Source organism: Vibrio sinaloensis (assembly GCF_023195835.1).
GTDB lineage: Bacteria > Pseudomonadota > Gammaproteobacteria > Enterobacterales > Vibrionaceae > Vibrio > Vibrio sinaloensis_C.
Genome location: NZ_CP096200.1, coordinates 403701 through 519043, shown reverse-complemented (window position 1 = coordinate 519043; position 115343 = coordinate 403701). Strand labels below are relative to the sequence as shown.

Sequence of the window (115343 nt, the reverse complement as noted above, 5' to 3'; positions counted from 1 at the left end):
ATCCACGCGAGCAACTGGTTCATGCCAGCATTAGTGAAGCCGCGTTTGGTGAAGTACTGATAGGCTTGTGGTGCACGGCTAGCAAACTCTTCGGTGGTGATGGTGTGCACAGGTGAAGGCGGGTACATGGTAGGTTTTGGTTCGGCACATTCTGCTTGGGTGGTACAGCCGACAAACTCATCTAGGTTAACGCCGCTGCCAAAGTCCACTTTGACCATTTCGTACTTACCTAGCACAGCCGTTGGTGCCCAGTAGTAACCAAACCACGCTTCTTTACGTTCGTATGATTTGGCGATCGCACCGGATAGACCCGCACTTGATCCCGGATCGACAATGGTAAAGCCCGACTCTTCGAGTCCAAGCGCGCGAAATAAGTTACCGGCACTGATTTGACAGTTCCAGCCGGCTGGACAGCTATAGAAAGCCGACTGGTCTGGGTCTTCAGGATGTTCAAACAGCTTAGCGTGTTTTTTGACCCCTTCAATAGTGGCAATTTCTGGGTACTGCTCAACCAAATAGGCAGGCACCCAAAAACCCTCTTCACCACCATCAACCAATGATTTTCCTGCATAGCGTAGACGCTTCTCTTCTACCCCTTTATCGAGCGCATCTTTGAGCGCATTACTCCAGAGCTCAGGTGCAACGTCTGGTTGGCCTTTCTCGATCATCGAGGTGCCGGTAGGCATAGTATCACCAGGGATAAGCTCCGCATCACAGCCGTAGCCATGTTCCAAGATAAAGCGATCAACATTAGCGATAACGCTGGCTGAGTTCCAGTTCATGTCAGCGATAGTCACTTTGCCGCACTCTTCAGCTTGAGCTTGGAGAGCGGCTGAAGAAAGGACGAGTAATGCAGCTGTTTTTAGTTTCATTGTAATTTCCTTTTTAATGAATACTTTATAAAAATAGCGAACCAATATTTAGAGTTCAAATAATGAGTGTGTTTGTGGTAAGCGCAGACTATGCACAACTTCACTATATACGCGCAAAAAAGCGCAAAATCTCAATGATAATATTATAAATTTAGTCAATTACCAATAAAGGAGATGTTAGTGCACGAAAATTCGTACACTAATCGTTAGTTGATGGGGAATCGCTCATTAAGAGAGGGCAGGCTCTGCTTTGTGGTTAGAGCGGGATGGATGGAAGTTTAATCTGACCGCAACACAGCGACGATGGTAAGCGCTGTCGCGATACAGATGCGGTTCAACCCGTGGTCCACACATTTTTGATGTCTGGCCAACCCCAGTTGGTGAGTGCTACGTCTTTGAGAACGCCTTGAAAGCGCAAGGTTTGGCGGTGGTGAAATAGCGGCGATAACCAAAATTGGTTGATCAACGCAGAGGCGATTGGTTCCAGAGCGTCAAGATAATCCGGTAGCGGAGTCTGAGAGCGCAGCTGTGTCAGGTGTTCCATTAGCCACTGTTTCGATGATTCGCCAATACAGCGCTGAATAATAGGGTTGTGGTACAGACTATTGAATGCCGATGCGTGGCGATTGTCGTCCAAATTGATGTTGGTAATGATCATCGACTCAGACAGTTGTCCCGAAATAGACAGTGCCGTCAGCTGACGATAATTGTAGCTGTTGATGGTGACCTCAACCCCGAGTTGTTCGAGCAAATGTTTAACCGCGAGCGCGCAGCTGCTTAGAGAGCTGTAATCATAGATGGCAATATCAATTTTTTTGGGCAGCTCGGCTGCGGGCATTGCTGGTCGAGTGATTTTATGCCACATCGGCAGCAGGTTACTGGCTAACTCACAACCAAACAACAGGCCAGTTTGGTCAAGATAGTCGAACACTTTCTGTGGCGTAATGTAGGTAGAAAGAAAACGCCGCTGCCTGTCACTGAGAACAGTGTCACCACATTGGTTAAACACCACAAATAGGCAGCCGTCTTCGGTGCGGCTCTGTTTGACGTCTCGCTCAACTTTTTTACTAACGGCATGAGAGACATAGTAGTTACACTGCTTACGCACTGTCGCTTCTGGCTGGTTGGTTTCAATCTGCCTATCTTGCAACTCGTTTTCATCAAGGTGCCAAATGGTCACTTGGTCTGTCAAAGCCCGACAAGCGTAGTAGCGGTCAAATGCTTTGAGGCACAGTTTTGCATCGGAGTGTTCGATAACCTCAAATGGCCCGGAACCAATGACCAACATTGAGGCTGTTTGGTCGACTTGGCTTGGCGGTTGAATCGAATATTTCACCCCCGAGATAAGACCGCCAAATCCTTGGTCGGGCTGGCTCAGTTTAAACACGACTTTATTGGGGCTGGGAGAAGATACCTGGGTTAAGTGATTCAGTTCGCTGCGGTAGTCGTCAAGCTCAGTCAATTTGTTGAACAGATCGACAATGCACTGAGCCGTGATCGGACTATTGTCGTGAAACGTTAAGTTGGGTCGCAGAAAGAAAGACCATTCCAGAGCATCTTCAGCGTAGTACCAATGGTGCGCCAGCTGTGGCTCTAGTTGCCCGTCACTGCGGCTAGAGACAAGGCAGCAATAGATTTGACGTAGTAAGTAACGCTCACTTGAACGTTGCAGTTGGTGGGGCACCAAACGCTCGAATGCGCGCTTATAGGTTAATTGAATATGCAAAAGGCCTTCTCGTAGGGTGGCACCAGACGTACTTTGCAACAAGCGGCCAAACGCGACTTGGTCATGATCGAGTAAAGCGAGTGCTTTCTCATACTGTCCTTGCAATATCCTGTCGCTTGCCAATTGCCGTTTTAGCTCTTCCACCGGGTGATGAAGGCGTAAGGTCGAGCGTTGGTTGCGTCCAGATTTGGGCTGCCAGTTTAACCATCCCAGTTGCTGCATCTGATTCAATAAGTTGCGAGCGTGACGTGGGCTGGTACACAGGGTATCCGCGACATCTGGAAGGGTGGTTTTGAAGTCGCTGCCGACCTGGATATCTGCGATACGAGTGTAATAGCGGAGTAAATTGGTATCTGACATAAAAATATTCTCAAAATAAGCAGGATTCATACTGCTTTGTTTCCTATTTTATGCGAAATTTCGCGTTGACTTGCTGATTCATGGCAAATTTCGACTAAATTAGGAAAATGGCTTGTTGAATATTAGCTGTTTTTGTCTTCCGTATTCAATGGCACACTATGTATTGCTGACTGAGGTGAGCAAACGCAGCACCATTGAACTATGCTCCTACCCCCCACGAACAGATCTTTGGTGCTGCGTTCTTTGCTGCCATTTATATTGGTTACTCTGCGTGCTACGGATACTGGTTTATTGGTTATACTGATAATGACGGCAATAACATGTTGCGAGGGTAGGGATATGGAACTACGTAACGAACGCGGTGAGGTCACTCAAGTGGCTGACAACCTCACTATCAAAGAAGTACTTGAAATGGGTTATTCGATTGATCTTTGCGATGCTGGCTATGACCCAAATGAGCATTGGGTTGCTGAGGCCAATAAGCAGGACCGAGGCGAGTTTCCGGAAAGCTAATCAAATAGAGATTAGCGGTATAAAAAAATCCGAGCTGAGCGCTCGGATTTTTTAATTGTTAGTCAACAGCCTGAGATTTTTAGAAACCTTCGATGTTTTTCGCTTCTAACTCTTTGAAGTATTTAACTGTTTTTACTTTAAGCTCTTGCTGAGCTGGCTCGTCACATACGATAACTGCTTTCGGGTGCAGTTGCAGTGCAGAGACTGTCCATAAGTGGTTCACGCTACCTTCAACCGCAGCTTCTAACGCCAGCGCTTTGTTGTGACCAGTGACTAGAATCATCACTTCTTCTGAATCAAGAAGCGTACCGACACCAATGGTGAGTGCGTATTTAGGTACCTGTTCGATATCGCCGTCAAAAAAGCGCGAGTTGGCGATACGGGTGTCTTCAGTGAGCGTCTTAATACGAGTGCGTGAAGAGAGCGAAGAAGCTGGCTCGTTAAACGCGATGTGACCATCGTTACCTACACCACCCATAAATAGGTTGATTTTACCGTAAGACTTGATTTTGTCTTCGTATCGCTTGCATTCTACTTCGTTGTCTTCGGCGTTGCCGTTAAGCAAGTTAATGTTTTCTTCTTGGATATCGATGTGATTAAAGAAGTTGTTGTACATAAACGAGCGGTATGACTCAGGGTGATCGGCCGGAATGCCAATGTACTCATCCATATTAAACGTCACCACGTGCTTGAAGCTCACTTCGCCTGCTTGATGCAATTCAATCAAAGCTTTGTATGTGGCAAGTGGTGTACCACCAGTTGGCAGACCTAATACGAAAGGACGCTCTGCGGTCGGTTTGAAGTCATTGATGCGTTTTACGATGTGTGCTGCTGCCCACTTACCGACTTGTGCGGCTTTGTTTAATGGGATAAGTCTCATTTTCTGCCCCTAGTATTGGATTTTATGATGCTCTGAAACATTAATTCGCATTATAAAATAAGTTACTCGCTCGCGCTATTGTTTTTGGTCAATTTTCTAGAATTAATCCTGGTACCCCCATTTAATGGCGATTAAAAGCGCAACTATTGACTAAAATAGTAGTCGTTCGAGCGATATATTCCGAAAATTTTTGTTGAGAAAATAAGGCTGGGAACGAAAGGCGGTTCAATTGTCATAGCTTGTGAACTGCATTGCGCACGCCTGAGGTATATAAGTATGTGGTCGGTTTGTTATGAGGTATGATGGTCGAGCTCAACCATTTGAGTAAGCTGCCGATATTAAAACCAGTAACAGAAGAAAAAGATTATCGAATGAATATTATTGGGATCGCGATTGGAGCGACCGGTTTATTACTGCTGTGCATGTTTATGTGGATGTTAGCGCTCTCTCTGCGCAAGAAACGCATGGATCAAGAACGCAAGGAGCGCGAGTTGGCGTTTCGTAAAGCGCTGGAAAAAAATCGTAAACAGGAACAAGAAGAGCGGGTCCACAAAGCAGAACAAGGCCATATCCCGACCATCCTTTATTTAGCCAAAGAGGCAGAAAGGGCAAGGCTCAAGGAATCACTTTACTGGTATTCCAAAGCGGCAAAGCTCGATAGCGTTACTGGTATGTACGGTGTTGTGCGCCTGAGCAACAAAATGAAGCAGGATTTGGTGCTCAGGGAGCAAGCGAAGTTTTGGCAAGTCGCGATTGCGGCTATGGAAGGCAGTTTACCGCACAAGTATGAGATGGCGCTGGCGCTGTTTAATGGCCACGGTACCGAAGTGAACGTCGCAAAGGCGATTGAAATTATGCAGTCTGCGGCCGAACAAAACTATGTGGATGCGCAAATCTTTTTGGGTGACTGGTGGATTTCCCCTAACAACCCCAACAAAAATCCTACTAAGTCTAGCGAGTACTATCGCGATGCAGCCGAGCTGAAAAGCAATCAAGGGCGGATGAAGCTCGGCTTGAACTACGTTAAAGGGATCGGCGTGCCGCTTGACTTTGAGCGCGGCTGCTACTGGATAGAACGTGCAGCGGAGAAAGGCCACTTAGAGGCGATGTATCGGGCTGGCGAAACATGGATGGACCAACGTCCCAATGGTAATGCGATTGCCTATATCTGGTTGTTCCTAGCGGCGCAACTGGGCTATGAGCCGGCGCGTAACTTGCGCGATCAAGTGGCATTGAATATTGGGGTCGACACCGTTGTTGGGCTTCAAAGTCTAGCTAAACCTATCATTAAGAAGATTCGCGAGCGTAAAGTAAGTAAGCATTCGATCATCAAAGCGCTTAATCGACTCTATAAACGAAGAATTCCTATTGATGAGAACAGCCGAGTGAGCAATATCGATATGTTAAGTCAATCCGCACCACTCACTGAGGTTGAGGCAGTGCCGCCCGCTGAAGTGATGGACGAGCTGCTTGAACAAGAAGCAGAACAGCCTAATATTCAGTCCGATGGCGAGCGGCTTGACTTCTCTCAATCTCCTATTGATAAACACTAAAGCGAAAGATGCAAAAAGGCCTCGTCAATGACGAGGCCTTTATTATTTGGGGAGTCAGCTACTGCTCTTGCTTGTGTTTTGCTTTGCACACTGCAGCTGTGAACACAACGTCGGTTGAACTATTGAGCGCGGTTTCCGCCGAGTCTTGTACAACACCGATAATAAAGCCAACCGCGACCACTTGCATTGCGATCTCATTTGGAATACCAAACAGCCCACACGCTAGCGGAATGAGAAGTAGTGAACCACCGGCCACACCAGACGCACCACATGCCGATACCGCAGCAACAATGCTGAGCAGCAGTGCCGTCAACCAGTCGACTTCAATACCCATAGTGTGCACCGCGGCTAGGGTGAGAGTGGTAATGGTGATCGCAGCACCGGCCATGTTGATGGTCGCACCCAGTGGAATCGACACCGAGTAGGTATCTTCATCTAGCTTCAGTTTTTCACACAATGCCATATTGACTGGAATGTTGGCCGCGCTTGAGCGAGTGAAAAAGGCAGTGACACCACTTTCGCGCAGACATTGCAGTACCAGTGGGTATGGGTTTTCGCCGGTTTTCACATACACAATCACAGGGTTAACCACTAAGGCGATGATCAGCATAGCGCTAAGCAGAACAGCAAGCAGCTGTGCGTAACCCGCTAATGCGTCGAAACCAGTGGTGGCAAGTGTCGAGGCGACCAAACCGAAAATACCAAACGGCGCTAAGCGAATAATGAAGCGTACGATTTGTGAAACGCCGTGGCTCAAATCTTCAAACACCGCTTTGGTCGTGCCAGAAGCGTGATGTAGTGCTAAGCCTAAACCGATAGCCCAAGCGAGAATACCGATGTAGTTGGCACTCATCAGCGCATTAACCGGGTTGTCGACCAGTTTGAACAGCAAGGTGTTCATTACTTCAGCGATCCCTTGTGGAGGGGTAGCTCCTTCAGCACCAGAAACCAGAGTCAGTGTGGTCGGAAATAGGAAGCTAAGTACCACTGCGGTTAGCGCTGCAGTGAAGGTACCGAAAAGGTAGAGAACCACGATTGGACGCATGTAGGTATGCTGATTCTTTTTCTGGTTGGCAATTGATGCTGCCACCAAAATAAAGACTAAGATCGGTGCTACGGCTTTAAGCGCACCAACAAACAGGCTTCCAAGTAGCCCTACACTTTGAGCGTGATCCGGAGAGACAGTCGCTAGACCCACACCAAGAATGATGCCGGCTAGGATCTGCAAAACCAAATTGCCGCGCGCAAAGCGTGCAATAAGTGAGTTGTGTTGCATAGTTATCCCTGCAATGAATAGTTATATTGATTTATAGTGATGCCAGTTATCGAGAACTGTGTCGATATACTAGCGACTTGAAATAATGTGTCTAGATTTAATTGAAAATTAGCATGAATAATTAATGACTATGATTTTTTGTGAATTATATGTTTTAAATCTGTATTTTATTGGTAATAAAAAAGGGGCTCTCGCCCCTTTTGAAATCAGTCCTCGTTACACTGTTTGAAACGACGACTTTCGCTTTGTACTTTCTTGTAGTACTTGGTCTGTTTTTTATACGACGCGCGTTGCTGTGCAAGTGTTGCGCTATTGCGCTGCTGCTCTCGCAGTAGCTTGGTATAGTTATTGACGCGTCTAGGGTCGAGCTCTCCGGTCTCTAGCGCCAGTCTGATTCGGCAGCCCGGTTCGTTTTGATGCTGACAATCAGAAAAGCGGCACTGCATCGCCAGTGATTCGACATCAGAAAATGTCTCTGCGACGCCATCGGCACAGTCGACCAATTGCAATTCGCGCATTCCCGGTGTGTCAATCAACACCCCGCCACTTGGCATAAAGTGCATGGAACGACCCGTTGTGGTGTGGCGTCCTTTGCTGTCATCTTCGCGAATGCCACCCGTTTGCTGGATCGACTCACCCAGTAAGCTATTCACTAAGGTGGATTTTCCCACCCCTGAAGAGCCCATAAAGGCGACTGTTTTTCCGGTCTGACACCAAGGCAACAGACGCAGGCATTGCTCACTATCCAAGGCGTTAACACTCTCGATCATCAACATTGAGTCGAGCTGTTGTACTTGCGTACGTTTTTCCGCTGCATCATGGCATAGATCGGCCTTGGTCAGCACCACCACGGGTTCAACGTCTGCTTCATGAGCGATCGCTAGGTAGCGCTCAATTCGGCTGAGGTTAAAGTCGTCGTTGAGTGAACAGACGATAAACAGAGTCGAGACATTGGCGGCGATCAACTGATCGTATACCTTGCTTCCTGCTGCCTTGCGATGAAACAGCGATTGGCGTTCAAGCAGACGTAGAAATTGCTGCTGTTGATTGAGTATCACCCAATCACCAACCGTCATCGCGGGAAGCGCATGATGCATAGCGAGACTCAACTCACCGGTTTCGCTGAGCAGTTTGTAGCCGTTACGGTGATGTTCGGTGATACGTGCGATCACTACCTCGCCGCTTAGGTCGTCGAGTGTCAGTTGTTGTTGAAATAAATTGTTCCAACCCAATGTCGATAAAGACAGGGATGTAGATACTGTGGTAATCATAGATGCCCCAAGCTTGCAGTAAACTGCAGATATTAATTAGCTAGGGTCAAAGACCCCGGTAGAGTTTACACCGGGCAGGAGAAAAGGGAGGAGACAGGATTCTCTGGTTTAAATCTCTTCACTCTGCTTTGCCGGGTGGGTACGTAATACAATCATCTTATCCTCCTAAAATGGTGATTTAGTTTCGCAGCTAATAATAGCAAAGAAGGTGAGAACTAGCCCACCTTCTTTTGTGTTAGTGATGCTTCATTCCACTCATGACTTTTTTGATCGGCGCGCTGAAGGTTTGTTGTTCGCCGTCGGCAAAGGTTATTTGCACGTCTATCTGCTCACCTTCTACAAACGGCTGCTGCAGTTCAAACAACATAATGTGTAGGCTGCCCGGCTTTAATACCGCTTTCCCTTTTGCGGGGACTTGAATGCGTTCAACCTGACGCATTTTCATGACATCGCCATCTTTAATTACGTCGTGAAGCTCGACTTTACCTGCGGCTGGTGTGGTGGCAGAGACAATGTATCTGTCATTGTCACCACGGTTCATGACCTCGAGGAAAACCGCGCTGGTCGGTGCATTAGGTGGGGTAGCACGAGCATACGGGTGATGCGTCATAATATCGGTTTTTGCATAGGCAAGTGGGCTAAGCATCAGTGTTGCCAAGAGCAGGGCTTTCAATTTCATTATCACTATCCTTTTGAAGTGAGTGTGTTAAACGCGTCGACCAACGGAGCTGGCGTCAACGTATGTGGCACTTTTGTAATGAGCGTGCCATCTGGTTTGAGGAAATAAAAATAGGAGCTGTGATCTAAGGTGTACTCTAATTGCGAGTTCTCTAGCTGCGTTTTTCTGAAGATCACGCCGTACTGGTGGGCGAGCGGAGTGGTAACCTCAAGTGGCGCCGATAGTCCTTCGAGCATAGGGTGAAAATATTGTGCATATTGATGGGCGTCAGCGGCGGCATCACGCTCTGGATCGAGCGAGATGAAAATCGGGCGAAATTGCTGTTGAGTCTGCTCGTCGATTTGGTTGAGCGCGCCTGCAAGCATTGCCAGTGAGGTCGGGCACACATCAGGGCAGCGCGTAAACCCAAAATAGACGACACGGATACGCGGGTCTTGAGGATCAAACAGGGCTACCGGCTTATTTTCTTCACCAAATAGCGTCACTTCACTGCTGTTCATGGACGAAGAGGTTGCCGACTGGCTCGACAGAAAATGGTTTAGCCCAAGGCCGAATGCGAATGCGATCGCCAGCGCGAATAGCCATGTTTTGTTCATCTTTCCATCCTTATCGATGTTTTTAGTGATTGGCTGCCATCTGATACCTCACCATACCAGGTCATCGCATCAGAGGTGCAAACCGGCAGCACGATTTCACCCAGATAGTCGCCATAGGCATTTTGCTCGAGCTTGAACACCAATGTGCCCATTTCCATTTCATGTCCCTGTAACGTGAGTAATAAACTTTCGCTTTGTGCCGCTGGCCAAGTGACAGTCATTTGAGTAGGAACCAACGGCTGGCTAGTATCGCGGTCAACTCGGATCTTTGCACCATCGGTTTGGCAACCGTTAGTGGTCACTAAGCAGTATTGATCGAGTGATGGTTTGCTGGTCGCAATTTGAAACCATTGGATAATATCGTTGGCAAAAAAGCCCACACCGAGAGCAGCAGCAATTAGGGTGAGCTTGGTAAAGGTAGGCACGGCGCGTGTTCCTGTTTGAAATTTTGCCCAATGCTAGCATATGTATCGCTAAATGGTTGAGTAAGCGCAGAAAAATGTGCTGACAATCAATCGATTTATGGGGCTTTTTTGATGCCATAGATCGCGTGATCTAAAATGCGATCGCCGACTTTTTCTTGGTTGCTAATAATGCCCTCAAGCACCATGCCTGCCCGCTGGGCGACCTCGCGACTGGGCTGGTTGTCAACGGCGGCAGAGAGTTGCACTTTTTCCATCTCTAGCTCGTTAAACGCGATGTCGATAAGCGACTGGACCACACGAGTCATGATGCCCTTGCCTTGATAAGGTTGACTCAGCCAGTAGCCAATCTCAACACACGAGGTATCGTAATTGATACGGTTGAAACTACAATTGCCAACCAGAACATCTTGATAAAAAATCGCGCAAGTCATTGATTTACCATCCGCATACTCATGCAACATCCGCTGGGCAAACAAGCGAAAGTCTTGTTCACTTTGGCAGTGAGTAGGCCAGGCTAGCCACTGGGCCAAGTAGTCGGTTTGCTCGCTGACAATTTGGCTGTAATAAGGTGCGAATGACTCCTGTACTAGAGCCAGTTCTATCTCTTGATCAACACGACGCTTAAACATATTCCACCCTTTGCACTTAATAACCGATGCAACGTAGCAAACAAATCCGGTGATGACCAGCATAGTGCAGTGCAAATCGGAGCAATAAACTAGCACGTAAAATACCCATTAAGTAGTATAAGTCACAGATCTGTTAATAACCTTTCATAAGTTATGGTTTATAACTACTACTTTAGTTTACTCTGTACGGCATAATAAATATCAATAACTAGAAAGCGTCAGTATGGTTTTTCCCAAGGAAGACATTAGTGTCGATTTGCGTCGTGTGCTGTTTGAAATTGCTTATGCCTTAGATGCGGTCGGTGTTGATGAGATGTATCACGGTCATCGTGTGGCTTACATTGCGTATCGCTGTGCTCAGCAACTGAACTGGAGTGACGAAAAGGCTCAGTTCGCCTACGCGTTAGGACTGATCCACGATTGTGGAGTCTCTGAGCTTAAAGAACGCCACGATCTCTTGTCGCAACTGGTGCCCAACAATACCAGTGTCCATTGCATCAAAGGTTACGAGCTGCTAAAAGCGTGCCGTCCTCTTGCCTCTATGGCGACTCCCATCTTATATCATCACACCTGGTGGCGAGATCTGGCTGATCTCAATAGCGTCAGTCTTGCAGATAAGCAGTTTGCCAGCTTGATCTTTCTCGCTGATCGTCTTGACTCTCTACGAGCCAACTCAGATTTAGACAGCTATGGCAACCTCACGCCACAATGCAAGCGCGATATTGCGGCTGATTTAGAGGCTAATCAAGGCATCATGTTTGACACCGCTCAGGTGGCAGCCATGTTAGAGCTGATTGAATGTGATGACTTTTGGTTTTCGATGGAGCCGCGTTATATTGAGGCGTTAACCGATGGATTTTCCTACTTACCGTTTTTTTCCGTTAGAATTGGATTGGATGAATCGATAGAAGTGGCGGAGCTGTTTGGCAAGATTGTTGACGCTAAAAGCTCGTTTACCTATCAGCATTCTTTGCACGTTGCTCAACTGGCTGAATTTTTGGGCACGCGACTCGGTTACTCAACCCATACCACTCGCATGCTCTATTTGGCGGGGCTTATCCACGATATCGGTAAGCTCAATACGCCAAGTCGGATTTTGCATAAACCGGGCAAGCTCACCGACGAAGAGTATACCTGTATCAAGCGTCATGCGACTGATTCGCGTTACGTGCTGCAAAGCATGTTCGCCAATAGCAAAATCATTCACTGGGCGGCGAATCATCACGAGCGGTTGGATGGGTCTGGTTATCCGCTAGGATTATTCGCTAAAGACCTGGATGAACCCAGTCGTCTGATTGCGGTGACGGATGTGTTTCAAGCCTTAACCCAGTCTAGGCCCTATCGTGCTGGATTATCGTTGGATAAAGCGATAGCGATTATCGCTGAATTGGTTGAGCAGGATAAGCTAGACGCCGAGGTGTTTGCATGTTTAGTGGCGAATGCTCAGGAGTGCTACCGGATTTCTACAGGGCAGGGCAACATCGAGCCATTGCTGGCATGCAACGACTCGATGTAGTCATTCATTATTGGCTGTTGATATAGTCTTTAAAGCGCGCTTGGGTTTTGGCGTCGGCCTTGTTATACCAAAAATGCAGCATCTCTTCTGCGGTGGTGTCAGTAACGGCTTCTTGAGTGTTTTTCGCCGCTGCGGGGACTGAGCTTGCGGCAACGACCGGAGCTAATGCGGCTGCATTGTTACCATTGCGATTATATTCCGCTAACTCTAGTTGGATGTTACGGCCAATTTGCAAGCCATCTTTCTTCAGTTGATCTTGCTTCGTATCGATTTGAATGCCTTGTTGATCAATGAGTGACCACTCTAGATTGCCTATCTGTTTCGAGCCTTGATCGGCGTTGCGATAAGTCGGCATGTTAAATTCAAGCTGACTATTGCTGGTGGTAAAAGTGGCGATTTGAGGATGACTACGTAAAATGATTCGATCTTTGCCTTGGTCGAAATAGGGCTGATAGCTGAAGACAATCTGATTTTCGCCGTCAGGAAGGGTTAGGGTTTTATTGGCGTCAAAAAAACCGCCGTTTAGCTTAGGCTTAGCACCATTTGCGACGAATACTTCTATCGTATCCGGTACAGTGATGGTGACCTCGGCCGAGGCGTAACCGCATATGCCAAGTGCCGCGATGGCGGTTATTATCGTTGTATTTATTTTCATGCATTGATTCCTAGTCAACTCAGCTGCAATGCAACAGAGTGCCCAGATCTCTCGGGCATTTCAATATCTCAATGTAAGAAGTTTGCCAATTTCGTCGCCTGTATTGGGCCTGTGCTGACAGCGACACTGAGGATGTTAAATTTGCGTGACGTTTCACAGTAAAAGCCAGTGGAAATCTACTATAGTTTTGGCTTGTGTAATAAAAGGATGAAAAATGAATCAGGAGGATAACGCTATGGCCAACGCCGCTCTGCTAGACAGCCGTTTAGTGTTGTCGCCATGGTACAACATTGATTACACCCTCTCTCTTCTCAATAAAGAGTCTTCTCTTAGTTAATGTCTAAGGCGCTTTGCGTCTCTATGGGCGACCTGCCCAAACAACTCTAGTTTAGTTTTAATTTTGCGCGGCTTTCGATGCGCAATATCACTCTATTTATAGGACATTAACAATGAAACGTATTCCAGAACCTTTCCGCATTAAAATGGTCGAGCCAATTAAGATGACCACTTACGACGACCGTGTGGTGGCGCTTGAAGAAGCGGGTCTAAACCCATTTTTACTTCGTAGTGACGATGTTTATATCGACCTATTGACTGACTCTGGCACCGGTGCCATGAGCGACAACCAATGGGCGGGGATCATGATGGGCGATGAGTCTTACGCAGGCAGTCGCAACTATTACAACCTGTGTGCGGCGGTTGAACATTTCTTTGGCTATAAATTGACGGTTCCAGCTCACCAGGGGCGCGGGGCGGAGCAAATTCTTTTCCCTGCGCTAATTGAGCGCATGAAAACGGTGCGCGGCGGTAAAGACCCAGTCTTTATCTCAAACTATCACTTTGACACCACAGCCGGACATATCGAGCTCAATGGCGGCAAAGCGATTAATGTGGTGGACAAGCATGCCTTTGACACCACAACCCCCTATGACTGGAAAGGCAATTTTGACTTAGATAAGCTGCAATCGACGATTGAGGCGTATGGCGCAGAGAATATTTGTGCGATCATTACCACAGTGACGTGTAATAGCTCTGGTGGGCAACCTGTCTCGATGGCGAACATGCGGGCGGTGTATGAAATCGCAGTGAAAAACGACATTCCTGTGGTCATTGACTCCGCGCGTTATTGTGAGAACGCCTATTTCATCAAGCAGCGTGAAGCGGGTTATCAAGATAAGTCGATTCTTGAAATCATCCGCGAGATGTATCAGTACGGCGACATGCTAACCATGTCAGCCAAAAAAGATCCTATGGTGAACATTGGCGGCTTATGCTGTATCCGCGATCATGAGGAGCTGTTCCAAGCGGTAAGAACACGTTGTGTGCCGATGGAAGGATTTGTGACTTATGGCGGTATGGCTGGTCGAGACATGGAAGCGCTGGCAAGAGGTTTATACGAAGGGGCTGACGAAGACTTTCTTCATTACCGCATCAGTCAAGTTGAATACCTGGGTGAGCGATTGAGAGAGGGAGGAATCCCAATCCAGTATCCAACCGGTGGACATGCGGTGTTTGTCGATGCCGCTAAAATCTTACCTCATATCCCAGCGGATGAGTTCCCAGCCCAAGTGCTATGTAATGCGCTCTACCTTGAAGCCGGGATTCGCGCCGTTGAGATTGGCTCACTTCTGTTGGGACGCGACCCGCAAACCGGCGAACAGAAGGCGTCGGAGTTGGAATTGATGCGTTTGACTATCCCAAGACGCGTCTATACCAATGATCATATGGACTATATTGCTGATGCGATCATTGCGCTTAAGGAGCGTGCTCATGAGCTAAAAGGGCTTACCTTCGAATACGAGCCGCCAGTGTTGCGTCATTTCACGGCGCGTTTTAAGTCTAAATAGCTTTAATTACCAATCGTGTTGAAATTGATTGTCCTGCCGTACTTTTAAAATAGCGCGGCAGTTTTCTATGTTGCATATTAAATTGAAGTCAGTTCCAAATTCTGACTTTTAAGTTAAATATCGCGTTTAATTCTAACTCTTGCTATTTTTCAAGATCTTGACTCAATGTCGACCTTGTCATGTAACAAACTGATAATGTCGATAAATTTCTCCGTAATCACTCGAAATTAGTTTTTATTTTTTTCATCGAAAATAAAGTCTCTTAAATACTGAATAGGATGTTCTTCACTTTCGATTGAACAGACATGACTCTGACAATTGAAGCAAACCTACAAGGAATGAGAGAAATAGTTATGAATCGTATAACCATGTGTGCTGCGAGTATCGCTTTGGCGATGTCCGGTACAGCGCTTGCCGCCCCTGCGGCACCGAGTGTTGATGTTTATGGATCGAACAATCTTCAGTTTTCTAAGATTGAGTTGGCGATGGAGACAACCGCTGGTTACAACCAGATGGTCAAATATCATGAGCAAGCTGAGATTAGCGTTAAGTTTAATCAGTGGAGTGGTACCAGCGGCGACACTTATAAGGTCTACTTTGACGGCGTTCAAGTGGCAACTGGGCCGATCACTGGCAGTCAAACAACCGCAAACTTCCAATACGACAAAGGTGGGCGCTATCAAATGACCATCGAAGCTTGTGATAGCAGTGGTTGTAGTGCAAGTTCGCCGGTTGAAATTGTTGTGGCCGATACCGATGGCGCTCATTTAGCACCGCTGGCGATGAACATTGACCCTAACAACAAATCCTACAACACCGACCCAAACACAGTAGTAGGCACTTACTTTGTCGAGTGGGGGATTTACGGCCGAGAATACACTGTCGATAACCTTCCCGCTGATAATCTAACCCATATTCTGTACGGCTTTATTCCTATCTGTGGCCCCAACGAATCGGTTAAATCTGTGGGTGGTAATAGCTATAACGCATTGGTGACAGCCTGTCAGGGGGTACCGGATTATGAAGTCGTGATTCACGATCCGTGGGCCGCGTACCAGAAGAGCTTCCCTCAAGCTGGCCACGAATTTAGCTCGCCGATTAAAGGCAATTACGCGATGTTAATGGCATTGAAACAGCGTAACCCTGACTTGAAAATTATCCCATCGATTGGTGGTTGGACGCTTTCTGATCCGTTTTTCGATTTTACTACCAAGGCCAATCGAGACACTTTTGTTGCGTCAGTGAAGCGATTCTTAACCACATGGAAGTTCTATGATGGTGTAGATATTGACTGGGAATTCCCTGGTGGAGGCGGCGCTGCAGCGGACCGAGGCGATCCCGTTAATGATGGTCCTGCTTATGTTGCGCTGATGCGAGAACTGCGCGCCATGCTAGATGAGTTAGAGGCCGATACTGGTCGCACTTATGAGCTCACATCGGCTATTGGGGTGGGCCACGACAAAATTGAAGATGTCGACTATGCCGACGCGGTTCAGTACATGGATTATATCTTTGCCATGACTTACGACTTCTACGGCGGTTGGAACAATGTCTTGGGTCATCAAACTGCCTTGTACTGCGGTAACTTTATGCGTGCTGGGCAATGTGATGGTACCGGTGTTGATGAAAATGGTGAACCGTACAAAGGACCGGCCTATACCTCAGATAACGGTATTCAATTACTGCTAGCGCAGGGTGTACCGGCCAGCAAGCTGGTATTAGGTGCGGCTATGTATGGACGTGGATGGGAAGGTGTGTTGCCGAGTTCACTGTCTGATCCCACCGACCCGATGACAGGGGTAGGTAACGGTAAGCTGAAAGGCTCAACAGCTCAAGGTGTATGGGAAGATGGCGTGATTGACTATAAAGGTATTAAGTCATTTATGTTAGGGCCTGATCATACCGGTATCAACGGCTTCCAGTATGGTTATGATGAGCAAGCGCAGGCACCATGGGTTTGGAACCCAACCTCAGGTCAGTTGATCACTTTCGATGATGATCGCTCAGTGAAAGCTAAAGGTGCGTATGTACGTGATTTGGGCTTAGCGGGTCTATTCTCGTGGGAAATCGATGCTGATAATGGTGACATCCTCAATGCGATGCATGAAGGGCTTGCTGGTGGTACAGGCACCCCAGTCAATAAAGCGCCTATTGCAAGTGCTGGAGCCGATCAGAGCGTTGTTGGTCCTGCGTCGGTCAGCTTAGATGCAAGCGGTTCGAAAGATAGCGACGGTAACATTGTCAGTTATCAGTGGAGTCAGCTCTCTGGTCAAGCGGTGAGCTTAACAGGTGCCAATACGGCGCAAGCGAGCTTCACAGTAGCAGAGGTGACGGCGTCACAACAATACAGTCTCAAAGTGACGGTGACCGATAATGAAGGGGCAACCTCTTCAGATACAGTGGTTATAACGGTCAATCCAAAAGATTTGCCGCCGGTTAATCAAGCACCAGTGGCGAAAATCAGTGCTCCAACTCAAGTCAATGCTGGCGATGTCGTGGTGGTTGATGCTTCATCGTCAAGCGATGCTGACCAAGATACACTGACCTTCAATTGGACTATTCCTGCCGGACTTGATGCTACTGTCGATGGCGCGACAGTCAGTTTCGTGGCGGCTGAATATGCTCAAGATACGCCACTTGCGTTTAGTGTCGTCGTCAGTGATGGTCAAGAGGCAGATACGGCAGAAGCGACAGTCGTGGTTACCAAAGCGTCTAGTGGTGGAGAGCTATGTGACAACTTGTGGGATGCGTCTAGCGTGTACACAGGCGGTCAGCAAGTCGCTTGGGCTGACAAAGTATGGGAAGCCAAATGGTGGACTCAAGGGGACGATCCAACTCAGTCTGGTCCATGGGGCGTTTGGAAAGAAGTCGGCCTAGCCGAGTGTGCAACTAACTAGACTTGCCGATTATAAGCAAAAAGCCATCTTAGGTAACTAAGATGGCTTTTTTGTTTTGCGTGATTCGTTTAGCTTAATGGCCCTAGTTGACGGCGCGTACCTTACCTTGCTTGAGGTTGTTCAATACTTCCGATTTTGGTCCATCGGCAATCACACAACCTTTTTCCATCACAATCACGCGGTCAACCACATCCAGCATTGAGGTCTTGTGGGTGATCAAGATTAAGGTTTCCGTCGATTTTAACTGAGCTAACTGCTGCTTAATGTGCATTTCTGAGCGGTTATCCATCGCGCTGGTGGGTTCATCAAGCAGCAGCACTGGTGGGCGCCCAAGCAGTGCGCGAGCGATGGTCACCGCTTGACGTTGTCCCCCCGACAGCAGTAAGCCACCTTCGCCGACCTGACGTTCAAGGCCCGCGGGATCTTGCTGAGTAAACACGGTTACCCCAGCACGGTTAGCTGCATCAATCACGTCGCGGTCGTCTGCCAGAGGACGACCTAGGGTAATATTGTCGCGAATCGTGCCATAAAACAGCTGACTATCTTGTGGTACACAGCCAATATTACGTCGAATGTCGATATGATGGAGTTGGTCGATATCGGTATCATCAATGCGCACATGCCCTTCAGTCGGCTTGTATAGACCCATGATTAAGCGCTCGAGAGTGGTTTTACCCGAACCAATGCGACCGATGATCGCCACTTTCTCACCTGGATTGATGGTTAGGCTCAGATCGCGAATCGAAGCGATAGGCGAGTCAGGGTAGTGGAAGGTGACTTTATCCAGTTCAATTTTACCGTGCACTATCGGGCGATGGATGTAGCGTTTTCCTACTTCTTGCTCATCGGGCATCGACATAACTTGTTCAATGATGCTCATTGAGGATTTGGCTTGGTTGTAGCGAGTCGAGAGCAGCGACAGTTGAACCATAGGGCCAATCGCGCGCCCGCTGAGCATGGTCGCTGCAATCAAGCCCCCCATGGTTAAGTCACCTTCGGCAATAAGGTAGACGCCGAGAATAATCATACCAACGTTAGAGGCTTGCTGAACAAAACCGGCGGTGTTTTGAATACCATCGGTAATGCGGCGGCTCTTAATGTTCCAGTTCGACATATGGGCGACGGCTTCTTCCCAACGGAATTGGAATTGGCTTTGCGCACCAAACAGTTTGACGGTTTCCAAACCTGCCAGACTTTCGATGAGGTTGGCGTATTTCTGCGAGGCTAATCGAGACCCTTCTTCAATCGTTTTACGTAAGGGGCCTTGAATCAGTAGTGAGTAAATCACCAAAATTAGCACGCCAGCGATCGGCACAAGCACCAGATTGCCCGCCATTAGCCAAATCAACAACAAGAATAAAATGGCGAACGGAAGGTCGATTAACGAGCCAATGGTTGCCGAGGTGAAGAACTCTCGAATCGACTCAAACTCTTGCAAGTGGCGAGCGAAAGCACCCACCGAGGCAGGGCGCGCCTCCATTCGAATCCCCATCACCTTACTAAACAGCTTTGACGAAATCAGAATATCTGATTTTTTTCCCGCCACGTCGATGAAGTAGCTGCGCAGTAACTTTAAGGTCAAATCAAACAGGAAAATAACGAAAATACCACTGGCCAGTACCCACAGCGTTTCAAACGCTAGATTTGGTACGACTTTGTCGTAGACCAAACGGGTAAACATCGGCGCAGCGATGGCGAACAAGTTGATCAAAATCGAAGCGATAAGTACGTCACGATAAATCTTCTTTGATTGCCAAATGGTTCCCCAAAACCAGTGACCATCGCGAGTTTTTAACACTTCTGGTGAGCGCTCATCGTAGCGGAACTGTTTTTTCACCAAGAAGTAGCGACCGATGTAGAGCTGGTTTAGCTCTTCAAGTGAAATGGAGATGGGCACTAAGCCAGACTCGCCAGTTACTATCTCGGCTTCGGTTTGATCTGCATTGATACTGTTAAGAACACAAGCATCGCCGCTTTTTAAAATCAGCACTACTGGCAAAACCAGTTGCGAGATTTCATTCAATGCAGCGCGGTTCTCTTTGGCAACCAGCCCTGCTCGCTCTGCTGAGCGTGGGAAGAGGAAAGGTGTCAGTTTGCCATCTGATAATGGCAAACCGTTGATCAATGCCTCTGGAGAATTAGCTAATCCGTAGTATCGACTGACGTAGATAAGAGAATTTAATAGCGGATCCTGCATGCTATACCTTTTGATGATTATTTATCTACGATGAAGCCTTGGAAGACTTCAATAAAGTGTTCAGCTAGGAAATCAAGCTGAGTTTGCGTTTCTACTCGAGATGCGATGGTTTTAATCCCCAAGTTGTGCGCCGTTCGCGAAATCGAGGTTAGCGTGAACTTTTGCTTCTCGTCATCTAGATGATGGGTGTAAAGATAATCAAGCTTCACATACGCAGGGCGGAACTCGTTGATGTAATCCAGTGATTGGAAGTTACGTCCGTAGTTGTCCACACCAAAGTCTGCGCCAGCGTTGCGCACCGCGTTACAGAACAGAGCAGTGTGGTGCGGTGAGTTGATAAAGCAGTTTTCCGGGATCTCGAAATGCAGCAGTGAGGCAACTTGAGAGTGTTTACCTAGAAGTTGCGTCACCCAGCGGATGAAACTTGGTTGCGAGATACTGCTTTGTGCAATGTTGATCGCGACTGGCTGGTCGAACTCACCCGCTTCCAATCTTTTTACAATCGCTTCGATCACATACTCATCAAACAAGTGGCTGGCATTAAGCTGCTCGAGGGCAAACAGGTATTGGTTTGCACTGTAGCGCTCACCCCCTTTTTCAATCGCAGAGAACACTTCACGATGATAGGTTTTACCCCAACTGTCGTTGGCTGCTTGAAAGCGGAAAGCAAACCAGTCGTTATTGATTGCTTCTTCAACCAAGTGTTTCCATTGCTGTTTACCCATTAGGCTGTCTGAGTGCTCACCTGTGACAAAGCCGTAATTGAGATCTGGGTTGGATTTCGCCGTGGCCAGCGCGTTATCGAGCATAGTCAGAAGCTCGCTAGAACTGGTCGAGGCTTTGTTGTACACCACACCCAAAGACACATTCGATGAGGCCATGCCGGTTGGGTCTGCATTCACATCCTGCACATAGGTCATGATGCTTTCAGCCACCAACTTAAGCTCAGAGTCGTCAACATTGGGTAGAATGAAACCAAATTCCTCGGTTGAGATACGCGCTAAGGTGACGTTTGGCGATGAAAGCGATACTTTGAGGTGATCGGCTAGCTCACGCACCATGCCATCGCCCGCTTCGTAACCTTTGTCGTCATACAACTCGCGAATGAAACTGGCCTCTAGAATCGCGACGCCACCGATGCCACCTTCACCCAACCAAGAGTTCAACTGACTCATGTAGTAAGCTCGGTTACCCAGTTGGGAAACAGGATCGATGTACGCACGTTCGCGCAGTTGCTGCGCCTCTTTGGCTTGCGCCTTAAACGATTTTTCTAGCTGTGCTGACATGCTGTTGATGCCATCGACGACGTAAATCAAATCTTGTGTGGCTGGGCGAGGGAGCGGGTCGCCAAATTGATTGCGTGCCACTTGCTCCATCTTGTTGACGATCAGCTGCAAAGGACGAAGCGCACGTTTTAGAATAAACGAGATAGCAAACAAACCGATAAGTAAGATGATGCAGAACGCGATAACCAGACGTTCAAACGCAAGCCACAACTGGGTGTAGGCGTCCCCAGTATGACTGACGATTTCAACTTCCGCGAGTTGCATCCATCCACTCGTCACCACACGTCTATCATGGACACGTTCAAACAAGTTGAGATCGGTAAACCACTTAGGTACATCAATAGGTTTGACTGGGTAGGAGCGAAGAATCTCATCTCCGGTATCCAAAAAAATCAGTCGCACAATCGAATAACTACTACCGTCAAACAGTGCATTGATGACCGACTCAACGGCGACCTGGTCTTTATCTTCTAAATAAGGAGCCAGAGCCAAACCCACCGTATTAATCGTGTTGTTGACCTCGGATTGTTGTTGCTGAATGAGGTTATTGCGAGTGGTGTTGAATTCAATGATGAACACTGAAATCAACAACATCAAAATAACCGCAATCATGCCCGCAACAAGTTGTTTATATAACGTCATATTGCCTACTCATCATAATTGACTATGGGTTTGTTTAGTTGCAGCGATCGCTCGCGCGCTCGCAGATCGTTCCATAGGCTGAGCCTTGAGGATTTACCTGCGAGTTGACCTTGCTTAGACTTCATTAGCCACAAGTTTTTACCGTTGAAACTGTATATCGGTAATAAATCTCGGCGAGTTGAAGCCCGTTTTATTTGTGGATTAATGTTGTCCAACAGAATCGGTTCGGCACTGGGCTTGGAGTAATAGGCCAGCACCATATGGAACTGATTGAGTTCAATAGCCTTAACGTAAACCAAGCGCAGCTTTGTATCAGAGACACCCAACTCCAACAGAGAAAAATACTTGGCAATGGTGAAGTCTTCACAATCGCCCGCGTTACTGCCTAAGAATTCAAGTGGGGTTGCCCAGTAGTCGTTCTTACCCCACAGGTTGATATCATTGACGAAATTGAGTTGGTTGAAGAAGTTGTTGACCTTAGTCAGCTTATCTCGCTCAGATAGAGAGGCGTATTGAGACATTTCACGACGCCATGTCTCGACACGAAGAGCTGCCCGAGAACCATAGGTTTTCCTGACCGCGTCAACCCAGCGCTGCTCTTGGGTGTTAAGAGCAAACGAGGTTGTGGTGGCCAGTAGCAGCAACATCAAGGCAATCAGCCATTTGGCTACGGTCGTCACCTTCAAGCGTGCTTCCTAGAGTGTTGAGCGAAGTGTTGACCCATGCCTACTCCTTCAGGGCGTTGTTCTGCGCGCTCAAAATCGGTTTGAGCAGGTATTCCAAAATAGTGCGTTTCCCAGTAATGATGTCCACCGAGGCGGTCATCCCCGGAATAATGGGTAACGAGTTGTCTTTATCTAAGCTGGTCTCTTTGGTTCGCACTCGAACCAAATAAAAACTGTTACCCTCTTCATCGGTAGTGGTATCGGCGCTGATATGTTCCAAAGTCCCCTCTAGGCCACCATATTTGGTAAAGTCATAGGCGCTGAATTTAACGATGGTGTGCAGTTCGGGGCGCAAAAAGGCGATATCTTGCGGGGCAATTTTTGCCTCGACCAGTAAGGTATCTTCGCTAGGTACAATCTCGACAATATCCATCCCGGGTTGAATTACGCCGCCCACTGTATTGACGTTTAGCGTTTTTACCGTGCCGGTCACTGGTGATGTCACTATGGTTCTGTTTACTCTGTCTTCAAGGCCAACAGTCGACTCTGTCAATGATGAAAGTTTATCTTGCGCCTGATTGAGTTTTTCTTGCTGCTCAGAGCGAAACTTTTGCGCCGCATCAATACGGCTGAGCATGGCCTCACGAATGGCGGATTTCATCACCGGGATCTTCAGCTCGCTAGAGGTCAGTTCACGTCGAGTATCGTTCACCTGACGCTGAAGTTTGAGCAGTTCAATCCGAGGCACTACGCCCTCTTCTGCCAATGGGCGAGTGATTTCCAGCTCTTTGTCTGCAAAACGGTAGTTCTCGCGAAGGTTTCTGACACGCGCTTGTATCTCGACCAAATCTTGTTGCTTTTGCTTCACCTGTTGGTCGATGACTGACAGTTGGTTGCGCAATTTATCCAAGTCTTGGCGATACTCTGCGCGCTGACGAGCGACAAGATCAGGTTGTGATTCGACCAAAACAGGTGGGAAGGCCAGTCGGTTGGGGTTGATTTGTACCGCGCTTTGCCAGTTGGTGTCTTCAAATTCCTCGTCAATAACGACGCTGGTGATCGAGGCAGAAAGCTGTAATACGCTGGCCGTTAAGTTGGCAACTTGCTGTTCACGTTCACGATAATCAGAGCGGAAACGGGTGTCATCAATCAGGAGCAATTGCTGACCTTTCTCTACTCGCTGGCCTTCACGGACCAATATCTCTTTAACCAGACCACCTTCAAGGTTTTGTACCACCTGAATTTGCGAAGACGGTACTACTTTGCCTTGTCCGACCGTTACCTTGTCGATCTCAGCCCACGAGGCCCATAGCCCAGCCAGAACGAAAAAGATCACCATAACCCACAACATAACTCTGGCGCTATTTGGTGTATTCAGTAATAACGCAGCGGTTTTGTCGTCGACATAATCCAACTCGTCAGGAGTAAGCTTGTTATAACTGCTCTTACTCATGGGTGATCCTTGTTCAATAATGGTATTTGATTGATTTTATTACTCATGACAGCAAAAGTTAAGGATTTGCTATCGCTTTTATCATCCAAATGATGATTGCCGCCAGTTTAATAGACGGTTTTTATAAAGTGTAGCCATTGTACGTTGCTTGGGCTTGAGTTCTCTCTATTTAGAGCGCACAATCGATGAAAAAATTTCGTCGAGGATAACAGATGGAACTTGAAGATATTCGCCGTGAGTATTGTAAAGGTGGACTGCGCCGAAAAGATTTGTTGGCGGATCCCGTTGATCAGTTCAACTTGTGGCTACAGCAGGCCATTGACGCAAAACTCACCGACCCGACAGCAATGACGGTGGCAACGGTCGATGAAACCGGGCAGCCTTTTCAAAGAATTGTGCTGCTCAAGGATGTTGACCAGCGCGGCTTTGTTTTTTACACCAATTTAGGCAGCCGTAAAGCTCAGCACATTGAGCACAATGCTAAAGTTAGCCTGCACTTTCCTTGGCACCCGATAGAGCGTCAGGTTCACATCACCGGAGTGGCAGAAAAACTCAGCGCTGCGGAGAACATGAAGTACTTCTCCTCGCGTCCTAAAGGCAGTCAATTGGCGGCGATTGCCAGCAAGCAGAGTAGCCGAATATCTGCTCGTGGTGTGTTGGAAGGTAAATTTCTTGAATTAAAACAGAAGTTTGCTGCTGGCGAGATCCCAGTGCCGAGTTTCTGGGGTGGGTTTAGAATCAAACCTGAAAGTATCGAGTTTTGGCAGGGAGGGGAGCACCGTTTGCACGACCGCTTCCTATTCTCCAAACAACAGCAAGCTTGGCAGATAGACAGACTCGCGCCTTAACGCCATTGATAATACGCCGCTTATGCGGCGTATTCACTATTGAGTGCTACCGAAATTTGAGTTTTGAGTAGCGTTTTGGGAATGTGCGATCCAAACCCCTGCTCTAATGCCATTTCAATCAACTGCGCTTTCGAATGTGCACCGAACTTACCGCGCAGTCTTACCACGTAACTTTCCAATGTCTTGACCGAGATATTCATAATCTTGGCGATGTAATGGGGCTTTTTTCCATATAGCAGCAGAAAAAGCGCTTCCGATTCTCTGTCGGTAAGTTGGCTGCTGAGGGTGCTGCGAGCCGGCGTTTCGGCAGCGATGGTCTGCTCTGAAGACAAACCTGTCGCGCGGCAGATCCAATGTCCTACCTCTAAAATCGCGGTATCAGACAGCTCTTGACCATAGAAAATGGTCCCTTGTACTTGTCCATCATCGTTAAACCAAGGGGTTTTGGTAAAAATATGCGCACGCCATGTTCCGTCGGGGTAGGGGTGAATGTCGAGGACTTTGAGCTGCGTTTTATGCTCGATCACATAGCGGTCTTGTTTGACAAAGTCGCCGGCGCAGCGTGTGGTTGGGCTTGGCATTTGATGATCTGTGAGTCCAATACAGTCGTCAGGATGGGCAAAGCCAATCAGCTTTGCGTAAGCCAGGTTGGCGTAGACAAAAGTAGAGTTAAGATCTTTGCATCCCCAATACCCAGGCAATTGATTAAACAGGGAGATCTGGTGTGGCTTCACTTGAGCGTTTCACTTGTGCATAGGTAGGCTATTAAACGAGGCGAGTATCATAACACAGCCCTTGCTAGATGAGAGGGGAGATTTAGCGGGGTAACATCAAAGGCTAACATAAAAAATGCCAGGCATCCTTGGATGACTGGCAAACACAAGAACGTCAGTTCTTGTCGACGTGTAGAAGAGGTTCTATGTACTCAGTACAAACCACTGAGATATAGACATATCAATAGATATCAAGCTTAAGTGGCTAAGCTTAAGCTCACCAGTAATAGTATCTTGTTGAATTAAATAAGAAAGGGGGGAAATCCCCCCTGTTCGGTTAGCGAATGTCTCGCACGACGCGGAAGCCGGCGTAATTCGCCGCTTCGGAAGGTGATAGGAACAGTTGCTTGTCCGCTGCGGCCATATCAGGAGAAAAGTTCCACGCACCGCCCTTCAAAATTCCACGTGGACTGCTGGTCCATTGCCATACATTACCGATACTGTCATAGACGCCAAGGCGATTTGGCTGGAATGCACTAACAGGAGATGTACTGGTGTTCGACCACGGCGTCCCACTCCAACCAGTGTTCGCTTCGCCTGGTTTAAAGTCATTGCCCCACCAGTACTGTTGTTGGCTACCGGCACGAGCCGCCACTTCCCATTCATCTTCGGTGGGTAGGCGATAAGATGCCCCTGTCTGTTTGCGCAGCCAGTTTGTATAGGCTTTGGCGTCATTTTGGCTGACACAGACCACCGGTGAATTCGGGTATTGTTTAAAGCCTGGGTCGCGCCAGCTGCTGCTGGAAATCGGTGTCACTTCACCTTCAACCAACGCTGTGCAAGTGTTTTTCAGCTCTGCATCGGTTTGGTATCCGGTCTGCTCAACAAACAGTGAGAATTGGCTAACCGTTACTGGTGTTGCGCCAATTGCGAAAGCATGATCAAGGTAAACTTGTCGAGAGCCTTGCTCTCCAACAAAGAACTTGCCTGGCAGCAGGGTGATCACCTCAGGGGCGGACCTTTTGTTCGCCATACCATCAGCAAACTTAGTCCCTTCTCTAAGCGGGTTAGCCTTTTCTGCCAACACTGCACGTAGAGAGGTGTCTGACTTAACCGATACTTGCTGACTGAAGGACTGATATCCCTCTTTTTTAATCAAGACATTATGTGTGCCGGTTGGCAACATCACTTCGACAGGGGTACTGCCATAAGAGACGCCATCGATGAACACGCTGTCGTTATATTGGTTAGAGCGCAGTGATAACGTCACCCAAGCAATTTCTTGATCGACAGGAAGGGGCTTGCTGCTGTCTACACCGGGAGCAAAACAGTATTGGTTGTCAACCTGTAGCAATTGACACGCGACGGTCTCTTTAGGGCGTGCTTCTAGCTCGACATCCATGATGGTTCGGTAGCGCACGCCGTCATAGAATCCGGCTTGTTTGGTGGCATGGCGAAGCACATGAATATTGAGTGAAGCATCATTGATGTTGCGTTTCACCAAAGTGCTTTCACTGGTTTGGTTTACGATTTCTGCGCGGAACTGCTTGACCGCTTTTTGTAGCGCCAACTCGCGAGTTTGCTGGTCACATTGAGACAGTGTCATCGATGGTTGGCAACGGTTGGTAAAGCTAACTGAGACGGAGTTAGGCTGTGTCAGTTCGCTTTTTAGCTGGTCCACTCGGGCACGTAGTTTACTCTCATCTAACCCGGCAATTGCTTGCTCAATAGCTTCAAGTTCGGCTTGGCGAGTTGCCACCACGGCACGTTGCTCTTCGACGGCTTGTTCAGCGGCTAGGCGCGCTTTTTGATTTTGTTTCACTGCAGACCAAGCATCTTGGTAGGCTTGCTGGGAGGCCACAATATCAATGCTAGGGTCATCAATCATACGTTGATAATCAGAGTCGAGCTTTTGTTTCGCATCGTTAAACGCTTTGTCGAGCGTTTTCGCTTTTTGGTCGAGTGAACTAAGGTCAGCTTGTTTTTGATCGAGTAGAGCCTGCTGCTCGTCTTTCGCTTGTCGCGCGCTGTTTAATTCGTCATGTTTAGTAAATAACTGATCATCAATCTGTATCAATGACAAAGGACCTTCATCAGCGAAGGCTGGAGACGACATTAAACATGGCGATAATGCTAGCAAAAGTGCGGATAAACCTGGACGCATTGTCTTTCTTCTACATCTCATATTAATTAGTGGACTTATTCTAAACGAAAACGCCACTTTGTCTTAAGTTATCAATGAATAACTTAGGATCAAAATGGCGCTTTCGTTCATCTTTGTGAGTCAGATTGGTAATTCAATCATTAGCCACTTGGACGAAGTTTGACCCAAACCGTGTCGTTGGTGTTGACACTAATCACGCGGTTGTAGGTTTCAAAGCCGTTTTTAGATACCGTGACTTGGTGTTCACCACGCGGTAGAACGACTTCTACCGGTGTGCTGCCATAGTTGATACCGTTGATGACGACAGAATCATCGTATTGGTCTGAGCGAACAGTCACATTAACCCAGTTCTTATCTTGCTTGCTGGTGTCAGCGGTTTGTTCACCTTTCAAACAGTAGCGAGATGAAACATCAAGTAGCTTACAGGCCGCTGATGCTTCTGGTCGTGCTTGCAACTGAGAACGCATTTCAGTGTAATAGCTGTTATTGCCTTCAAAGCCAGAGCGAATCACTTGGTTCTCTTGAACATGAACATTGAGCTGGACGCCTTTGGCGTTTTGTTTCGCAATGTTAGATTCGGTTAAGCGGTCCATCAGCTGAGCTTTAAAGGTTTTAACCGCTTTCTGCTTGGTTAAGTAGTGGCCTTGGCTAGTACATTCACCGAGTGTCATGGTTGATGAACAGGTGGTTTTGTAGCTGGTTTCCAGTACGTCACTTTCACGCAGCTCAGCCGCCAAACGTTTCACTCGCGCCTCTACTTTTTGCTCTTGCAGATAAGAGAGCTCGCTGTTGAGTCGCGCTTGTTTCTGTTTGATTTGCGACAAACGCATTTCGCTTTCAGTGATCGCTTGTTGATTCTCAAGAATGGCGTTCTGGTTATCCTTAACCTCGGCCCACGCATCTTGATACGCTTTCTGAAAAGACACTAGATCAATCTCTGGATCATCAAGGAGACGGTTATACTGTTTGTCCAGAGCGGATTTAGCACGGTTTCGCTTAGCGTTGAGCTCTTGCTCTTGGCGCTTTAGCTTAGTTTCTTCGTTTTGAAGTTGTTGGAGACGCTCAGCTTCAGAGTTGAACTCTGCAGCCATAGTGCCCATTTCAGCTTCTTTAGTTTCTAATTTAGTTTCGATTTGAGCAACAGGATCAGCCTGTACACTTTCTTGTGCAAAAATCGAAGTCGAAACCCAAATAGGGCTTAGCGCAAGCAAAAGCGCTGGGATGCGACGTATGATCATAAGTCCCTGCAACAATTAACGTTTAAACAACCAATGTAAAAAATCAAATCAGTGCATATCAACAAAATATGCTACTTACATTAGGAAAAAGACAAACTTTTGACAGTCCATTGCTCAGATGCCTTGCAAAGGTCTATTTCTTCCACTTCTTTCACTCTACTCTCAGAGAGCGTTACCTAAGCTTATCATAATTCGAGATAAACCTATCTAATACATACTCCATTTTGGGCGCATTCAAGAAATATGCAAGCAAAGATTTTTGATCGAGAATGGGTAATGTGGATAGAAGTGACATGAGCCGTAATTTATGTGCGCTTGATCATTCTTCCGGTGGTTTGGTTGGTGGTTTTTTAATCACCATCTAGGGGGGCTAAAAGCTATGGTTAAGTTGCTCAATGAAACTTATTTGATAGCTTATCAATATGAATTTCGAGTTGCATCACTTTTGGTATACCATGCACAAACCGACGAATAAATTTTCTGTGAGCCGCTATGTCTCGTGCCAATAAAACGCAAAGTGAAGCTTCCACTGCCAAAGAATTGTCGCCAAGACCTGCGCAACTGATCACGCTGCCTTCTTACATGGAATGCCATGATCATCACTACACTCAAGTGGTGATCGGTTTAAAGGGACAAGCAGAGTTTGAAGTCAGTGGACACGGAAATTTGGTTGGCCCTGGGCAAGGCTGCGTCGTGACTTCGGGATCTGGGCATGCGTTTGGCGGCGTGGTGGGACAATCGGATATATTGGTGCTCAATATGCCTGTTCCTCAGCAAGGGGATCCACTGATGCTGCAACGTCTCAACGAGCTGAATCAGAAGGATACCTACTTCAAGCTCGATGGACAGATTCAAAAACTGATCCAGATGTTGGTGGCAGAAATGCAGGCTAATCCTGATGATCTGTTACTTAGCCGAGCATGTAACGATACGGTTGTCGCCCTGATGCAGCGTCATATGTCGGCCTTCGAAACTTCGCGCAAAGAGTCACGCTTTGATCTAGAGGCCATCGACCGCTATATCGAGCAACATCTGAGTCAAAAAATTTCGGTCACTCAATTGGCGGGCAGCGTATTCCTCGGTGAAAGCCAATTCCACTCACTGTTTAAAGAGCAAATGGGCATTACGCCGCATCAGTATGTACTTGGCAAGCGCATTGATATGGCAAAGCAGCTAATTGAACAAGGAAATCTGACTTTGGGTCAGGTCGCAGAGTTCACCGGATTCTCAGGGCAAAGCACCTTTACTCACTCTTTTACCCGTCTTCAGGGCATGTCACCTTCCCAGTACAAGAAACAATTCGGTTAAATAAGCTAACGTTTTCGCTATAAAGTTTTGCTCGTTTGAGTGTGACTCTGTATTTGTTTTGTTAAAAATCAGAGTTTTTAGCAAAAAACTCGGAGTTTTTGACAAGTAATCTTCTCAAGCTCAAAATACACTGCTCGCCATTGTAGGAAACCTGGAATGATTTCAGGTCTGAGATTGAGGAAAACGCATGTTTACAGCAACTGATGTGTTAAATGCTGAGTTTGTTGAGCAGCCGCTTAGCAAGCTTTGGTCATTGATCTCACCACTATACATGGTGGATGAGTCGCAATGGCTAAACCAATTGCTGCCTTTGGCGACGCCAACGGATGCCGAAAAACAACAAATTACCGAGAAGACCAGCGATCTGATCAAAGCGATTCGTGCCGACAAGAAATCGATTCAGATGATCGACGCCCTGCTGCTCGAGTACAGTCTAGATACCCAAGAGGGTATTTTGTTGATGTGTCTGGCCGAAGCATTAATGCGTATTCCTGATGCCGCGACTGCCGATGCATTGATTCGCGACAAATTGACGGTAGCCGATTGGAAATCACATCTGAAAAACTCAGATTCTGTTTTTGTTAACGCGTCAACTTGGGGTTTGATGCTCACTGGCAAAGTGGTTGGACTGTCTGAAAATGAGACACAAAGCCCAGTCAGCGCCGTGAATCGTCTAGTGAACAAAATGTCTGAGCCGGTTATTCGTAAAGCGATGCATCAAGCGATGAAAGTGATGGGACACCAGTTTGTGTTAGGACGCACTATCGCTGAAGCGCAGAAAAATGGCAAAAGCATGCGTGATAAAGGCTTTACCTACTCATACGATATGCTAGGTGAAGCGGCACTGACCACAGCCGATGCGAACAAATATTTCAAAGATTACCTAATGGCGATCGAAGCGGTGGGTCGTGATACCTATGGTCTTGAAACCAGCCCTGATCCGTCTGTGTCGATTAAGTTGTCTGCACTGCATCCGCGTTATGAGGTCGCGAATGAAGCGCGGGTGATGACTGAGCTTTACGACACCCTGCAACAGTTGTTGCGTCGAGCAGTAGAGCTTGATGTCGCGATTACCATTGATGCCGAGGAAGCTGACCGTCTAGAGCTGTCGTTAAAGCTGTTTGAAAAGGTGTATCGCAGCGAACTGGTGCAAGGCTGGGGTAAATTCGGTCTTGTGATTCAGGCTTACTCGAAGCGTGCGCTTCCTGTCCTTGTTTGGCTAAACGCTTTGGCCAAAGAGCAAGGTGACCTGATCCCACTGCGTCTTGTTAAAGGTGCGTACTGGGACAGCGAGATCAAGTGGTCACAACAAGCGGGCTATGCGAACTATCCAGTCTACACGCGTAAAGAAGCGACGGATGTAGCGTATTTGGCCTGCGCACGTTTCCTTCTTAGTGAGCATGTACGTGGCAACATTTACCCACAATTTGCTAGCCACAATGCGCAAACTGTTACATCAATTGCCGTCATGGCGAGCCATAAAGATTTTGAATTCCAACGTTTACATGGCATGGGTGACTCGCTGTACAATCACGCCATGAGCGCCTACAAACAGTCTGTTCGCATTTATGCGCCGGTAGGTAGCCATAAAGATTTACTGCCATATCTGGTTCGACGACTTCTTGAGAATGGCGCGAATAGTTCTTTTGTGCACCGATTGGTTGACGCTCGTTGTCCTATCGAGAGTTTGACTCAGCATCCGGTGGATATGCTACTGGCATTCGATACCCTCAATAACGCTAGCATCCCACTGCCGACTGAGATTTTCCCGGAGCGCAAAAACTCACTGGGCGTGAATGTCGATGTTGAAAGCGAAGCAAAACCTTTTGAACATGAGGTGGAAAGCTTCCTAAACCAACAATGGCAAGCTGGACCTGTGATTAACGGCGAAGCACTCGCCGAAAGCATGATCAAGGAATCGACCAACGTTGAAATCGTAACGGCACCATTCGACCGACGTATAGAAGTTGGCAAGGTGGCTTTCGCTAACCTTGATCATGTTTCCGCTGCGATAGAAGGGGCAGCGCACGCTTTCCCAGCTTGGCAAGCCACAGCAAAAGCAGAGCGCGCAGAGAAACTCGAGACGCTCGCTGACTTACTTGAAGAGCACTTAGCCGAGTTGGTGGCCTTGTGTCACCAAGAGGCGGGTAAAACCATTCACGACAGCATTGACGAAGTAAGAGAGGCGGTCGATTTCTGTCGTTACTACGCCAAGCAAGTCGACGCACTGGGTGAGTTGGCGCTAAAGGGTTTTGACGGTCAAAACCGCACAGTGGTGCGCCAAGGTCGTGGTGTGTTCGTTTGTATTAGCCCTTGGAACTTCCCATTGGCGATTTTCCTCGGTCAAGTCACCGCGGCGTTGGTGGCGGGCAATACCGTGGTCGCTAAACCTGCTGAACAAACCAGTTTAATTGCGGCTCGAGCTGTTGAGTTGATGCAAGATGCAGGCTTCCCTGCGGGCACGATTCAGCTCCTGACTGGTCGCGGCGCCGAAATTGGCTCGGCCTTGACGTCACACCCTGCCATTGCGGGCGTGGCGTTTACCGGCTCCACAGCGACGGCGCAGCGCATCAATCAAACTTTGGCTGAGCGCGACGCAGCGCCGGTACCGTTTATTGCCGAAACGGGTGGGCAGAATGCGATGATCGTCGACAGTACTGCACTGCCAGAGCAAGTCGTTCGTGATGTGATTCGCTCAGCGTTTGCCTCTGCGGGTCAACGTTGTAGTGCCTTGCGCGTGTTGTATGTCCAACAAGATATTGCAGACCGAATCGTTGCATTGATTCAAGGCGCGATGCAGGAGTTAAGTGTCGGCAAACCTTACTTGCACTCAACCGATGTGGGGCCAGTTATCGATGCGAATGCGAAAAACAAACTCATGGCTCATATCGAACAGATGAGTGCCAGTGAGAAAAAAGTCGCTCAGCTAGCTTTGTCGCAAGAGCATGAGTACGGTGATTTTGTTGCGCCAACGGCGTTTGAAATTCGTGACATCTCAGTGCTCAAAGAGGAGCAGTTTGGTCCGATTCTGCACATAGTGCGTTTTAAAGCCAGTGAGCTCAATCAAGTGGTCGAGCAAATCAACCAAACCGGATTTGGCTTGACGATGGGCATTCATAGCCGAAATGAAACCACCTACCGCTGGATTGAAAAACACGCCCGAGTCGGTAACTGCTACATCAATCGTGATCAAGTGGGTGCGGTTGTGGGTGTTCAGCCATTTGGCGGTCAAGGGCTTTCAGGCACTGGGCCTAAAGCGGGTGGTCCTCATTACCTATACCGCTTCACTCAAACTCAGTTTTCTTAATTAAAGGCGAGGAGAAATAATCATGGTTCATCAAGTCACTCGTTTTGCTGATGCTTTTTCAGCTTGGGAAAACTGGAATCTGACCGATTTTGATTCAAAAAGTGAGTGTTTGCTCGCTTTTAAACAGGCTCTACAACAGGTTCAGCCTGAGTTGGCCTCGGTGGTGTCTTATCACATTGAGCAAGCGTCGGCGTTGCTGGCGGAAACGCATCAATTGGTTGGGCCTACTGGAGAAACCAACGAACTCTACACCGCAGGGCGTGGTGTAGCGCTTGTCATCCAAGATGATGAGCAAACGTCGGCTAAGCAAGCCGTGGTCGCGCAGATGACTGCCGCTTTGATCGCAGGAAACACCGTGATCTTATGCAGTGATGATGCCGAGTTAAGTCAAGCGCTTGAGACGGCATTTTTGCAGTCTTCACTGCCAACCCATTTAGTACAGTTCGTTGCACTTGATGCTTATCATCAGTTGCTCGAGTCGGATGTACGCAGTATTGGATACGTTGGTAATGAGCAGGTTGAGAAAACCCTCAACCGACAATTGGCGAAACGCTCAGGCGCGATCGTTAGCCTGACGTCCGAAACGGATCTGGTCAACATTCCTGTTGCCCACGATCCTCACTTAGCGCTCCGTTTTATTACAGAGCGTACCCGCACAATAAATATAACAGCAGTGGGTGGTAACGCGACCTTGCTTGAGCTTGGTAACGAAACCCACTAACTCTTCTTTGGCCTGCCCTCTGGTAAAGAGGGCAATCATGGAAGGCGATATTATTAGAGAGGACAAATCACATGGAAAATAGCTTTGCTATTACGACCACGTTTATTGCGTATCTGATCATGATGCTCGCAATCGGCGTTTACGCATATCAACGAACGAAAAGCTCAAGCGATTATTTTCTTGGCGGTCGCTCACTTGGACCTTGGCCTGCAGCACTTTCTGCGGGTGCCTCAGATATGAGTGGCTGGTTGCTACTTGGCTTACCCGGTTACGCCTATGCGGCTGGTATTGAAGCATTCTGGCTAGCGGGTGGCTTACTCGCGGGAACCTGGCTCAACTGGCTCATCAATGCAAAGCGTCTGCGTACTTACAGTATCACCACTGACGCGCTGACCTTGCCAGAGTTCCTATCACGCCGTTTCAACGATGACTCGAAGATGATTCAGGTTATTTCTGCTTTCTTCATTCTTCTTTTCTTCCTTTTCTATACCAGTTCGGGTCTAGTGGCTGGCGGTAAACTGTTTGAAACCGTATTCGGTTTGGATTACACCACCGCGGTAATCATCGGCACAGTCTGTGTGGTTTCATACACCCTGTTTGGTGGCTTCCTTGCAGTATCCTGGACCGACCTGGTGCAAGGTCTGCTAATGGCAGCCGCTCTGCTGATTGTGCCTATTGCGGCATTAGAAGGCGGGTTTGGCCAGCTTAGCAGCGACCTAGCGAATATTAACCCTGAATTGTTAACCTTATGGCAAGACTCTAAAGGTGAACCATTGTCGGCGATCGGCATTATCTCACTTGTGGCATGGGGTTTAGGTTACTTTGGTCAGCCGCATATCTTAGCTCGTTTCAAAGCGTCTCGTTCGAACAGAGATTTGACGACAGCACGTCGCATCGCGGTTATCTGGACTGCACTCTCTATGCTAGGTGCGATGCTGGTTGGCCTGGTGGGTCTGGTTTACGTGACCAACTCAGGTGTGACGGTCGACGATGGCGAAAAAATCTTCATGCTATTGGTTAACTCACTGTTCCACCCTGTGATCGCAGGTATTTTGCTTGCTGCTATCTTAGCTGCGGTTATGAGTACTGCTGACTCACAGTTGTTGGTGTCGTCTTCAGCACTGGCCGAAGACTTTTACAAGCAAGTGTTTAAGAAAGACGCGACGTCGGAAGAAATCGTTCTTGTTGGCCGTATCGCTGTGATTGGTATCTCGGTTGTGGCCTTGGTGCTAGCAATGACACCAGACAGTTCTGTTCTGGGTCTGGTTTCTTACGCGTGGGCTGGTTTCGGTGCCGCATTTGGTCCTGCCTTGGTGCTTAGCCTGTACTGGGAACGCATGAACCGTAATGGTGCCCTTGTTGGTATTGTGGTCGGTGGTATTACCATCGTGGTTTGGAAGCAACTATCAGGCGGATGGTTCGATGTTTACGAGATTGTTCCAGGAATCATCTTCTCAACCTTGAGCATTATTGTGGTGAGTCTGCTGACAGGTGAACCAGAGCAGAGCGTGAAATCTCAGCATGCTACCTTTAAGAAGCAATTGGCAGAACTTGACTAGATCGACGCCATTTCGCTAATGAAGCCCCGACTTTCGGGGCTTTTCTCGTTTATAACGCCCATTTTTTGAACATATCTCACGTTTTCTAAACTATTGTTTGAATTTAGTGAACTCTCTCTTCCACAATGTGTCGACTATCAGTAACGAGAGTAAAAGGAGAGACGAACATGCCACAAATGCACTGCCATTGTTGTAATAAAACAACGCACCATAAAGTCGTGATGAAACGCTGCGAAGTTGAACATGATTCGGTGATGAAGAGCATGGCTTGTTTCTTCTCAACACTATTCCAAGGCGATCACTACGTGAAAATGGAAAAGCAGGCATTTTGTCGTGTGTGCAACAGCCAAACCGAAGTGACTCCAGTGAGCAACGCGTTCACTGACGCAAAAATCGCATAAGCTCACATCTTGGTGGTTATCTGTCGCCACCACTCTTCACTGTTACCGCTTTTCCTCTAGAATAGAGCCCAATTCGTTAGGCTAGCATTTGGGCTATTCATGACTTTAGATCGTATCGACAAAGAGATCCTTCGCGCGCTCAATCTTAAAGGGCGTTTACCGATTGTTGAGCTCGCCAAACAGGTCAATTTGACCACCTCTCCGTGCTCAGACCGAGTCAAACGTCTTGAAAAAGAAGGTTATATTTCGGGTTATCACGCGGAGCTCAATCCTGAAAAATTGGGCTTGGACGTACAAGTTTTCATTCATATTCGTCTTGATCAAACCAGCTTTTCAATTTTTGAGAAGTTTGCTGAAGCGGTGGCGGATATGCCGGAGATTGAAGAGTGTTATTCACTGTCTGGTGATTTTGACACCATGATCAAAGTTCGAGTTAAGGACATGAAAGCTTATCAGCATTTTATGTCGGCAAAACTTGGCACTCTGCCTGGCGTTATTCAGACTCGAAGTGAGGTGGTGATTGAGGAGCACAAGACCAGTTTTGGTGTGAATGCAGACTTGATTGCTAAACTCTAGAGATGTCTAGCTTAACCAACAAGGGAAGCCGTTGTGCTTCCCTTGTAAATGGGTGGACTAGGCAACGAATGAAGACACGACACCAATAAGGCCACCAAACACGCCGCCCCAGACAACCAACCAGCCTAAGTGCTCTTTGATCATCTTCTGCACCATCTCTTTCACCAATTTTGGCGTCAATTCGCGCAAACGCTGATCGATAATGTTCTCGATGTTGACCTGAATCTCTTCCATCATAGCGGGGGCTTCAAACTGCTCTTTTAGCGCCTGTTTGACCGCGTCGCTTTGGCTAATCTCGACAATCGACTCTTGCATCTTTTCCACAAACGGTTGTTTGAGTGGTTGCAGGGCTTCTGTACCACCAAACATGGCCAGCATCCCACCGAAAGAAGAGTTAGCGATCACCTCGACCAGTGAATCGAAAGTAGGGTTAAAGTCTACTTTTTCCAGAACGGGTTCTAAGTTTAGTGTCGCGCCGCCTGCCATTTCACTGCTTAAAAACTTATCGATGTTCGCTTGGGTAAAAAATTGCTCCATCATCAAGGTTTTAATTGCGGTCTTAAACTGCTCAAAACGGGCCGGAATGACGCCTGAGCCATACAATCCGGGCACCTTTTCAAACAGCATATGGATGGCAAGCCAGTTAGTGATTGCACCAGAAAAAGCAAACAGACCCGCATAGAAAGCAATTTGATTGTCGGCTTGATAGCCACCAGCAAGCAGGGCCAAGGCAATAAGATTAGTCAGTAAACTTTTGTTCATGTTAAGCGTAAAGTCATGGGTTTAACAATGGGCGCAGTATATACCAAGTTAAATCGACAGTGACACCTATTCTCTATACGTTGTTGCGCCTTTCTTCAGCATCCGCAATGGCTTGCCTAACGCTATCGGGGAGGTCGGCTTTGCTGTTGTTTTTGAAATCAAACATCACACAGGTCGCTCGCCCTTGGGTGGTCACTTTACCTTGGCGCTTGCTGACAATTTGGTACTCCATGGTGAAGCGATCTTGTTGCAAGTCCACCACTCGCGAGCCGATCAACAAGGTGTCTGGAAACGTCACCGGTCTGATGTATTTACACTCAGTATGGCCGAGTACAGGGCCAATTTGGCTTTCTTTAAGGTTGACCAGTAAATCGATCTGCTTGAAGTAGTCGAGACGAGCGGTCTCAAAATAGCGGAAATAAACGACGTTATTGACGTGTTGTAGCGCGTCCATCTCTCCCCAGGCAACGGGAATCTCAGTGATCACCGGGTAATCGGCAAGTAAATCGTCCATGTTGTGTCTCCTTGTGTTGGAGCAATTAGTCTAAATTGTTTTAATGGTGATGCATGCCAGTTGTTAACAAAATGTGATCAGCCAGACATTGAATTAAGAGAGGACAATAAAAAAGGACCCTGAGGCCCTTTGCATGATTAGGTACGATACTGTTTGAGGATATTGGCCAGTGACACCGATGCTCTGGTCAAGTTGGCGACGCCCAACGAAGATTGCTCGGCGACACTGCGTATGGTGTTGGACTGGTTGCGAATATCGCTGAGTTCGGAGGCAATATCATTGGCCACTGCACTTTGTTCTTCGGCTGACGTTGAGATTTGAATGCTCATGTCCATCAGTGAGCGTGCAGACTCGGAGATCGATTGAACATCATTGCCGATATCGGCGACGAGTTCACTACTCGTTTGCGCTTGGCTCACGGTTTGTTCGGTGATGGAAGCAATGCTGTGAGTTTCTGATTGCAACTTCTCTATCATGGCTTGAATCTCTACCGTCGCTGCCTGAGTGCGGCCAGCAAGAGTTCGAACCTCGTCAGCAACCACGGCAAAGCCACGTCCTTGTTCACCAGCACGGGCCGCTTCGATGGCTGCATTCAACGCTAGCAAGTTGGTTTGCTCTGAGATGGCGTTGATGGTGGTGATCACTTCGTTAATCTGAGTGGTGTTCTCGGTAAGCGTTGCTACGGACTGTGAGGCTTGAGCAATATAATCCGACAGTTTGGTGATTTCACTGATCGCAGAGCGAACTCGTTGATAGCTTTGCTCAATATGCTGTGAGTCGTTTTCAGTTTGCGCGGTGGCTTGCTGTGAGATATTGGTGACTTCTTTCGCTGACGCTGTCATCTCTTCCATCGCAGTCGCAACAGAGTCTAAAGAGGCGTACTGCTGACTGATCTGAGACTCACTGGTTTTCATCTCTTGCTCAAATGAAGATGAGGTCTCGCTCATGGTGGTCGCATTCTGCTTAACCGTTACGACCAGCTCAGTGAGTGTGTCCATCGCTTTGTCGAGCGCACAACCAATGGTACCAAACTCATCACGACCTGGATGGAAGCCAAGACGTGACGTGAGATCGCCTTCACCGATACGCTGCGTGGTGGTGTACAGCACCCAAAGCGCACCACCAATAAAGGTCGCTACCCAGTAAGTAAAGATGGCAAATGGGATAGCCCAAATAAAGCTGAGCGCGAGGCTGGTAATCGCTTGTGATTTAACTTGCTGAGCCTCAGCGCGTTTATCGAGGGTGAGCTGGTAGGCTTTGCCATCTTTGGCCACAGCCGAAACCATTGCGAGTCCTTGGTCGTAGTTGGCGGGCATCTTACGGCTCACTGGTTGAATTTCTCTCCAAGCAGAAAGCGTCTCGGAAGTGCCGACCGCAATGGCACCTTCAAGCTTATGTTCGGCTGCTTGCAGGGTACTTTGTTCGAATGCATTGAGCGTGTGTACATATCTGCCACCGGCTATCGTGGCCACTGAGATCAAAAACAGTGCAAAAATGACCCACATCTTGTCATTGATGGACATTTTGATAAACAGTCGGTCTATCGTTCGAAATTCAACTTCTTTCATATTGGGATTCCTATTCCGCCTATGCCGGAAGGCTAATTGAGATTGGCTAGTAATACATCTGTTAATTTATCGGTCAAAACGCCAGAATTATGAGTGTTAAGTCGCAATGATTTGCAAGGTATGTGAATCTTTGTTTTAACTTTGTGACTCTGATCTTGTTTTTGCTGTCAGCGGCCACCAGTGCACCTTCAGTCATTGCCAACCTTGCAAGTGTTTATCTGTACAACGTATAAAAATGATAGCAGTAATTTTTTGCTCTGCTATCGCTACGATTGGTTGGGTTAAGAGGCGGCTTGCTCTGGTTGGGAACGGTCGAGTAACCGACTTAGCCTAAATCCGGTAACCAACATAGTGCCAGCTAACACCAGCGCGGTGCCAAATAAAGTATTGAAACCAATGGGTTCGTCTAATATAACCGCGCCCCAGACAATGCCGAATACCGGAATAAGAAAGGTGACAGAGAGGGCTGAAGTCGCGCCCTCATCCGCGACCAAGCGAAAGTAGAGCAGATAAGCTGCTCCAGTGCAGATAACGCCCAATGCCACGACAGAGAGGATTTCAACCTGTGTTGGTGCTGCGCGCATTGGGATAAAGGGCAGTAGAGGAACGATAAGTAAGGTGGCTGCCCACATGTTGCCATGCGCATTGTCGAACGACGCAATTTTTGGTGCGCCTTTGGTGTAGTTTGTGGCAATCCCATAGCTGAATGCGGCCAGAAGACTGGCGCCAATAGGCCACAGTGACTCGCCACTCATAGTGGTAGAATCAAAACCGACTAACGTTGCTACCCCCGACAGCCCCAAAGCCATCCCTAACGCAACGCGCGCGGTGATCCGGGTTTTATACCAGATGGCGGCAATCAGCGCGCCCCAGATGGGCGCAGTGGAATTGAGAATGGATAAAGTAGAGGCATTGAGTGACTGCGCGGCGTAAGCAAAAAGCAAAAAAGGTAATGCGGTATTAAAAAGACCAATCGTCATGAAATGTTGCCAGTGCTGCCTAAAGGCGAGTTTACGGCGCAGGTACAAGGCAACCATAAACAAGCTAAGTGCGGCAAACCCAACGCGAAACTCAATTAAATACGCTGGGCCGAAGGTATTTGCGGCAATGCGCATAAATAGAAACGAACCACCCCAGATGGCCGCTAGACAAAGCAAGCGAAGAAAACTCGATGCACTCATATCAATCCCCTAAAATGTTAACCTAATGTGAATCAAAAAAGTCGAGTAAGCAATAACAATCTGGTGGAATAATTCCTGCTTAGACGTGATGTTTTTATCAGCGATTTTCATCTGGTGAGAAAAAAGATGAACTCCTCGGTCGTAATTATTAGCGGCAAGCCATAATCTAGACTGATGTTTGAACATTAGAGATAAGTGGTTATGAATCTCATCGTCAATATTCACAAAAGCGTGAGAAAGCACGGATTTGAAATGGCGACACGTCAAGCATGGAAGTGTGGCGTCAAAGCAAACTTAGTGAAACGAGTTATTGGTGTCGCTAAGGGGCAAATTGTATGTGTGGTTGAAGGTGTACGCCCGGAATTATCTACAGAACTCAACAACCCATGTCACGATGAGGAGAAGCAAGGCCGCTACGTGTTTGTCGGCGGCATTGTTTGGCAACCGAATGATCTGCTAGCACCGGGCTTCCCAGATTTTATGTTTATGCACGTACGAAACTTGGGCAATAAACACAAATACATGACGGACGACGAACTGTTTCTCAATCTTGCCTAATCGAGGTTCGAGAGATAAAAGAGATAAAAAAGCCTAGAAAAACTTCTAGGCTTTTTTCGTTCTTAGTGATCAAGATAGAGATAGTTTTGCCAGCTCTTCATTCTAATCAATACTTTGCGCATGACTGAAACATGAGTGAACTTGTCAGAGTACACGGCAACTTCAACCGCAGTACCGAGTGGTAAGTTGTATGGCGTCATGTCGTCGGTAATTTTAAGTTTGACAAACACTCGCCCGCTGGTTCGCAGTGCAGCAGTGCCGAGTAACGCTCCACGCGCTTGAAACTGGCTCTCGCCAATGGCGGGGATGATTTCAACCACTTCGCCCTTAAAGACTTTCCCTGGTAGCGCTCTGAACAAAAACTCAGCTTCATAGCCTGGTTGCAGGCGTTGAAGGGAGTTTTGTCTAAACGCAGCGGTATAATAAAGTTCTTCGCTGTGAACGAAGGTCATTACCGGTGCGAGTGGCAGAGGCACCGCCATCACCCCTGGTCTTAGAGCCAACTGAGTGGCAAAACCGTCGGTTGGCGCTCGAACCACGGTTTGCTCCAAATCAAACTCAGCTTGACGCAACTCTTCTAGCAAGCGAGCAACGGTAGTGTTCTCGCCACCGATTTCTGAGTCCAGTGCCAACTGAGCTTGCTCAACTTTAGCGGTTGCAACGTTAACGCTCGACTCGGCAGCTTTATAGGCTTGGCGACGGGTGTCGAGTTGTTGCTCGGTAAAGGCGCCTTTGTCGAAGCCGCGTTGATAGCGGTCAAATTCGCGTTGTGCTTTGTCGCGTTCTGCTATTGCTTTGGATTGAGCCGCTAATGCTTCCTGATAAGATGATTCAAGCCCGAGCGCGCCTTGGCTCGCCTCTTTGATTTGAGCGCGCTTTTTCGCCACTTCGGCTTGATAGGGGATAGGATCAATGGTGAACAGCACATCACCTTGTTTCAGCGGTGTGTTCGGCTCTACCGGCACGTCGATAACACGCCCACGCACGCCAGAAACGATTGGGGTGGTCGAGTACACTTGATTACCAATTTGAGTGAAAGGGTGGTTGTAGTTCATCAGCAAGATCAAGGTGCCGATCAAGACTACGCCACCTAGTACCGCTGTGGGGACGGTCCACTTATTCAACGGAATATTGAAGACTTTAAAGATGGCGATACAAATGGCGGTGTAGGTCAGAATGAGTAGTAAATCCATTATTTGTTCTCCTCATTCGTGTTCGCTGTGTGAGTTGCAGTTGAGTCCTTTTGACTTTGCTTAAGATCGCTCACCTCTTGTTTTAGCTGAGCCACTTGGTCAATGAGAGCATCAACCCGGTGATGAATGTCGTGCTGCTCAGCCTCGAGTTTTTGAAAGCCCCAGCCGCGCTCTTTGCGCCATAAAGTCGCCCAAATCCACAGAAAAGGCCAGAGAGCATGGAGAGTGAATAGGCTGACCCAGCCAGCATAATGGATGGCGTCTTGATGAGGGTGTTCGCGTTCTTTGGCGATCTCATAGGGAATGTCGTGGATGACAATAATGCCGTAAAAAATAACCAGAGCGACGAAGATCAAGAGTCCAAGCGCAAAGTAGTCCAAAAACATGGTGAGGTTCCTTACTTAAACAGTGAGCATATCGAAGAGTACGTCTATTCCAATACAAAGTATAGGAATAAAAACAATACATTAGACACGCAAATGTTATAGTCTTGTGACCAATAGTTGAGAATTTCTGGGAATGAAGATGCCGTATCAAGGAGAGATAGCATCGGTCGGCGCTGCGTTTGTTTGGGCACTGGCTACGTGGATTTATAGCCAGTTTAGCCATCGATTTAGTGCGCTGCAGCTTAACATCGTAAAAGGGGTGATTGCTTCGGTGATGATGCTGCTTTTGCTGCCTTTGGCTCCTGCTAGTGAACTGACGCTTTCGTGGCTGCATTTTTCTGTATTGGCTTTTTCAGGTGTTCTTGGCATTGCCATCGGAGATAGCGCTTATTTCGCCTCGCTTAAACGGATCGGCCCGAACAAAACCTTGCTACTTGAATCACTGGCTCCTCCGTTGTCCGGAGTGTTGGCGTTGGTGGCGCTTGGTAGTGTATTACCCCTGCAAAGCTGGGTCGGCGTTATCGTTACCACGTTCGCCGTCTCTATGGTTGTATTTCATAACGATGGTCAAGCGGTAAACTGGTCGGGCGTGGGCTTTGGTCTGTTGGCGAGCGTCTGCCAAGCAAGCGGGGTGGTGATCTCTCATTATGCATTGGTGGCAGGCGATATTGCGCCGCTCTTTGGCGCACTGATTCGGTTGATGGCCGGCGTTATGGCGTTGGTTGTGGTGATAAGTTTTGTTGAGCGTCAACCGTTTAAAGCGCTAAATCAAAATTTGCGTTCGCTGAGTCGTCACAATTTTGCTTGGCTTATGGCCGCGATTTTTGTTGGTACCTTTTTAGCCCTTTGGCTACAGCAAGTGGCCCTTAAATACGCTAATCCTGCGGTTGCGCAAACACTGATAGCGACCAGCCCGCTATTTATGTTGGTGATTTATGCGGTGAAAGGCCAACGTATAACCCGAAGGGCTCTGTTTGGCACACTGTTGGCTCTTGTCGGGGTCTCTCTGTTTTTTATTCGGTAAACAACAGGCAATTATTGCTCAGTGCACACTTGATTTCGGCCGTTGGCCTTGGCGCGATAAAGCGCTTTGTCGGCTCGATAAAAGGTGCGCTGGGTGTTTTCTCCCTCTCGATGCAAGGTAATCCCGATACTGACGGTCAGCCCGCGTTCTCCTAGTATGCTTTGCCATCCAAAGTTAAAGATGCGTTCACGATAGGCTTCGGCATGCATTTTCGCTTGCTCTAGATTTGAGCGTTCTAAAATAACCAGAAACTCCTCCCCACCAAAGCGCACACATGAAGCGCCGCGAAACTTAAAGTAGGCATGAAGCTCAGCGGCAACATTGACGATCGCTTTATCACCCACCAAGTGGCTCAGTTCATCGTTGATCGATTTAAAGTGATCGATATCGACCACCATGAGCGCAAAAGGAACGTCGTGCAGCAGTAAGTCTTTCAGCTTTACATCCAACCAGCGGCGATTGTGCAAACTGGTCAGTGGGTCAGTAAACACATCCTGTTGCAGCTGTGCCACCGTATGTTTTTGACTCTCAGTGGTCTCTTTCAATTCACGGTTTTCTTGTTCCGACAATATGAGCTTTAGTTGCAATTCAAAACGAGACAAGCGACGCAACTGGCTAGCACCAAGCTCACCAATTGGGATTTTTTTCATCAGATCACTTTCGATGCGGTAGGCTTGCTTTTCATAGTTGAGCGCCCCTTGAAAGTCGCCGCTCTCTTCACATACCGCGGCGAGAGAGTTATAGAGCTTAAGGCTGAGCACCGGGGATGCGTAAAGACGAATTCGCTTCTTCGTCGATTCGAGCAACCAACGGGAGATATGTGACTTGTTCTTTGCGCTCAAACAGTAGGCGAGCTCTAACCGAATCATGTTTGATAGCCAGTTCGAGTGAATGTTGCCCGCTGTGTATTGCACATTACTCAAACACTGCATCGCCAAGTCGAGTTGTTGAGTTTGACGATAGATCTTTGCTTGGTAGAGTAAAATCTGGCCGGAAAGTACTTTATCACTGACTAGGATGCTGAGTTCTTCACACTCTTTGACCAGGTCGTTGGCTGCGGTGGTGCGATTGAGCTCTATGTAACACGCCAGCATATGCAGCTTATAACGCAAGCGCAGAGAGCGGCTGCTGATGGCGTGATCAATGCTGTCGATTTTTTGGTAGTAACGCAGCGCGCGATTGTGGTCGCCGTAGGCATCACACAGATTTCCCATGCCTAAAACGGCCAACACATAGGCATCGATAAAGCCATTATCGACAGCGATGGTGGAAGACTTAATAAATTGGTTGAGAGCGCCATGAAAGTCGCCGTTTTCTACCAGACGTTCGGCGAGACCAGAGCGAACTTCGAGGATCAGTTCCGCGTCCTGCGGTAGCGTCAGAAAGGAGAGGGCCTCATTGAGTTCATCGATACTGGTTTGCAACTGTCTCAGTTCAGAGCGGAACTCAGCGCTGATGATCAAACACTGAGCTTTTTCTTGCGTTGTGGTGGCGACGTGCTGGCGTACGTGATTCCAAAAAATTAACGCTTCTTCACCGCTAACCGAAGTCGCGTCTAGGCCGGAGTCAGTAATTTTCTTTAACAATGCTTCCATGTTGTTCTTCCTGTCTCTGGCTTTCTTCGAGTTGGTCTAGGGTAAATGGGAAAGAAAGAATATCGTGATAGACCACTTTCGGCAGTTCGCTGGTTAATCCTTTTCTGTGCCAAGGATAAAGTTCGATCATTTTGGCCAAGATGTGGAACACACTGAGGGCTTCGTCGCCTTTTTCTGCGAGTAAAATACCCAATCGGTCGCTACTCAGGCGCGACAGCAAATCCTGCTTATTACACATAGAGTGCGCCAGCTCGGTACAGACTTGAATATAATTGCTGTCAGCGTGTTGGATAACAATCACCGAGTGATTCGAGCGCTTGAGCTCGGTTTTAAACAGCACTAACTGCTCCCACCAATAGGTTTCGGACACCATCTGGCTAAGCTGTTTGTCTGGATCAAACTCATGTTGACCACGAATTCGATTAATCAGCTTGCGCGCCCGTTGCTCAAGTTGTCTTTTCGAAGCTCGGGCCTTATCGTTGCTGACACGCGCTGTTTGCTCACGTAGCATATCGGTGGCGTGCTTGCGATATTTGCGAAACGCTTTCAGCGCCCGCTTGTGGTCGCCAGACTCTTCGGCAACACGAGATTGCTGGAAACAGATCTGAGAGAGCAGTTCGCCGTTATCGAAGTTGACCGCAGACTGCTCGGCTTTGACCAGCAGCTCTGCGGCTTTCTGCGGCTGTTTACGTAGCAGTTCTACCCGAGCTCGACTGATGTAAGAATGAGCCTTCATCCACACTAAGTCGTGGCGCATGGCCAAGTCGTGCGCCTTTTGGGTGGCTTCTTCGGCGTCTTTGATCCGTTCAAGCCCAAGTAGTGCAAGGCCACGAAAATCCCACACTTCTGCTTGCCAGGTTTTATCATGATGATCTTTGAGCGCTTCGGCGGCGCCATCGAGAACCGACAGCATTTCGACATAATTTTTGAGTAGGTAGTGATCCCAGGCGAGCAAGATACGCGCCTTACCTTCCAGCCATCCGATTCGAGCACTGTTGGCGACGGTCACGGCCAGTTCATGTGTGGTTCGCGCTAAGTCATACTCATGGGTGATGCGCCATACATTGCCGAGTCCAATCAGCGCTTCAAGCTGCACTTCTTCTTCGTCTACCAGTGCTGATTGCTCAAGAGCGTTAATCCAGTATTGCTGCGCGGAATAGTATTTGGCTTGACCCCAGTAGTGGAGTGCATGGATATGCAAGATTTCGGGGAGCAGATCGTCGGTATCGAGAGTGTTGAGCTTACTGTGCGCCTCTTTGATGTACTTGAGCCCTTTGCGGTAATCCATGGTGCACCAAGCGCAACGAGACATAATAACAAGTGACTGGATTTCGCCTTCTGGATAGAGGATTTGTGCAGAACGCGACGCACACTGCTCGGCGATCGCCCAAACTTTTTCTGGGTCGGATTCTATTCTGCTCTTAATTTGCTCTATTTCGACTTCTAACAGTCGTTGGCTTTTATCCAATGAATCAGTCCTTTACTGCCTAGTGCCTCAGTACCCTGTTTGCATTATATGAATAGCTAAAGAGTCAACTCTACAAAAAATGGTAAAACAGCTACGGTTTAACGGCACTCGTCACACTACTAATGATTATGAAAGCAGCTCACTCAGTGTCAAAGGAGATTGGGTCAGCTCTAAGACTTGCGCGGCTGTTTTGCCTTCTTTATTTTGATAGCACAAATTATGCCAAGCCCTAAAGATATCGAGCATTGGCAGCAAGCCACCGGGGCGTAACTTGCGTCTTGGTTCATTGATAAAGCTCTCGAATAGCGTTGCAAAACGATGTTGGAAGAACGCCGTTTGTCGAATCGATGCTGTTTTAAGCCACTGTTTTGGCTGGCTGTTATTTCCAGCAAGATAGCAGATGCCTTTGGCGGCGTTGCCGTGAGTTGTGATTGCCCAGCGATCGCGCCACCAGCCCATATGAACAATGTCAATTTTCTCAATAGCGAAGTCTGATTGCCAGCTCTTGTCTTCTTCAACGTATAAAAGGTCGACATTTTGACGTTGAATTCGCGGCAGGCACACGCTCAGCGCCGCCGAACGCAACACCGGGTCTTGTGGCATATAAATCGAGACCTGACGATCGCTCTGGCACATGTCTAGCACGTGCAGAAAGTGTGCGTAAGAGGTGTAGGGCGGACGAATCAACGCGCCTTTTGAGGGGTAATTGAACACGGTTAAGTTACCCATAGGGTCTTCGACGTTACCGCGCGCGAGTATGGTTTGGTATTGCTGGTCGATACGTTCACGTAGCAAAGGTGAAGGACTCGGCGTCGGCATATTGGCTTCCGACGAGTGGTCACGCGAAACGAACCGAGCCGGAAACTTATATGGATCGTGGTCGACTTCACCGCTTGGTTCTTCATGCGCCGAGTAGTTGACATGCTGGCACAAGATGTAGCCACTGTGCGCTTCCCCGGTCGCTATCCACAGTACGCCGTTATTGCTTTTCGGTTGCAACGCGGTGTAATGCGATGCCAGCTCGTAACTGGCTGCGTGGTTGACCCAACGTGCATCGAACATCGCCAGTTTACGTCGACAGCGACTCGCGATGTGATCCAGATGGTCGTAGAACGTCTTTGGATTGATCTCTAATTTTCGGCAGATCTCGCGTACCGAGTAGCCCATAAAGAGCAAGCCAAGGAGGTTTTCTTGAAATTGAAGTTTTTTGTTGGCACCTGACCATTTATCAACAAAGGTCGACTGGCACGCTTTACAACGATAACGCTGACGATCGCCGCTGTAGCCAAACGCATGGTATAGGTGTTTATGGGTATGAACAGACAGGCCAAAATTTTCACACTGGTCATTGCGACAAGCGGGTAGGCCATCACTGTGCAGGTGGCGTAAACGATGTAGCTCGTTTAACACCTCTTGATTGTTAAGTAAGGGGGGGAAAGCACCGCACTCCCGACAAACCATCGCAGGTCGCTTAGGGTTAGCATGCTGCACAACGTAACGATGTGCATCACTCAATCCAAAGTTGTCACACGCCAATGTTTTACAAAAGTTGAGCTGTAACCCGTCTGCTTCCTTTGGCAGTTTGCCAGTTGTCACTATCTCCCCCTCGGGATTATTCTGGCCACCAAGTGATTACTTGGCGGCAAAGTAAATCGAATTAGATGTTGATCGCTGTTTCTAGTGCGACTTTCATCATGTCATTGAATGACTTCTGACGCTCTTCAGAGCTCAGTTTCTCGCCACGGATGATGTGGTCAGAAACGGTTAGGATAGTCAGTGCTTTTGCACCTAGGTCAGCTGCAACGCCGTAGATACCGGCCGCTTCCATATCGACACCTAGAATGCCTAGCTTTTCCATCTTCTCGAAGATATCTGCTTCTGGAGTGTAGAAAAGGTCAGCAGAGAAAACGTTACCCACTTTAACTGGCACTTGTTGAGCGCGAGCTTGGTTAACGGCTTCTTCTAGTAGGCCGAAGTCAGCAATGGCGGCGAAGTCGTGGTCGTTGAAACGGATACGGTTCACTTTAGAGTCAGTCGATGCACCCATGCCGATAACAACGTCCATCAGTTTAACGTCGTCACGCACAGCACCACAGCTACCGACACGAATCACGTTCTTCACGCCGTACTCAGCGATGAGCTCGTGAACGTAGATACAGCATGATGGGATGCCCATACCGTGGCCCATCACAGACACTTTCTTACCTTTGTAAGTGCCTGTGTAACCAAACATGTTACGAACATCACAAACTTGTTGTACATCTTCTAAGAACGTATCGGCAATGTACTTAGCGCGAAGTGGGTCGCCTGGCATAAGAACCGTTTCTGCGAAATCACCTGGGTTTGCATTAATGTGTGGGGTTGCCATAGTCAATACTCCAAATTTATTAGCAATTGCTGTTTCTAATTACTAATTATGTTGATTTTGAAAAATCTGTTGAGGCAATACTAGCTGCATCTAGGTTCTCTCCATGAGAGATGAGTCACAGAAACCAGCGGAATGTACCAGCCTTTGGCTATATATAACTAAAAATGTTGAAACTGATTGGGCAATCGATTCGTAAAAACGTTTGCCTGCGGTTGTGAACCAAAATTGACTTCTGATCGTAGGAAAGGCTCGAAATTGTACAAATATTTTTTTTGTACACCTGATGAAAGTTGTGCTAAAACTTATACAACAAATAAAATTGTATAGCTTAGCAATGTCAAGGAGCCAGTCATGGACCAGCAAATCAAAATCGGTATTAGCTCATGTGTACTTGGTGAAAAAGTGCGTTTCGACTCTGGACACAAGATCAGTAAGTTTGTGACCAAGGAACTCGCGCCCTATTTTGAGTTTGTTCCTGTCTGCCCCGAGGTGGGCTCTGGTATGCCAGTACCACGTCCAACCATTCGTTTGATATCTGATCAAGAGCGCATTGCGCTGGTAGAGACCAAAGATTCGACCAAAGACCACACTGACACCATGATCAACTACTCCAAGAATAAAGTGGCGCAGCTTGAGTCAGAAAAATTGTGTGGCTACATCGTTTGTGCCAAATCGCCCACCTGTGGCATGGAACGCGTCAAGGTGTACAGCAAGAACAATTCAGAAGCGATTGGGGTCGGTCTTTACACCAATGAGCTAATGAAGGCGATGCCTTGGTTACCCGTAGAGGAAGATGGCCGTCTCAATGACCCTGTGCTAAAAGAAAACTTCATCACTCGCATCTATTCCCTGTATGACTTCTATCAGTCGATGGGTGATGAGCCAACCCGTGGCAAAATTGTCGCCTTCCACTCTCGCTACAAGCTGACGTTGATGGCGCACCATCCCGCCTCTTATAAAGAGTTGGGTAGCCTTGTCGCCAACATTAAAGAGTATGATATCGATGAGTTCTTCAAGCTTTACCGTCTTGGCCTGATGAACGCGATGGCACATCGTGCCAGCCGTAAGAACAACACCAACGTCCTAATGCACATCCAAGGCTACTTCAAGCGCCATCTCGATAAAGAGCAAAAACAAGAGCTACGTCGAGTCATCGATGAGTATCGCGAAGGTCTGTTGCCTCTGCTTGCGCCGTTGACCCTACTTAAACACTATTTGAATGCTCATCCTGACGACTACTTGGCGGGCCAAGCATTCCTTCAACCTCACCCACAGGAGTTACGTTTACGTTATGGATTGTGAAAAAAAGCTGTACGCAATTCGCGAAGTGTCAGAGATCACTGGCGTCAAGCCGGTCACATTGCGAGCTTGGCAGAGACGATATAGCTTAGTGCAGCCTCAGCGCACCGAAAAAGGTCACCGTCTCTACACGGACAAACATATCGCCTTGATTGGTGAAATACAAAGTTGGCTCAACAAAGGTGTGCCTATCGGTAAAGTGAAGTCGGTACTGGAGTCCAATAGCGACAACGATGGCGATTTTGTTACTGCAGAGTTTCAACTTGAAGAGGTAGAGAAGTTTCTGCAAGCCTTGGCTGATTTGAATAGAGGCAAAGCGGAATCGATTGCCAGTACAGTGCTGAAAGAGTACCCGCTTGAGGTGGTTGAGAGTCAGTTTATCCAACCTGCTGAGAAGGCGCTGTCGCTGGTCCGTTTTGGTTTGCGGTCACTGCAAAAAGGCTTGATGGACGCCATCTTATCGGCGCGATTAAGTTCGATTTTAGAAGCAGAGAATAAAGCCGCTCGAGCCGGCCGCTGCTTACTGGTGAGTTACGATTCTGTAAATGATGTGGGTTCACGATTGTGGGCAATGAAACTGTCTGAGTTGGGCATGAATATCGTCATCATTGATGGCGTCGATGACTTATCTGGGTTGATTGACCACCCAGGGTTAGACAGCTATCAGGCGCTGGCATTGTATAGCTCTCGCCCTTTAAGTGCGGCACAAAACAGCATTGTAGAGCGCATTCAACAAAACTTTGAGGGCAAAGTGCTGGTGTCAGAACTGATAAAAAGTGAGAGGGTAGAATGAAACTGGTTTGGCTTCGCAGGGACTTACGCGCAGAAGACAACACGGCCTTATATCATGCCTCTATCAGTGGCGAGCCGGTTCTAGCTATATATGTGGCGACACCAGACTCCTGGCAAGCACATGACTTGGCGCCGATTCAGGCCGATTTGATCTACCGCCGCCTATTTGAGGTGCAAAAGGATCTCCAGCAAAACAACATTCCGCTCGTGTACGCCCAAGTTGCGACGTTTGCAGAGTCTGCTCAGTTGGTGGCTAAGCTTGCGCGTGAGCATGCTGTCACTGGTGTTTACTTCAACAAAGAGTACGAAGTGAATGAAGTGCAGCGTGACAGCCAACTGGTGGATCTACTAGCGGCCGATGGCATTGAATGGCATGGGTTTGACGACAAGTGTTTGTTACCACCAGGCAGCGTTAAAAATAAACAGGGTGACTACTTCAAAGTGTTTACCCCGTTCAAGCGAGCTTACTTGGCGAAAATGTATCAGTCACCTTGGCGTGTGACGAAATTGCAGCCGCTGACGCAACAAGCGGTATGGCGAGATGAGATTGTAAGCGAACTGTCACCTCGGTCTAGCTTTGATTATCCGCGTCAAACGAGTGAGCGATATGCGGTCGACACAGAGAGTATTATCAAGCAACTACGTCAATTTGATAGTGACAGAGCCGACGCTTACGAGAAGCAGCGCGATTTTCCTGCAGTAGCTGGCACCAGCAAGTTATCTCCGTATTTGGCGATTGGCGCGCTTTCGGTTCGACAGTGCATGGCACGATTAACTTACCAGCAAGCACTGCCCTTAGTCGGAGGCCGTGAGATTTGGCAAAGCGAGCTGATTTGGCGTGAGTTTTACCAACACCTGATTTATTTCGAACCAAAACTCAGTAAAGGGCGCAGCTTTACCCCTTGGGGTGATGCGCTAATTTGGAAAAACAACCCAGCATGGATTGAAGCGTGGAAAACGGGCACCACCGGCTACCCGATTGTTGATGCTGCGATGAAGCAACTCAACGCCACTGGCTGGATGCACAATCGACTGCGGATGATTGTGGCTAGCTTCCTGGTTAAAGACCTGCACGTCGATTGGCGGATTGGAGAGTCGTACTTTATGTCTAAGCTCATTGATGGAGACTACGCGGCGAACAATGGCGGTTGGCAATGGTGTGCGTCGACCGGATGTGATGGTCAGCCCTATTTTCGGATTTTTAATCCGGTGACTCAGGGGGAGAGATTTGATCCAGAGGGCCACTTTGTGTGCACATGGATTCCCGAGCTCGCTAAGCTGCCGAAAAAGTACATTCACCAACCTTGGAAAGCACCGAATGCGAAAGCTTTGTCTTATCCTGCGCCAATAGTTGATCACAAGACCGAAAGGGAGATAACCTTAGCCCTCTATAAAGAAGCCAAGGATAATGGGAATGGTGCGTAAATTAATCGCATGGTGCTGTTTTATCAGTTCGCCGCTGTTTGCTGCGACCTATGAGCTGCCGATGGAGGGCAGCAGTATTGTCGGTCGAACCCAGTTTCACCAAGTACAAGAAGGCGAGACGCTGGCTACGATAGCGAAACAGTATGACGTGGGATTTCTCTCTTTGATGGCAGCCAATAAAGGGGTCGACCCTTTCTTGCCAAAAGCGGACTACGTACTGACGATTCCAACTCAGATAATCCTACCCAATGTAGAGCGTCAAGGCATTGTGATCAACTTGGCAGAGTTGCGCCTCTACTACTTCGAGCCTGAGATTAATAAGGTGCATATTTTTCCGGTGGGTATCGGTCGCATTGGTCGCGACACGCCAGAAATGGAAACACGCATCAGTCAAAAACGGCCAAATCCGACTTGGACACCGCCAGCGTCCATTCGCAAAGAGTATTTGGCCAAAGGTATTGAACTGCCAGCCGTGGTGCCAGCAGGGCCAGACAATCCGCTTGGCGAATATGCTTTGAGGCTGGCTTATGGCGTCGGAGACTACCTGATTCACGGGACCAATAAAGATTTTGGTATTGGCTTGCGGGTGAGCTCTGGTTGTATTCGCATGGAGCCTAAAGATATTGAGTGGTTGTTTGCTCAGGTTGAGTTAGGTGAAAAGGTGAGGGTCATTAATGAGCCGATCAAAATTGCACTTGAGCCGGATCGAAGCGTTTTTCTCGAAGCCCATGAGCCGTTGACGCGCAGTGATGGTGTAAAGAAAGACCTTGAAGTTCCGATTGAGCTTAGCTGGTGGCTTGAAGAGTTTGACCATTCTGATGTGAAAGCTCGCGCCGCCATCTTGGCGCAAAATGGAGTGCCGGTTGAAATCGTTGCCGCATCGTTTATCTATTAGACATAAAAAAAGAGGGTCAGCTTGCTGACCCTCTTTTTAGGAAGACTTATTACTTAGTGTAAGACTGAGCAATGTTGTCGATACGCTCGTTAGCGCGTGCTGCTTCTTCTTGAGCTGCCATCGCTGAGTCGTTCGATTTACGTACTTCTGATTGTAGAGCTTGAACGTCTTGGCTTAGTTGGCTGACTTGGTTGCTTAGCTCATCCATTTTCGCTGTAGTTGCTTCATCAGGACCAGAAGCACAGCCAGCTAGTAGAAGAACAGAAGACGCTGCAGCTGCGATCAACATTTTGTTCATAGAGAACTCCTTGCATGTATAAGTATCAATAAACGCCCTATAACTTCTTAATCTTATAGTGACGTGTTCAGTGTAGCTCTAATTATAGGCATCCTAAAGTAGGTCAAAGTCAAAAAAACCCAAGAATTGAAGCAATTATCGAATTAGTTGATCAATGTCTCATTGGCGAGAGCAATCAGTGCAAGGTGATCTATCGACTGATTTTGCCAATAATTTGTGTTCTGAGATTATTTTCTGTGATCTCTATCCTCTTTCGTTGAATACAGTTATCATAGCCTGTTTTTTATTTTATTCGTGTTCAATCGGCACCCTTTGACGTCGTGCCTGCAACACACAGTTCAATTGGAGAATACTTTGCAGTTTAAAGATTTAGGCTTAGACAATCGCTTACTTAAAAACTTGAAACATTACGATTTTAAGCAAGCAACAGAGATACAGCAGCGCGCCATTCCCGTGGCGATTGCGGGCAAGGATCTGTTAGCTTCTTCAAAAACAGGTTCAGGTAAAACGCTGGCATTTGTTCTACCTATGTTGCACAAGTCTTTAAAAAACAAAGCGTTTTCAGCAAAAGACCCTCGCGGTTTGATTTTGGCGCCGACTCGAGAGTTGGCTAAGCAAGTTTATGGTGAACTGCGCTCAATGCTTGGCGGCTTGTCTTACGATGCTACCTTAGTGGTTGGCGGAGAAAACTTTAACGATCAAGTGAAAGCACTGCGTCGCTATCCTAAGTTTATTGTGGCAACGCCTGGACGTTTGGCTGACCATTTAGAGCACCGCTCACTATTTCTCGATGGGTTGGAAACCTTAGTGCTCGATGAAGCCGATCGTATGCTTGACCTTGGTTTTGCACCTGAGCTGCGCCGTATTCACAAAGCGGCAAAACATCGTCGCCGTCAGACATTGATGTTTTCAGCCACCTTGGATCATACCGATGTTAATGAGATTGCGAGTGAGATGCTCGATGCGCCGAAACGCATTGCGATTGGCGCCGGCAGTGAAGAGCACAAAGACATCACGCAAAAATTTTACCTATGTGATCACCTAGATCACAAAGAAGCGATTCTTGAGCGCGTTCTTAATGACGCCGAGTATAAGCAGGTCATTATCTTTACCGCGACTCGCGCAGACACTGAGCGTCTGACTGAGAAACTGAATGAGAAGAAGCTCAAAGCAATCGCCCTGAGTGGCGGCCTTACTCAGACTCAGCGCAATACCATTATGAGTCAATTTGAACGCGCAGTGTTTAAGATTCTGGTGACCACAGATATCGCATCCCGAGGTTTAGACATTGCTAACGTGACTCACGTGATCAACTTCGATATGCCAAAACACAGCGAAGAGTATGTGCACCGAGTTGGCCGCACGGGACGCGCGGGCAACAAAGGCGACGCTATTTCTCTCGTTGGTCCAAAAGACTGGGATAGCTTTAAGCGTGTAGAAACATTTTTGCAGCAAGATTTGAGCTTCTCTGAGCTAGAAGGGTTAAAAGGTAAGTTTAAAGGCATCAAACCACGTAAACCCGATTTTCGTGGTAAAGGGAAAGCCGTTAAGAAAGCTAAGCCTCAAGCGAAGAAAGCGGCTAAGAAGCCGATTAAGCGAGACAAGAGCTTCCATCAAAATGTGGCGGTGGGGGATAGTGTATTTATCCCTAAAAAGAAAGTCGCGCCAAAAGTTGACGACGAGTAACAAACAAAAAAGGGTTGCCATTTGGCAACCCTTTCGGTTTTTAGACTTTGAAAAAGCCGAGTTGCTGTTTTTGGTTTTCAGCAAGTGTCGATAACTCTTGGCTCGCCGCTGCCGCTTGAGTAATACCGGTGACATTTTGACTGACTAACTCGTAGATGTTCCCCAAGTTTTTGTTCACATCCGAGGTCACTTGACCTTGTTCTTCAGACGCGACGGCCACTTGAGCGTTGAGGGAGGTCAACTCGGAAATGGAGTGGCTAATGTCGGTCAGGGCTTGGCTGACCTGAGCCGCTTGTTGCTGGTTTTGCTCCAGCAGGGTCAAGCTTGATGCCATGCTGTCATTGGCTGTGCCTGATTGGTGCTGCAGGTCTTCGATAATCGTCTGAATCTCTTTGGTCGACTCTTGAGTACGCGCGGCCAGCATGCGTACTTCGTCAGCCACTACCGCAAAGCCACGTCCACTTTCACCAGCACGCGCGGCTTCAATCGCAGCATTGAGTGCCAATAAGTTGGTTTGCTCTGAAATACCTTCGATCATTTCGATGAACTTACCGATTTGCTCAGATTGATCTTTCAGATTGTTCACCACGTTGGCGGCATGGGTCATCTGCTGTGCCATTTTGGCGCTCTCACGAATATTTTGCTCGAAGATAGCCAAGCTCTCTTTGGCCATTTTGTTTGCGTTACTTGAGGCTTGATCGGCAAGGTTCGCGTTTTGAGTCACCTCGCTTGCAGTGCTTTCCATTTGATCGATAGCTGAAGCGACTTGTTCAACTTCGTTTTTCTCTTGGTCTGAGTTGACACTCGACTGGGTCATCACAGCAGCGAGTTCAGTAGAGGCAGAGGCAACGTCAACACTGATGCGAACTAAAGAATCAACGGTCCCTTTTAGTTGAGCAATAGTTGAATTGAAGTCTCTCGACAGTGCACTAATTTCGTTGTTGCCTTCTTCCTTGACACTAACTTGCAGGTTGCCTTGAGCCAATGCTTGCATCGCTTTTTGCAGCTGTTTGATCGGGGTGACGATAATGCCGGCCAGTACCCAACTGATCACTATCGCGATCAGCAACACGGCAGCTAAGCCTACAATGGCCTGACTCATAACCCCTGAGTGGATGGCTTCGTTGTGATTGAGCTCCTCCAAGGCGAGCACATTTAGCTTAGAAGAGAGATCTTCGATGCCCTTCACCATAAGATTGCCCTTGTCACGGTAGAGGGCAGAGGCTTGATCGTAGTCACGTTGAAACGCTTGTGAAACACTCGCTTGGCCGTGCTTAACATTCAGCAGTGGCACCATAGTGTTGATTGAGTAACTGACATACCCCTCAATCGCATCTTCCATTTGCTTCACTTCTCTTTCTAAGCCTTTTACGTCGCGAAGTGAATCGAGCAAACGCAAATTATCGTTTTGTTTGGCGAGTAGGGTAGATTGAAGCTGAGCCACGTCGTCAGCGCGGAACAGGCTGTAGATGGCCTTGATGCGCATACCGTAGGTGTTGTCGATGATTTTAGTCAGATCATCTTTATGATTGATGACATCTTCGGTGGATACGGTCACTTGGTTGAACGCGTTTCTGAGACTAGTGGTGCTATACGTAATGCCGACGATGAGTACGACTAATGTGAATACTACAGGTACAACAACCTGTAGCTTGATAGACAAGCCATTAAGTAACTGGCGCATTGAAAATCCTCTTCGATGATTAAATTGAGTATATTGTTATTATTATGCGAATGATTCTAATTTCTTATAGGTATATTTCAACCAAGAAATTAAGTTGAATGAAACAAAATTTGAACACACGTTATGCAACAAGATTTCACTTTGTAATCAATAGGTTGTTTTGTGTTCGATTTGGTACTGCGATAAGGTTTTACAGAGGGGTATCCAGTTTGTTGCTCTGGGTAGAAATCTTACAAAGCCGAATTAATCCTGTCATAGAGGCTTCAACGAAGTGAAACACAACTGTCACATTTGAGTCCTAAAGTGGGCACCGTTCAAGTGAAACACAACGGCAATAAAGCCACTTAAGGAAATTGTGATGAAAAAGACAGTAATCGGTGCAATCGCACTTCTAGGCGCAATGGCAGTGACTTCAGTTTCTGCTAAAGAAACGATCTCTGCTGTAGGTTCTAGCAGCGTCACTCCACTGATGGAAGTTTTCTCTGAAACATACATGAAGTCGAACTCTAACGTATTTATTGAAGTTCAGGGACCTGGCTCTTCTGCTGGTGTGAAAGCGGCAAAGAACGGCTCTGCTGACCTTGGCATGTCGTCTCGCAACCTAAAAGAGTCTGAAAAAGAGCCTACGCTGAAAGAGTTGACGGTTGCTCTAGACGGTATCGCTGTGGTTGTTAACCCTAAAAACGGTCTAGACAAACTGACTGCAGAGCAAGTAACGGCAATCTACAAAGGCGAAATCACTAACTGGAAAGACGTTGGTGGCGCTGACAAGCCAATCGTGGCTATCACTCGTGATACCGCTTCAGGTACTCGTGGTGCATTCGAAGACATCATGAATCTGAAGAAGAAAATCTCAGGTAAGAAAGTGTCTGCGATTTCTCAACGTGCTCAAGTGGCGAACGGTAACGGTGCACTAAAAACTATGGTGGCATCTAACCCATACGCTATCGGCTACATCTCACTAGGTACCGTTGACAATTCTGTTAACGCATTGGCCATCGACGGTGTTGAAGCGAACGTAGACAACGTGAAGAACGGCAGCTACAAAGTGGCTCGTCCATTCCTTGTTCTGTACAAAGAAGGCAAGCCTTCAGCTGAAACACAGAAGTTCCTAGACTGGATGGTAACGAAAGACGCGCAAGCGCTTGTTGATAAGAAAGGTTACATCTCAGTTAACTAATTCAGTTTTACCCCAATCATTTGCTCAGCCCAACTTTTCGGGCTGAGCGTTTTCAATCCAATTCGATGTTGCTTTGGCAGCTCTCGAACTGTGAGATTTAAAAATGACCATCGCAAATAGTGAAAAGCTTATGAGTACTGAAGCGACTTCCTACACAAAGCCAGGTTTACGCAGTCAAAAGCGTATTGACTGGAAAGAGCGAATCTTTCATGGCCTGTTTCTAACCAGTGCTGCTATCGGTATTGTTTCTCTAGCAGTGATCGCTTACTTCATTATTAAAGAGAGTATTCCAGCGTTCCAAGAAGCCGGCGTGTCTGGCATTGTGCTTGGGCAAGACTGGCTGCCACCGGCGCTGTATGGTGTAGCAACCATGATTGTTGCTTCGGTTGTTTCAACCTTAGGCGCGGTAGTGGTAGGTGTGCCGATTGGTGTGTTGACGGCGATCTTTATTGCCGAAATTGCACCTAAGCGCGTTGCCGATGTCATTCGCCCAGCGGTTGAGCTGCTGGCAGGTATCCCTTCTGTCGTGTACGGTTTCTTCGGCCTAGTCATCATCGTTCCTCTTATCCAAGAGATCTTTAACGTGCCAGCGGGTAATACTATTTTGGCCGGTATTATCGTGTTGGGTGTGATGATTCTACCGACGGTGATTACCGTGTCGGAAACGTCGATTCGGGCTGTGCCACGCACTTACAAAGAAGGTTCATTAGCACTGGGTGCTTCCAAGGTTTACACCATTTTCAAACTGCTGGTGCCGGCGGCGCGAAGCGGCATTATGACTGGTGTGATTCTTGGCATTGGCCGCGCTTTGGGTGAAACCATGGCTATTATCATGGTCATGGGTAACGCGCCCGCCATGCCACAAGGTATTCTCGACTCTGCGCGTACATTGACCGCGAACATCGCGATTGAGATGTCGTACGCAAGCGGGGTGCATGCAAATGCGCTTTACGCGACGGGCGTAGTGCTGTTGGTGTTCATTATGTCGTTGAACGCTGTACTACTTTACTTGAATCGTGAGAAGGCGAGGTAATGACGATGTCGACAATAAATAATACTCAAGACACAGCGAAGTTAAAAAAATCTCGCCAAACCAAAGACATGATTCTTAACGTGTTTGTGTGGGCCTCAGCGGCGCTAACTGTCGGCTTCCTGTTTTGGATTATCTGGTACATCTTGTCCAATGGTTTACAACATGTCGATTGGGCGTTCATAACTGATAACTATACCGCGACGGGTGAAGAGAAAGGCATCTTCCCAATGATTGTTTCGACCATCTATATGGTCATTGCATCGATTGCCGTAGCGGCGCCACTGGGTATCATGACTGCCATCTATCTAACCGAATATGCCAAGGTCGGCAGTCGTTTAGTCAAAGTCATTCGTTTTTGTACCGAATCTTTGGCCGGCATCCCGTCGATTATTTTTGGTCTATTTGGTATGACGTTCTTTGTGGCGATTCTCGGTCTGGGGTTCTCCATACTGTCGGGCGCGTTGACCTTGAGTATTTTGATTCTGCCGGTGATTATTCGTACCACAGAAGAAGCTTTGATGGCTGTGCCACAAACTTATCGTGAAGGCTCCTACGCATTAGGATCTTCAAAAATCTACACTATTTGGCGCCTCATTTTACCGAGTGCAACGCCAGGTATCTTAACCTCGGTCATTCTAAGTATTGGTCGTGTTATTGGTGAATCTGCCCCTGTATTCCTCACAGCAGGCATGGTTGCTCGTATTCCTGATTCTCTGCTTGATTCAGGACGTACACTGACCGTTCACCTTTACAAGCTGACGACAGAGCTGTTCACCATTGAAGAGTGGAACCAAGCCTACGGTACAGCGACAGTGCTGATTGTTGTGGTGTTGTTGATCAACATGACAACCAAATTCATCGCGAGCCGCTTCAACAAAGCAACGTATTAATCGCACTCAGCACAATCACACCAATGTAGAAGAATTTTAAGAGATCAAGAAAATGAACAAGTTTGATATTGAAAACCTCGACCTATTTTATGGCGAAAACCAAGCGCTGAAATCGATTAATCTGCCAGTACCAGAGCGTCAAGTCACGGCGTTGATTGGTCCATCTGGCTGCGGAAAATCGACCTTGCTACGTTGCTTGAATCGCATGAATGACCTTATTGAAGGGGTGAAGATCACCGGGCGTTTAGAGATGGATGGCAACGACATTTATGGCAATATCGATGTGGCTGACCTGCGCATCAAGGTGGGCATGGTATTCCAGAAGCCTAACCCATTTCCGATGAGCATCTACGAGAACGTGGCCTACGGACTGCGCGCGCAAGGCATTAAAGATAAAAAGCACATCGACCAAGTGGTGGAGAGCTCTCTACGCGGCGCGGCGCTGTGGGACGAAGTGAAAGATCGCTTAAAATCCCATGCGTTTGGCTTGTCTGGCGGTCAGCAGCAGCGTCTATGTATTGCACGAACGATTGCGATGCAACCTGATGTTATTCTGATGGATGAGCCGACCTCAGCGCTTGACCCAATCGCAACCCACAAGATTGAGGAGCTGATGGAAGAGCTGAAAAAGAACTACACCATAGTCATTGTGACCCACTCCATGCAGCAGGCTCGACGCATTTCTGATCGCACCGCTTTCTTCCTAATGGGCGAGCTGGTGGAGCACAATGATACCCAAGTGATTTTCAGTGATCCGCAAGATGACCGCACTCGCGGTTACGTGAATGGTGATTTTGGTTAAACCCGTTTACTGGCACGATAAATTATAACTATAAGCGATGGTACTTTGCCCCTCTTTCTAGAGGGGCTTTTTTATGCCTGCTCGCTAGCCATACCAAGGTGCAGATTCATCTAGTCACCTATCTATCCTGATGGGTATAGCTGACTGTCTCAGCCGTCTCATCTGTCTCACTTCTGTGTCTCAGTTGAGACATGGGATGTCTGAGTTATTTTGTAAATCACTGATTTATATAAGTATAAAATCTGGCATAAGGGTTGCGTTATCTGTGGTGGACACAATGTTTACTCGAGCAACGGATAATGCGAACGACCCTTTTCACCCTAACACTGTTAGTCACTCAATCCTTATGGGCACAAGATCTTGTGACCATAGGTGCAGCGTCGTTTCAAAACAGTGAAGGGGCGCTGGCGGTCAATGTGGTCGCGGGTGATCTCAATATTCAAAGTTCCACTTTTGTCTATTCATCGGAGACTGAATATCAACTCACCATCTCTTCGTCACCGACTTTTAACCGTCAATCGGTTTCTGCTGTGGTCAAGGTGGAGAATGGCGCCTTTAACCGGGCTGAGGGTTACCTCAGTGCCAACCTCGCCGCTGGTAACAGCAACCAACAGCACAACATTGTCATTTTTAGTCCAGATTCAGAACTTAGTTGGGAAGTGGCCGACTTGGCTAAGCAAACAGCAGCGATTGATATGCCGTCTTCGTCAAGCGATACCTCTCAACTCACCGTTGAACTAGCACCGCAAGCGCTCTCGGGCGCCAGTGGTGTGATTCAAATGAGCCAAGTCGCCGGTAATGGCAATACCGCGCGAAATTCATTCCAAATGCCAATAACCATAAATTGATCTCAATGAGATGAGGAAAGAACACCATGGAAAAACAATGGAATAAGGTGCCACTTGCAGTGATTATCGGGGCGATTTTGTCTGCGCCTGCATACGCAGATGGACTCGAAGTCGAAGCGAATAACTTGCAAGTCTCTGCTGATAACTGGGTTGACGTGACGTTTAACGGCCCGGGCAGTACAGGGATAACCAATGAGGCCAGCTTAGACGGCGGCGCATTTAACAATGCTCAAGGCGTAGTTCATTCAAACGTAGCGGCAGGTTTCTACAACCAAGGCAGCAACCAAGCGTCAATGGGCACGCGCGCTGATGGCAACTTAGACCAAGCTGCGTCTGTCGATGCAGCGTCAGTGCAAGCGAGCAGTGGTGAAAACCTCACTATGCAGAAAGATTTTGGTGGCGATGGTGATAACAGTGCCACACTAAACGGCGCTTTCAAAAGTGCTTCTGGTATTGTCGGTACTAACATCGCTGCAGGCATTTCGAATCTACAATCGAACAACGTTGCGATGGGGAATGCTGAAGATGCCAGTGAGCTTGAACTCAGTGCCGCTTCAAGCCAAACCATGGGTTTGGTGCGCTCGCAGGGCGGCGAGGTTGAAGGGAATGTTATTCAATCTCACGGCGCAGATAACGTTGCAGATGTAAAAGGCGGCGCATTCAACAATGCCAATGGTGTCGGCGGTGCTAACGTTGCCTCAGGAATGGGGAATCAACAGGCGAACTCAGTAGCACTAGCCAACTTCGTGACGGTAGAGTCTCAAGACCCATCACAAGGCGATCAAGCCGCGACAGTGGGCAGAACGCAGGGCCGAAGCGGTCTTCCAGCTGACACAAACAACAACACTCCACTAGAGAACCAAACCGAGACTACCACCGCGACTTTGGCGGCGTCTGGTACCCAAACGCTGCAAGGTAATGAAGTTGATGTAAATGGTGCGCCACATAACTTCCAAGACAATACCTCGTTGGTTGCCGATGTATTCGACGCAGTAAAAGGTATCTTTGGCCTGAACGTCTCGGCAGGTGATGCCAATGCTCAGAGCAACAACGTTGCCTTGGGTGTGACGGCTTTGCCAGAGAATAACGAGCCAAGTCGAGTCAACGTGGCCTCCTCTGGCGACCAAGCACTCTCGGGTAACCAGGTCAGCTATACCAACAACGTCGGTAACTCGACCAATGACTCAAGCATTACAGGCAGTTTTAAAAAAGCCAATGGTATCGTCGGTGTCAACAGTGCGGCAGGTCAGCTAAACGGTCAAACCAATAATGTCGCCGTTGCGGTTACTGAGCCGAACGGCAACGGTCCGGTTGATACCGTTAATGTGACTGCCAGTGCTGAGCAAACTGTAGCTGGTAACACCCTAACTCAGCAGCAAGATACAACTTTAGGTCAGGTCACTAATAATGCCACTATTACTGATGGTGCATTCTCAAACGCGCAAGGTATCGTTGGCGCTAACGTTGCAGCCGGACAATACAATGCTCAGTCGAATCAAGTGAGTGTAGCGACAGTTGCTGGCTGGATTGATTCTCAGGGCAGTGAGGATGCTAACAATAAAGACGTCGTGAAGGCTTCTTCGGTGCAGACTGTAGAGGCAAACCAAATGACCACCGCAGTCGATGGTGACTTTACCGCTGACTCTACGGCAACGCTCACTGGCAATGCGTTTGACAAGGTGCAAGGTATTGCGGGGGTCAACATCGCCGCAGGCCAAGGTAATGCTCAAACCAACAATGTGGCGGTCAGCAGCGCGACTGGCGACGTCGACTCTTCGAAAGTGATGGCCAATAGCACGCAAAATGTGCAACAAACTCAAACCGGTATTGCGAGCCAATCTGATCTGACGTCTAAAGCCAGCATCAAAAATAACTTTGATAGCAGCGTGACGGGTATTGTTGGAGTGAACGTGGCCTCTGGGCAATCCAACGCTCAATCGAATAATGTCGCTCTTGCCTCTTACAATGACCAAAACGAGCAAACCGCCGATTCATTGGTTGTCGAAGCAGCAAGCACGCAAACTGTGACCTCAAACGATGTCTTTGCCAGCGGCGATGGCTATATCGACAATGATGCGTCGGTATCGGGTTCGTTCGATAAAGGGGCAACCGGTGTGGTTGGCGTTAACGTGACATCGGGTCAAGCTAACGCGGCGTCAAACAACGTGTCTCTTGGCCTGTACAGCAGCAAGCAACAAGATGACTCACAAGGTGATGTGATTAAGGCTAAGGCAGGTTCTGATCAAACCGTACAAGGCAACACCAGCTCAGTGGCAGCAGACAACGATACCACCGCGCCGATTACCAACATGGCATCGATTACTAACTCGTTCACTGACAATGTGTCTGGTGTGGTTGGGGTGAACGTCGCGTCTGGCCAAGGCAATGCTCAAGCGAACAATGTTGCGATTGCAATGGATGATGAATCCGATGATGGTGCCGGTGCGGGCTCTGTGATAGCCACCTCTGGTCAAGATGTGCTGAGTAATAATGCACAGTCTGAGCTAGACCAAGGAATCGCGGTGCAAAATCAAGCATCACTGACAAACTCGTTCACTCAGGTTTCTGGGGTTGCGGGAGTTAACTTGTCAGCAGGTCAAACCAATGCACAAGCAAACAATGTTGCACTGAGCAATGGCTCTGGTGGTGGCGCTTCTGACCCATTCAGTAAGGCTAAAGGTATCGACACAGACTCTGGCTTCTCAGGTGTGCTGGCAGCCAGCGTGCAAGAGATCGACGGTAGTGATGTAACTTTAGGTGCGATTGATAGCGATACCGTGTCTGAAAACGTGGCGCAAGTTGACAAAGCATTCGGTGGCTCAAGCGGAATCGTTGGCGTGAACGTCGCGTCGGGTCAGGCCAATGCTCAAGCGAACAATGTGGCGATGGCGGCAGATGGTCAGTCTCCTGAAGCCAACCAAACCTTGGCGGCGGCTGCGGTTAGCTTGCAAGAGTTTGACGAGGTGGATGTTTCACTGGGTAGCGGATTTACCAATAACGCAGAGATCACCAACTCGTTCAATAACTCGACCAAAGGTATTGTCGGTGTGAGCGTGGCTTCAGGTCAAGCGAATGGCCAAACCAATAACGTAGCGCTGTCATCGAATGATGCTCAGCCATCGGTAGCGGTAGCGGGCAGTGCGCAAGTCATCGGTGCGCAGCTAAACGGCAGCGGCACAGGTAATACTGGCACCAACAACCCAATGACGGTCACCAACGAGTTGTTCGAAAGCAACGCATATCTGACTAAGTCGTTCAACAATGCTAAAGGTATTCTGGGTGTTAACATTGCGTCTGGTCAGCTAAACGCACAAGCGAACAACGTTGCGGTAGCGGTGTCGGGTACAAATGCTGCGGCGCCGACTGGAGCAATCAACGTTCAAGCGGCTGTGATCAACGAAGTGCAGTACAACGCAACCGGTGCTTACACTGCGGAGCTGGGTGGCAATGCGTTTAATAGCGCGCGTGGCATCATAGGTACTAACATGGCAGTCGGTGTGGCCAATGGTCAAACTAACAACGTCGCAATGCAAATCGCTGATGACAACAAGTCTGGCCCTGCGGTTGCGGCTAACGTACAAGGTTCGTTTGCCAATGGTGCCGATAGCCGAAATGCTGATGGCAAGGTTGACGTTGATGGCTTGGCGCAGTTCTCAGGCCTAGCGGTTGAGAATGTTCAACTAAGCGAGTTTGCGGTAGCGGATAACGGTGCTGGCAATAGCACATTGGCTAGCGTTGGTAATACAGCGACCATTACCAATAGCTACAATGGAGCGAAAGGCGTTATTGGCGTTAACGTCGCTTCGGGTCTTGGCAATCTGCAAAGCAACAACGTGACTTTGGTTGCTTCTCGTAAGTAATCACAGTGACTTAACGGTATGCCCTCTGCGGAGGGCATATTTTCATTTGAGGATAACTATGAAATTTTGTCTCTTGGCTGTTGTTGCCACGGTTTCTTTTTATACCCATGCCGCCAATGTAGTGCTGGATGGATTAATTCCAGGCGTCGGCTCGATGGAAAAGCAGGTGGTCAGCATCAAAGAGAGAAAGTTTCAAAACGTCGTGCGCCAGCAAACCGACTTTTCTTGCGGCGCGGCTTCGTTGGCCACTCTGCTTCGCTACGGCTATGGCGTGGATACCGATGAGCAACAGGTGATGAATGGGATGTTCCAAGTCGCTGATGCTGAGACGGCCAGGAAGCTCGGTTTCTCGATGTTAGATATCAAAAACTATGCTGAGCAAGGATTGGGTATGCGCGTACAGGGCTACAACATTCCTGCTGAAAAGTTGGTGGAGTTGCCCATTCCAACCATTGTCTTGGTTGATATTAAGGGTTACCGACATTTTGTGGTGTTAAAGCGGGTAGATAGGCAGGGCAATGTCTATATCGCCGACCCAGCATTGGGTAACTTGATTTTATCACTACAGCAGTTTGAGCAGAGCTGGCAAGGGGTGGTATTGGCCATTGTAGGTCAGGGGTACAACCAAAACTCTCCGTTGGCGACACCGTCACCACCGGTTACCGTCCGAGCACTGGATGATCAGTTTGCGCCAGTTACGGCATTTAATTTGATGGACTTCGGTTTCACAGCCGCTGAGCTATTTTAGAAGGGAATACGATGAAAGTGAGATACTTGGCAGCGTGTCTTCTCGTGACTTTTCAAGTACAAGCAAAAGTCGATTGGGATGGAATGCGTGCCACTTTGGTTGATACACAACAATTGTCGGAAATGCGAGGAAAATACCGAGTCTCTCGCTCTGGAGAGGACCTCTATTTTGGCGTTAGGATGTTAACGCATTGGAGTGACAGCAATGGTTCAGGTAGCGCAGGTATGGATGTGGTCATTGAAGGCAATCAGGTTAGTGTCCGTGCACATGATGGCAGTGAAGTGGGCGGCGAGGTAGATAGCAAGGGTATCCATCAAAACGGTTCTGGTATGGTTCAGTTGGTGCAAATTGCGGGCAACGGCAATTCGGCATCTAACCAGTCGGAGCTTAAGGTGGTCGATACTCGTCAACTCGATGGTTCGGCTGCTGGTGGCGGCTCTCAAGTGCAATACTATCAGGTGTCTGGGCAAGACAATCGTGTTGGTTATAAGGTGACCATAGGCGAGAGTATTGCCATCCAAGAAATTCGCAGTTTAAAGTCGGCCCATGGAGCGTATCAAGGGATCAAGATCCTCGACAATGACCTAGTGGTACAAAACAAAATGTTGATGGAAGTCAAACTTCCCAAGTCTTGGGCGGAAAATAAACAACTGCGTGTATCTCATTCATTACTCAGAGGATTGTAGCTAAGGAATAAAGTGCATAGTCGTCTTATCTCATATATGACACAACTTTATTTAGCAAATTAAATTAACATCAGGCGAGTTCATATTCAGGAGGTAAATATGAAAAAGGGCTCGCTAACGATAAGCTGCGCCATGATGGCGTTAAGTCCTGTTGCTGTTGTTTCTGCAAACGAGCAAATCGACGCTTTAGCCAAGCAACTTGCTGAGCAAAAAGCGCTAAACGCGAGTTTGAAAGCGGAGTTACAGCAGCAGCAACAATTAATGCAGCAGGTGATTCAAGCGGTCAACAATCACCAGCAGGTATTAATCAATCATCAGGACAATATTGATACTCTGGTTGAAAAAAATCAGCGTGTGTCGGCAGAAATGCAGTCACAACTGCCCGAGCCACAGCAGCCGGTTGCTCAGACGAGCAAAGTGGCGGTTAGCGCAGACTCACCAGCCATTCAGCCTCGACCTGAAACTAAGGTCGCCGCCGCCAACGAGCCCGCTCCCACGGCAACAAATCCTCCCGCCCAAGAGAGTGCACCTAAAAGTCGCAGTGCAGAAGATGTTTACCAAGAAGCCGGTAACGTGTTTACCCGCAAGTTTACTTTGGAAACCGCTTTTCGCTATAGCTACTTTGACCGCAAAGACCTATCGCTCAGTGGCTTCTTAGCACTGGATTCAATCTTCTTAGGTGATATCAACCTCGATCGCGTTCGCTCTAATACCTTCAATGTTGACTTTACCGGTCGATATACCATTAACGACCGTTGGCAGGCTGAGCTTAGCATTCCAACCGTTTATCGTTGGTCTGATTATCAAACCGTCGGTCAAAACAACTCCAGTGACGGTTTAGAGTCTGGCAAAGTCGACAGCTCAGGCATCGGCGATATTAGTGCAGGTATCTATTACCGTCTGCTCAAAGAGACTGAGGATATGCCTGATCTGGTATGGAACTTAAGGTTAACAGCGCCAACTGGGAAAGATCCTTACGGTATTGCCACCACCTCGTCAGATTCAGGAAACCTAACGATTCCAAATGAACTCCCCACAGGTAACGGTGTTTGGGGATTGGGCACCGGGATTTCGCTGGTAAAAACGTATGATCCTGCAATTGTCTTTCTTAACCTCAATTACAACCACCAGTTTGAAGAGAGCTTCTCGGATATCAGCAGTGCACAAGGGAACCAAGCAGGAAAAGTCAAACTTGGTGACAGCTGGGACTATGGGCTCGGTGTGGCCTTTGCTATCAGTGAGCGTATGAGTTTAGCCATTAACTTTAGTCAGTCGATGAGTCGGACCTCGAAGCAAAGACTTGATGGGGGCGACTGGCTAGAAGTCATCGGCAGTGACAGCAATAGCGCGACCTTAGGTATTGGTTCGACCATGGCTTTGACACAAAACTTAAGTATGGTGACTCAAGTGAGTTCTGGCTTGAGTGATGATGCGGCTGATTATGCTATCAGCGTCAGATTCCCTTACCGTTTCTAATTAATCTGGCGAAGGCATAACAATATGAATAAAGACAACAACACCATGTCGATTTTGGTGATTTCGCAAGATTTCCAATTGTGGTCGAGTATCCTCTCAGAGCAGAACTGGAGTTATCGGATTGTCACATCTTTCGACACCGCTAGGCAGATAATGAATGAGGTTGAACGCTTTGTACTAGTGTTTGATTTTTCTTGCGGTCGCTACAAATGCTCCGAGTTGGAGTCAGTCAATGGGATTGGCAAAGGGATACGCACCATCGCCTATCTAGACAAACGCCAGCGCGATCAACTAACCGTCGAGGAGCTGGCCTATGTCTCATACTACTGTGTCGATTATTACACTAGCCCACTGCCTAAGGAAATGGTGATCAGAACCCTTGGGCATCAAGTGGGGATGCTAAATATTCATAATGGTAAACAGACTCAGACATTGGTTAGTGGCAGCGCGCATACGGTATCTGATTTAATTGGCCAATCTACAGTCATGCGTAAACTCAAACAGCAGGTTGCCAAAGTCGCGCCGACCGACGTCAATACTCTGATTTGTGGTGAGAGTGGCACGGGCAAAGAGCTGATCGCTCGCGCGCTGCACGATGCGTCTCCAAGAGCAGAACAAGCCTTTGTTGCGGTGAACTGTGGTGCGCTTAACGAACAATTGATCCACTCTGAACTATTCGGGCATGAGAAAGGTGCGTTTACGGGGGCGAACAGTAGCCGAGTTGGCAAAATTGCTTTGGCTGACCAAGGCACTTTGTTTTTGGATGAGATCGGTGACTTGCCGTTATCACAGCAGGCGAATCTGCTGCGCTTTTTACAAGAGGGAACCATCGATGTACTTGGGGCAACGGAACCGCTAAAAGTGAACGTTCGAGTGGTCGCTGCTACGCACGTCGATCTTGAAATGGCCATCGCTGAAGGGCGTTTTCGCCAAGATCTCTACTTTAGACTCAATGTGTTACGTGTTAGTGCGCCTCCGCTTCGTGAGCGTGGTGCTGACATTCTGTCGTTGGCGGATTACTTCCGCCACAAGTTCAGCAATGAATATGGTTGCCAAGTCCACGGATACGACGAGGCTGCTCAGCAAGTCTTGATGAACTACACTTGGCCTGGCAATGTCCGAGAGTTGATTAATATTATTAAACGCGCGGTGTTGATGAATGAATCGGGCTATATCACCGCGCAAGATCTCGATATTCAACCCAAGCGTAGCGTAAACCACGTGACGTTAGATAAGCACGAGTCGTTGCGTTCAGCGCTGGAGCTGCATGATGGCAATGTACTTGAAGCGTCCAAGTATCTTGGCATCTCCCGCGCAACGGCTTACCGGCTGATTGATAAGTATGATCTAAAAGCAACGCTCAACCGAGCGCGCGGTCAACACTTTGGCGTACTCGGTTAACTCTGCTCTGCGTAATCTTGATACTTGCTGCGTTTTTCGCTGTACATTCTCTCGTCGGCGAGCAACATCAAATGGTTGATTTGCTTTGCATCAATAGGAAAGCATGCCGCACCAATACTGGTGCTCATTTTAATATGCGAATCGTCAATGGCGATCGGTCGGCCAACCTGCTGGTGCAAGGTCTCGATCAATTGTTGCAACTGATGCCGCGATAGATCTTGCGCAACAATCGCGAATTCATCGCCGCCAATCCGATAGCTGTCAATCTGCATCGTATTCAGTCTTGATGCTATGGTTCTCAACACTCGGTCTCCTGCTTGGTGGCCGTAGTGATCGTTAATCGGTTTAAAGCTATTGAGGTCGAGCAGCAAGAAACTGAACGGTGTTTGGCGCTCGATGCGTGCCGAGAGATCTTCAAACAGTGCCAGCCGGTTGCCGATACCCGTTAAGGTGTCGGTAAGTGATTGCTGCCGATGGATTTGCGACTCTTTGTGCAGGATATAAGTCACCAAGACTACGCCGAAGACAAGCAACAGCAAGGTCGTGAGCAGCACACCGTTGAGCTTTTTCGCTTGTGCCAGTTGATTGATATAAGTAGGGCTTTGCACTCTAAAATGCGTGTTGACATACTCAATCATGCTCAAGTAGATGGCGTTCAGCTCTTCGGTGAGAGAAGCGGCGTAAGTCGGTTGGTTGATGAGTTCGATCTGTGACTCAAGCTGTTTGTATTGATTAAATAGATGGGTAAAAAACGCCATGGCGCCCGGCAGGTTGATAAAAGTCTCCGCTTCTCTGCTGGTGAGTAGAATGTCAAAACGGCTCCAAGTCAGTTCATATTTCAGCAGCGCTTTTTGATAAACCTCGGGGTCAAGGTGCGCGTAAGGCAAAATGGCATTCAGTTCAGAAAATTCTTTGTTTAACTGGAACAAAAACCAGGTCGCTTGGCTTTGCTGCTCAGTAAAAGACTCGACATGCTGACGGGTGGCAGAAACCACGTAGAGGTTGGCAAAGATCATCACTCCACTGAGCAGTAACAGCAGATATTTAGCGCGTTTCAGTAGAAAAAGTTGTTTATGCCTGTCGTTATTCACTCTGCTCTCTTTTGTGTATCAAAATTTCATCGATTTGCCACACCATCTGTGCATGATACCCGGGGTGATCAAGCTGTTGGTGCTTGTCTAGATTAAAGACCAGCCAATACGGACCTTTATTGCGAATTTTTATATTTTTGTGGTCCATTTGATATGCCACTATGGGTTGATAGCGTTGGATATCTTCAATCACAGTCGTTGCGCCGTAGTCATTGAGCGCGATAAAGGAGACAGCACTGGCGTCATTAATACTGAGGTGGTCGAGCAAGTCGCTTACTTTGAAGCCACTAAAATGACGAGACTGTTCAAACCAGGGCAAGTGAGTGGTGAACTCTGTAACGGGAAACTGATCGACAATCGCTTGATGATCTAACGTGACGGGAGGTTGCTGGTCAATTCGAATGACCAAACCGTGACTAAAGGCTTGGAAGGCAACCGCCCACATCAATAAGGTACAGACCAATCTCACTGAGCCCCTCCGCAAGTCTCTTAATTAACAACTTTGTTAGTAAGTATATGCTGAACTGATAATAGAGAGAACGATTATATTGCGAGAGTGAGAATTTGCGGGTATCAGTTTAGAGAATGGCGAACAAAAAAAAGCCCCTTGCGGGGCTTAGATGAGTTAGAAGATGAGGTGTGCAACCCCGGCAATCACGGGTAGGGTGATTAAGGTACGCAGAATAAAGATGGTAAATAGCTCAATTAGGTTGACCGGAATGCGGCTTCCCAACAGCAGAGCACCCACCTCAGACATGTAAATAAGCTGTGTGACCGACATTGCCGCAATCACGAAACGTGTCATTTCATTGTCGATAGAAGCGGCTAGAATCGCTGGAATAAACATATCTGCAAAGCCGACCACAATCGTTTCAGAGGCTGCAACGGCTTCAGGTACGCCAAGTAGCTCCAAGAATGGAATAAACGGTTGACCTAGAATGCTAAATACTGAGGTGTATTCTGCAATCACTAGGGCGATGGTACCCAGACCCATCACCACAGGTAACACGCCGAACACCATGTCGATCGCGTTACGTAGGCCTTCAGAAAACACGCTGCGAACCGATTTCACCTGAGCGGCTTTATTCAAAGCCAAGTTCATGCCCCAAGAGAAACTGGTGTGTCCGTTTGGAATGGCATCTGCATCGCTATCAGGCTTAGTACCGTCAATGAAGGTGTCGCGTTTTAGACTCAGAGGTGGCAGGCGAGGGATAATCACCGCCGCAACAAAACCTGCTAAACAAATGGCACCATAGAACGGCAGGAACAAGTGCTCTAGCTCTACCTGTGCGATCACCACCAAACTAAAGGTGATAGAGACTGCAGAGAAGGTTGTGCCTACTACCGCTGCTTCACGTTGGGTGTAGAACTTCTCTTCGTACTGTTTGCTGGTCAGCAAAATACCGACTGAACCATCACCCAGCCATGAAGCCATACAGTCGATCGCACTGCGTCCTGGTAAGTTGAACAGTGGGCGCATGACTTTACTTAGCAAGGTGCCAAACAGCTCCAAAAGGCCAAAATTGAGTAGTAAAGGAAGGAGTAGGCCGGCAAAAATGAATACAGAGAAAAGGGTTGGTAGCAATCCTTCTAATACCAGTCCACCTGTGTTCTCTTCCCAGATCGCTTTAGGGCCGAACTGGAAAAAGGTCATGATCACGGCTGCACCACCGATTAAACGGACCGCAAGCCAAAGTGGGGTTGGATTGAAAAGGCCGTTAAGAAATGCATTGTTGGCGATAAAAGCAGGCGTTTTGATACGGCATAGCACCGACGCTACTGCCATAAAAGCAATGACTGCAGTAATAATGTGAACGAGGAAATCACCAAACAGAGCCTGAATCGATTTCGCCAGGACAGCGACAGGGATCGTGATGTCGCCTTGATAGCTGATCGGAGCCATAAATAGAAACAGACCGATCAGTGAAGGAATTAGGAACATCCAGAAAGTGGCTTTGCCTACTTTGGCTTGTTCAACAGATTGAGCGCTATTTTGCATATACTTCTCGAGTTACAACTAGTTAATATCTCAGCCACTCCATGTGGCATAGTTATTCACTAAACATCCATATCTTATCAAATTGGCGCAAGAGTAATCGCTTTTCACGTTGCTTGCAATACTATTCAATAAATATCGCTAAATATTCATGATAAAACGTCGAATAATTAGTCATACTTAGTTTAATGTGTCGAGAATGTTAATTTGTTTGAATTTCTGTTTCAAGTGGGATGTTCGAATTAGTGATTTGTTTGTTGATTGGCGATAAACAGCCAGTAAGTGATAGCGAGTGCCAATGCTAGTCCTACTGGAACAAGCAGCGCACTGATAGCGTAGTGTGCATAAAGGTTTGCGCCGACGACACCGCCCACTAAAAAGCCACAGAAGATAAACAAAAACAGCTTCGCTTTGCGAAAGTCGAAGCTCTCTCCCCTCAGTTTGGCGCCAATCATAATACCAAGGTCGGTAATGATCCCTGTCATATGAGTGGTGCGCACGATGGCACCACTGAAAGTAGTGATCATGGCATTTTGCAGACCGCACGCCGCCGAGGCAAAGTACTGTCCGCTCTGAAAATCATGTTTAAGCAGGTAATACGCACTGGCGAGTAACCCGCTTTCTATGCATAAAGCCACGCCATAACGACGCCCTAGCTTTAGTGCAGCGCCTTCGATGAAAGTGCCACTGAGCGTCGCACCCAACAAGAAGTTGACGATGATGAGTAATAGGTGGGTAGTCTGCTGGTTGAACTCGGATATGGACGTGCCCAGTAGCGTTACTGTGCCGGAAATATGAGAGACCGCTTGGTGCTGAAAGCCGAGTAGCCCGATGGCGTTGACAATGCCAGCCAATAAAGCGAGTAGAAAAGCGCCATATTCTACCCAGCGTGGAAGTCTAGAAATCACGATGCGCTCCTTTAAATGAGGGGCGCAATTATAGTCTTACTAAACATCAACGAATAGGGTTTACGGTAAAAAACAACGAACGAAATTAGGTGTTGGGTTCGAGTTGACAATCAAATTTCACCCAACCACTTTTACGCTGTAGGTATATCGAGACGCCCGGGGCAGGAAAGGTTTTGTCATTGTATCTCCTTGAGTTAGCCTGCTAACATACTGAACCTAACAATGATTACTGAAGAAACCTCACCTCAAATGAAAAAACGCTGGTTACCCATCCCGTTGATATTATTGATACCTATTGTCCTGCTCGTGATTGTGACCGCGGCGGGTTTATATCGATTTAGCTTATCCGATGAAGAAATTTTAGCTAAGTTTCCCAATCAAGCACCACGAAATGATGCAATTATGGGCGAGGTGTTTGAACGGGCGACGGCGAACCCATGGACAATCCAAGTGCCAGAGAGCCAGGCGTTCAGTTTTATCAGCGACCAAGTGGCGCCAGGCGTTTACCGTGGCAGCTATGAAGAAGGGGCGGAGCGAGGCGATATTGTAGTAGACACTCAGTATCTGCGCCAAATTGATGAGACGCGTTACCTGCATCCCATCGTGGTGAGTAATCAAGGCTCTGGACGCTTTACCTACTTAGCGCTGAGTCAGTACGACAGTTTCCGCCAACGTATGGTCAGCACCGAAGCTGAGTTTATTGGTGATCGAATTGTGCTCAAAGATATTGAGCAAAAAGGAAATTTAGTCACGGTCACAATTCAAGAACGTGATGCTCATCAATCTATGGCAGAGGAACCGAGCCAAATAACCACTATACTGTTCAAATTGACCGAACAAGATAGTTTGGCAAAGCAATAGTTATGCGGCTAGCCTCCGGTATTGAGTATGTGTGATGTATTGCTTATTATTTAACCTAACAAGTTATGAGATGGACCTTAATTGTCGTTAATGGAGTTAAATATGATCAATAAACGTTTTTTCAAAACCAAAGATGAGGTCGAAGTGACCTTTGAACTCGATGCCGCGCAGGTGAACCAATCCGTGTCGATAGTGGCAGACTTTCTCGATTGGCAACCTGCCGAAATGAAGCGAGTCGCTAAATCAAAGAGCTACAAGTTTAAAACCCGCTTACCCAAAGATCAGCATTTCGAGTTTCGCTACTTAGTTGATGATGAAAAGTGGGTCAATGACCCGCAGGCAGACCAGTACCGACCAAACGGTTTTGGTGAAGACAACGCGTTAGTGTCGACTTATCAGTAATTGTTATGGTTTTGACCTTTTAGGTTAAATTCTGTCAATAGAGGCGCATTTTGCGCCTTTTTTTATTTGAATTTGACTCATGTCAGATGACAACGCAGATAGAAATTCGTACTCTTAGGCCTTTGGTAATTTCAATGATTAGGTCAAATTGTGCAGTCTAGAAGTTTGAAGTCTCGCTTCCAAGGGCTATCGCGGCCAAAGAAGATGATGGTACTTAGCTTGCCTATCCTTGCTGCGATTTCCCTCTCTTCTCCGGAAAACGGCCATTATCAACGCACCATTGATCTCTCTCTTCCTGAATCGAGCCTGGTGAATGACATCCTTCAAGAGAGTGATGTCATCGCAGATGTGCCCAACTATGAGTACACCATTCAAAAAGGCGACAACCTCAGCAGCATTTTTCAGCAGCTAGGCTTTGGCTACAGCGAGCTGATGAAAATCATGGAAACGGACCTCAACTTTCTGGCGTTAGACACCTTGAAACCGGGCAACGTCTTACGTTTTTGGCGAGATGAGGAGACACAAGCGCTGGGGAAAATGGAGCTTGAGTTTAGTTTGGTCGAGCGCGCGGTTTATACGCGAATGGATGACGGTAGCTATGAATTTAGTGATGTCACCATACCGGGTGAGTGGAAATCCTTTGCGATGGTCGGCGAGATCAACGGAAGTTTTTCCCAATCTGTAAACACACTTGGACTGGGCAAAAGTGAAATAGAGCAGGTGGTGAGCTTGCTTAAAGATAAAATCAACTTCGCCCGTGATTTACGTGCAGGTGACCGTTTTGAAGTGGTTCAGTCTAGACAGTTTGTCGGTGAGCAGTTAACCGGCAATCGCGAGATTCAAGCGGTTAAGATTTACAATCGCGGTCGAGTGTTATCGGCGTACTTGCATAGCGATGGCCAGTACTATGACGCCAAGGGTGACAGTTTGCAGCGCGCGTTTCAACGCAGACCTGTTAATGGCGGCTATCGCTTAAGCTCAAACTTCAACCCTAACCGAAAACATCCGGTGACTGGGCGAGTTGCGCCACACAATGGCACCGACTGGGCGACGCCAACTGGAACGCCGATAGTGTCAACAGGTGATGGGGTAGTGGTGATGACACGTAAACACCCATACGCCGGCAACTACGTGGTGATCCAGCACGGAAGCCGTTACAAAACCCGTTATCTGCACTTGAGCAAAATCCTAGTCCGCAAAGGACAGAAGGTGTCGCGTGGACAACGTATTGGCCTTTCTGGTGCGACAGGGCGAGTGACAGGGCCGCATATTCACTATGAGCTGATCGATCGTGGTCGTCCAGTCAATGCGATGAAGGCGAATATCCCGATGGCAAACTCGGTACCCAAGCAGCAGATGGCCGCATTCAAGGCTAAGCGTGATGAGATGGACAAGATGTTGCAGCAGCGTGAAATTGAGCTGGCGCAGCAGACGAAACCGCAAACTACGAGTTAATGTAAAAAAGGCTTCCAATCGGAAGCCTTTTTTCATCGTAGATGTTACTTACTGACGTTACCCAACTGCAACCAGGTATCGATGACGGTATCAGGGTTGAGCGATACCGAACTGATGCCTTGTTCCATCAACCATTCAGCAAGATCTTCATGGTCAGAAGGGCCTTGGCCACAAATGCCGACATATTTGCCAGCTTTAGTCGCCGCATCAATCGCCATTTTAAGCATGGCTTTAACCGCTGGATTGCGCTCATCAAACAGGTGCGCGACATCTCCTGAGTCTCGGTCTAGGCCCAGTGTCAATTGGGTCATATCGTTGGAGCCAATAGAAAAACCATCAAAGTACTTGAGGAACTCATCGGCTAGCACGGCATTCGATGGTAGCTCGCACATCATAATCACTTTCAGTCCTTGATCGCCGCGGCGAAGATCGAACTTAGCCAATAGATCAATCACTGATGCCGCTTCGCTCGGCGTGCGGACAAACGGGATCATGATTTCGACATTTTTCAGGCCCATTTCATTGCGAACACGTTTGATCGCTTGAGTTTCGAGTTCAAAACAGTCCTCAAATACCGGAGAGATGTAACGCGAGGCACCGCGGAAGCCAAGCATCGGGTTCTCTTCATGCGGCTCGTAGTCTTGACCACCGACTAGATTGCTGTACTCGTTCGACTTGAAATCCGACATACGCACAATGACACGCTTTGGCCAGAATGCGGCGGCGATGGTCGCAATGCCTTCAGTCAGTTTGCTGACATAGAAGTCGATAGGGTCTTGGTAGCCACGAATACGCTGACTGATTTCAGCTTTCAGTTCGTCGCTCTGTTGGTCAAAATTGAGCAGGGCTTTGGGATGAATGCCGATCATCTTGTTGATAATGAATTCGAGTCGAGCTAGGCCAACCCCCTCGTTCGGGATTTGCGCAAAGTCGAAGGCGCGGTCTGGGTTACCGACATTCATCATCACTTTGGTTGGCAGCAGTGGCAGCTCGTCTACCGCTGAACGCTTAATTTCGAAATCTAACTCACCTTGGTAAACATAACCCGTTTCACCTTCGGCACAAGAGACAGTCACTGTCATACCATCGGTCAATTGCGTGGTCGCCTGACCACAACCGACGATAGCTGGAATGCCCAGTTCACGCGCAATGATTGCTGCATGACAAGTGCGCCCACCTCGGTTAGTCACAATCGCAGAGGCTTTTTTCATGACCGGCTCCCAGTCTGGGTCTGTCATGTCGGTCACCAGTACGTCGCCGTCTTGAACCAGCGACATTTGATCGAGTGAATCAACCAAGCGCACTGTTCCGGCGCCGATGCGCTGACCAATAGCTCGGCCTTCAATCAATACTTCAGCTTTGTTGTTTAGCTCATAGCGCTCAATGACGTTCTGCTCGCTTTGTGAACAAACGGTTTCTGGTCGGGCTTGCACTATATACAGCTTGCCATCAATACCATCTTTGGCCCACTCAATATCCATCGGACGCTGATAGTGCTGCTCAATGATCATCGCTTGTTTCGCCAGCTCTTTAATCTCGTCATCGTTTAGCGAGAAGCTCTGACGCTCTTGCTCATTGGTATCGATGATGTCTACTTGCTTGCCAATTTCTTGGTTGGCTGAGTAGATCATCTTGACCAGTTTAGAGCCGAAGGTTTTTTTGACGATTGGCTGGTGACCTGCCTCGAGTAACGGCTTGTGTACATAGAACTCATCAGGGTTAACCGCGCCTTGAACCACCATTTCACCCAGGCCCCAAGATGAGGTGATGAACACCACCTGATCAAAGCCTGATTCCGTGTCCAAAGTAAACATGACGCCAGAAGATGCTTTGTCTGAGCGCACCATGCGTTGGATGCCTGCCGACAGCGAGATACCACGATGATCGAATCCTTGGTGAACACGATATGAGATCGCGCGGTCGTTAAATAGAGAAGCGTAGACATGCTTGGTCGCTTCAAGCACTGCCTCTATGCCTTTGACATTGAGGAAGGTCTCTTGTTGACCGGCAAATGAGGCGTCGGGCAAATCTTCGGCGGTCGCAGACGAGCGCACCGCAACGGATAACTCGTCGTTGCCTTCGATGAGTGTGTGGTAATTGTCGCGAATCTCTTGCTCGAGATCAGCAGGGAAGGGGGCTTCTAGTACCCATTGACGGATAGTAGCACCTGTCTTGCGCAGAGCGTCTACATCGTCAACGTCTAGTTCATCTAACAATTGATGAATACGGTCATCCAGTCCTTCGTAATCAAGAAATTGGTTAAACGCATAAGAAGTGGTCGCAAAACCGTTCGGTACTGAAACGCCAGCGTTGGCTAGGTTAGAAACCATTTCGCCAAGTGAAGCATTTTTACCGCCGACTTTGTCGACATCTTCCATCGATAGACCATCGAACCAGAGGGTGTTTTTTTGCATGTCTTTCTCCAGAAACATTGCAGCGTAGGGATTTAAGGCAAACGATTACGTATAAGCTCAAAAAAATTCACTAGGAATTGTTAAAGCTGTGGGGGACGTAACAGCCAGCCAGGTTTTATTATCGATATTATGGCTAGTATCCTACTCAAAAGAATTTGAAAGTTTAAAATAAAATGCAAATTGAAAGTCAAAGTCGTGATGTGTTCTATGTTTCTGACGGAACCGCCATAACATGTGAGACATTGGGCCATGTTGTTCTGGGTCAATTTCCATTTCAAGCCAACGAGAAAACCTTTCCCTTTGTTGAAAGTGAAGACAAATTGGCTGATTTGGTCAAAGAGATCGACACTTCATACCAGAAAAATGGTGTCAAACCGTTAGTGTTCTTCTCGTTGGTATTGCCTGAGCTGCGAGAAAAACTACTCGCCGCCAACTGCTACGGTTACGATGTGCTCGAAAGCATCGTCCAGCGGGTGCAGGATGACATTCAAATGCAGCCCAAGCCGAAATTGCAGCGCTCACGCAGTGTTGGCCGTGACTCAGACAAATACTTCGATCGAATTGCGGCAATAGAGTACACCTTGGCTCACGATGATGGCATCACGCTCAAAGGGCTTGAGCAGGCTGATATCATCTTACTCGGCGTATCGCGCAGTGGTAAAACTCCAACTAGCCTTTACATGGCGATGCAGTTTGGTTTGCGAGTGGTTAACTATCCGTTTATTGATGATGATTTGGCACGTATGAAGCTGTTACCAGAATTTGAGATTTATCGTCACAAGCTGTTTGGGTTAACCATTAACCCCGAGCGTTTAACCGAAATTCGCGAAAACCGCTTGGCGGGCAGTGATTACGCCAGCAATGAGCAGTGCGTGCATGAACTACAAACCGTTGAGGCGCTGTTTCGCCGCGAAGCGATTCCTTATATCAATACCTCTTCTTTATCCGTAGAGGAAATCTCAACGCGGGTACTAGAGCGTACCGGTCTAAGGCGACAACTACTCTGAGCGCGCTTCCTCTACTCTCAGCTGTTGAAATTGCTCATCAAGCAACGCTTTGAGGCTGTCCGCGCTTTCGAGCTCTCGGGAAATAAGCATATAGAACTTATGCGGTTCCATATTTGGAATGGGGTGAAAGACAAACTCCTCGTCGATATAAGGTTGCTCTCGGTGAGTTTTGTTGCCATACAAGATTTCGCCCCAGCTTAAGTAAACATCGCACTCACCACTACTGAGCGATCTGAGCAGCTCTGGAATCGAGTGGCCGACCGGTTCAATATCACTAAGCTGGAAGTCTTGGTAGTTGTAGCTAAAGTTGCCGCATACTCGATAGGATTCGAGATCTTTGACATCTTTGATGTTCAAACCATTTGGAAATTGTTGGCTTGAAAATAAATAGTAGGGGGTGATGGTGTAATACCAGTCGGTATAGAGGTAATCGTCCGCACGCTCATCGCTATAAGAGGCACTGACCGAGAGATCGAAGGTGCCATTTTTTGTCCCTTTCAAACAGCGTGACCAAGAGGTGATGATGAAGTCATAGCTAACACCATGTTTACCAAGCGCGGCATCGAGAATGCGCTTATCAAACCCATCCACTTCATCTTGGCTTTGGGTTTGATAAGTGTAGGGGCGCCAATCAATCGCATCGCCACAGACAGTTAAGTGAGGAATATCGTCGAAGGCATGCCCGTTGACCACCTGCATATAGAGCAAGGCATTCGCTAAAACAATGGCTTGAATGAAGCGACGCATATCCATCTCCTTAGTTTGACGCTTTCTCCTGAGTATAGTTTAGCTTTGCGTCTTTTCCGTTAAGCGGCGGGATGTATGTAGGGAAAGCCTAAGGTGGGGTGGCGGCTGATGATCGCGTCATAATGGTAAACTTGTTTAAGTAATTGAGCACTCAAGGCGTTTTCTGGCCTGTCGTCACAGACTATTTTGCCATTGTGTAGCACGACCATACGGTCGGCAAACTGCGCAGCAAGGTTTAAGTCGTGTAGCACAACCACCACGGCGGCGTTGGTGTTTCGCGCAAGTTCGCGGGCAATTCGTAGCGTGTTTTGCTGATGGGCGAGATCGAGCGCCGAAGTGGGTTCATCGAGCATTAAAATTGTCTGCTCTCCTGAATAGGCAAGTTGAACCAGCACACGCGCCAGATGCAAGCGCTGTTTCTCTCCACCTGAAAGAGAGGGGTATGGGCGCTTCGCGAGGTGTAAGACGTCGGTCATTTCCATCTTCTCTTTTGCCAGTGAAGCCACCACCTTGCTTGGCTCGTCTAGCGGTATTGCGCCTAGTTCAACCACTTCATGGGCCAAAAAAGGAAAGCTGAGCGTGCTATGCTGAGGCAACATGCCCAGGTGCTTGGCGAGTTTTGCCAATGGCCATTGCTGTTTGGGAAGGCCGAAATAGCGAATGTCATTGTCTGATGGGATCTCGCCGCTAAGCAGCTTGAGTAGGGTACTTTTGCCCGCACCATTTGGCCCGAGCAATGCGGTCACTTGCCCACAATGAATATCAATGTTGATATCGTCGAGTACGGCTCTATCGGCAAATTTGAGCGATAGGTGACGGCCCGATAACGCAATCGTGCTCATTAGAGTATTCTTCCTCGTTGCTTAAACAATAGATAGATAAAGAAAGGGGCGCCGATGAGCGCAGTGACAATCCCGACCGGAAGCTCGGCAGGGGCAACAGCGATGCGCGCGAACATATCGGCACTGGTCAGCAGTAAGGCACCAAGTAGCGCCGAGAGAGGAAGCAGTGATTGATGGTTTGGTCCGGATATCATTCGACCTAGGTGAGGGATCACTAAACCGATAAAACCAATCATGCCAGCGACACTCACGGTCACCCCTACGCCGATCGCTGTCAGTAGGATCAATTGACGCTTGAGCGCTTGAACTTCAATCCCGAGATGACGCGCTTCCGCTTCGCCGAGCAGCAGCGCATTGAGCGCGGTGGCCTTGCGCAGAAACAGGGCGAGCAGCGTCGCCAATGTGACAGAGCAAAGCAGCAGACTGGCAGTGTTGGCACCGGCCAGAGAGCCCATTGACCACAGTGACAAGTCTCGTAGCATTTGGTCATCGGCGACAAAGTTCAAGTAACCAATGCCGGCTCCCGACAGTGCACTGATAGCGACACCAGCCAGTAGCATGATGGTTACCGAGGTGCCCATTTTACTGGTGCCAAGTTTGTACACCAAGATGGTCGTCAAGGCTCCGCCTATAAACGCGAACAGCGGCAGCGCCGCCACGTTCATAAATAGTGGATAACGCTCAGAGATAGAGGCAAACAAAACGATGGCAAGGGCAGCACCAAGCGAGGCACCGGCCGACACGCCAATAATCCCCGGCTCGGCCAGCGGGTTGCGAAACAGCCCCTGCATAACCGTGCCACACAGAGCTAAGATGGCGCCAACCAACATACACAGCAGAGTGCGTGGCACGCGGATATCGTGAATCACCAAATTGATGTGAGGCGCTAACTGCTCAGAGCGAAACACCAAGCTTTGTAAGCTTTGAGTGAAACTGATTTCCATTGGGCCCACAGTAATCGAGCTGAGCGCAGTTAGGGCAAGCGCTGCGGCAATAAACAACAGCAGATAGCGAAGCGGAGGACGACGTAACAACATATCGGGGTGCTCACTAGTCAATCAGAGCGCTAAGACGCTCAGCTTCAGCCAAGCTCTTAAGCCCCAGACCACCCACAAGGGCACGACCATCTATCTGGATCAAGCGCTTGTTTTTTCCGGCAGGAGTAGCAGCAAGCATCGGCATTTTCTCTAAAATGGCGTCAGCGCCGCCCAGTTTGTCGTAACTGCGGCCACTGACCAAGATAATATCCGGTTGCATTTGCACCAGAGCTTCAGTCGAAAGTGGCTTGTAAGAGGTGATCGTATCTGCGGCCGGGTTGATACCGCCAGCCAGTTCTACAATCGCATTCGGTGTTGTCTGTGCGCCGGCGACATTGGCGGGTCTGCCCTCGTGCAGCAGCAGAAACAGCACTTTTTTAGCGCTAAGCGAGTTGTTGGATTGATTGGCTTGCAGACGGGCAATTTGTTGACTTACTTGTTGGGTCAGCGCTTCTCCTTGCGTTTCAGCCCCGGTTAATTGGGCAATCTGTTCAATTCTTTTGATCAAACCTTGCGCTGTCGGCTCACTATTGACGATATCCACTGCCACTCCAGCGGAGCGAAGTTGACTTAATGTCGTCTGTGGTCCCATTTCATCAGAGCCAATAATCCGGTTCGGCCCTAATGCCAAGATACCCTCGGCGGAAAGTTGGCGATGGTAACCGATTTTAGGCAGTGTCATTTCAGCGGGCAGTGAACTGGTCACATCAACGGCGACGAGCTGTTGCTGTTGTTCTAAGGCAAATACAAGCTCAGTTACCGCGCTGCCCGCACTGACGATTCTAGAATCGGCAGCGCTGGTTGCGCTAGCAAGAGCAATAAACACGGCGCCAACGGCGCGAAAAAAGGTGCGATTTAACATAGGAGAACTCGATTATTGATTTTCTTCAGTAAGCAACTGAGTTGCTTGGATGCCATTTTGTTGCAAAAACCCGAGCAGCTTGACGAGGTGTTGCACCTCTGCTGTTTTATCGGCGCCGATAACAATCGGGGTCTGCTTAGTGTTGTGCTCATCTAACAGCGCTAAGGTAAAGTTTTGCCAATCAAGATAACGCTGACCATTGATCGCCCAATAAGGCTCCTCGGCTAATAGATTGACAGTAATTGATTTTTGGTCGACCTCAGCCACTGCGGGTGAATCAGACGCGGGCAGATCGACATCCAAGGATTCCAACTTTACTGCTGCGGTGAGCATTAAAAACACCATCACGATAAAGATGATGTCGAGCAGAGGCGTGAGATCAGGGCTTAACCCCATACTCGTGGTTGGTTGTGGTGCTTTGATCATTGAGTGACCTCAGTAAGCGCAGTCTCAGGTGTTGACTCAACGTCGGTGCAATCAGGTTGCCAACCGATCCCTTCTAACCATAAGTTGACGTAATTCAACGTATGTTCGAGCTTGGCCATCACTCGGTCTGCCCATAAACCCAGTAGTTGAGCGCCGGCAATCGCAGGTAGAGCGATCATCAAGCCAGCGGCAGTGGTGCGCATGGCGAGGCCCAATCCATCCGCCAAATCATTCGGGGTAATGTTGCCAGTAGATGCGGCGACGCCTTTAAACATGTCAATCAGTCCCAGCACGGTACCGAGTAGACCAATCAGCGGACTGATAACACCAATCAAAGTCAGTAAGCGTAATCCAGAGTTAAGCTGGTGGCGTTTCTCATGTAGCCACATTCCAGCGGCATCTTCGCGAAGAGACTTGGCAAAAGAGTGGTGCGATAACAGCATCGCCACACCCTGATACAGCAAGGGGCGTTTGCTCGACATCGAATCGGCGAGCGCTTCAATTTGCTGGCTATTGGTTGGACTGATCGTGAGTAGCTGTTTGCGAATCGCGCGTTTGCCCACGCCTAGGCTCAGTAACACTTGAAATAGGCGCTCGGCAATGATCATCACCGTCAGGGTTGAACAAATCACCAACGGCCAGGTCATCAAGCCAAGGTGCTGTTGTAGTTGTTGTATCTGTTCCATTATTAATCCAATTTAAAACGAATAGGGATTTGCACGCGATGGGCCATTTTTTGTCCATCGACAGAGTGGGGCGAAAATTGCCACTGCTTGATCGCCTCTAAGGCCGATTTGTCGAGCACGGTTGCACCAGATGAGGAGATCAGCACTTGTTTTAATTGCTTACCCTCTTCATCAAGCCAAACTTCATACAAAGCGACGCCTTCGATACCGCGTTTGCGCGCGAGTCGAGGGTATTGCGGTGCCGAGGGACGCGATAAAAACGAAGGGCGAGTAACTAAGACCGGCTGTGAACTCACGCCGCTGTTGACCTGCTTTTCTTGCGTCTCAGTCGGTGGTACCGGCGCTGGGCGCACTTCTTCCACCTTGCTCTTTTGCTCTGGCTTATTGGGGGCTGTATCCGGCTTTTTGGCGACAGGTTCACGCGCGACTTTTCGCGATGGCTCAACCTTCTGCTTGATCACCTTGTTGTTTTTCGGCTTTTTAACAACGGGTTTAGACACGGCTTTGGTCGCCTCAACCGGTGGCTTAGGTTTTGCTGTTGTCGTTTCCTGTGGTGTTGTTTTGGATTGCGCCTTGGATTCACTTGGCGCAGGCTTAGGTTTTGGCAGCGCAGCAAAGTTAATCGATACCGCGTTCGACTGCGCGCCTGCTGGCATGGCGAATGCCTTTTGTTGCTGCGTAACCATCAGCAGTGCAGAATGCGCTGCCAAAGAGATACCTGCTGCAATAGCGTATCGCTTGATGTTCACTTCTCTCGCCCTCTAACTATCATTGATAGTAAAACTGCGCTGATTATTGCCTAGAATGCAAATAAGATCAATTATCAATTGCATTATCATTATTGGCAAATTATGATCCGCTGCAGATTTGATAATTGTCGTTTAAGGCTAGAGCCATTAAGCGCTGAGAGAGCGATAAAATGCTTAACATCCATCATTTTGGTGAATCTATTTTAGGGGCGGATCATCCCGATCCGCTTCGGTTTGCGTTTGAGCAAAAGCGCTCTGCCCATGCGGGAGGCTTTGGCACAGTAGTGTCACCTGCGCAGCAGCAACCGACACTCAACCATCTGTATCAGCATCAAGCTGGCAAGCATGAGAAACGCTGTTTGTACATTCATATCCCATTTTGCCGAGTGCGCTGCACGTTTTGTAATTTCTTTCAAAACGCAGCCAGTCGGCAAATGGTGGATGACTACTTCGATGCTCTCGTCAAAGAGATTGAACATAAAGCGTCGTTGCCGTGGACTCAGTCTGGCCTGTTTCATGCCGTCTATGTCGGTGGAGGCACGCCCACCGACCTTTCAGCCAAACAGATCGAGCAATTGGGTCAGTTGATTCGAAGCCGATTCCCACTTAGCACCGACTGTGAAATTACCTTGGAAGGAAGGATCAATCGTTTTAGTGACGAGATGTTTGATCGAGCGCTGGAAGGAGGGTTTAACCGTTTCTCGTTTGGCGTGCAAAGTTTTAATACTCAAGTTCGCCGCAGTGCAAAACGCCTCGATGATCGCGACGCAGTACTGGAGCGAGTGGCAAGCCTCAGTGCGAGTCAGGCAGCGCCGATTATTATCGATTTGCTGTATGGATTGCCTTACCAAACTCTCGAAGTGTTTGAACAGGACTTAAACGATTTTCTCTCCACTGGCGCGCATGGCTTGGATTTGTATCAGCTGGTGGTGGGGGGGAGTGCCCCTATGCTCAACTTGGTGGAAAAAGGCAAGCTGCCGACACCGGCGACCAGCGCGCAAAAAGCCGACATGTATCAGCTCGGAGATGCCTTCATGCGTTCACATCGGATCAAGCAATTGAGCGTGAACCATTGGGCGCTCGACAACCGCGAACGCAGTCAATACAACTCGCTGGCCAAGACTTACGCCCAAGTGCTGCCGATAGGTTGTGGAGCCGGGGGCAACATTGGCGGCTACTCTATGATGAACCACCGCACACTCAACACATACATGGAAGCGATGAAATCGGACCAAAGTACGATTGCCATGTTGAGCAAACAGCACCCCCTAGAGCCTGTGTTTGCGGCGTTGAAATCGGGTTTTGACTCAGGCTTTCTCGCCAAGCGGTTGATGCCAAGCGTCTTCGGTGTCAATGCGTTTGACTATTTGGCGCCACTCTTTGGCGTATGGCAAGAAAAAGGCTTGGTCCAGCTTGAGCAACACACGCTGAGTTTAACCTTGGCAGGTCGCTTTTGGGCAGTGAGTCTCGCCCAAGCCTGTATTGAGGTATTAGATTATCAACAACAAAGCGCGATTGATGTCGTTGCAGTATAAATGGAATCACCATGAATCAATTATCACAACAAGTGGCTTTACTGCTTGAGCAAGAGCCCACTTTACTTCCTTCGGCAATAGCAGAGAAACTCGGTGTGTCTGAGTATGACGTAGTGGCTTCATTGCCGGCTGATATGGTTACCCTAGTGGAGGGTGAACAAGCTCAATCCATCCTTGAAGGCCTGGTTGGTTTTGGTCCAGTGACCACAATCGTGCACTCATTTGGCTCTATTTTTGAGGTGAAAGCGCCGTTTCCGAAAGGCAAAGTCGCTCGTGGCTATTACAACTTAATGGGGCGAGAAGGTGAGTTACATGGTCACCTCAAGCTTGAGAACATCAAACACGTCGCTTTGGTCAGCAAGCCGTTTATGGGCCGAGAGAGCCACTATTTTGGTTTCTTTTGCGTGCAAGGAAACAACATCTTTAAAGTTTACCTTGGTCGCAATGAGAAGCGTGAACTGATTGCCGATCAAGTTGCCCAATTTAAACAGTGGCAACAAGAATTAAAAAAATAATCAATTTAGAGAAAGGTAGGAGAGCCAACATGGATCAAAAGGTCAAGCAAGAGCGACTACAGGGGCGTTTGGGACCAGAAATCAAAGAGTTTCGTCAGCAGAGACAGACGCTACAATTGGCAACGGTGGATGAGCAGGGGCGTCCCAATGTCAGCTATGCGCCATTTGTGCAAAATCAGCAGGGCTACTTCGTGCTAATTTCTGAAATCGCTCGCCATGCTCGTAACTTGCAAGTGAATCCTAATGTGTCGATCATGATGATTGAGGATGAACAAGAAGCCAAACAGCTCTTTGCGCGTAAGCGTCTGACTTTTGATGCCGTTGCAACCGTGGTCCCCCGCGACAGTGAGCAGTGGCAACAAGTCATTGCGCAAATGGAGCAGCGATTTGGTGAAATCATTGAGGGTTTGAGTCAGCTGCAAGATTTTGTTTTGTTCAACTTCAAAGCAGAAAAAGGGCTGTTTGTGAAAGGTTTCGGCCAAGCTTACCAAGTGGCTGGAGACGACTTAGTTGATTTTGTTCACTTGCAAGAAGGACACAAAAAAGTCTCGTAGTGACTATTGGGTCATGAGCCAGTAATCTACCACCAAGGAGCCAAGTCGGCTCCTTTGTTGTTACTAAGGAATTTGATATGCGCCCAGTGAGCAAAGATCACGGAGAAATCTGCTACCCATTCATTTACGAGCAAAGCCCAGTTTGTGACTTTGAAATTGCAGCTGATGAGTTGTGCAGTCGTATTGGTTTAGTGCTGACCATGGACTTGGATGATTTAACCCGACACATCTTGAATCGGGTACAACCCAACGTGTATCACTTGAACGGTTCTGTGCGTGGCAAAATGGCGATTGAAGAGTCGCAGTTGCAGGAACTCTATCGCGACTACAATACGCTACGTGACAAGCTGGATGGCGGTTTCAAAGGTTTTGTTTTGCCAGGTGGACATCCGATTGCTGCGGAACTGCATCTGTGTCGTACACAGGCAAAGAAAATCGTGAGAGCTTTGGTCGCCGTTGAACATTCTGGTAAAAAATCGCCCGCGCCGATTCTGTTTCGATATGCCAATCTACTGGCCAACGTCATGTACGCATTAGCTTCCTACACCAATCATATTCATGCGGTGCAGGAAACTGAGTTCGTTAGCCGCAGTTACTGACGATTAAAAGCTAGAGTCCGGCTGTTCGAGGAAAGCTAACTCTTGCTCACTACTTTCGCGACCCAAAATCTTATTGCGATGCGGGTAGCGACCAAACTGGTCGATAATGGCTTTATGTTTAAGCTCAAACTCATAGTTATGTTCTAGGCCTGGTGTATTGAACAACACCAGCGCTTGGGTGTGAATGAGAGCCGACTCGCTGTGCATATAAGGCATGTAGAGAAAACTGCGCTGCTCAATAGGCAGTTTCTGATCAACGCCTAAACTAACCGCTTCTTGAGCGAGGGCTAAGGCGAGCGGGTCTTGACTAAATGCACGTGGTGTATTGCGGTAGATATTTCGTGAAAATTGGTCGAGGACGATAATTTCCGCTAAACGCCCTTGCGCACTATCACGCCAGTGGGCAAGTTCGCATTGTGCGGCGCGCTCTAGTAGCGGTAAAAACCGAGAGGTGATGCGCTGGTCTAATTCAAGGCTGCTGCTAAACCAATCTTTCGGCTCGAGCTCATGAAACCAAAACTGAATTACGTCGTCTGGCTGAGTGTGTTCCGTCATCGCATGCTCCTTATTCGTTTACTTGATGATGGATGAGCCTCGCCAGCTTTGCAACTGCACCTTGCCAATCGGGGTGAGAGGTATAGTTAGAGCAGCTAAACCGAATGCAGTGACGATACTGGCCTTGTGTCGCAAACAAAGTGCCAGGCAAAATTGAAATAGCGTGTTGTTTGGCTTGTTGGTAAAGACGTTCGCTGTCTGTGCTTTCGGGTAATATCAACCAAACAATAAAAGAGCCTTGTGGGCAGTGCAGCTGATACTGACCAGTTAAGTTGGGATATTGGTCAAGCGCCGATGACAACTGAAGGCAAAACTGGCGCGTTTTTGTCTGATAGTCGCGTTGCATTTTCTTCACGTGCTGTTTGTATTTGCCGCGACTAAGAAAGTCTGCTACCGCCGACTGCATTAGGTTCAAGCTGCCCATATTATCGCTGACCAAGAACTTTTCTATTATTCCTTGATAGCGCCCGGCGGCAATCCAGCCAATGCGTAGCCGAGAGTCGAGCATTTTAGACAGCGAGTTCACATAGATCACTCTATCCTGAGTATCCAGCGCTTTCAGTGTGGGCAGAGGCGCTTCAAAACTGAGAGCGCCAAACACATCATCTTCAATGATAGCGATGGATTGTGCCGCCTCGAGTAGAGCTATTCGCTTGTCGAGAGGCATTCTCGCCCCGGTTGGATTGGTGAAGTTTGGTGTGACCACGATAGCTTGGATTGGCCACTGCTCAATCGCATCTTTCAACTGTTTTGGGTCCATTCCGGTGCGCGGGCAACTGGGGATCTCGACCACTTGCAAGCCCAATGACTCCATCAGCAATAGATTGCCAAAGTAGCAAGGTGACTCTACCGCGACGATGTCGCCGGGACGGGTAATCGCACGAAGCGCCAGACTGATCGCTTGCTGAGCGCCATGAGTGATGGCGATGTCACTACTTGATACCGGAGCACCTAACTCACGGCTGATTTTACTGACGTGATCGATCAGTAGCTGATTGCCGGGAGGGAGCTGATAGTGACTTGGGGTGTGACTTTGCTGGCGACTATGGCGTCCTATTTCGGCATAGAGGGAGCGAATGGCAGGGGAATCAATGCATGGGTGCGCAGAGCCGGTTGCCAACCACTCTAGTTGCGATGAGTAACTAAGGATCTCTTTGCAGCGTGACAGCAGATCGACGGGATTCGGCGGTGAAACATGCGTTTTGACTATCGGCGCTGAGCATACCCGGTAGCCAGACTTTTCGATAGCTTTGATAAAACCTTGTGCTTCAAGCTCGTGATAGGCCCGGATGACGGTATTTTTGCTGACGTTGAGTTCGTTGCTCAGCGCTCTGATTGACGGAAGTTTGTCGTCTTTGCTCAGGTGCCCTTGTTCAATCTTCGCTTTAATGTATCCCTCGACCATCAAGTATTTACTGCTGAGGTTCATAAATCTGTACCCATATAAAAAATGCCACCTGTGCCTTTAAGCTTTTTCTGTACCTAATAAAGTAACTGTATTCACTATAGAAAAGCCAGAGTAACAGCAATGTTGATTCGATTAATTCCATTTGTGTTTGTGGTGCTGTGGGCCTCAGGCTTTGTCGGCGCCAGGTTCGGCCTTCAATACGCTGAGCCTGCGACCTTACTTTCAATCCGAATGCTCGCCAATGTCGCCCTGTTTGCGCTGCTTATCGTGTTGCTAAGGCGGCGTTTGCCAACAGGCTATGCATTACTTCACTGCGCTGTGGTTGGGGTATTGATTCACGGGTTTTACTTGGGCGGTACCTATATCGCGATCGATTTGGGGATGCCGTCAGGGTTGGCCTCACTGCTAGTCGGCTTACAACCAATTGTCACCGCTTTACTGCTCGTTGGCTTTGCTAGGCAAACGTTTAAGCCCTCGCAGTGGCTGGGATTAGGACTGGGTTTTGTGGGCATCAGCTTAGTCCTGCTTGGCAAAATGGATTGGCAGTCAGAGCAGCATCGAGCATTAGCGGTGATGGTGTGCATGATGTCTCTGGTTGGTATTACCTTGGGCACCCTGTATCAAAAAAAATTCTGCCAAGGGGTTGATCTTGTTGGCAGTGCGACAGTGCAGTATTTTGCTGCCGGCTTGCTATTTGCCCCCTATGCACTGAGTTTTGAGACTATGCAAGTGGAGTGGAGTACCACATTTGTTTTCACTTTGATTTGGTTAGTGGTTGTCCTCTCTTGTGTGGCGATTCTGCTGCTCCTGTATATGGTCGAGCATGGCGCAGCGGCAAACGTAGCATCCGTTTTTTATCTTGTGCCACCCACCACGGCACTCCAAGCTTGGATCATGTTTGGTGAGAGCTTTGACGAGTTAGGCTTACTCGGTTTTATCTGCGCTGCTGGCGCGGTTTATCTGGTGGCCGCAGCACCCTCATTTAAGCTATTTAAGCCCGCGTTAAAAAATTAATTCTCTTCCGGCTTAGAAGTTCGTTATTGATTGAACTAATTTTAAATAAGGAACCAATGGAGGGCGAGAGAGTGTGTGATTATAAATCTATCCGTCGCTGGGCAATGGCGACCATGATAACGCTCTGGGCCAGCGCAGCCCTTGGGGCTGGGAATGACTTGCGCGACATTAAGTTTTACACCGAAGCTTACCCTCCAGCTAACTACATGAAAGATGGGAAAATAACCGGCTATTCTGTGGACCTGCTACTGGCAGCGAGTGAAATGGTCGATGAGCCCATTTCCCTGTCGCAAATAACTCTGCAACCTTGGGCGCGCTCCTATCGAATGGTGCTGACGCGTAAAAATTCTGTACTGTTTTCCACCACGCGCTCTGAGCATCGAGAACAGTTATTCCGCTGGGTTGGACCTATCGTTGATATCAATGTTGTGGTTCTCGCTCGTAAAGATGCCAACATCGTCATCAACGAGCCGCTGGATATGGCGCAGTATCGAATTGGTGTTATCCGCGACGATATCGGCGAGCAGAGCTTACTAGAGCTGGGTATTCCCAGAGACGCGATGCAAGAAGCCTCTTACGTCACTGTGCTTGCAGAGCAGCTAATGAAAAAGCGGATTGATTTGTTGGTTTACGGACAGCGCGCCGCCTATTGGTGGTCGAGACAAGCGGGCGTCGACCCAGAGATGTTTGAAACCGTTTATGTGGTGAAACAAGGTGATGTGTATTATGCACTGAACCGAGAAACCCCGCCTGAGGTAGTCAACAAGCTACAAAAAGGGCTAGATATGCTCAAACAAACCGATGCAGAAGGGCGTAGCCGCTATCAGGAAATTTTGGCTAACTACTAGTTTGGCAAACAACAGCGAAGGCAGCGATAATGCTGCCTTCTGTTAGTTTCACACTTTGGCTTTTTTCACAAAGTAAGGGTTGTCATATTTCTTCGGACTACCCAGTTCAGACACCACTAACTTATTCCACAGTGCAAGGTCAAACTCACCTTTGGGGATAGAAGGATACAGAGTGTCCGCCTCCTCGTTAGCAAAGCGCATAAATTGCTTTTTCTTAATCTGATTGTATTTGCGCGCCACGCGGTTATGCTTGGCGATCCACTCTTGCTTAAATGCGAGAAGCCCAGGCTCTGCTTTCTCCAGCGGTAAACGAGACAAGTAAATGCGTTTGTATGAGACTTTTCGATCCAGCATAGTTCGCATCGCGGTTTGAATGTATTTACCGTGATGGGTGATCGAAATGTTGTTCTCGTCGAATGGCTGTACACACCAGCCAGTAGGCAGAAAGCTGGATTTGCGATACTGCTTGTTTCTTACTTCAATTGCCTGGTGCATGACAAGATCAGAAGTACCATTAAAGGTCTGTTGCCATTTTCCAATGCGGATCTGGATAGCGGTCGGCAATCGATAAATATTGGTAAATTTATCTTGTTCCATATATGAATACACTATGTTACGTCGATAGAATAAAGACAAAGTATTGGAGGCGATCTCGGTCACCCGATGGCCATCAACCCAAGAAAGGGCAGAGCATTATCGGCATAGTGTAGTGAAAAGCGTTGCGACTAGCTAGTTGATAATGACAATAATAAGTCGATTGTGAGACGGCTTAAGCTAACGTTGGTTATATAACTTTGCCGCCAAATATGCATTATCACACATATTTATAGATAGATTTGTTACAAAAAGCCCTTATCAAGATGATAAGGGCTTGGTCTAAAAACGAGTGAATCGTTAGTCGTAAATTGTTGGAATCGGCTCACGTTTATGTTGGGTGACGGTGTAGATGTGTATTAGGCGGTCAACCACTTGCTGAGAGACAGGTTTGCCCTCCAAGAAGTCATCGATTTGGTCGTAAGTGAGATTGAGTGCATCTTCATCGGCTTTTTGTGGGGCAAGCTCTTCTAAATCAGCGGTCGGTACCTTCTTAACCAATAGCTCTGGTGCGCCTAGGGTCGCGGCAAGTTGGCGAACCTGACGTTTACTGAGTCCGAATAGCGGTGCCAAGTCACAGGCACCGTCACCAAATTTAGTGTAAAAACCGGTGATGTTTTCTGCCGAGTGATCGGTGCCAATCACCAATCCACCCACATAGCCGGCGATTTCATATTGTGCCACCATGCGAGCTCGGGCTTTGACGTTACCTTTTACAAAGTCAATTTTCGCGCTGTCTTGTGGTAGCAATCCGGTGCCTTCAAGAGCAGTGTGGCTAGCCGCATGTAAACCGTCAACGCCGGCTTTGATGTTGACCGATACCGAGTGGGTTGGTTGGATAAACTTAAGAGCAATTTGCGCTTCGTCTTCGTCTTTTTGCTCACCGTAAGGCAGTCGCACTGCGATGAACTGATAGCCACCCTCAGTTTCTTGGTTCAGCTCGTTTACCGCTAGCTGCGCCAAGCGGCCACAGGTGGTAGAGTCGACACCGCCACTGATACCGAGTATCAGTGATTTGCAGCCCGCTTCTTGTAGTTTACGTTTAATGAACGCCACGCGTCGTGAGATTTCAAATTGAGGGTCAATCGTTGGCAGAACACGCATTTCATCGCGAATCAACTGTTCCATTATGTTTCCTTCCTGCAAGCAATGTATTCAAAAACGGATAAATTTATCAGGTCTCCCTCACCGGGATTTCTCAGTGATGAAGAGGACGTGTTAAACTCTCCGTGCCTTATCATACCTTAAACAACAAATTAGAAAACCGTGATCACAGTTTTCGTCAATAGTGAATGGGACCCATGAGTAAGATTGCTGTATTTGGAAGTGCATTTAATCCACCAAGTTTAGGCCACAAAAGCGTGATTGAGTCTTTGTCTCACTTTGACAAGGTTGTTCTGCTGCCGAGTATTTCACACGCTTGGGGCAAACAGATGCTTGACTACTCAGTGCGTTGTCAACTGGTCGATGCATTCATGCAAGATCTGTCGATGGTCAATGTTGAGCGTAGTGAGGTAGAAGAGCGACTGTTCGAACCTGGTAACAGTGTGACCACCTATGCGGTATTAGAGGCGCTAGAACAGCAATATCCAGACAGTCAGCTCACCTTCGTTATTGGCCCGGATAATTTGTTCAGTTTTGCCAAGTTTTACCGCGCCGAGGAGATCTTACGTCGCTGGTCATTATTGAGTTGTCCCGAGAAAGTGGCCGTGCGCAGCACTGATATTCGCTTTGCGCTTAGTCGCGGTCAAGATGTCAGCCATATGACCACCTCTTCAGTGGCCAATTTGCTGCTCGAACACCAGTGTTACGCCAGCATACAATCTCAGGATTAGCGTCTGTGCTAACCATTTGAAACGCGCTGTTTATCTATGTAAGCCAAGTAGTTAGCGACAATTCGTTTTGGCGGCTCTGGTTTTGAAAAGTAGTAGCCCTGAATTTTTTTGCATCCCATCTGATACAGCTTGTCGAGCGTGACTTCATCTTCAACCCCCTCTGCAATCAAGCAGACGTTGAGTTGCTCGGCAAGCTGAACCATCAACCAAACCAAGCGCTCTGCTGTCTCGTTTTTCAGCATATTCTGAATGAAACTGGCATCGATTTTGAAGCAGTCGATCGGGTAGCTGTGGATGTAGTTGAGGCTCGAGTATCCGGTTCCAAAGTCATCCAGTGCTACCTTAAAGCCTAAAATACGCAGCTTGGACAGGATCTGCTGTACTTCACTGGTCCGTGTCAGCAGCACGGTTTCAGTAAGCTCGATGGTGAAATCTTGCGGCGAAAAGTTATATTGAAGAAGGCTGTGCAACAAGTGATCTAAGTAACGCGCTGAGTTGTTAAACTCATGAGCCGAGCAGTTAATGCTAAGAGATACTTTATGTCCTAAGCCTTGCTCTAACTCGTATTTTGCCTTGCATGCCAACTCGACAATACGCTCACCGAGTTTAACGATCAAACCCGACTGTTCCGCTGCATCGATAAACTCAACCGGGGACACACTGCCAAGGGCCTTACTTTGCCAGCGAGCTAAGATTTCAAAGTGATCCCAAATGGGGTTATCCCTACATACAATCGGTTGTGCGACGACATATATCTCACTGTTACTGATGTTGTCGGTGCTTAGCTCACTGCGCAATGCATCAATCACTAATGCGCGGCGATAATATTGAGCACTAAGATGAGTATCATAACATTGCACGCTGGTGTGGTTGGACTGTTTGCAATCTTTTAGAGCCAAGCTAGCGTTATTGAGAATTTGATCGGCGGAGTGGATTTGCCCGCCACTGGTGGCAAGGCCAATACTGATATTAAACTGAATATTATGCGCTTGATCTTGATAGCCGCGCTCCAACCTCTCAATGATGGTGTTACATACCTGGAAAGGGTCGCCCGACAAGGTGATGAATGCGAACTCGTCACCGGCGATTCGATACGCCAGCTGTTTATCTTTAAGTGCCTCTTTAATGGTGTTGGCAACAAAAATGATGATTTGGTCACCGATATAGTTGCCGTATAGATCGTTGATCGATTTGAAGTTGTCGATATCGACGTACGCTAAAGTGAACGGACTGTTGGGTGACGCTATCAGTTTTTGTAATTGGTCGGATAAATAACCACGATTGAGCAGCCCGGTTAAATTGTCATGGGAGACTTCATAACTGAGCTGATCGACCAATGAGTCTGCGCGAGCCGTGAGCCACTTAGCCTTGAGGTGATGAGTGACGATGTTGGCGACCAACTTATGGAAGTAGACTAATCCCTCGACGTCTTGCTTATCGATTGGCGCAATGTAGGTGGAAAGCAAGATGCCTAAAATCTCACCATTGTGTGTTTTCAGCGGCACACCGATATAAGCCTCAAGACCATTCTCGACGATATAGGGCTCATCACTGTGGACCGCCTGTGCCTCTTTGTCGCACACAATCACATCGTCACTCGACTGAGTGATGATGGTGTAACTAGTACGGCTGATCGGCGAGAGACAGACGCTGCGTTGTAGCTTCTGATTTGAGGCTGACGCAAGCAGGTTGGATTTGGCAGTGAACTGATCCAACTCAATGATACAGGTACAAAACGACTGAGAGTATTGGTGCAACTCTTGGGTCGCTTTATTGAGCAGTTCTAGCCCATCTAAACCAAGAATACCATTAAGTGTTTCCACACTTAACGGTGCCTTAACCGACATTGTCCTAACCATAATAGGTAACTCACTTATTACTGTGGCTTGGCCACTTATCAATTGATTGGGTTACCTATTAAATATGGTACCAGTCGCATAACATTGCAAACGGCGATTACGTTACGTCGACTGAGTTACCCTTGTTCTTGCTTAAGGCGCTGTTTGAGGTAGTCGAGAAAGAGTTGGGTACGCGTGTGTTGATAATCGAGCTTAGGGTAGTAGGCGAAAACAGTCGCTTCATCAGCAGTGATACCATTAAGTATCGGTTTGAGCGCACCGGATTTTAAGTCTTCTTTGATCATCACATCGTTACTCAACAATACTCCCATACCGCTTTTTGCTGCATAAAACAGCGCTTCTGGGTTGGTAGTGGCGAAGTTACCACTCAAATTGAGTTTTTGGCCGTTGGTGAGCGTTATTTCACGTTGGGTTCTCTCCCCCCAGACCAACATGTTGTGCTCGGTGAGCTGTTTGGCTTCAGTCGGCTCTCCATACTTTTCGATATAGCCAGGCGAGGCGTAGAAACCAGAGCGGTGCTCAAATAGTGGCGTTGCCTTAAAGCTTAGCGAGTTGAGCTGCTCTATTTCTCGACTGATAAATAGGTCGAGACTCAACGTAGGCAATTGGCCCGGCGTGGTGGTGATCAGTTGAATACGAATCTCTGGGTACATTTGCAGAAAGTCATTGAGATACTGGACCAAAAACTTGGAGCCAACCGCTAGGGTAGCGCCAATTTTTAACAATCCCGCCGGGGTTTGAGAGACCGAGCGTGTCTCATCGACGATGGACTGCCAGCCATCGAGTTGCACCTTGGCTCGCTGATAAAACAGCGCCCCCGCTTCGGTTTGTGTGACGGAGCGGGTAGTGCGCTTTAGCAGCTGTACACCAATTCGCTCTTCGAGCCAATGTATGCGCTTGCTAATCGCAGAGCTGGTGGTATTGAGTTTGCGCGCGGCGCCATTGAAGCTTCCTTCATCGACGACACGAATATAACTTTGCACGCTCTGTATCCAATCCATACGCCCTCCAATTGATTCTTGCTTGGAATTAATTACTTTCCAAAACGCTATATTATCATTTGGTAGTGGTCAATCTAAACTGGTTGCTAATCGATTAATCAGAGGAGAGCCGCGATGAAGAAAACGCCGATGTTATTGGCGATGATGATCATTGCCACAGGGCAAGTGGGCGTTAGCATCTACCTGCCATCACTGCCTCTGATTAGCCAAACGCTCTCTGCCAGCCAAGCCGACGTGCAGCTACTGGTTACCTTGTTCTTGGTTGGCTTTGGCGCATCGCAGTTGTTCTATGGGCCACTTTCTGATGCGATTGGTCGTCGTCCGGTGTTTATCCTCGGACAAGGGATATATTTGTTGGGCACCGCCATTTGCTTGCTGTTTGCCAGCTCATTGCAACTGCTTATCTTGGGGCGACTCTTACAGGGGCTAGGTGCAGGCAGTGCCTCAGTGCTTGGCCGCAGTGTGCTTCGTGATAGTTATGACGGCGCGCAGCTAACTCGAGCGCTCTCGTATATTTCTGTTACCGCATCGATCATGCCGATACTGGCTCCGGTTTTGGGCGGGTGGCTGGCGTTCTACTTGGGTTGGCAATCGGTGTTTGTGTTCGTGCTGATCTACTTGGTCGCGATTTTCACTTTGGGCTATTTCGTGCTGCCTGAAACCATGACTTACGGTAAATCTCGCTTTAGCTTGACCCAAGTAATGGCCAACTATGGTGAACTCATCACTAATCGCCAAGTGCTGTCGAGCGCTAGCTACAATTGGATAAGCTATCTAGCGAGCTTGGTATCGCTATCGGTGATGCCGTTCTTGTTGCAACATCAACTGGGCTTAACCGCTGGGCATTATGGCTCGATTATGATTATTCCATCAGCAGGCTTGATGATTGGCAGTGTGACGCTGAATATGCTCAATCGCTCTTTTTCCGCGAGACAAATTTTGGCGCTGTCGATCATGCTTATCGTGACAGCAGGGATGTGGCTGCTATTGGCGCCGATGACCTTGGTCAACCTAGTCGCACCCTTTACCTTGCTTGCGGTGGCTCAAGGGCTGTCGTTTCCGATTTCAATTAGCATGTTGTTAGAGCCGCACAAGCGCAAAGCGGGCGCAGTTTCAGCGCTCTCTGGCTCGATTCAAATGTGCCTCGCTGGATTATTTGGCGGCTATCTTGTCGAAAATTGGGTTGATAGTCCGACAGCGATGGGGCTCTTCTATTTGGTCTGTGCGTTGCTCATGAGTTTGGTGCTCCTCAGCTCGAGATTGAAACACAGTGTGCAACAAGAGTTCGCTTGACGTACAATGCGCGCAATTATTCAGATGAGAGAATTCAGATGGAATACAACCAATTTTCAGCACTGGTTATGTCTTTATGTGAGCAAGAGAACTTGCCTCAGGCGCTAGCACTGCTAAAAGAGTGTCAAGACCAGGAAGTCGCCGAGGCGGCTGAGTCATTAACCGGTCAGTTTGCATTGGCAGAAGTAGACGGTACCAAGCGTATTTACCATGTGACCTTGCAAGAAAATGAGCAGGGTGAAGAGCAAGAGTACGTGGAACACGTAATGGATGAAGGGGATGACGTCATTCGTTTTGTCGCTTGGTTCTTTGAAGTGATGTTTGACGTTAAACGCAAAGAAACCTATCAAGCCGCGGGTAAGACTTATCAGCAACCTAAGCGTAGCTAAAAATGCATTAGTGTGATCAATCTCTTGCTTTTGTTTTATTTGTGATTAAAATCACACTCCTAATTATCGAGGAGAGACTCATGAATAACGAACTAGGCAATGCATACCTTGGTCAAATGATCGCTAAACAAGCGATGCATGATGCGCTTTATGGTAAGCCTAAGGCGAAAAAGACTTCTTTTATCAAGCGTATGATGAAAAAGATCGGCCACTAATCGCTGTTTGTGAAACGGATTTTGGCCAGCTTGAATGTCACTAAATTCTGACTGGCATGATTCAAAGCCCCGCGACATCGCGGGGCTTTGTGGTTTTCATGGTTATAACGCGATAACGTTATCAGGTACTTTGTGCAGTCCCTTCTCTTCTAGCCAGGCTGCAAGGTTATCTGACCCACCGATATAGTGTCCATCAAGCCAGATTTGTGGCACCGTCACTGGCGTTTTCTCGCCAATAATCGCTTTCACTTCCGGGATCATCCGATACAGCGCTGCGCTGTCTTTGACCACGTCATGGTATCGGTAGTCGATGCCCGCTTCATCGAGCATTTTCTTAGCTTTGACACAATAGGGGCAGGTCGCTTTGCCATAGACAATATTGCCTTTTAAGCTGTCGCGTTTGGTCCACTCGGCAATCACAGATTGCACCAGCACGCCACGGTTAAGGGCTTCACCTTGGCTAATGACTTTGCCTTCGACCATCACAATCGGCGCATGCCAAGCGCCTGCTTTCAGTGGCTCCCACCAATGTGATAACCAATCTTTGACTTCAAGCTCAACGTCGATGTCGGACAACTCGTTATCAAACACATCCTTTAGAATGTCTTTGGTCAAGGTACATTCACCACAAGGAATCTTAACTTTAAACGGGCCCCAACTGCCTGCCCATCGATAAAGGGTTATCTTGATTGGATCTGCCATAGAGTTATCTCCATTAAATACTATGACTCATTAGAACGAAGTAACGCGCAATATCTTTCACTAAGACGACTTTTTTGTTTCCCAATGAGTAATGAATGCCACAGAAGCAATAATGATAGCCGCGCCCAGCCACAACCGCCCTGGCGGTACCCAGCTAAATACCAGCCAGCCTGCCAGGACATTGAGCGGCAGCTTCGCGTGGTCAAAAGGCTGGACAAATGACGCATCGGCGACGGAATACGCTTTAACAATTGCCCACTGCGCTAAGGCGGTCATCGCGCCTGCTGCGACCAGTACCAGCCATAAGTCGAGTCCGGATGGAGTTTGCCAATCCGGTAGCGCCAGCAACAGATTGAACGGTGTGATCAGCACCAGCAGATAAACCACCATGGTTGAAGGGGAGTCATGAGCCGACAGCTTTTTCACCATCAGTGAGTAACAGGCCCAAAAGAAAGCCGCACCGACCGGCAATAGCGCTGCCCAGCTAAAGTTCTCAGCCCAGGGCTCTAAGATGATCATGGCACCGACAAATCCCATCAAGGTGGCTCCCCAACGCACGACGCCCACTTTCTCTTTTAAAAATAGACCAGATCCTATGGTGGCGAATAGCGGCGAGGTCATCAGCAGTGCAATGCCTTGCCAAATAGGGACCGGATAAGCCAGAGCCCAAAGCCAAAGCTGAATACCAATGACCGAGAGAAACACGCGAAAGATATGCATCGCGAGATGCTCGGTTCTTAAAGAGCGTCTAATACCCAGGGTCGTTAGGTAGGGCAAAATGACGACCAGCGCAATCGCGTACTGGACAAGTGCGACTGTGGTAGAAGAGAGGCCAAAACGAATACTGGCGATTTGAGCTAGGCTGTTAACCACAGCAAAGGCGAGGCCAGCGGTAAGCATCCAGCTAGCCCCTTGAACAGGATGGTGATGATGCGCAGACATGATAGCAACGAGTAAAAAATAAGTGCCCTGAATCATACGTGCTTATTCGCTGAAGATCATCACAGATCTGTCTATCGCGTTGATTTTCGGTTCAATGTATAGACTGACACCACCACTAAACCAAGACCCAATGCATGCCACCCTGTAAACAGTTCATCCAATACTACGACGGCGAATCCTGCTGTGATGGCGGGCCCGATGTTATTGGTCAAACTGAGGGTCGTCGGGGTTAATCGAGCCATGGCTGCGGCGACCAAATACGAGGGCAGGACAGTGCAAAAAATGCCAAGTGCGATACCTAGAGTGATTAACTCACTACTCCAAGAATCAATGGACACGCCGCTTAGTAATAGGTGAACTAAGATTGCGAGCCCTGCGCTGCCCATGCCGATGCTGGTAAATAGCGAGCTGCCCATCTGAGTAATCAACGGTTTACTCCACACCAAGTAAAACGCAAAAACAAAGGCAGACGTGATGGCCAGTAAACTGCCAAGGATGACGCTGTCACCTAAGTTGCTGACATCGTGGGCGACAATAAAGCTGATCCCAAGATAGCCGACCAATGCAGAGAGCAGCACGTTAACCGTTGGTCTTTCGCCGTGAAATGCCCATGAAATCAACACGACAAAGGAGGGGAACAAGAAGATAAGTAGACGTTCCAGTTGAGCTGAAATGTATTGCAGTGAGGCGATATCAAGGTAGCTCGCAAAGTAGTAGCCCATGACACCAATAAGCGCCGCCTTAAAGCCGTGCTGTTGAACCTTGTGGCGATGTACTCTGCTGCGACACAAATAGATTAGGGTCAATAAATAGAGTGGCAGGGAACTAAACGCACGCAGCGACATGATTGATGTGGCGTCGCCACCGTATTGATAGGCGAGCTTAATCAAAACAGGTTTGATGGAGAATAATAAGCAGCCTGCCAAAGCAAGAAGTACGCCGACTTGCGAGACTGTGGAGGTAGTGGAATTAACCGGCTGAGCGTGTTCGGTCATAGATCTCGTATCCTTACAATTAAAAGCTACGAGAAGAGTGGTCTGGCTACGCATCTCGTAGCCAGGCACAGGATTACCTACCGGCTACAGGTATATGAGAGGAGCAGCCAAAGGTAGGTAACGTAAGTGTTCATAGTGATTCCTAAGTGGTGAAATTTTAGCCTAACCGCATACGGCATAGATTGCAATCCACGATTAGGCGTAAGCACCTTGTTTTTGCTCTATTTGCTTAAGCGCCTTTTGATACATCCACCAAGCCACAAATCCGGCCAACAGGTTGCCGATGAAAGCGCCCCAAAATAGCCCCTGGATACCGCCAAGCTGAGAGCCCAACCATAAACATGGCAAGAAGAAAGCAAACAGCCTCAGCGCAGAAATCGTTAATGCGGTGTATGATTTTCCGAGTGCGTTGGCGATGGAGACCATCAACATACATATACCAAGTGGTCCTAAGCTAAAAGGCACCACCATCAAGTGATAGTTCAGAATCGTCCCGACTTGTGTTTCGCTGGTCATCAAATCGGCCAGGAGTCCTGAGCTCAAAAGGGTGATCAGCGCGATGAGAAGTTGGAAGCCCAGAACAAATTGGACTGCGATGGCGACCAGTTTGCGAATATCGGCCAAATTGTTCTCGCCGAGGCGTTTGCCTATCATCGGTGGCATCGACATGGTTAAGGCCAATACGGCCACGATGGCGAAAAATTCGTAACGAGAGCCCAACGCCCACGCGGCAACAGCAGCGGTTCCATAGCTGGCGAGTAACTTGGTGGCTAACATCGATGAGAGCGGGGGCAGTAGCTGACTGACCATCGCCGGGCCCATAATATGACCAATCGAGCGGACACTGTCAGCGATATTGAGAGCGTGCCAATCAAAGCTCATCCACTGTTTGCGGGCAACCTTAGGCGCGACAACCAAAATGCCAATACCAAAGGCGAGAATGGTCGCCATGGCGGCACCGTTAATGCCCAAATCGAACGTAAAGATAAACAGGGGATCAAGCACTAGGTTGAGCGCACTGGTGACCATCATCATGGTACCAGGCAACATGGTGTTGCCGTTGGCTCGGCACAGACTGTAGAAAAAATAGAGTACTGCGCCAGTCCAGGCGCTAATTAACCAGTAAATCCAGTAGCTATCGATGATGGGTAAGACCGTTTGCGGCGCACTAAGCATCAATAAGATCGGCTCGCGCAATAGGTAGAGAATCAACCCAATCAAGGCAACACCAAAACTGCCCATTACGACCACTAATCCCCCAAGTTGTTTGGCATACTGCTCTTTGCCCGCGCCAATCGCTCGCGCAATCACCGCAGTGGTGGCGATACCTAAGCCAACCTGAATGCCGATGATGATCATCTGAATCGGTAAGGTAAAGCCCTGAGCGGCAAGCGGTAATACCCCAAGTTGACCAATGAACGCACTGTCTACCAATTGAAAGCTCATCAAAGACAACACGCCAAACAGCATCGGCCAAGTCATCGTAAACAGTTGCTGCCTCAAAGAGGAAGGCGAGGAGGAATTTGTCATAGCCATGCCACCGTTAGGGTTTTTCTCTAGTGTGAAATGAACAACCGAGGCCTTTTGAGCCTCGGTTATTTCGATACATACAACATCGTACCGCCCTGGTTGTTTTTCAAGGGGGCGGAGCAGTTTTATCTTTGCGAGGTGTCCTCTTGTTGCAGATCGTCGGCATAACCTTTAGGTGGTGGTGTCCAGCCTCTCTCGCCTGCCTCATGGCCATCGCTGCGATCACGGCTGATGGCCTGATGGATTTGTTGCTCAAGATTGATAAACAGTTTGCGATAGTTGTTATCAAACCTTTCGCCTTGCGCATCGTCTTCCCATGCCTGGTAAAGAATGTCGGACTGCTGCCGTTCCACTTCTTTATAAGCATTCTTCTGCTGTTCGACCAAAAATGGATGGTGGTTGAGTGTGCGCATTGCATGAGCGCCTAACTCTAATGCAGAGTGGTAAGTTTCGAGCTCGATAATGTCTGCTCCTGCTTGGCGAAGCAAATACCCATGTCCGCGGTCAAATGCGCGCGCGAGAACCTTTACCCGCGGATAGGTGTGTTTGACGTATTTAGTCAATTCGACACTGGTTTCGCGGTTATCAATCGCAATGACCAGCATGGCTGCTTCTTCAATCCCAGCGGTATGCAATAGATCAGGACGGCTGGCGTCACCGAAGTAGGCTTTGGTGTTGATTTGACGCATTAAGTCAACCTGGGCGGCTTGCAGATCCAGAACCACGGTGTGCACGCCATTGGCGACCAAAAGTCGATTGACTATCTGACCAAAACGACCAATACCAGCAATGATCACTGTACCTTGTTCTTCTATGGTGTCGGCTTCTTGCTGATTAGACTTGTTTTGATAACGCGGCAGCAACACACGGTCATAAAGGATAAACAGGCCTGGTGTTAGGAACATCGACAACGCGACGACCAGCAGTAAGATCTGAGCCGTTGCAGGCGGAATAACATGGTTTTGTACCGTGAAGCTCAGTAATACAAAGCCAAATTCACCGGCTTGCGCCAAGCTCAGGGTGAACAGCCAACGGTTACTGCCTTTGATTCGAAATACCAGTCCAAGAATGAACAGTATCAACGCCTTGAGCAGCATGACCCCAAGGGTTAAGCCCATGATAAGGAAGAAGTGCTCGAACAAGATCGAAAAATTGATGCTCGCGCCAACCGTGATAAAAAACAGCCCCAACAGCAATCCTTTGAATGGGTCAATGTTGGACTCTAGCTCGTGGCGGAACTCACTGTTCGCCAGCACCACCCCAGCGAGGAAGGCACCCAATGCCGGAGAGAGCCCGACCAAACTCATTAACGCGGCAATACCAATCACTAACATCAGTGCAGTCGCGGTAAATATTTCGCGCAGTCCAGAGCTGGCGACAAATTTAAACAGTGGTCGGCTGAGGTAATGACCGCCAACAACTAAGGCTGCGATGGAAGCGACGATCACCACTGCATAGGCCCAGCCCGGCAGGTTGGCGACTAGGCTGAGCTCATCGTGATGGGCGGCCAGTTCACTGGCACCTGCTTGGGCTTGCTCAACCAACTCTGGGAGGGCCAATAAGGGAATAAAGGCCAGCATAGGGATGACGGCAATGTCTTGGAACAACAGCACCGAGAAAGCGTTTTGGCCTCCTTCGGTTTTGGTCAAGCGCTTTTCGTTAAAGGTCTGCAATACGATGGCAGTGGAGGAGAGAGCGAAAATCATACCGATCGCCAGTGCGATGCTCCACGGCTGAGAGAAAAACATCGCGATTGACATCACCGCGATTGCCGTCACCCCAACTTGCAGGCCGCCTAAGCCGAGTAGACGCATTCGCATCGACCAAAGCATTTTGGGTTCGAGTTCAAGGCCAACCAAAAACAGCATCATCACCACGCCAAATTCGGCAAAATGCTGAATAGTTGTCGCTTCTTCTCCGACTAAACCGATAATCGGGCCGATCACTACCCCTGCGATAAGGTAGCCCATGACTGAGCCGAGCCCAAGTCGCTTGGCAATAGGCACGGCGATAACGGCGGCGATCAGATAGATAAAAGCTTGGACAAAATAGAGGGTCATCGCTCTTCTCCCATCAAATGCTGTTTCACATAGTGGTTGAGTTTGTCCACTTGATTGGCTTGCTCAATATCCACTTGTCCAGCGACAAGGGCTCGCAGAAGTCGGCGCCATTTCTCAACGTGCAATTGAATCCGGCCATCTTCTTTGGCGGTTCGAGCACCAAACAGCGCAAAAGGAGCGAGGTAAGTCATACCAGTGAGTGAGGCCATTTGCTCGAGTGGGTAGAGTAGTTGGCGAATAGTGAAGTGGTTGTAGCCATCACTTTGATAGGCATCGGCCTTACCCCCAGCAGACAGTGAGCAGAAAAAGAGTTTTCCGTGCAGCGCGTTGGCATCGTGGCCGTAAGCGAAGCCATATTCGAGCACTAAATCTTGCCACTCTTTCAAGATGGCTGGAGTGGAATACCAATAGAGCGGGAACTGAAAAATTATCACATCGTGCTCGCGCAAGCGTTGCTGCTCTTTATCGATATCAATGTGATAAGTCGGGTACTCATGATAAAGATCGACGACAGTCACACCGTCGATCTGCTTGGCGGCGCGAAATAGCTGCTTGTTGACTTCGGAGCGGTGTGGCGAAGGATGCGCATACAACACCAGGACTTTGCTTGATTCCATAAGCGTCTCATAACCGAGTTAAGACCAGCGTTCATTGTGGCACAGAGGCCAAAAAATCACCACATAACTCGTCGATAAGACTTTAGTTTAGTTAGAGTTTCTCGATTGCGCGATACAGGTTTCTAAGTCGTGTAAATGGTCCACCACCAGAGAAGCCTGATCAAGAAACGGCGTATGTTTACCATGGGTGACTAAACAAGAGGGCATATCGGCGTTGAACGCCGCTTGCAGGTCGTACAGATAGTCGCCGACATACAGCATCTGGTGCGGCTGCAAACGCCACTCATTGGCGAGAAAAAGCAACGAATCTGGGGCAGGTTTGGGTGGAAAGTGCTCGCGGCTGATGACTCGAGCGATATCCAGCTGATTATGTTTGATTTTTTTCTGAGCCGCTTGCGCGCAGTTGCGAGTGATGACGGCAGTATGCAGTTGGTTATGGGTGATGAAATTGAGCAGTGAGTGACACCCTGGCATCGGTTTAGACGATTGGGCGTCGTCGATTTCGTGATCGAGGATCATCTGATGTGCGCGTTTGGCGGCGAGTTCGCACTCTATCTGCTCAACAAAAGAGAGCAAGTCGCTATCATGTGGACAGCCGATTTGCTCTCTCAACCAAGAGAAATTCATATCTGATGTCACTAGCGTGTTATCGAGATCAAACACTATCGCTTTGATCTGCTCGGCGGCAAGTGGCACATAAGACATAAATCGCTCCCGAATAGCTGTGTTAAGCGAACTCTTTTTCTAGGTAAGCGACGATGTCTGAAGATTCATACATCCACTCGACCTGGTCACCTTTCTCTATTCTTAGGCAAGGGACTTTCACTTTACCACCACCGGCTTCTAACTCTGCGCGGTGAGTTGGATTATTTTTTGCGTCGCGCAGTTCGATGTTCACTGATTGGCGTTTTAGTGCGCGGCGAACTTTGACACAGAAAGGGCAAGCTTCGAACTGATACAAAGCGAGCGATTGCGCTTTAGCATCCACTTCTTGCTGCGCTTGCGCGGAGCGTTTAACGCCACTTGGGGAAAAGACAAAGTTAAGCAGTAGGATCACGCGTCCTAAGAACCAACGGATAAATTTCATGACCATCCTATATTGTTGAGCAATTTAACGATTGTTGTTTTTGGGATACGCATTGTAGCTGAGATGTGATCATTTCGGTACAGCAAACTCACTCGAGCTTAACGCGATGTTGTGTCGTGACTTGAATACCTAGGCGCTTGGCCAATCGCGTTAAGTTAGCGCGATCACTCTTTAGTTGCCTTGCCGCCTGAGCCCAATTGAAGTTGGCGTCGGTGAGCGCATCGAGCACCAATTGGCGCTGATAGGCATCGGTGGCTTCTCTTAGCCCCAATGTTGGTGAGTGCGTCTCTTCACTCAATCGTTTCCTTTGCGATGTGGCGCTAGTCAGAGGTTCAATCGAATGAAGCTCGCCGATGTCTTCAACAGAGACGGTGGTCAGTTTTCCTTGCTGACTTCGCGCGCGTGCTTTGAGTGCGGCGCGATTGATCACATGCTCAAGCTCACGCACATTGCCTGGCCAGTTGTAGCGCGAGAGCAATAACTGCGCCTCTTTGCCAAGCTTAAGCTGGACAATCCCTAACTTTCGCCGTGCTTGTTCGAGGAAATACCCCGCTAGCAAGACGATGTCACCCTCTCGCTGTCTGAGCGGTGGTACTGATATAGGGTAGACACTTAATCTGTGGTAGAGGTCAGCGCGAAACTGACCTTGTTCGATCTCCTGTTTTAGATCGCGATTGGTGGCAGCCAATACTCGCACATCAATCGTCTCGACCTTATCTTGCCCAACCGGTTGAATCTCGTTGTTTTGTAAAGCGCGCAGAATCTTGCTTTGCGCAGCAAGAGGAAGCTCACCAATTTCGTCAAGAAATAGAGTGCCACCATCGGCCAAGGCAAACTTACCTAGGCGAGATTTGTCTGCTCCAGTGAATGCGCCTTTAACGTGACCAAACAGCTCGCTTTCAACCAGATTCTCGGGAATCGCCGCACAGTTCACGTAAACCAGCGGCTGCTTTCGTCTTGGAGATAAGTGGTGCAAGCTGCGCGCGACCAGCTCTTTCCCCACTCCGGTTTCACCATGGATGAGAATATTGAAGTTTGAGGGGGCGACAACATCTATGTCACTCTTTAGCGCTTGCATCGCCGGGCTATTCCCGATGATCTCTCCACCATCTCGCTCCCATGCTTCTTCATTCAGCTCCTCAAAACGTTGTTGGGTTTGCCGAGCTTGCTGCTCAAGCTGGCTGACGGTCAGTGCGACTTTGAGCGTAGAGGCGGCGATGGCCGACAATGCCTCTAAACTGCGATGGGGAAACTGGTCGAAAACGCCCGGAGTCAAGCTGTCTAAGGTCAGCACGCCTAATAGTCGGTCGGCGTAGTACAAAGGTAAGCCCATACAGGCATGCATTGGCAGATCGCCATCGTAATCGAGCAATAAATTGTCGAATGGATCGGGTAATTCACAGTCTGCGTCAAATCTAACCGCCGTTTTCGAGGCGCAGATACGCGCAAACCTAGGATGTTGGGCTACTATAAATCGACGCCCCAAGGTATCACGAGTCAACCCTTGCATTGCCAAGGGAACTAAGGTGTCGCCTTGCAACGAAAGTAGTGCTACACAGTCGCACTGAATGGCTTTACGAATGGCATCGAGAAGGTTGTTAAATCTGTCTTGATCATTGTCTCCACGGGCAAGGCCGATGGTCATGTCAATTAACGTGGATACCGAGATGTCTTGCATAGTCATTCCAAGTGAGTGTGCTGATTGGCCAGTAGCAGGCGAGGCTGTTGTGAAATTAACCACAAAGTACAAGGTAATACAACCTAATGATGTCAAATTGACATTATATTGAGTTGTCAATTTGACACGTTTTCTTGTCACTTTAGTGAGTAAACCCAATGGCTTAGGGGTGTTTTGCAGTTGGCATGCATTGTGCTCTGATAAACAACTAAAACTACGATAAATGCAACACCTTGAGGAGAGATTGAAGATGCTTAACAACCAACATATTGAAGTGGTAAAAAGCACCATTCCGTTACTAGAGTCTGCAGGTCCAGCACTCACTCAGCACTTCTATCAGCGCATGTTTAGCCACAACCCTGAGCTGAAAGACATTTTTAACATGACGCATCAGCAGACCGGGCGTCAAAGTGTGGCCTTATTTGAAGCCGTCGCCGCTTATGCCAAAAATATTGAAAACCTAGCAGCATTAACTGCAGCGGTCGAACGTATTGCTCACAAGCATACTAGCTTTAACATTCAACCCGAGCAGTACCAGATCGTTGGTCACCATTTGATAGAGACGCTGCGTGAGTTGGCGGCTGATGCCTTTACTGCTGAGGTCGAGGAGGCATGGACCGCAGCGTATCTATTTTTGGCGCAGATCTTTATCGATCGAGAAGGAGAGCTCTATTTACAGCGCAAACAGGCAGTCGGTGGCTGGCAGAATGCGCGTCGTTTTGTGGTCAAAAGTAAGCAGGTCGAATCTGAATTTGTTACCAGCTTTGTGCTGCAGCCTGAAGATGGTGGGGCGGTACTCGATTATCAACCAGGTCAATACATCGGGATTGAACTCAAACCGACTGGTTGTGACTACAAAGAGATTCGCCAATACTCACTGTCGCAGAAGCCAAATGGGAAAGACTACCGAATTTCTGTTAAGCGCGAATGCGGTGAGTTCGCTGGATTGGTGTCGAATTACTTACACGATGAAGTGCAAACTGGCGATGTGGTGAATCTCTACCCGCCAGCCGGTGATTTTATTTATCGCGAGAAGCTTCAACCTGTGGTGTTGATTGCTGCAGGTGTTGGTATTACCCCTATTCAAGCTATGATGCAGACGCTTGCGGATAGCAAAAAGCAAGAGGTTAGCTTGCTCTACGCTTGCAATGGCGCTGAGCAGCACACCTTTAAGCAAGAATCCAAGCAGATAGTGGAGCAGCAAGGTTGGCAGCACTACACATGGTACTTGAATCAAAGTGGTGCGGATTTTTCCGGGGAAATGGACATCAACTTAGTGGCTAAGCAATTGCCGTTGCAGAAAGCGGATTTTTATCTGTGTGGACCGATTGGTTTTATGGAATCAGTGGTTCGTCAGTTAGAGGGGCTTGGTGTGGAGCGTGAGCGCATTCACTATGAGGTGTTTGGTCCTCACACCTATTTGTAAACGCTAATCTAAATAAAAAGGCCCGAGGGCCTTTTTTAGTGTTTGCTTGAAAACCACATCATGAGGCGTTGCAGTATGCCAACAGACTCTCGTGGACCTGAACTCTGATCCCCTTGATAAAAGCTGGCTAGAAATTGAGTTCTTAGCTGTTGCACGTCTTGTTGCGTGACCTGATTTATCAAGGTGGCACTGGCGAGGGCATGGTCATTGGCCAAGCTAAAGTCCATCTTCAGGTAGCCTTGTAGGTACAGCCAAAGGTGGGTCACTAAAGCCAGATTAGCCGTGCCTTGGTTGGTGAACTTTTCACTATGCTCGCCGAGGTTGCTGTGTAACGCTTGATGCATCGCCGCCGCAGAATCGCTATGAGCACTAACCAATTGTGTTGCTTCAATATGGGCTTTAGTTAACACACCTAATAAGTGTTGCAGCGGTTCCACCTCCGGTTTTGCTTGCAATGCGCGCTCAAACAGTGGGGAATGTTGCTGGCAGAACTGCTGGTAAAGCGAAACACTATCGCAAACAGGCTGCCATTGCTCAGCACCAATCTGTTGCAAGTAGTGATTGAGTTTAGTCATGGCTCTGTAAGGTGGTCAGCTGAACTTCAAATGACCCTTGTTCACAATCGACAAACAAACTATCACCGGTGATCATTACCGATAAATCCATGGTTCGGGCGACAACCTGCGCGAGTGCTTCGATGGCTTGGCTGTCGAAACGATAAAAAGATGCACTGTACTGATGAGCCTTGTTTTTGGTCTGCTCCCACCATACATCTGATTTAGAGTTAAACGAAAAAATGTCGACTTGTTTAGCCAAGCGACAAGCTTTTTTTACCCGGTCGAGTGATGGCTCACCGATATCCACCCAAAGCTCAATCTGGTCATCGAGCGACTTGATCCACAAGTCGGGTTCGTCGGTGGTTGATAGCCCTTTGGTGAGGGCCAAATTTGGTTGCCACTTAACACAATAAGCCATAATTCGCGCCATCATGCGTTCGACAGTTTCTGAAGGGTGCTGAGCTACGGTCAGCTGCGTTGAATCGTAGAGATCGCGGTTGGTATCCGACAGCGAAATACGAAATTTGTAAATAGTGGGTTTGAGCGCCATAAGTGCTTCTTATAAGTAAAAAAATAGCCAGCTAGAAAGCTGGCTATTGTAAATCTTTAGTACTCAAGAATTAAAGTACTTTAATGTTCTCAGCTTGAGGACCTTTTTGACCTTGAGATACGACGAACTCAACTTTTTGGCCTTCTACTAGGGTACGGAAACCGTCGCCAGTGATTGCAGAGAAGTGTGCAAACACGTCTGGACCGTTTTCTTGTTGAATGAAACCGAAACCTTTAGTTTCGTTGAACCATTTTACTGTACCAGTAACTGTGTTAGACATAATGTATATCCTTGATAAATCTTGTAAAAGCCATACGGCATCGATAGCGTGGAAAAGGAGATTGCTATTGCGCACGACGTTACGGCAGATATACAAGTCATCTAACGGAACGGTGGAAGTAAACAAGTACCGTTTTCTAGCTGCGATCCAGTCTAAAGCGAAGTGCAACTAAGTCAATAAAAATAAGGGACTATGTTCGGTTTTAATGGGTGTTTTCATTAAAAATTTGCGCTAAGTAGGGTTTCGAAAATATTACTGATTTGGGTAAAAATGGTGTAACATTTAGCCGCTCGGTGAGAGGCGTATCACGCCAAGATTTATTGGGTTTTCACTCAATATTCACCGACTTGTGAAAGTAACAATGTGGAGGCCGTATGGCAAAAATGAACAAGCGCAACACAGTGATTGAATCCAGTGTTGAGCTAAAAGTGGACATTGGTCGCGGAGAAGTCAAAGACAATGCGCTCAAAGCGATGGTAACAAGCAAGCTGTTTAGAGCCAGAGTAGAAAAAGCGAAAAAAGGAAAAGGCAGTTACCAACGCAACATGAAACACAAGGGAAAAGAGCCCTATTCAAAAGCCGCTTAGCCAAGCGATGTTTGAATAGGGCTCTTATTTATTTTCTTACCTTAAACCACTTTGGTTAGAAGTTGGTGATCGTTTAAGTAACGTTAGCGCTCGATTTGCGGCGAATAGATCGAATAGGCGGTAATTTGACCGGCGACGATGGCCGAGAACATAAACAGCGCAGAAAGACCGATACTCGGTATCGGTAAAATCGATTGCTCGAACACCGATTGCCCCGCACTCACTAGTACACGGCTGCCCGGTACCAAAATGATGATTCCTTGCACGATATAAATCGAGCCAGTTAGTGCCATCTTCTTCGCGACCCAAGTGCCGTACAGGGTGATCAGCACTGTGGTGACCCAAGTTCCCACAACCCAACCGCTGTCAAAGCCTAGATAGAATGGCCCCCACATCCCAAGCGCTGCCACAGGAAGCCCGAGCAGAATGTCGGTCGGTCTGGCATTAAAGATTACGCTCAATGAAATAGAAATCAAAAACAGTCCAGATACATGGAGCCAGGTGGGGACTTCATTGACATATTTGAGCGACTCCGCTTGCCCCCATATCGCCTCACCGACATTCAATCCCATCACGATACCGACAAACAACTTGATCAAACTTAGCGCGCTTTGACCAAGCAAACTGGTGCCGGAGACCAGATCATTAAAGGCTAGGCACTCCAGTGAGTTGGCAATTGACAAACCGGGCACAAACAAAACAATGGCCGCGATGCACAGCGCCCAAATTGGGATAGCGATTCCGGTGCTGGAGAAAAATGCCACCAAAATACCGGTGAGTAATGCGGCTAAAAATTCCGCCGCAATCGCGCGACGTCCTCGGCACACTTGCTGCGTCAGCCATACAACCAAGCCCAGGAAAGCGGCGAAGTAAATCGCTTCGAGTGTACTCCCGACCAGCATCAAATACGCTGGTGGTATGGCGATATTCGCCAGTGCAATGGCCCATTTAGGATAACCGACTGGCTCAGGTACGGGCTCGCTACTGGGTTGATTGATGCGAATAATGGTATTGGCCAATAGGCTCAAGTTAATCGATGCGGGTTGATGACGCTTCATCACCACGGCGTTGTTGTCATCTGGGAACTGATAGTTGACGGTGGTTGGCGTTGCTTGAATCATCACATCAACACCGTGCTTGCGGGCATAGTATTGAGTGTATTTTTCCAGTTTATAGGGCGCACAACCACTGCGATGAAGCGTGTCGCCGATCTCTACGATCTTTTTAATTCGGTACTCGGAGGGCATGAGTGTTTGTTGGTAAATTGAGGTGGCGCGAAAATAGCAAACAGCTAGTTGGAATTCGAGACACAAACGACTGAACAGTGGCTAACTTCACACATTATTTGCACTGCTCTCTGTTGATGATAAATGGATTTGTGGAAACTTAGATTTCACCGTGCAGTTTTGACTGTCATTGCCCTGCATAAATTTGACTTAGATCACAAAAATAGATTGTTTCATAGTGTTGCATTTGTTGTTTTGTTGTAACAAGTAACGCTGTCTGATTGCGCACAAACTGCGCGATTGCTTGAGTTCAATAGTTTTTGATTATTAAGTGTTTAACAAATATTTTACATCTCAAGGTGGTCATTAAGTTGGTTAATAAATAGACATAAAATGATGCTTGAATTCACTCTATGATCAGCGAAAATATGTGAAAAATGAGTTTGCAAATTTGAAAGGAAGCTTTTCTAAAGTTCAAAAGCGAGGCGGATTATGAAGCTGTTTTTTCTGTTTATCATTTCAATTACCGCAGGTATTGCATCTGCTGAGCACCTACACTCATTTTTGCTAGGCCTATACATTTCAACTCTGGCCGTTGGTAGCTGCTACTGGCTGGCGTTCAGAAGTAGTCGCTTCCCTCAGTTAGCACTCGTGCTACTTATTTGTGGCTTCTTTGCCAAAATCGCCGTGACCGTTGCTGGTGTTGCTTGGGGCCTATCTCAAGAATTAATCAGTTCTCCATTTGTTTTCGCGTTGTCTTACTTGTTCTTCTCTATCGTCGCGACCTACGTCTGGTTCGCATACCGCGATAAACTAGTGACAAAGCGCAAAACACCTAAAGCGGCATAGATTCGACAATTTCTTGAAAAAAGCCAGTGGACGTCCACTGGCTTTTTTTATGTGTGCTCAGCGCAGCTTCAGTTTTCCCAATGAATATTTCCTAGTGAATAGTAACGATTGATTTCAGAATGGCTGAAACTCTCTGTTGCTTGTCTATACTGGGGGAGTTTATCAAC

107 protein-coding genes (1 of these 107 only partly in view) are annotated in these 115343 nt (G+C 48.1%); 47 read left to right on the top strand and 60 right to left on the bottom strand.

Annotation, left to right across the window (positions count from 1 at the left end; all coding sequences use genetic code 11):
• Nucleotides 1-872: the 5' portion of an ABC transporter substrate-binding protein gene (locus tag MTO69_RS15930; RefSeq protein WP_248335472.1), read on the bottom strand. The gene continues 118 nt to the left of window position 1, outside the view; only the first 872 of its 990 coding nucleotides appear in the window; the start codon lies at nt 870-872; its stop codon lies off the left edge, out of view.
• A 334-nt stretch (nt 873-1206) separates the two neighbouring features.
• Complete coding sequence (locus MTO69_RS15925; protein WP_248335470.1) at nt 1207-2958, bottom strand: SgrR family transcriptional regulator; 1752 nt, start codon at nt 2956-2958, stop codon at nt 1207-1209.
• Between the two features lie 339 nt (nt 2959-3297).
• Between MTO69_RS15925 and MTO69_RS15920 the strand changes: the two genes are divergently transcribed.
• A complete protein-coding gene (locus MTO69_RS15920) occupies nt 3298-3471 on the top strand; it encodes a hypothetical protein (protein WP_248335468.1) in 174 nt (57 codons plus the stop codon).
• A gap of 79 nt (nt 3472-3550) precedes the next feature.
• Here the strand turns inward: MTO69_RS15920 and nagB are convergent, their stop codons facing one another.
• Complete coding sequence (nagB, locus tag MTO69_RS15915) at nt 3551-4351, bottom strand: glucosamine-6-phosphate deaminase (protein ID WP_248335466.1); 801 nt, start codon at nt 4349-4351, stop codon at nt 3551-3553.
• Nucleotides 4352-4722: 371 nt separating this feature from the next.
• Between nagB and MTO69_RS15910 the strand changes: the two genes are divergently transcribed.
• Nucleotides 4723-5904, top strand: coding sequence for a tetratricopeptide repeat protein (locus MTO69_RS15910; RefSeq protein WP_248335464.1), 1182 nt, complete (start codon nt 4723-4725; stop codon nt 5902-5904).
• A 58-nt stretch (nt 5905-5962) separates the two neighbouring features.
• Here the strand turns inward: MTO69_RS15910 and sstT are convergent, their stop codons facing one another.
• The 6 genes from sstT to MTO69_RS15880 all read right to left on the bottom strand — a co-directional run bounded on the left by sstT (nt 5963) and on the right by MTO69_RS15880 (nt 10780).
• Nucleotides 5963-7180 carry a serine/threonine transporter SstT gene (sstT, locus tag MTO69_RS15905; protein WP_248335463.1) on the bottom strand — a complete coding sequence of 406 codons (1218 nt, stop codon included), beginning with the start codon at nt 7178-7180 and terminating at the stop codon, nt 5963-5965.
• 206 nt (nt 7181-7386) lie between these two features.
• The gene (rsgA, locus tag MTO69_RS15900; protein ID WP_248335461.1) at nt 7387-8451 is read right to left on the bottom strand and encodes a ribosome small subunit-dependent GTPase A; all 1065 of its coding nucleotides are present in this window, start codon (nt 8449-8451) and stop codon (nt 7387-7389) included.
• 235 nt (nt 8452-8686) lie between these two features.
• Nucleotides 8687-9130, bottom strand: coding sequence for a copper chaperone PCu(A)C (locus MTO69_RS15895; RefSeq protein WP_248335459.1), 444 nt, complete (start codon nt 9128-9130; stop codon nt 8687-8689).
• Between the two features lie 5 nt (nt 9131-9135).
• Nucleotides 9136-9726 (bottom strand): SCO family protein, encoded by a 591-nt coding sequence (locus MTO69_RS15890; RefSeq protein WP_248335457.1) that lies wholly within the window; start codon nt 9724-9726, stop codon nt 9136-9138.
• Nucleotides 9723-10151, bottom strand: coding sequence for a hypothetical protein (locus MTO69_RS15885; RefSeq protein WP_248335455.1), 429 nt, complete (start codon nt 10149-10151; stop codon nt 9723-9725). Before MTO69_RS15885 ends, MTO69_RS15890 begins: the two co-directional genes overlap by 4 nt.
• A 95-nt stretch (nt 10152-10246) precedes the next feature.
• A complete protein-coding gene (locus MTO69_RS15880; protein WP_248335453.1) occupies nt 10247-10780 on the bottom strand; it encodes a GNAT family N-acetyltransferase in 534 nt (177 codons plus the stop codon).
• Nucleotides 10781-11003: 223 nt separating this feature from the next.
• On the opposite strand from MTO69_RS15880, the gene MTO69_RS15875 reads away from it, so the two are divergent.
• Nucleotides 11004-12296: an HD-GYP domain-containing protein gene (locus tag MTO69_RS15875; protein WP_248335451.1), complete on the top strand. Its 1293-nt coding sequence runs from the start codon at nt 11004-11006 to the stop codon at nt 12294-12296.
• 7 nt (nt 12297-12303) lie between these two features.
• Here MTO69_RS15875 and MTO69_RS15870 read toward each other — a convergent pair whose 3' ends face one another.
• On the bottom strand, nt 12304-12951 hold the full coding sequence (locus MTO69_RS15870) for a DUF2057 family protein (RefSeq protein ID WP_248335449.1): 648 nt from the start codon (nt 12949-12951) through the stop codon (nt 12304-12306).
• A gap of 214 nt (nt 12952-13165) precedes the next feature.
• On the opposite strand from MTO69_RS15870, the gene MTO69_RS18890 reads away from it, so the two are divergent.
• The 3 genes from MTO69_RS18890 (at nt 13166) to MTO69_RS15860 (ending at nt 17695) form a co-directional block, all read left to right on the top strand.
• Nucleotides 13166-13288, top strand: coding sequence for a hypothetical protein (locus MTO69_RS18890; RefSeq protein ID WP_282567532.1), 123 nt, complete (start codon nt 13166-13168; stop codon nt 13286-13288).
• Nucleotides 13289-13400: 112 nt separating this feature from the next.
• Nucleotides 13401-14798 (top strand): tryptophanase, encoded by a 1398-nt coding sequence (locus tag MTO69_RS15865; RefSeq protein ID WP_248335447.1) that lies wholly within the window; start codon nt 13401-13403, stop codon nt 14796-14798.
• A gap of 353 nt (nt 14799-15151) precedes the next feature.
• A complete protein-coding gene (locus MTO69_RS15860; protein ID WP_248335445.1) occupies nt 15152-17695 on the top strand; it encodes a glycosyl hydrolase family 18 protein in 2544 nt (847 codons plus the stop codon).
• Between the two features lie 82 nt (nt 17696-17777).
• Here MTO69_RS15860 and MTO69_RS15855 read toward each other — a convergent pair whose 3' ends face one another.
• The 4 genes from MTO69_RS15855 to MTO69_RS15840 form a co-directional block, all read right to left on the bottom strand.
• A complete protein-coding gene (locus MTO69_RS15855; RefSeq protein WP_248335443.1) occupies nt 17778-19892 on the bottom strand; it encodes a type I secretion system permease/ATPase in 2115 nt (704 codons plus the stop codon).
• Between the two features lie 17 nt (nt 19893-19909).
• On the bottom strand, nt 19910-21820 hold the full coding sequence (locus MTO69_RS15850) for a bifunctional diguanylate cyclase/phosphodiesterase (protein ID WP_248335442.1): 1911 nt from the start codon (nt 21818-21820) through the stop codon (nt 19910-19912).
• A 5-nt stretch (nt 21821-21825) separates the two neighbouring features.
• On the bottom strand, nt 21826-22467 hold the full coding sequence (locus tag MTO69_RS15845) for a transglutaminase-like cysteine peptidase (protein WP_248335655.1): 642 nt from the start codon (nt 22465-22467) through the stop codon (nt 21826-21828).
• A gap of 79 nt (nt 22468-22546) precedes the next feature.
• Complete coding sequence (locus tag MTO69_RS15840) at nt 22547-23938, bottom strand: HlyD family type I secretion periplasmic adaptor subunit (RefSeq protein ID WP_248335441.1); 1392 nt, start codon at nt 23936-23938, stop codon at nt 22547-22549.
• Nucleotides 23939-24150: 212 nt separating this feature from the next.
• Here MTO69_RS15840 and pdxH point away from each other — a divergent pair, with 212 nt between their 5' ends.
• Nucleotides 24151-24786 carry a pyridoxamine 5'-phosphate oxidase gene (gene pdxH, locus MTO69_RS15835; protein ID WP_248335440.1) on the top strand — a complete coding sequence of 212 codons (636 nt, stop codon included), beginning with the start codon at nt 24151-24153 and terminating at the stop codon, nt 24784-24786.
• Between the two features lie 20 nt (nt 24787-24806).
• Here pdxH and MTO69_RS15830 read toward each other — a convergent pair whose 3' ends face one another.
• The 3 genes from MTO69_RS15830 to MTO69_RS15820 form a co-directional block, all read right to left on the bottom strand.
• Complete coding sequence (locus MTO69_RS15830) at nt 24807-25520, bottom strand: helix-turn-helix transcriptional regulator (RefSeq protein ID WP_248335439.1); 714 nt, start codon at nt 25518-25520, stop codon at nt 24807-24809.
• 316 nt (nt 25521-25836) lie between these two features.
• Nucleotides 25837-27663: an SUMF1/EgtB/PvdO family nonheme iron enzyme gene (locus MTO69_RS15825; protein WP_248335438.1), complete on the bottom strand. Its 1827-nt coding sequence runs from the start codon at nt 27661-27663 to the stop codon at nt 25837-25839.
• Between the two features lie 140 nt (nt 27664-27803).
• Entirely contained in the window at nt 27804-28901 is a 1098-nt protein-coding gene (locus tag MTO69_RS15820) for a PEGA domain-containing protein (RefSeq protein WP_248335437.1), read from the bottom strand.
• A 492-nt stretch (nt 28902-29393) separates the two neighbouring features.
• On the opposite strand from MTO69_RS15820, the gene MTO69_RS15815 reads away from it, so the two are divergent.
• The 6 genes from MTO69_RS15815 (at nt 29394) to MTO69_RS15790 (ending at nt 36773) form a co-directional block, all read left to right on the top strand.
• Nucleotides 29394-30209: an AraC family transcriptional regulator gene (locus MTO69_RS15815; RefSeq protein ID WP_248335436.1), complete on the top strand. Its 816-nt coding sequence runs from the start codon at nt 29394-29396 to the stop codon at nt 30207-30209.
• Nucleotides 30210-30396: 187 nt separating this feature from the next.
• Nucleotides 30397-33516: a bifunctional proline dehydrogenase/L-glutamate gamma-semialdehyde dehydrogenase PutA gene (putA, locus tag MTO69_RS15810; RefSeq protein WP_248335435.1), complete on the top strand. Its 3120-nt coding sequence runs from the start codon at nt 30397-30399 to the stop codon at nt 33514-33516.
• A 22-nt stretch (nt 33517-33538) separates the two neighbouring features.
• Entirely contained in the window at nt 33539-34237 is a 699-nt protein-coding gene (locus MTO69_RS15805; RefSeq protein ID WP_248335434.1) for a 1-pyrroline-5-carboxylate dehydrogenase, read from the top strand.
• Nucleotides 34238-34308: 71 nt separating this feature from the next.
• Nucleotides 34309-35796: a sodium/proline symporter PutP gene (putP, locus tag MTO69_RS15800; protein WP_248335432.1), complete on the top strand. Its 1488-nt coding sequence runs from the start codon at nt 34309-34311 to the stop codon at nt 35794-35796.
• A 167-nt stretch (nt 35797-35963) separates the two neighbouring features.
• Nucleotides 35964-36197 carry a hypothetical protein gene (locus MTO69_RS15795; RefSeq protein WP_248335430.1) on the top strand — a complete coding sequence of 78 codons (234 nt, stop codon included), beginning with the start codon at nt 35964-35966 and terminating at the stop codon, nt 36195-36197.
• A gap of 99 nt (nt 36198-36296) precedes the next feature.
• Nucleotides 36297-36773 carry an Lrp/AsnC family transcriptional regulator gene (locus MTO69_RS15790; protein ID WP_176289884.1) on the top strand — a complete coding sequence of 159 codons (477 nt, stop codon included), beginning with the start codon at nt 36297-36299 and terminating at the stop codon, nt 36771-36773.
• A 57-nt stretch (nt 36774-36830) separates the two neighbouring features.
• Here MTO69_RS15790 and MTO69_RS15785 read toward each other — a convergent pair whose 3' ends face one another.
• The 4 genes from MTO69_RS15785 to MTO69_RS15770 form a co-directional block, all read right to left on the bottom strand.
• Entirely contained in the window at nt 36831-37535 is a 705-nt protein-coding gene (locus tag MTO69_RS15785) for a DUF445 domain-containing protein (RefSeq protein ID WP_248335428.1), read from the bottom strand.
• Nucleotides 37536-37608: 73 nt separating this feature from the next.
• Entirely contained in the window at nt 37609-38049 is a 441-nt protein-coding gene (locus MTO69_RS15780; RefSeq protein ID WP_248335426.1) for an acyl-CoA thioesterase, read from the bottom strand.
• A 137-nt stretch (nt 38050-38186) separates the two neighbouring features.
• Nucleotides 38187-39617 (bottom strand): methyl-accepting chemotaxis protein, encoded by a 1431-nt coding sequence (locus MTO69_RS15775; protein WP_248335424.1) that lies wholly within the window; start codon nt 39615-39617, stop codon nt 38187-38189.
• A gap of 281 nt (nt 39618-39898) precedes the next feature.
• Entirely contained in the window at nt 39899-40798 is a 900-nt protein-coding gene (locus tag MTO69_RS15770; protein ID WP_248335422.1) for a DMT family transporter, read from the bottom strand.
• A 201-nt stretch (nt 40799-40999) separates the two neighbouring features.
• On the opposite strand from MTO69_RS15770, the gene MTO69_RS15765 reads away from it, so the two are divergent.
• A complete protein-coding gene (locus tag MTO69_RS15765) occupies nt 41000-41356 on the top strand; it encodes an acyl-CoA synthetase (protein WP_248335420.1) in 357 nt (118 codons plus the stop codon).
• A gap of 62 nt (nt 41357-41418) precedes the next feature.
• Here MTO69_RS15765 and MTO69_RS15760 read toward each other — a convergent pair whose 3' ends face one another.
• Complete coding sequence (locus MTO69_RS15760; protein ID WP_248335419.1) at nt 41419-42549, bottom strand: HlyD family secretion protein; 1131 nt, start codon at nt 42547-42549, stop codon at nt 41419-41421.
• Nucleotides 42549-42935, bottom strand: coding sequence for a DUF3302 domain-containing protein (locus MTO69_RS15755; protein WP_248335417.1), 387 nt, complete (start codon nt 42933-42935; stop codon nt 42549-42551). The genes MTO69_RS15760 and MTO69_RS15755 overlap by 1 nt, the downstream gene beginning before the upstream one ends.
• Nucleotides 42936-43074: 139 nt before the next feature.
• On the opposite strand from MTO69_RS15755, the gene MTO69_RS15750 reads away from it, so the two are divergent.
• On the top strand, nt 43075-43959 hold the full coding sequence (locus MTO69_RS15750; protein WP_248335415.1) for a DMT family transporter: 885 nt from the start codon (nt 43075-43077) through the stop codon (nt 43957-43959).
• Nucleotides 43960-43970: 11 nt separating this feature from the next.
• Here the strand turns inward: MTO69_RS15750 and MTO69_RS15745 are convergent, their stop codons facing one another.
• The 4 genes from MTO69_RS15745 to deoD all read right to left on the bottom strand — a co-directional run bounded on the left by MTO69_RS15745 (nt 43971) and on the right by deoD (nt 49390).
• Nucleotides 43971-45554, bottom strand: a complete 1584-nt coding sequence (locus MTO69_RS15745) for a GGDEF domain-containing protein (RefSeq protein WP_248335413.1) — start codon at nt 45552-45554, stop codon at nt 43971-43973.
• Entirely contained in the window at nt 45526-47022 is a 1497-nt protein-coding gene (locus tag MTO69_RS15740) for a hypothetical protein (RefSeq protein ID WP_248335410.1), read from the bottom strand. The genes MTO69_RS15745 and MTO69_RS15740 overlap by 29 nt, the downstream gene beginning before the upstream one ends.
• A 126-nt stretch (nt 47023-47148) precedes the next feature.
• Nucleotides 47149-48618: a lactate dehydrogenase gene (locus MTO69_RS15735; RefSeq protein WP_248335408.1), complete on the bottom strand. Its 1470-nt coding sequence runs from the start codon at nt 48616-48618 to the stop codon at nt 47149-47151.
• A gap of 61 nt (nt 48619-48679) precedes the next feature.
• The gene (gene deoD / locus MTO69_RS15730) at nt 48680-49390 is read right to left on the bottom strand and encodes a purine-nucleoside phosphorylase (RefSeq protein ID WP_248335406.1); all 711 of its coding nucleotides are present in this window, start codon (nt 49388-49390) and stop codon (nt 48680-48682) included.
• Between the two features lie 351 nt (nt 49391-49741).
• On the opposite strand from deoD, the gene MTO69_RS15725 reads away from it, so the two are divergent.
• From MTO69_RS15725 to MTO69_RS15710, 4 genes are read left to right on the top strand one after another with little or no spacing between them, the layout of a single operon-like run.
• Complete coding sequence (locus MTO69_RS15725) at nt 49742-50692, top strand: YbgA family protein (RefSeq protein ID WP_248335404.1); 951 nt, start codon at nt 49742-49744, stop codon at nt 50690-50692.
• Nucleotides 50682-51482 (top strand): MerR family transcriptional regulator, encoded by an 801-nt coding sequence (locus tag MTO69_RS15720; RefSeq protein WP_248335402.1) that lies wholly within the window; start codon nt 50682-50684, stop codon nt 51480-51482. The genes MTO69_RS15725 and MTO69_RS15720 overlap by 11 nt, the downstream gene beginning before the upstream one ends.
• On the top strand, nt 51479-52906 hold the full coding sequence (phrB, locus tag MTO69_RS15715) for a deoxyribodipyrimidine photo-lyase (RefSeq protein ID WP_248335400.1): 1428 nt from the start codon (nt 51479-51481) through the stop codon (nt 52904-52906). The genes MTO69_RS15720 and phrB overlap by 4 nt, the downstream gene beginning before the upstream one ends.
• Nucleotides 52896-53801 carry a L,D-transpeptidase family protein gene (locus tag MTO69_RS15710; RefSeq protein WP_248335398.1) on the top strand — a complete coding sequence of 302 codons (906 nt, stop codon included), beginning with the start codon at nt 52896-52898 and terminating at the stop codon, nt 53799-53801. Before phrB ends, MTO69_RS15710 begins: the two co-directional genes overlap by 11 nt.
• Nucleotides 53802-53850: 49 nt before the next feature.
• On the opposite strand, the gene MTO69_RS15705 is transcribed toward MTO69_RS15710, so the two are convergent.
• Nucleotides 53851-54099, bottom strand: a complete 249-nt coding sequence (locus tag MTO69_RS15705; RefSeq protein WP_038177420.1) for an Lpp/OprI family alanine-zipper lipoprotein — start codon at nt 54097-54099, stop codon at nt 53851-53853.
• A gap of 354 nt (nt 54100-54453) precedes the next feature.
• On the opposite strand from MTO69_RS15705, the gene MTO69_RS15700 reads away from it, so the two are divergent.
• Nucleotides 54454-55785, top strand: a complete 1332-nt coding sequence (locus MTO69_RS15700) for a DEAD/DEAH box helicase (protein ID WP_248335396.1) — start codon at nt 54454-54456, stop codon at nt 55783-55785.
• A 40-nt stretch (nt 55786-55825) separates the two neighbouring features.
• Here MTO69_RS15700 and MTO69_RS15695 read toward each other — a convergent pair whose 3' ends face one another.
• Nucleotides 55826-57469, bottom strand: coding sequence for a methyl-accepting chemotaxis protein (locus tag MTO69_RS15695; RefSeq protein ID WP_248335394.1), 1644 nt, complete (start codon nt 57467-57469; stop codon nt 55826-55828).
• Between the two features lie 358 nt (nt 57470-57827).
• Between MTO69_RS15695 and MTO69_RS15690 the strand changes: the two genes are divergently transcribed.
• The 10 genes from MTO69_RS15690 (at nt 57828) to MTO69_RS15645 (ending at nt 70393) form a co-directional block, all read left to right on the top strand.
• A complete protein-coding gene (locus tag MTO69_RS15690) occupies nt 57828-58649 on the top strand; it encodes a phosphate ABC transporter substrate-binding protein (protein WP_248335392.1) in 822 nt (273 codons plus the stop codon).
• A 103-nt stretch (nt 58650-58752) separates the two neighbouring features.
• Nucleotides 58753-59682, top strand: a complete 930-nt coding sequence (gene pstC, locus MTO69_RS15685; RefSeq protein WP_248335390.1) for a phosphate ABC transporter permease subunit PstC — start codon at nt 58753-58755, stop codon at nt 59680-59682.
• Between the two features lie 5 nt (nt 59683-59687).
• Complete coding sequence (gene pstA, locus MTO69_RS15680; RefSeq protein ID WP_248335388.1) at nt 59688-60572, top strand: phosphate ABC transporter permease PstA; 885 nt, start codon at nt 59688-59690, stop codon at nt 60570-60572.
• 52 nt (nt 60573-60624) lie between these two features.
• Nucleotides 60625-61374 (top strand): phosphate ABC transporter ATP-binding protein PstB, encoded by a 750-nt coding sequence (pstB, locus tag MTO69_RS15675; protein WP_248335386.1) that lies wholly within the window; start codon nt 60625-60627, stop codon nt 61372-61374.
• A 299-nt stretch (nt 61375-61673) separates the two neighbouring features.
• Nucleotides 61674-62222 (top strand): hypothetical protein, encoded by a 549-nt coding sequence (locus MTO69_RS15670; protein WP_248335384.1) that lies wholly within the window; start codon nt 61674-61676, stop codon nt 62220-62222.
• Nucleotides 62223-62248: 26 nt separating this feature from the next.
• Nucleotides 62249-66082, top strand: coding sequence for a beta strand repeat-containing protein (locus tag MTO69_RS15665; RefSeq protein ID WP_248335382.1), 3834 nt, complete (start codon nt 62249-62251; stop codon nt 66080-66082).
• A gap of 58 nt (nt 66083-66140) precedes the next feature.
• Complete coding sequence (locus MTO69_RS15660) at nt 66141-66830, top strand: C39 family peptidase (RefSeq protein WP_248335380.1); 690 nt, start codon at nt 66141-66143, stop codon at nt 66828-66830.
• Between the two features lie 11 nt (nt 66831-66841).
• The gene (locus MTO69_RS15655; protein WP_248335378.1) at nt 66842-67516 is read left to right on the top strand and encodes a hypothetical protein; all 675 of its coding nucleotides are present in this window, start codon (nt 66842-66844) and stop codon (nt 67514-67516) included.
• Between the two features lie 99 nt (nt 67517-67615).
• The gene (locus MTO69_RS15650; protein ID WP_248335376.1) at nt 67616-68992 is read left to right on the top strand and encodes an autotransporter outer membrane beta-barrel domain-containing protein; all 1377 of its coding nucleotides are present in this window, start codon (nt 67616-67618) and stop codon (nt 68990-68992) included.
• 24 nt (nt 68993-69016) lie between these two features.
• Nucleotides 69017-70393: a sigma-54 dependent transcriptional regulator gene (locus MTO69_RS15645; protein ID WP_248335375.1), complete on the top strand. Its 1377-nt coding sequence runs from the start codon at nt 69017-69019 to the stop codon at nt 70391-70393.
• Here MTO69_RS15645 and MTO69_RS15640 read toward each other — a convergent pair.
• The 4 genes from MTO69_RS15640 to MTO69_RS15625 form a co-directional block, all read right to left on the bottom strand.
• Nucleotides 70390-71484 (bottom strand): GGDEF domain-containing protein, encoded by a 1095-nt coding sequence (locus MTO69_RS15640; RefSeq protein ID WP_248335373.1) that lies wholly within the window; start codon nt 71482-71484, stop codon nt 70390-70392. The genes MTO69_RS15645 and MTO69_RS15640 overlap by 4 nt on opposite strands.
• The gene (locus MTO69_RS15635) at nt 71477-71953 is read right to left on the bottom strand and encodes a hypothetical protein (RefSeq protein ID WP_248335371.1); all 477 of its coding nucleotides are present in this window, start codon (nt 71951-71953) and stop codon (nt 71477-71479) included. Before MTO69_RS15635 ends, MTO69_RS15640 begins: the two co-directional genes overlap by 8 nt.
• A 156-nt stretch (nt 71954-72109) precedes the next feature.
• Nucleotides 72110-73483: a YjiH family protein gene (locus MTO69_RS15630; protein WP_248335369.1), complete on the bottom strand. Its 1374-nt coding sequence runs from the start codon at nt 73481-73483 to the stop codon at nt 72110-72112.
• 239 nt (nt 73484-73722) lie between these two features.
• The gene (locus MTO69_RS15625; RefSeq protein ID WP_248335367.1) at nt 73723-74388 is read right to left on the bottom strand and encodes a YoaK family protein; all 666 of its coding nucleotides are present in this window, start codon (nt 74386-74388) and stop codon (nt 73723-73725) included.
• A 222-nt stretch (nt 74389-74610) separates the two neighbouring features.
• Here MTO69_RS15625 and MTO69_RS15620 point away from each other — a divergent pair, with 222 nt between their 5' ends.
• The 3 genes from MTO69_RS15620 (at nt 74611) to MTO69_RS15610 (ending at nt 77106) form a co-directional block, all read left to right on the top strand.
• Nucleotides 74611-75249, top strand: coding sequence for a hypothetical protein (locus MTO69_RS15620; protein WP_248335365.1), 639 nt, complete (start codon nt 74611-74613; stop codon nt 75247-75249).
• A gap of 102 nt (nt 75250-75351) precedes the next feature.
• Complete coding sequence (locus MTO69_RS15615) at nt 75352-75651, top strand: isoamylase early set domain-containing protein (protein ID WP_248335363.1); 300 nt, start codon at nt 75352-75354, stop codon at nt 75649-75651.
• A gap of 204 nt (nt 75652-75855) precedes the next feature.
• The gene (locus tag MTO69_RS15610) at nt 75856-77106 is read left to right on the top strand and encodes a peptidoglycan DD-metalloendopeptidase family protein (RefSeq protein ID WP_248335653.1); all 1251 of its coding nucleotides are present in this window, start codon (nt 75856-75858) and stop codon (nt 77104-77106) included.
• Between the two features lie 44 nt (nt 77107-77150).
• Here MTO69_RS15610 and ppsA read toward each other — a convergent pair whose 3' ends face one another.
• Nucleotides 77151-79538, bottom strand: coding sequence for a phosphoenolpyruvate synthase (gene ppsA, locus MTO69_RS15605; RefSeq protein WP_248335361.1), 2388 nt, complete (start codon nt 79536-79538; stop codon nt 77151-77153).
• Nucleotides 79539-79693: 155 nt separating this feature from the next.
• Here ppsA and ppsR point away from each other — a divergent pair, with 155 nt between their 5' ends.
• The gene (gene ppsR, locus MTO69_RS15600; RefSeq protein WP_248335359.1) at nt 79694-80527 is read left to right on the top strand and encodes a posphoenolpyruvate synthetase regulatory kinase/phosphorylase PpsR; all 834 of its coding nucleotides are present in this window, start codon (nt 79694-79696) and stop codon (nt 80525-80527) included.
• Here ppsR and MTO69_RS15595 read toward each other — a convergent pair.
• From MTO69_RS15595 to MTO69_RS15565, 7 genes are read right to left on the bottom strand one after another with little or no spacing between them, the layout of a single operon-like run.
• Entirely contained in the window at nt 80519-81274 is a 756-nt protein-coding gene (locus tag MTO69_RS15595; protein WP_248335357.1) for a substrate-binding periplasmic protein, read from the bottom strand. The two genes, ppsR and MTO69_RS15595, sit on opposite strands and share 9 nt — an antisense overlap.
• Nucleotides 81275-81333: 59 nt before the next feature.
• Nucleotides 81334-82116, bottom strand: a complete 783-nt coding sequence (locus MTO69_RS15590) for a heme ABC transporter ATP-binding protein (protein ID WP_248335355.1) — start codon at nt 82114-82116, stop codon at nt 81334-81336.
• Nucleotides 82116-83153, bottom strand: coding sequence for a FecCD family ABC transporter permease (locus tag MTO69_RS15585; RefSeq protein WP_248335354.1), 1038 nt, complete (start codon nt 83151-83153; stop codon nt 82116-82118). Before MTO69_RS15585 ends, MTO69_RS15590 begins: the two co-directional genes overlap by 1 nt.
• A 13-nt stretch (nt 83154-83166) precedes the next feature.
• Nucleotides 83167-84015, bottom strand: a complete 849-nt coding sequence (locus MTO69_RS15580; protein WP_248335352.1) for a heme/hemin ABC transporter substrate-binding protein — start codon at nt 84013-84015, stop codon at nt 83167-83169.
• Nucleotides 84016-84027: 12 nt separating this feature from the next.
• Complete coding sequence (locus MTO69_RS15575) at nt 84028-84441, bottom strand: ExbD/TolR family protein (RefSeq protein WP_248335350.1); 414 nt, start codon at nt 84439-84441, stop codon at nt 84028-84030.
• Nucleotides 84438-85127: a MotA/TolQ/ExbB proton channel family protein gene (locus MTO69_RS15570; protein WP_248335347.1), complete on the bottom strand. Its 690-nt coding sequence runs from the start codon at nt 85125-85127 to the stop codon at nt 84438-84440. The genes MTO69_RS15575 and MTO69_RS15570 overlap by 4 nt, the downstream gene beginning before the upstream one ends.
• A 2-nt stretch (nt 85128-85129) precedes the next feature.
• The gene (locus tag MTO69_RS15565; protein ID WP_248335345.1) at nt 85130-85876 is read right to left on the bottom strand and encodes an energy transducer TonB; all 747 of its coding nucleotides are present in this window, start codon (nt 85874-85876) and stop codon (nt 85130-85132) included.
• A 170-nt stretch (nt 85877-86046) separates the two neighbouring features.
• On the opposite strand from MTO69_RS15565, the gene hutW reads away from it, so the two are divergent.
• From hutW to MTO69_RS15545, 4 genes are all read left to right on the top strand, one after another.
• The gene (gene hutW / locus MTO69_RS15560) at nt 86047-87411 is read left to right on the top strand and encodes a heme anaerobic degradation radical SAM methyltransferase ChuW/HutW (RefSeq protein ID WP_248335344.1); all 1365 of its coding nucleotides are present in this window, start codon (nt 86047-86049) and stop codon (nt 87409-87411) included.
• An 11-nt stretch (nt 87412-87422) separates the two neighbouring features.
• Entirely contained in the window at nt 87423-87926 is a 504-nt protein-coding gene (hutX, locus tag MTO69_RS15555) for a heme utilization cystosolic carrier protein HutX (RefSeq protein ID WP_248335342.1), read from the top strand.
• A 29-nt stretch (nt 87927-87955) separates the two neighbouring features.
• On the top strand, nt 87956-88480 hold the full coding sequence (hutZ, locus tag MTO69_RS15550; RefSeq protein ID WP_248335340.1) for a heme utilization protein HutZ: 525 nt from the start codon (nt 87956-87958) through the stop codon (nt 88478-88480).
• A gap of 77 nt (nt 88481-88557) precedes the next feature.
• Entirely contained in the window at nt 88558-89079 is a 522-nt protein-coding gene (locus MTO69_RS15545; RefSeq protein ID WP_248335338.1) for an ATP:cob(I)alamin adenosyltransferase, read from the top strand.
• Between the two features lie 3 nt (nt 89080-89082).
• On the opposite strand, the gene MTO69_RS15540 is transcribed toward MTO69_RS15545, so the two are convergent.
• Complete coding sequence (locus MTO69_RS15540; protein WP_248335336.1) at nt 89083-89634, bottom strand: DUF924 family protein; 552 nt, start codon at nt 89632-89634, stop codon at nt 89083-89085.
• Between the two features lie 10 nt (nt 89635-89644).
• Nucleotides 89645-91063, bottom strand: a complete 1419-nt coding sequence (locus MTO69_RS15535; RefSeq protein WP_248335334.1) for a PLP-dependent aminotransferase family protein — start codon at nt 91061-91063, stop codon at nt 89645-89647.
• Between the two features lie 99 nt (nt 91064-91162).
• Here MTO69_RS15535 and MTO69_RS15530 point away from each other — a divergent pair, with 99 nt between their 5' ends.
• Together MTO69_RS15530 and MTO69_RS15525 are read left to right on the top strand one after the other, a co-directional pair.
• Entirely contained in the window at nt 91163-92056 is an 894-nt protein-coding gene (locus MTO69_RS15530) for a DMT family transporter (protein WP_248335332.1), read from the top strand.
• 104 nt (nt 92057-92160) lie between these two features.
• The gene (locus tag MTO69_RS15525; protein WP_248335651.1) at nt 92161-92904 is read left to right on the top strand and encodes a substrate-binding periplasmic protein; all 744 of its coding nucleotides are present in this window, start codon (nt 92161-92163) and stop codon (nt 92902-92904) included.
• Between the two features lie 48 nt (nt 92905-92952).
• On the opposite strand, the gene MTO69_RS15520 is transcribed toward MTO69_RS15525, so the two are convergent.
• Both MTO69_RS15520 and nadE read right to left on the bottom strand, forming a co-directional pair.
• Complete coding sequence (locus tag MTO69_RS15520; protein ID WP_248335330.1) at nt 92953-93501, bottom strand: hypothetical protein; 549 nt, start codon at nt 93499-93501, stop codon at nt 92953-92955.
• A gap of 297 nt (nt 93502-93798) precedes the next feature.
• A complete protein-coding gene (nadE, locus tag MTO69_RS15515) occupies nt 93799-94626 on the bottom strand; it encodes an ammonia-dependent NAD(+) synthetase (protein WP_248335328.1) in 828 nt (275 codons plus the stop codon).
• Between the two features lie 173 nt (nt 94627-94799).
• Here nadE and MTO69_RS15510 point away from each other — a divergent pair, with 173 nt between their 5' ends.
• Nucleotides 94800-95333 (top strand): nicotinate-nicotinamide nucleotide adenylyltransferase, encoded by a 534-nt coding sequence (locus MTO69_RS15510; RefSeq protein ID WP_248335326.1) that lies wholly within the window; start codon nt 94800-94802, stop codon nt 95331-95333.
• A gap of 8 nt (nt 95334-95341) precedes the next feature.
• Here the strand turns inward: MTO69_RS15510 and MTO69_RS15505 are convergent, their stop codons facing one another.
• A complete protein-coding gene (locus MTO69_RS15505) occupies nt 95342-97192 on the bottom strand; it encodes a sensor domain-containing phosphodiesterase (protein WP_248335324.1) in 1851 nt (616 codons plus the stop codon).
• Nucleotides 97193-97308: 116 nt separating this feature from the next.
• Entirely contained in the window at nt 97309-98193 is an 885-nt protein-coding gene (locus tag MTO69_RS15500; RefSeq protein ID WP_248335322.1) for a LysR family transcriptional regulator, read from the bottom strand.
• A 114-nt stretch (nt 98194-98307) separates the two neighbouring features.
• Between MTO69_RS15500 and MTO69_RS15495 the strand changes: the two genes are divergently transcribed.
• The 3 genes from MTO69_RS15495 (at nt 98308) to MTO69_RS18885 (ending at nt 100090) form a co-directional block, all read left to right on the top strand.
• Nucleotides 98308-99486 carry a multidrug effflux MFS transporter gene (locus MTO69_RS15495; RefSeq protein WP_248335320.1) on the top strand — a complete coding sequence of 393 codons (1179 nt, stop codon included), beginning with the start codon at nt 98308-98310 and terminating at the stop codon, nt 99484-99486.
• A gap of 38 nt (nt 99487-99524) precedes the next feature.
• Nucleotides 99525-99875 carry a hypothetical protein gene (locus MTO69_RS15490; protein WP_248335318.1) on the top strand — a complete coding sequence of 117 codons (351 nt, stop codon included), beginning with the start codon at nt 99525-99527 and terminating at the stop codon, nt 99873-99875.
• A gap of 80 nt (nt 99876-99955) precedes the next feature.
• Nucleotides 99956-100090 carry a hypothetical protein gene (locus MTO69_RS18885; protein ID WP_282567531.1) on the top strand — a complete coding sequence of 45 codons (135 nt, stop codon included), beginning with the start codon at nt 99956-99958 and terminating at the stop codon, nt 100088-100090.
• A 102-nt stretch (nt 100091-100192) separates the two neighbouring features.
• Here MTO69_RS18885 and MTO69_RS15485 read toward each other — a convergent pair whose 3' ends face one another.
• The 9 genes from MTO69_RS15485 to norR form a co-directional block, all read right to left on the bottom strand.
• A complete protein-coding gene (locus MTO69_RS15485; RefSeq protein WP_248335316.1) occupies nt 100193-100792 on the bottom strand; it encodes a glutaredoxin domain-containing protein in 600 nt (199 codons plus the stop codon).
• Between the two features lie 60 nt (nt 100793-100852).
• Nucleotides 100853-101734 (bottom strand): DMT family transporter, encoded by an 882-nt coding sequence (locus MTO69_RS15480; RefSeq protein ID WP_248335314.1) that lies wholly within the window; start codon nt 101732-101734, stop codon nt 100853-100855.
• A gap of 71 nt (nt 101735-101805) precedes the next feature.
• Nucleotides 101806-102729, bottom strand: coding sequence for a DMT family transporter (locus MTO69_RS15475; RefSeq protein WP_248335312.1), 924 nt, complete (start codon nt 102727-102729; stop codon nt 101806-101808).
• 195 nt (nt 102730-102924) lie between these two features.
• Complete coding sequence (locus tag MTO69_RS15470; RefSeq protein ID WP_432715661.1) at nt 102925-104265, bottom strand: MATE family efflux transporter; 1341 nt, start codon at nt 104263-104265, stop codon at nt 102925-102927.
• A gap of 119 nt (nt 104266-104384) precedes the next feature.
• Nucleotides 104385-106319, bottom strand: a complete 1935-nt coding sequence (locus MTO69_RS15465) for a monovalent cation:proton antiporter-2 (CPA2) family protein (protein WP_248335308.1) — start codon at nt 106317-106319, stop codon at nt 104385-104387.
• Entirely contained in the window at nt 106316-106936 is a 621-nt protein-coding gene (locus MTO69_RS15460; RefSeq protein WP_248335306.1) for an NAD(P)H-dependent oxidoreductase, read from the bottom strand. Before MTO69_RS15460 ends, MTO69_RS15465 begins: the two co-directional genes overlap by 4 nt.
• 87 nt (nt 106937-107023) lie before the next feature.
• Nucleotides 107024-107641, bottom strand: a complete 618-nt coding sequence (locus MTO69_RS15455; protein WP_248335304.1) for an HAD family hydrolase — start codon at nt 107639-107641, stop codon at nt 107024-107026.
• A gap of 22 nt (nt 107642-107663) precedes the next feature.
• Complete coding sequence (locus MTO69_RS15450; RefSeq protein WP_248335302.1) at nt 107664-108023, bottom strand: glutaredoxin family protein; 360 nt, start codon at nt 108021-108023, stop codon at nt 107664-107666.
• Between the two features lie 88 nt (nt 108024-108111).
• On the bottom strand, nt 108112-109701 hold the full coding sequence (gene norR / locus MTO69_RS15445) for a nitric oxide reductase transcriptional regulator NorR (protein WP_248335300.1): 1590 nt from the start codon (nt 109699-109701) through the stop codon (nt 108112-108114).
• A gap of 250 nt (nt 109702-109951) precedes the next feature.
• Between norR and hmpA the strand changes: the two genes are divergently transcribed.
• Nucleotides 109952-111127 (top strand): NO-inducible flavohemoprotein, encoded by a 1176-nt coding sequence (hmpA, locus tag MTO69_RS15440; protein WP_248335298.1) that lies wholly within the window; start codon nt 109952-109954, stop codon nt 111125-111127.
• Nucleotides 111128-111162: 35 nt separating this feature from the next.
• Here the strand turns inward: hmpA and MTO69_RS15435 are convergent, their stop codons facing one another.
• The 3 genes from MTO69_RS15435 to MTO69_RS15425 form a co-directional block, all read right to left on the bottom strand.
• Nucleotides 111163-111702: a hypothetical protein gene (locus MTO69_RS15435; RefSeq protein ID WP_248335295.1), complete on the bottom strand. Its 540-nt coding sequence runs from the start codon at nt 111700-111702 to the stop codon at nt 111163-111165.
• A complete protein-coding gene (locus MTO69_RS15430) occupies nt 111695-112234 on the bottom strand; it encodes a YaeQ family protein (protein WP_248335293.1) in 540 nt (179 codons plus the stop codon). The genes MTO69_RS15435 and MTO69_RS15430 overlap by 8 nt, the downstream gene beginning before the upstream one ends.
• A 70-nt stretch (nt 112235-112304) precedes the next feature.
• On the bottom strand, nt 112305-112514 hold the full coding sequence (locus tag MTO69_RS15425) for a cold-shock protein (RefSeq protein ID WP_038204438.1): 210 nt from the start codon (nt 112512-112514) through the stop codon (nt 112305-112307).
• A 383-nt stretch (nt 112515-112897) separates the two neighbouring features.
• Between MTO69_RS15425 and MTO69_RS15420 the strand changes: the two genes are divergently transcribed.
• Nucleotides 112898-113101, top strand: a complete 204-nt coding sequence (locus MTO69_RS15420) for an alternative ribosome-rescue factor A (RefSeq protein WP_248335649.1) — start codon at nt 112898-112900, stop codon at nt 113099-113101.
• 83 nt (nt 113102-113184) lie between these two features.
• Here MTO69_RS15420 and MTO69_RS15415 read toward each other — a convergent pair whose 3' ends face one another.
• Nucleotides 113185-114348, bottom strand: coding sequence for a threonine/serine exporter family protein (locus MTO69_RS15415; RefSeq protein ID WP_248335291.1), 1164 nt, complete (start codon nt 114346-114348; stop codon nt 113185-113187).
• A gap of 471 nt (nt 114349-114819) precedes the next feature.
• On the opposite strand from MTO69_RS15415, the gene MTO69_RS15410 reads away from it, so the two are divergent.
• Entirely contained in the window at nt 114820-115176 is a 357-nt protein-coding gene (locus MTO69_RS15410; protein ID WP_248335289.1) for an NADH:ubiquinone oxidoreductase, read from the top strand.
• The last annotated feature ends 167 nt before the right edge of the window (nt 115177-115343 follow it).

Bases quoted from the DNA above. Each gene is read 5' to 3' on its own strand.
- MTO69_RS15925 (WP_248335470.1), bottom strand. From the start codon at position 2,958: ATGTCAGATACCAATTTACTCCGCTATTACACTCGTATCGCAGATATC.
- MTO69_RS15920 (WP_248335468.1), top strand. From the start codon at position 3,298: ATGGAACTACGTAACGAACGCGGTGAGGTCACTCAAGTGGCTGACAAC.
- nagB (WP_248335466.1), bottom strand. From the start codon at position 4,351: ATGAGACTTATCCCATTAAACAAAGCCGCACAAGTCGGTAAGTGGGCA.
- MTO69_RS15910 (WP_248335464.1), top strand. From the start codon at position 4,723: ATGAATATTATTGGGATCGCGATTGGAGCGACCGGTTTATTACTGCTG.
- sstT (WP_248335463.1), bottom strand. From the start codon at position 7,180: ATGCAACACAACTCACTTATTGCACGCTTTGCGCGCGGCAATTTGGTT.
- rsgA (WP_248335461.1), bottom strand. From the start codon at position 8,451: ATGATTACCACAGTATCTACATCCCTGTCTTTATCGACATTGGGTTGG.
- MTO69_RS15895 (WP_248335459.1), bottom strand. From the start codon at position 9,130: ATGAAATTGAAAGCCCTGCTCTTGGCAACACTGATGCTTAGCCCACTT.
- MTO69_RS15890 (WP_248335457.1), bottom strand. From the start codon at position 9,726: ATGAACAAAACATGGCTATTCGCGCTGGCGATCGCATTCGCATTCGGC.
- MTO69_RS15880 (WP_248335453.1), bottom strand. From the start codon at position 10,780: ATGTTTAAGCGTCGTGTTGATCAAGAGATAGAACTGGCTCTAGTACAG.
- MTO69_RS15875 (WP_248335451.1), top strand. From the start codon at position 11,004: ATGGTTTTTCCCAAGGAAGACATTAGTGTCGATTTGCGTCGTGTGCTG.
- MTO69_RS15870 (WP_248335449.1), bottom strand. From the start codon at position 12,951: ATGAAAATAAATACAACGATAATAACCGCCATCGCGGCACTTGGCATA.
- MTO69_RS18890 (WP_282567532.1), top strand. From the start codon at position 13,166: ATGAATCAGGAGGATAACGCTATGGCCAACGCCGCTCTGCTAGACAGC.
- MTO69_RS15865 (WP_248335447.1), top strand. From the start codon at position 13,401: ATGAAACGTATTCCAGAACCTTTCCGCATTAAAATGGTCGAGCCAATT.
- MTO69_RS15860 (WP_248335445.1), top strand. From the start codon at position 15,152: ATGAATCGTATAACCATGTGTGCTGCGAGTATCGCTTTGGCGATGTCC.
- MTO69_RS15855 (WP_248335443.1), bottom strand. From the start codon at position 19,892: ATGCAGGATCCGCTATTAAATTCTCTTATCTACGTCAGTCGATACTAC.
- MTO69_RS15850 (WP_248335442.1), bottom strand. From the start codon at position 21,820: ATGACGTTATATAAACAACTTGTTGCGGGCATGATTGCGGTTATTTTG.
- MTO69_RS15845 (WP_248335655.1), bottom strand. From the start codon at position 22,467: ATGTTGCTGCTACTGGCCACCACAACCTCGTTTGCTCTTAACACCCAA.
- MTO69_RS15840 (WP_248335441.1), bottom strand. From the start codon at position 23,938: ATGAGTAAGAGCAGTTATAACAAGCTTACTCCTGACGAGTTGGATTAT.
- pdxH (WP_248335440.1), top strand. From the start codon at position 24,151: ATGGAACTTGAAGATATTCGCCGTGAGTATTGTAAAGGTGGACTGCGC.
- MTO69_RS15825 (WP_248335438.1), bottom strand. From the start codon at position 27,663: ATGCGTCCAGGTTTATCCGCACTTTTGCTAGCATTATCGCCATGTTTA.
- MTO69_RS15820 (WP_248335437.1), bottom strand. From the start codon at position 28,901: ATGATCATACGTCGCATCCCAGCGCTTTTGCTTGCGCTAAGCCCTATT.
- MTO69_RS15815 (WP_248335436.1), top strand. From the start codon at position 29,394: ATGTCTCGTGCCAATAAAACGCAAAGTGAAGCTTCCACTGCCAAAGAA.
- putA (WP_248335435.1), top strand. From the start codon at position 30,397: ATGTTTACAGCAACTGATGTGTTAAATGCTGAGTTTGTTGAGCAGCCG.
- MTO69_RS15805 (WP_248335434.1), top strand. From the start codon at position 33,539: ATGGTTCATCAAGTCACTCGTTTTGCTGATGCTTTTTCAGCTTGGGAA.
- putP (WP_248335432.1), top strand. From the start codon at position 34,309: ATGGAAAATAGCTTTGCTATTACGACCACGTTTATTGCGTATCTGATC.
- MTO69_RS15795 (WP_248335430.1), top strand. From the start codon at position 35,964: ATGCCACAAATGCACTGCCATTGTTGTAATAAAACAACGCACCATAAA.
- MTO69_RS15790 (WP_176289884.1), top strand. From the start codon at position 36,297: ATGACTTTAGATCGTATCGACAAAGAGATCCTTCGCGCGCTCAATCTT.
- MTO69_RS15785 (WP_248335428.1), bottom strand. From the start codon at position 37,535: ATGAACAAAAGTTTACTGACTAATCTTATTGCCTTGGCCCTGCTTGCT.
- MTO69_RS15780 (WP_248335426.1), bottom strand. From the start codon at position 38,049: ATGGACGATTTACTTGCCGATTACCCGGTGATCACTGAGATTCCCGTT.
- MTO69_RS15775 (WP_248335424.1), bottom strand. From the start codon at position 39,617: ATGAAAGAAGTTGAATTTCGAACGATAGACCGACTGTTTATCAAAATG.
- MTO69_RS15770 (WP_248335422.1), bottom strand. From the start codon at position 40,798: ATGAGTGCATCGAGTTTTCTTCGCTTGCTTTGTCTAGCGGCCATCTGG.
- MTO69_RS15765 (WP_248335420.1), top strand. From the start codon at position 41,000: ATGAATCTCATCGTCAATATTCACAAAAGCGTGAGAAAGCACGGATTT.
- MTO69_RS15760 (WP_248335419.1), bottom strand. From the start codon at position 42,549: ATGGATTTACTACTCATTCTGACCTACACCGCCATTTGTATCGCCATC.
- MTO69_RS15755 (WP_248335417.1), bottom strand. From the start codon at position 42,935: ATGTTTTTGGACTACTTTGCGCTTGGACTCTTGATCTTCGTCGCTCTG.
- MTO69_RS15750 (WP_248335415.1), top strand. From the start codon at position 43,075: ATGCCGTATCAAGGAGAGATAGCATCGGTCGGCGCTGCGTTTGTTTGG.
- MTO69_RS15745 (WP_248335413.1), bottom strand. From the start codon at position 45,554: ATGGAAGCATTGTTAAAGAAAATTACTGACTCCGGCCTAGACGCGACT.
- deoD (WP_248335406.1), bottom strand. From the start codon at position 49,390: ATGGCAACCCCACACATTAATGCAAACCCAGGTGATTTCGCAGAAACG.
- MTO69_RS15725 (WP_248335404.1), top strand. From the start codon at position 49,742: ATGGACCAGCAAATCAAAATCGGTATTAGCTCATGTGTACTTGGTGAA.
- MTO69_RS15720 (WP_248335402.1), top strand. From the start codon at position 50,682: ATGGATTGTGAAAAAAAGCTGTACGCAATTCGCGAAGTGTCAGAGATC.
- phrB (WP_248335400.1), top strand. From the start codon at position 51,479: ATGAAACTGGTTTGGCTTCGCAGGGACTTACGCGCAGAAGACAACACG.
- MTO69_RS15710 (WP_248335398.1), top strand. From the start codon at position 52,896: ATGGTGCGTAAATTAATCGCATGGTGCTGTTTTATCAGTTCGCCGCTG.
- MTO69_RS15705 (WP_038177420.1), bottom strand. From the start codon at position 54,099: ATGAACAAAATGTTGATCGCAGCTGCAGCGTCTTCTGTTCTTCTACTA.
- MTO69_RS15695 (WP_248335394.1), bottom strand. From the start codon at position 57,469: ATGCGCCAGTTACTTAATGGCTTGTCTATCAAGCTACAGGTTGTTGTA.
- MTO69_RS15690 (WP_248335392.1), top strand. From the start codon at position 57,828: ATGAAAAAGACAGTAATCGGTGCAATCGCACTTCTAGGCGCAATGGCA.
- pstC (WP_248335390.1), top strand. From the start codon at position 58,753: ATGACCATCGCAAATAGTGAAAAGCTTATGAGTACTGAAGCGACTTCC.
- pstA (WP_248335388.1), top strand. From the start codon at position 59,688: ATGTCGACAATAAATAATACTCAAGACACAGCGAAGTTAAAAAAATCT.
- pstB (WP_248335386.1), top strand. From the start codon at position 60,625: ATGAACAAGTTTGATATTGAAAACCTCGACCTATTTTATGGCGAAAAC.
- MTO69_RS15670 (WP_248335384.1), top strand. From the start codon at position 61,674: ATGCGAACGACCCTTTTCACCCTAACACTGTTAGTCACTCAATCCTTA.
- MTO69_RS15665 (WP_248335382.1), top strand. From the start codon at position 62,249: ATGGAAAAACAATGGAATAAGGTGCCACTTGCAGTGATTATCGGGGCG.
- MTO69_RS15660 (WP_248335380.1), top strand. From the start codon at position 66,141: ATGAAATTTTGTCTCTTGGCTGTTGTTGCCACGGTTTCTTTTTATACC.
- MTO69_RS15655 (WP_248335378.1), top strand. From the start codon at position 66,842: ATGAAAGTGAGATACTTGGCAGCGTGTCTTCTCGTGACTTTTCAAGTA.
- MTO69_RS15650 (WP_248335376.1), top strand. From the start codon at position 67,616: ATGAAAAAGGGCTCGCTAACGATAAGCTGCGCCATGATGGCGTTAAGT.
- MTO69_RS15645 (WP_248335375.1), top strand. From the start codon at position 69,017: ATGAATAAAGACAACAACACCATGTCGATTTTGGTGATTTCGCAAGAT.
- MTO69_RS15630 (WP_248335369.1), bottom strand. From the start codon at position 73,483: ATGCAAAATAGCGCTCAATCTGTTGAACAAGCCAAAGTAGGCAAAGCC.
- MTO69_RS15620 (WP_248335365.1), top strand. From the start codon at position 74,611: ATGATTACTGAAGAAACCTCACCTCAAATGAAAAAACGCTGGTTACCC.
- MTO69_RS15615 (WP_248335363.1), top strand. From the start codon at position 75,352: ATGATCAATAAACGTTTTTTCAAAACCAAAGATGAGGTCGAAGTGACC.
- MTO69_RS15610 (WP_248335653.1), top strand. From the start codon at position 75,856: ATGATGGTACTTAGCTTGCCTATCCTTGCTGCGATTTCCCTCTCTTCT.
- ppsA (WP_248335361.1), bottom strand. From the start codon at position 79,538: ATGTTTCTGGAGAAAGACATGCAAAAAAACACCCTCTGGTTCGATGGT.
- ppsR (WP_248335359.1), top strand. From the start codon at position 79,694: ATGCAAATTGAAAGTCAAAGTCGTGATGTGTTCTATGTTTCTGACGGA.
- MTO69_RS15595 (WP_248335357.1), bottom strand. From the start codon at position 81,274: ATGCGTCGCTTCATTCAAGCCATTGTTTTAGCGAATGCCTTGCTCTAT.
- MTO69_RS15590 (WP_248335355.1), bottom strand. From the start codon at position 82,116: ATGAGCACGATTGCGTTATCGGGCCGTCACCTATCGCTCAAATTTGCC.
- MTO69_RS15585 (WP_248335354.1), bottom strand. From the start codon at position 83,153: ATGTTGTTACGTCGTCCTCCGCTTCGCTATCTGCTGTTGTTTATTGCC.
- MTO69_RS15580 (WP_248335352.1), bottom strand. From the start codon at position 84,015: ATGTTAAATCGCACCTTTTTTCGCGCCGTTGGCGCCGTGTTTATTGCT.
- MTO69_RS15575 (WP_248335350.1), bottom strand. From the start codon at position 84,441: ATGATCAAAGCACCACAACCAACCACGAGTATGGGGTTAAGCCCTGAT.
- MTO69_RS15570 (WP_248335347.1), bottom strand. From the start codon at position 85,127: ATGGAACAGATACAACAACTACAACAGCACCTTGGCTTGATGACCTGG.
- hutW (WP_248335344.1), top strand. From the start codon at position 86,047: ATGCTTAACATCCATCATTTTGGTGAATCTATTTTAGGGGCGGATCAT.
- hutX (WP_248335342.1), top strand. From the start codon at position 87,423: ATGAATCAATTATCACAACAAGTGGCTTTACTGCTTGAGCAAGAGCCC.
- hutZ (WP_248335340.1), top strand. From the start codon at position 87,956: ATGGATCAAAAGGTCAAGCAAGAGCGACTACAGGGGCGTTTGGGACCA.
- MTO69_RS15545 (WP_248335338.1), top strand. From the start codon at position 88,558: ATGCGCCCAGTGAGCAAAGATCACGGAGAAATCTGCTACCCATTCATT.
- MTO69_RS15540 (WP_248335336.1), bottom strand. From the start codon at position 89,634: ATGACGGAACACACTCAGCCAGACGACGTAATTCAGTTTTGGTTTCAT.
- MTO69_RS15535 (WP_248335334.1), bottom strand. From the start codon at position 91,063: ATGAACCTCAGCAGTAAATACTTGATGGTCGAGGGATACATTAAAGCG.
- MTO69_RS15530 (WP_248335332.1), top strand. From the start codon at position 91,163: ATGTTGATTCGATTAATTCCATTTGTGTTTGTGGTGCTGTGGGCCTCA.
- MTO69_RS15525 (WP_248335651.1), top strand. From the start codon at position 92,161: ATGGCGACCATGATAACGCTCTGGGCCAGCGCAGCCCTTGGGGCTGGG.
- MTO69_RS15520 (WP_248335330.1), bottom strand. From the start codon at position 93,501: ATGGAACAAGATAAATTTACCAATATTTATCGATTGCCGACCGCTATC.
- nadE (WP_248335328.1), bottom strand. From the start codon at position 94,626: ATGGAACAGTTGATTCGCGATGAAATGCGTGTTCTGCCAACGATTGAC.
- MTO69_RS15510 (WP_248335326.1), top strand. From the start codon at position 94,800: ATGAGTAAGATTGCTGTATTTGGAAGTGCATTTAATCCACCAAGTTTA.
- MTO69_RS15505 (WP_248335324.1), bottom strand. From the start codon at position 97,192: ATGGTTAGGACAATGTCGGTTAAGGCACCGTTAAGTGTGGAAACACTT.
- MTO69_RS15500 (WP_248335322.1), bottom strand. From the start codon at position 98,193: ATGGATTGGATACAGAGCGTGCAAAGTTATATTCGTGTCGTCGATGAA.
- MTO69_RS15495 (WP_248335320.1), top strand. From the start codon at position 98,308: ATGAAGAAAACGCCGATGTTATTGGCGATGATGATCATTGCCACAGGG.
- MTO69_RS15490 (WP_248335318.1), top strand. From the start codon at position 99,525: ATGGAATACAACCAATTTTCAGCACTGGTTATGTCTTTATGTGAGCAA.
- MTO69_RS18885 (WP_282567531.1), top strand. From the start codon at position 99,956: ATGAATAACGAACTAGGCAATGCATACCTTGGTCAAATGATCGCTAAA.
- MTO69_RS15485 (WP_248335316.1), bottom strand. From the start codon at position 100,792: ATGGCAGATCCAATCAAGATAACCCTTTATCGATGGGCAGGCAGTTGG.
- MTO69_RS15480 (WP_248335314.1), bottom strand. From the start codon at position 101,734: ATGTCTGCGCATCATCACCATCCTGTTCAAGGGGCTAGCTGGATGCTT.
- MTO69_RS15475 (WP_248335312.1), bottom strand. From the start codon at position 102,729: ATGACCGAACACGCTCAGCCGGTTAATTCCACTACCTCCACAGTCTCG.
- MTO69_RS15470 (WP_432715661.1), bottom strand. From the start codon at position 104,265: ATGGCTATGACAAATTCCTCCTCGCCTTCCTCTTTGAGGCAGCAACTG.
- MTO69_RS15465 (WP_248335308.1), bottom strand. From the start codon at position 106,319: ATGACCCTCTATTTTGTCCAAGCTTTTATCTATCTGATCGCCGCCGTT.
- MTO69_RS15460 (WP_248335306.1), bottom strand. From the start codon at position 106,936: ATGGAATCAAGCAAAGTCCTGGTGTTGTATGCGCATCCTTCGCCACAC.
- MTO69_RS15455 (WP_248335304.1), bottom strand. From the start codon at position 107,641: ATGTCTTATGTGCCACTTGCCGCCGAGCAGATCAAAGCGATAGTGTTT.
- MTO69_RS15450 (WP_248335302.1), bottom strand. From the start codon at position 108,023: ATGAAATTTATCCGTTGGTTCTTAGGACGCGTGATCCTACTGCTTAAC.
- norR (WP_248335300.1), bottom strand. From the start codon at position 109,701: ATGCAAGACATCTCGGTATCCACGTTAATTGACATGACCATCGGCCTT.
- hmpA (WP_248335298.1), top strand. From the start codon at position 109,952: ATGCTTAACAACCAACATATTGAAGTGGTAAAAAGCACCATTCCGTTA.
- MTO69_RS15435 (WP_248335295.1), bottom strand. From the start codon at position 111,702: ATGACTAAACTCAATCACTACTTGCAACAGATTGGTGCTGAGCAATGG.
- MTO69_RS15430 (WP_248335293.1), bottom strand. From the start codon at position 112,234: ATGGCGCTCAAACCCACTATTTACAAATTTCGTATTTCGCTGTCGGAT.
- MTO69_RS15425 (WP_038204438.1), bottom strand. From the start codon at position 112,514: ATGTCTAACACAGTTACTGGTACAGTAAAATGGTTCAACGAAACTAAA.
- MTO69_RS15420 (WP_248335649.1), top strand. From the start codon at position 112,898: ATGAACAAGCGCAACACAGTGATTGAATCCAGTGTTGAGCTAAAAGTG.
- MTO69_RS15415 (WP_248335291.1), bottom strand. From the start codon at position 114,348: ATGCCCTCCGAGTACCGAATTAAAAAGATCGTAGAGATCGGCGACACG.
- MTO69_RS15410 (WP_248335289.1), top strand. From the start codon at position 114,820: ATGAAGCTGTTTTTTCTGTTTATCATTTCAATTACCGCAGGTATTGCA.